At 62.4% G+C, this 113655-nt stretch carries 98 protein-coding genes, 3 tRNA genes, 1 other RNA gene and 1 riboswitch (1 of these 103 only partly in view); of the genes, 63 read left to right on the forward strand and 39 right to left on the reverse strand.

Going from position 1 to position 113655, the window contains the following annotated elements; all coding sequences use genetic code 11:
* The 4 genes from AC0GUR_RS07715 to AC0GUR_RS07730 all read left to right on the forward strand — a co-directional run.
* A partial coding sequence (locus AC0GUR_RS07715) for a hypothetical protein (RefSeq protein ID WP_472876881.1) occupies positions 1 to 226 on the forward strand: 226 nt, incomplete at its 5' end.
* Positions 227 to 365: 139 nt separating this feature from the next.
* Positions 366 to 902 (forward strand): hypothetical protein, encoded by a 537-nt coding sequence (locus AC0GUR_RS07720; RefSeq protein WP_472876882.1) that lies wholly within the window; start codon positions 366 to 368, stop codon positions 900 to 902.
* Positions 903 to 1124: 222 nt separating this feature from the next.
* Positions 1125 to 2630: a DUF1254 domain-containing protein gene (locus AC0GUR_RS07725; protein ID WP_472876883.1), complete on the forward strand. Its 1506-nt coding sequence runs from the start codon at positions 1125 to 1127 to the stop codon at positions 2628 to 2630.
* A gap of 116 nt (positions 2631 to 2746) precedes the next feature.
* On the forward strand, positions 2747 to 3211 hold the full coding sequence (locus tag AC0GUR_RS07730) for a hypothetical protein (protein WP_472876884.1): 465 nt from the start codon (positions 2747 to 2749) through the stop codon (positions 3209 to 3211).
* A 78-nt stretch (positions 3212 to 3289) separates the two neighbouring features.
* Here the strand turns inward: AC0GUR_RS07730 and AC0GUR_RS07735 are convergent, their stop codons facing one another.
* Together AC0GUR_RS07735 and ssrA are read right to left on the reverse strand one after the other, a co-directional pair.
* Positions 3290 to 4747, reverse strand: a complete 1458-nt coding sequence (locus AC0GUR_RS07735; RefSeq protein WP_472876885.1) for a DUF1254 domain-containing protein — start codon at positions 4745 to 4747, stop codon at positions 3290 to 3292.
* A 393-nt stretch (positions 4748 to 5140) separates the two neighbouring features.
* Positions 5141 to 5493, reverse strand: a transfer-messenger RNA (tmRNA) gene (ssrA, locus tag AC0GUR_RS07740).
* A gap of 107 nt (positions 5494 to 5600) precedes the next feature.
* Between ssrA and AC0GUR_RS07745 the strand changes: the two genes are divergently transcribed.
* Positions 5601 to 6113 carry a GNAT family N-acetyltransferase gene (locus tag AC0GUR_RS07745; protein WP_472876886.1) on the forward strand — a complete coding sequence of 171 codons (513 nt, stop codon included), beginning with the start codon at positions 5601 to 5603 and terminating at the stop codon, positions 6111 to 6113.
* On the opposite strand, the gene smpB is transcribed toward AC0GUR_RS07745, so the two are convergent.
* On the reverse strand, positions 6105 to 6596 hold the full coding sequence (smpB, locus tag AC0GUR_RS07750; RefSeq protein WP_472876887.1) for an SsrA-binding protein SmpB: 492 nt from the start codon (positions 6594 to 6596) through the stop codon (positions 6105 to 6107). The two genes, AC0GUR_RS07745 and smpB, sit on opposite strands and share 9 nt — an antisense overlap.
* Before the next feature lie 85 nt (positions 6597 to 6681).
* On the opposite strand from smpB, the gene AC0GUR_RS07755 reads away from it, so the two are divergent.
* Positions 6682 to 7113, forward strand: a complete 432-nt coding sequence (locus AC0GUR_RS07755; protein WP_472877363.1) for a type II toxin-antitoxin system RatA family toxin — start codon at positions 6682 to 6684, stop codon at positions 7111 to 7113.
* Positions 7106 to 7387, forward strand: a complete 282-nt coding sequence (locus AC0GUR_RS07760; protein ID WP_472876888.1) for an RnfH family protein — start codon at positions 7106 to 7108, stop codon at positions 7385 to 7387. Before AC0GUR_RS07755 ends, AC0GUR_RS07760 begins: the two co-directional genes overlap by 8 nt.
* A gap of 16 nt (positions 7388 to 7403) precedes the next feature.
* Here AC0GUR_RS07760 and AC0GUR_RS07765 read toward each other — a convergent pair whose 3' ends face one another.
* Positions 7404 to 7871 carry an outer membrane protein assembly factor BamE gene (locus tag AC0GUR_RS07765; protein WP_472876889.1) on the reverse strand — a complete coding sequence of 156 codons (468 nt, stop codon included), beginning with the start codon at positions 7869 to 7871 and terminating at the stop codon, positions 7404 to 7406.
* Positions 7872 to 7946: 75 nt separating this feature from the next.
* On the opposite strand from AC0GUR_RS07765, the gene fur reads away from it, so the two are divergent.
* Entirely contained in the window at positions 7947 to 8363 is a 417-nt protein-coding gene (gene fur / locus AC0GUR_RS07770; RefSeq protein ID WP_472876890.1) for a ferric iron uptake transcriptional regulator, read from the forward strand.
* Between the two features lie 530 nt (positions 8364 to 8893).
* Here the strand turns inward: fur and AC0GUR_RS07775 are convergent.
* A complete protein-coding gene (locus AC0GUR_RS07775) occupies positions 8894 to 10489 on the reverse strand; it encodes an MASE1 domain-containing sensor histidine kinase (RefSeq protein ID WP_472876891.1) in 1596 nt (531 codons plus the stop codon).
* A 68-nt stretch (positions 10490 to 10557) separates the two neighbouring features.
* Here AC0GUR_RS07775 and AC0GUR_RS07780 point away from each other — a divergent pair, with 68 nt between their 5' ends.
* The gene (locus AC0GUR_RS07780) at positions 10558 to 11193 is read left to right on the forward strand and encodes a response regulator transcription factor (RefSeq protein ID WP_267225929.1); all 636 of its coding nucleotides are present in this window, start codon (positions 10558 to 10560) and stop codon (positions 11191 to 11193) included.
* 223 nt (positions 11194 to 11416) lie between these two features.
* Here AC0GUR_RS07780 and recN read toward each other — a convergent pair whose 3' ends face one another.
* Entirely contained in the window at positions 11417 to 13087 is a 1671-nt protein-coding gene (gene recN / locus AC0GUR_RS07785) for a DNA repair protein RecN (RefSeq protein ID WP_472876892.1), read from the reverse strand.
* A 195-nt stretch (positions 13088 to 13282) separates the two neighbouring features.
* Between recN and hrcA the strand changes: the two genes are divergently transcribed.
* The 6 genes from hrcA (at position 13283) to AC0GUR_RS07815 (ending at position 20649) form a co-directional block, all read left to right on the forward strand.
* Positions 13283 to 14335 carry a heat-inducible transcriptional repressor HrcA gene (gene hrcA / locus AC0GUR_RS07790; RefSeq protein WP_472876893.1) on the forward strand — a complete coding sequence of 351 codons (1053 nt, stop codon included), beginning with the start codon at positions 13283 to 13285 and terminating at the stop codon, positions 14333 to 14335.
* A gap of 84 nt (positions 14336 to 14419) precedes the next feature.
* Positions 14420 to 14941 carry a nucleotide exchange factor GrpE gene (grpE, locus tag AC0GUR_RS07795; protein ID WP_472876894.1) on the forward strand — a complete coding sequence of 174 codons (522 nt, stop codon included), beginning with the start codon at positions 14420 to 14422 and terminating at the stop codon, positions 14939 to 14941.
* Between the two features lie 159 nt (positions 14942 to 15100).
* Positions 15101 to 17020 carry a molecular chaperone DnaK gene (gene dnaK / locus AC0GUR_RS07800; RefSeq protein WP_472876895.1) on the forward strand — a complete coding sequence of 640 codons (1920 nt, stop codon included), beginning with the start codon at positions 15101 to 15103 and terminating at the stop codon, positions 17018 to 17020.
* A 130-nt stretch (positions 17021 to 17150) separates the two neighbouring features.
* Positions 17151 to 18281: a molecular chaperone DnaJ gene (gene dnaJ, locus AC0GUR_RS07805; RefSeq protein ID WP_472876896.1), complete on the forward strand. Its 1131-nt coding sequence runs from the start codon at positions 17151 to 17153 to the stop codon at positions 18279 to 18281.
* Between the two features lie 151 nt (positions 18282 to 18432).
* Positions 18433 to 19236 carry a 4-hydroxy-tetrahydrodipicolinate reductase gene (gene dapB / locus AC0GUR_RS07810; protein ID WP_472876897.1) on the forward strand — a complete coding sequence of 268 codons (804 nt, stop codon included), beginning with the start codon at positions 18433 to 18435 and terminating at the stop codon, positions 19234 to 19236.
* Positions 19237 to 19407: 171 nt separating this feature from the next.
* Positions 19408 to 19548: riboswitch (yybP-ykoY riboswitch) on the forward strand.
* 93 nt (positions 19549 to 19641) lie between these two features.
* On the forward strand, positions 19642 to 20649 hold the full coding sequence (locus tag AC0GUR_RS07815; protein ID WP_472876898.1) for a sodium:calcium antiporter: 1008 nt from the start codon (positions 19642 to 19644) through the stop codon (positions 20647 to 20649).
* Between the two features lie 52 nt (positions 20650 to 20701).
* On the opposite strand, the gene AC0GUR_RS07820 is transcribed toward AC0GUR_RS07815, so the two are convergent.
* Positions 20702 to 21397 carry a 2OG-Fe(II) oxygenase gene (locus AC0GUR_RS07820; protein WP_472876899.1) on the reverse strand — a complete coding sequence of 232 codons (696 nt, stop codon included), beginning with the start codon at positions 21395 to 21397 and terminating at the stop codon, positions 20702 to 20704.
* Positions 21398 to 21609: 212 nt separating this feature from the next.
* Here AC0GUR_RS07820 and carA point away from each other — a divergent pair, with 212 nt between their 5' ends.
* From carA to AC0GUR_RS07845, 5 genes are all read left to right on the forward strand, one after another.
* Positions 21610 to 22746 carry a glutamine-hydrolyzing carbamoyl-phosphate synthase small subunit gene (carA, locus tag AC0GUR_RS07825; protein ID WP_472876900.1) on the forward strand — a complete coding sequence of 379 codons (1137 nt, stop codon included), beginning with the start codon at positions 21610 to 21612 and terminating at the stop codon, positions 22744 to 22746.
* Complete coding sequence (gene carB, locus AC0GUR_RS07830; protein ID WP_472876901.1) at positions 22739 to 25966, forward strand: carbamoyl-phosphate synthase large subunit; 3228 nt, start codon at positions 22739 to 22741, stop codon at positions 25964 to 25966. Before carA ends, carB begins: the two co-directional genes overlap by 8 nt.
* Entirely contained in the window at positions 25963 to 26439 is a 477-nt protein-coding gene (gene greA, locus AC0GUR_RS07835) for a transcription elongation factor GreA (RefSeq protein ID WP_472876902.1), read from the forward strand. The genes carB and greA overlap by 4 nt, the downstream gene beginning before the upstream one ends.
* 119 nt (positions 26440 to 26558) lie before the next feature.
* A complete protein-coding gene (locus AC0GUR_RS07840; RefSeq protein ID WP_472876903.1) occupies positions 26559 to 27017 on the forward strand; it encodes an SRPBCC family protein in 459 nt (152 codons plus the stop codon).
* 37 nt (positions 27018 to 27054) lie between these two features.
* Positions 27055 to 27369 (forward strand): ArsR/SmtB family transcription factor, encoded by a 315-nt coding sequence (locus tag AC0GUR_RS07845; protein ID WP_472876904.1) that lies wholly within the window; start codon positions 27055 to 27057, stop codon positions 27367 to 27369.
* A 72-nt stretch (positions 27370 to 27441) separates the two neighbouring features.
* On the opposite strand, the gene ykgO is transcribed toward AC0GUR_RS07845, so the two are convergent.
* From ykgO to AC0GUR_RS07865, 4 genes are all read right to left on the reverse strand, one after another.
* Positions 27442 to 27567 carry a type B 50S ribosomal protein L36 gene (ykgO, locus tag AC0GUR_RS07850; protein ID WP_010342887.1) on the reverse strand — a complete coding sequence of 42 codons (126 nt, stop codon included), beginning with the start codon at positions 27565 to 27567 and terminating at the stop codon, positions 27442 to 27444.
* Between the two features lie 168 nt (positions 27568 to 27735).
* Positions 27736 to 28632: a LysR substrate-binding domain-containing protein gene (locus AC0GUR_RS07855; protein ID WP_472876905.1), complete on the reverse strand. Its 897-nt coding sequence runs from the start codon at positions 28630 to 28632 to the stop codon at positions 27736 to 27738.
* Positions 28633 to 28993: 361 nt separating this feature from the next.
* A complete protein-coding gene (locus tag AC0GUR_RS07860) occupies positions 28994 to 31012 on the reverse strand; it encodes an FAD-dependent oxidoreductase (RefSeq protein WP_472876906.1) in 2019 nt (672 codons plus the stop codon).
* A 1118-nt stretch (positions 31013 to 32130) separates the two neighbouring features.
* On the reverse strand, positions 32131 to 32388 hold the full coding sequence (locus AC0GUR_RS07865) for an acyl-CoA-binding protein (protein WP_472876907.1): 258 nt from the start codon (positions 32386 to 32388) through the stop codon (positions 32131 to 32133).
* Positions 32389 to 32502: 114 nt separating this feature from the next.
* Between AC0GUR_RS07865 and cmk the strand changes: the two genes are divergently transcribed.
* The 12 genes from cmk (at position 32503) to AC0GUR_RS07925 (ending at position 51320) form a co-directional block, all read left to right on the forward strand.
* The gene (cmk, locus tag AC0GUR_RS07870; RefSeq protein ID WP_472876908.1) at positions 32503 to 33183 is read left to right on the forward strand and encodes a (d)CMP kinase; all 681 of its coding nucleotides are present in this window, start codon (positions 32503 to 32505) and stop codon (positions 33181 to 33183) included.
* A 168-nt stretch (positions 33184 to 33351) separates the two neighbouring features.
* A complete protein-coding gene (rpsA, locus tag AC0GUR_RS07875; protein ID WP_472876909.1) occupies positions 33352 to 35025 on the forward strand; it encodes a 30S ribosomal protein S1 in 1674 nt (557 codons plus the stop codon).
* Positions 35026 to 35096: 71 nt separating this feature from the next.
* Positions 35097 to 35384, forward strand: a complete 288-nt coding sequence (locus AC0GUR_RS07880; RefSeq protein WP_019466989.1) for an integration host factor subunit beta — start codon at positions 35097 to 35099, stop codon at positions 35382 to 35384.
* 181 nt (positions 35385 to 35565) lie between these two features.
* Positions 35566 to 35823 (forward strand): lipopolysaccharide assembly protein LapA domain-containing protein, encoded by a 258-nt coding sequence (locus AC0GUR_RS07885; RefSeq protein WP_472876910.1) that lies wholly within the window; start codon positions 35566 to 35568, stop codon positions 35821 to 35823.
* A complete protein-coding gene (lapB, locus tag AC0GUR_RS07890; RefSeq protein WP_472876911.1) occupies positions 35820 to 36995 on the forward strand; it encodes a lipopolysaccharide assembly protein LapB in 1176 nt (391 codons plus the stop codon). Before AC0GUR_RS07885 ends, lapB begins: the two co-directional genes overlap by 4 nt.
* Before the next feature lie 7 nt (positions 36996 to 37002).
* Positions 37003 to 38034 carry an MraY family glycosyltransferase gene (locus tag AC0GUR_RS07895; RefSeq protein WP_472876912.1) on the forward strand — a complete coding sequence of 344 codons (1032 nt, stop codon included), beginning with the start codon at positions 37003 to 37005 and terminating at the stop codon, positions 38032 to 38034.
* On the forward strand, positions 38021 to 39916 hold the full coding sequence (locus AC0GUR_RS07900; RefSeq protein ID WP_472876913.1) for a polysaccharide biosynthesis protein: 1896 nt from the start codon (positions 38021 to 38023) through the stop codon (positions 39914 to 39916). The genes AC0GUR_RS07895 and AC0GUR_RS07900 overlap by 14 nt, the downstream gene beginning before the upstream one ends.
* Positions 39917 to 40786, forward strand: coding sequence for a UTP--glucose-1-phosphate uridylyltransferase GalU (gene galU, locus AC0GUR_RS07905; protein ID WP_472876914.1), 870 nt, complete (start codon positions 39917 to 39919; stop codon positions 40784 to 40786). It abuts the gene before it with no gap.
* A gap of 317 nt (positions 40787 to 41103) precedes the next feature.
* Positions 41104 to 47139: an alpha-2-macroglobulin family protein gene (locus tag AC0GUR_RS07910; protein ID WP_472876915.1), complete on the forward strand. Its 6036-nt coding sequence runs from the start codon at positions 41104 to 41106 to the stop codon at positions 47137 to 47139.
* 52 nt (positions 47140 to 47191) lie between these two features.
* Entirely contained in the window at positions 47192 to 49585 is a 2394-nt protein-coding gene (gene pbpC, locus AC0GUR_RS07915; RefSeq protein WP_472876916.1) for a penicillin-binding protein 1C, read from the forward strand.
* 92 nt (positions 49586 to 49677) lie between these two features.
* The gene (locus AC0GUR_RS07920) at positions 49678 to 50967 is read left to right on the forward strand and encodes an NAD(P)/FAD-dependent oxidoreductase (RefSeq protein WP_472876917.1); all 1290 of its coding nucleotides are present in this window, start codon (positions 49678 to 49680) and stop codon (positions 50965 to 50967) included.
* Positions 50964 to 51320, forward strand: coding sequence for a tRNA-binding protein (locus tag AC0GUR_RS07925; RefSeq protein WP_472876918.1), 357 nt, complete (start codon positions 50964 to 50966; stop codon positions 51318 to 51320). The genes AC0GUR_RS07920 and AC0GUR_RS07925 overlap by 4 nt, the downstream gene beginning before the upstream one ends.
* Here the strand turns inward: AC0GUR_RS07925 and AC0GUR_RS07930 are convergent, their stop codons facing one another.
* Complete coding sequence (locus AC0GUR_RS07930) at positions 51321 to 52595, reverse strand: MFS transporter (protein WP_472876919.1); 1275 nt, start codon at positions 52593 to 52595, stop codon at positions 51321 to 51323.
* A 69-nt stretch (positions 52596 to 52664) separates the two neighbouring features.
* Here AC0GUR_RS07930 and AC0GUR_RS07935 point away from each other — a divergent pair, with 69 nt between their 5' ends.
* On the forward strand, positions 52665 to 53288 hold the full coding sequence (locus AC0GUR_RS07935; protein ID WP_472876920.1) for a TetR/AcrR family transcriptional regulator: 624 nt from the start codon (positions 52665 to 52667) through the stop codon (positions 53286 to 53288).
* Between the two features lie 12 nt (positions 53289 to 53300).
* On the opposite strand, the gene AC0GUR_RS07940 is transcribed toward AC0GUR_RS07935, so the two are convergent.
* Positions 53301 to 54248, reverse strand: coding sequence for an MBL fold metallo-hydrolase (locus AC0GUR_RS07940; protein WP_472876921.1), 948 nt, complete (start codon positions 54246 to 54248; stop codon positions 53301 to 53303).
* A gap of 74 nt (positions 54249 to 54322) precedes the next feature.
* Complete coding sequence (locus AC0GUR_RS07945) at positions 54323 to 55024, reverse strand: pirin family protein (RefSeq protein ID WP_472876922.1); 702 nt, start codon at positions 55022 to 55024, stop codon at positions 54323 to 54325.
* A 281-nt stretch (positions 55025 to 55305) separates the two neighbouring features.
* Between AC0GUR_RS07945 and AC0GUR_RS07950 the strand changes: the two genes are divergently transcribed.
* The 5 genes from AC0GUR_RS07950 to AC0GUR_RS07970 all read left to right on the forward strand — a co-directional run bounded on the left by AC0GUR_RS07950 (position 55306) and on the right by AC0GUR_RS07970 (position 56817).
* Positions 55306 to 55381: transfer RNA gene (locus AC0GUR_RS07950), tRNA-Gly, on the forward strand.
* An 84-nt stretch (positions 55382 to 55465) separates the two neighbouring features.
* Positions 55466 to 55539, forward strand: a tRNA-Cys gene (locus tag AC0GUR_RS07955).
* A 107-nt stretch (positions 55540 to 55646) separates the two neighbouring features.
* A tRNA-Leu gene (locus AC0GUR_RS07960) sits at positions 55647 to 55733 on the forward strand.
* Between the two features lie 31 nt (positions 55734 to 55764).
* The gene (locus AC0GUR_RS07965; protein ID WP_472876923.1) at positions 55765 to 56010 is read left to right on the forward strand and encodes a hypothetical protein; all 246 of its coding nucleotides are present in this window, start codon (positions 55765 to 55767) and stop codon (positions 56008 to 56010) included.
* 153 nt (positions 56011 to 56163) lie between these two features.
* Positions 56164 to 56817: a response regulator gene (locus AC0GUR_RS07970; RefSeq protein ID WP_472876924.1), complete on the forward strand. Its 654-nt coding sequence runs from the start codon at positions 56164 to 56166 to the stop codon at positions 56815 to 56817.
* A 77-nt stretch (positions 56818 to 56894) separates the two neighbouring features.
* Here the strand turns inward: AC0GUR_RS07970 and AC0GUR_RS07975 are convergent, their stop codons facing one another.
* On the reverse strand, positions 56895 to 60029 hold the full coding sequence (locus tag AC0GUR_RS07975; protein WP_472876925.1) for an Rne/Rng family ribonuclease: 3135 nt from the start codon (positions 60027 to 60029) through the stop codon (positions 56895 to 56897).
* 342 nt (positions 60030 to 60371) lie between these two features.
* Between AC0GUR_RS07975 and AC0GUR_RS07980 the strand changes: the two genes are divergently transcribed.
* Positions 60372 to 61385 carry an RluA family pseudouridine synthase gene (locus AC0GUR_RS07980; protein ID WP_472876926.1) on the forward strand — a complete coding sequence of 338 codons (1014 nt, stop codon included), beginning with the start codon at positions 60372 to 60374 and terminating at the stop codon, positions 61383 to 61385.
* Here AC0GUR_RS07980 and AC0GUR_RS07985 read toward each other — a convergent pair.
* Both AC0GUR_RS07985 and AC0GUR_RS07990 read right to left on the reverse strand, forming a co-directional pair.
* The gene (locus AC0GUR_RS07985; RefSeq protein WP_472876927.1) at positions 61353 to 62861 is read right to left on the reverse strand and encodes a CPBP family glutamic-type intramembrane protease; all 1509 of its coding nucleotides are present in this window, start codon (positions 62859 to 62861) and stop codon (positions 61353 to 61355) included. The genes AC0GUR_RS07980 and AC0GUR_RS07985 overlap by 33 nt on opposite strands.
* Before the next feature lie 14 nt (positions 62862 to 62875).
* A complete protein-coding gene (locus AC0GUR_RS07990; protein WP_472876928.1) occupies positions 62876 to 63217 on the reverse strand; it encodes a 4a-hydroxytetrahydrobiopterin dehydratase in 342 nt (113 codons plus the stop codon).
* 160 nt (positions 63218 to 63377) lie between these two features.
* Here AC0GUR_RS07990 and AC0GUR_RS07995 point away from each other — a divergent pair, with 160 nt between their 5' ends.
* Entirely contained in the window at positions 63378 to 63986 is a 609-nt protein-coding gene (locus tag AC0GUR_RS07995) for an NfuA family Fe-S biogenesis protein (protein WP_472876929.1), read from the forward strand.
* Positions 63987 to 64064: 78 nt separating this feature from the next.
* Here AC0GUR_RS07995 and AC0GUR_RS08000 read toward each other — a convergent pair whose 3' ends face one another.
* Together AC0GUR_RS08000 and AC0GUR_RS08005 are read right to left on the reverse strand one after the other, a co-directional pair.
* Positions 64065 to 64421, reverse strand: a complete 357-nt coding sequence (locus AC0GUR_RS08000) for a c-type cytochrome (RefSeq protein WP_472876930.1) — start codon at positions 64419 to 64421, stop codon at positions 64065 to 64067.
* A 15-nt stretch (positions 64422 to 64436) separates the two neighbouring features.
* Positions 64437 to 64760: a c-type cytochrome gene (locus AC0GUR_RS08005; protein WP_472876931.1), complete on the reverse strand. Its 324-nt coding sequence runs from the start codon at positions 64758 to 64760 to the stop codon at positions 64437 to 64439.
* Positions 64761 to 65024: 264 nt separating this feature from the next.
* Between AC0GUR_RS08005 and AC0GUR_RS08010 the strand changes: the two genes are divergently transcribed.
* The gene (locus AC0GUR_RS08010) at positions 65025 to 66104 is read left to right on the forward strand and encodes a glycoside hydrolase family 18 protein (RefSeq protein ID WP_472876932.1); all 1080 of its coding nucleotides are present in this window, start codon (positions 65025 to 65027) and stop codon (positions 66102 to 66104) included.
* Between the two features lie 193 nt (positions 66105 to 66297).
* On the opposite strand, the gene AC0GUR_RS08015 is transcribed toward AC0GUR_RS08010, so the two are convergent.
* Positions 66298 to 67530, reverse strand: a complete 1233-nt coding sequence (locus AC0GUR_RS08015; RefSeq protein WP_472876933.1) for a TraB/GumN family protein — start codon at positions 67528 to 67530, stop codon at positions 66298 to 66300.
* Between the two features lie 78 nt (positions 67531 to 67608).
* Entirely contained in the window at positions 67609 to 68499 is an 891-nt protein-coding gene (locus AC0GUR_RS08020) for a carbon-nitrogen hydrolase (RefSeq protein WP_472876934.1), read from the reverse strand.
* Positions 68500 to 68737: 238 nt separating this feature from the next.
* On the opposite strand from AC0GUR_RS08020, the gene AC0GUR_RS08025 reads away from it, so the two are divergent.
* Positions 68738 to 69601, forward strand: a complete 864-nt coding sequence (locus tag AC0GUR_RS08025) for a SphA family protein (RefSeq protein ID WP_472876935.1) — start codon at positions 68738 to 68740, stop codon at positions 69599 to 69601.
* Here the strand turns inward: AC0GUR_RS08025 and AC0GUR_RS08030 are convergent.
* The 3 genes from AC0GUR_RS08030 to AC0GUR_RS08040 all read right to left on the reverse strand — a co-directional run bounded on the left by AC0GUR_RS08030 (position 69598) and on the right by AC0GUR_RS08040 (position 71758).
* Entirely contained in the window at positions 69598 to 70155 is a 558-nt protein-coding gene (locus tag AC0GUR_RS08030; protein WP_472876936.1) for a YbhB/YbcL family Raf kinase inhibitor-like protein, read from the reverse strand. The two genes, AC0GUR_RS08025 and AC0GUR_RS08030, sit on opposite strands and share 4 nt — an antisense overlap.
* An 89-nt stretch (positions 70156 to 70244) precedes the next feature.
* Entirely contained in the window at positions 70245 to 71282 is a 1038-nt protein-coding gene (locus AC0GUR_RS08035) for an agmatine deiminase family protein (RefSeq protein ID WP_472876937.1), read from the reverse strand.
* 140 nt (positions 71283 to 71422) lie between these two features.
* On the reverse strand, positions 71423 to 71758 hold the full coding sequence (locus AC0GUR_RS08040; RefSeq protein ID WP_472877364.1) for a hypothetical protein: 336 nt from the start codon (positions 71756 to 71758) through the stop codon (positions 71423 to 71425).
* A 470-nt stretch (positions 71759 to 72228) separates the two neighbouring features.
* Between AC0GUR_RS08040 and AC0GUR_RS08045 the strand changes: the two genes are divergently transcribed.
* The 3 genes from AC0GUR_RS08045 to recJ are packed head-to-tail and all read left to right on the forward strand — an operon-like array spanning position 72229 to position 76777.
* Positions 72229 to 74136 carry an ABC-F family ATP-binding cassette domain-containing protein gene (locus tag AC0GUR_RS08045; RefSeq protein ID WP_472876938.1) on the forward strand — a complete coding sequence of 636 codons (1908 nt, stop codon included), beginning with the start codon at positions 72229 to 72231 and terminating at the stop codon, positions 74134 to 74136.
* A gap of 8 nt (positions 74137 to 74144) precedes the next feature.
* A complete protein-coding gene (locus AC0GUR_RS08050; protein WP_472876939.1) occupies positions 74145 to 75062 on the forward strand; it encodes a phosphoglycerate mutase in 918 nt (305 codons plus the stop codon).
* Entirely contained in the window at positions 75062 to 76777 is a 1716-nt protein-coding gene (recJ, locus tag AC0GUR_RS08055; protein ID WP_472876940.1) for a single-stranded-DNA-specific exonuclease RecJ, read from the forward strand. The genes AC0GUR_RS08050 and recJ overlap by 1 nt, the downstream gene beginning before the upstream one ends.
* Positions 76778 to 76781: 4 nt before the next feature.
* Here the strand turns inward: recJ and AC0GUR_RS08060 are convergent, their stop codons facing one another.
* Both AC0GUR_RS08060 and AC0GUR_RS08065 read right to left on the reverse strand, forming a co-directional pair.
* Positions 76782 to 77948: a hypothetical protein gene (locus AC0GUR_RS08060; protein WP_472876941.1), complete on the reverse strand. Its 1167-nt coding sequence runs from the start codon at positions 77946 to 77948 to the stop codon at positions 76782 to 76784.
* Between the two features lie 35 nt (positions 77949 to 77983).
* Positions 77984 to 78832, reverse strand: a complete 849-nt coding sequence (locus AC0GUR_RS08065; RefSeq protein ID WP_472876942.1) for a hypothetical protein — start codon at positions 78830 to 78832, stop codon at positions 77984 to 77986.
* Between the two features lie 234 nt (positions 78833 to 79066).
* Here AC0GUR_RS08065 and AC0GUR_RS08070 point away from each other — a divergent pair, with 234 nt between their 5' ends.
* From AC0GUR_RS08070 to AC0GUR_RS08080, 3 genes are all read left to right on the forward strand, one after another.
* Positions 79067 to 80515, forward strand: a complete 1449-nt coding sequence (locus tag AC0GUR_RS08070; RefSeq protein WP_472876943.1) for a DUF3300 domain-containing protein — start codon at positions 79067 to 79069, stop codon at positions 80513 to 80515.
* Positions 80516 to 80517: 2 nt separating this feature from the next.
* On the forward strand, positions 80518 to 81417 hold the full coding sequence (locus AC0GUR_RS08075) for a DUF2950 domain-containing protein (RefSeq protein ID WP_472876944.1): 900 nt from the start codon (positions 80518 to 80520) through the stop codon (positions 81415 to 81417).
* A gap of 273 nt (positions 81418 to 81690) precedes the next feature.
* On the forward strand, positions 81691 to 82947 hold the full coding sequence (locus tag AC0GUR_RS08080) for a BamA/TamA family outer membrane protein (RefSeq protein ID WP_472876945.1): 1257 nt from the start codon (positions 81691 to 81693) through the stop codon (positions 82945 to 82947).
* 54 nt (positions 82948 to 83001) lie between these two features.
* Here the strand turns inward: AC0GUR_RS08080 and AC0GUR_RS08085 are convergent, their stop codons facing one another.
* The 3 genes from AC0GUR_RS08085 to AC0GUR_RS08095 form a co-directional block, all read right to left on the reverse strand.
* Complete coding sequence (locus tag AC0GUR_RS08085) at positions 83002 to 83460, reverse strand: glycine zipper domain-containing protein (protein WP_472876946.1); 459 nt, start codon at positions 83458 to 83460, stop codon at positions 83002 to 83004.
* Between the two features lie 71 nt (positions 83461 to 83531).
* Positions 83532 to 84107, reverse strand: coding sequence for a DUF4136 domain-containing protein (locus tag AC0GUR_RS08090; RefSeq protein ID WP_472876947.1), 576 nt, complete (start codon positions 84105 to 84107; stop codon positions 83532 to 83534).
* 65 nt (positions 84108 to 84172) lie between these two features.
* Positions 84173 to 84868, reverse strand: a complete 696-nt coding sequence (locus tag AC0GUR_RS08095; RefSeq protein WP_472876948.1) for a response regulator — start codon at positions 84866 to 84868, stop codon at positions 84173 to 84175.
* 566 nt (positions 84869 to 85434) lie between these two features.
* On the opposite strand from AC0GUR_RS08095, the gene AC0GUR_RS08100 reads away from it, so the two are divergent.
* The 5 genes from AC0GUR_RS08100 to AC0GUR_RS08120 all read left to right on the forward strand — a co-directional run bounded on the left by AC0GUR_RS08100 (position 85435) and on the right by AC0GUR_RS08120 (position 90424).
* On the forward strand, positions 85435 to 87024 hold the full coding sequence (locus tag AC0GUR_RS08100) for a sensor histidine kinase (RefSeq protein ID WP_472876949.1): 1590 nt from the start codon (positions 85435 to 85437) through the stop codon (positions 87022 to 87024).
* Complete coding sequence (locus AC0GUR_RS08105; protein ID WP_472876950.1) at positions 86979 to 87623, forward strand: response regulator; 645 nt, start codon at positions 86979 to 86981, stop codon at positions 87621 to 87623. The genes AC0GUR_RS08100 and AC0GUR_RS08105 overlap by 46 nt, the downstream gene beginning before the upstream one ends.
* Positions 87624 to 87741: 118 nt before the next feature.
* Positions 87742 to 88164 (forward strand): response regulator, encoded by a 423-nt coding sequence (locus AC0GUR_RS08110; protein WP_472876951.1) that lies wholly within the window; start codon positions 87742 to 87744, stop codon positions 88162 to 88164.
* A gap of 256 nt (positions 88165 to 88420) precedes the next feature.
* Entirely contained in the window at positions 88421 to 88657 is a 237-nt protein-coding gene (locus AC0GUR_RS08115; RefSeq protein WP_472876952.1) for a hypothetical protein, read from the forward strand.
* Between the two features lie 90 nt (positions 88658 to 88747).
* The gene (locus AC0GUR_RS08120) at positions 88748 to 90424 is read left to right on the forward strand and encodes an amidohydrolase (protein WP_472876953.1); all 1677 of its coding nucleotides are present in this window, start codon (positions 88748 to 88750) and stop codon (positions 90422 to 90424) included.
* 36 nt (positions 90425 to 90460) lie between these two features.
* Here AC0GUR_RS08120 and AC0GUR_RS08125 read toward each other — a convergent pair whose 3' ends face one another.
* Complete coding sequence (locus tag AC0GUR_RS08125) at positions 90461 to 91048, reverse strand: FMN-dependent NADH-azoreductase (RefSeq protein ID WP_472876954.1); 588 nt, start codon at positions 91046 to 91048, stop codon at positions 90461 to 90463.
* A gap of 115 nt (positions 91049 to 91163) precedes the next feature.
* On the opposite strand from AC0GUR_RS08125, the gene AC0GUR_RS08130 reads away from it, so the two are divergent.
* Genes AC0GUR_RS08130 through AC0GUR_RS08140 form a run of 3 tightly spaced genes read left to right on the forward strand, consistent with a single transcriptional unit; the run spans position 91164 to position 94114 of the window.
* Positions 91164 to 92117: a LysR substrate-binding domain-containing protein gene (locus AC0GUR_RS08130; RefSeq protein ID WP_472876955.1), complete on the forward strand. Its 954-nt coding sequence runs from the start codon at positions 91164 to 91166 to the stop codon at positions 92115 to 92117.
* A gap of 60 nt (positions 92118 to 92177) precedes the next feature.
* Positions 92178 to 93323: a pyridoxal phosphate-dependent aminotransferase gene (locus AC0GUR_RS08135; protein WP_472876956.1), complete on the forward strand. Its 1146-nt coding sequence runs from the start codon at positions 92178 to 92180 to the stop codon at positions 93321 to 93323.
* Positions 93311 to 94114, forward strand: coding sequence for an amidohydrolase (locus tag AC0GUR_RS08140; RefSeq protein ID WP_472876957.1), 804 nt, complete (start codon positions 93311 to 93313; stop codon positions 94112 to 94114). Before AC0GUR_RS08135 ends, AC0GUR_RS08140 begins: the two co-directional genes overlap by 13 nt.
* Before the next feature lie 21 nt (positions 94115 to 94135).
* Here the strand turns inward: AC0GUR_RS08140 and AC0GUR_RS08145 are convergent, their stop codons facing one another.
* A complete protein-coding gene (locus AC0GUR_RS08145; protein WP_472876958.1) occupies positions 94136 to 95479 on the reverse strand; it encodes an aspartyl protease family protein in 1344 nt (447 codons plus the stop codon).
* 71 nt (positions 95480 to 95550) lie between these two features.
* Here AC0GUR_RS08145 and AC0GUR_RS08150 point away from each other — a divergent pair, with 71 nt between their 5' ends.
* Positions 95551 to 96039, forward strand: a complete 489-nt coding sequence (locus tag AC0GUR_RS08150; RefSeq protein WP_472876959.1) for a DUF2975 domain-containing protein — start codon at positions 95551 to 95553, stop codon at positions 96037 to 96039.
* A 7-nt stretch (positions 96040 to 96046) separates the two neighbouring features.
* The gene (locus tag AC0GUR_RS08155) at positions 96047 to 96271 is read left to right on the forward strand and encodes a helix-turn-helix domain-containing protein (RefSeq protein WP_472876960.1); all 225 of its coding nucleotides are present in this window, start codon (positions 96047 to 96049) and stop codon (positions 96269 to 96271) included.
* 43 nt (positions 96272 to 96314) lie between these two features.
* On the opposite strand, the gene arsC is transcribed toward AC0GUR_RS08155, so the two are convergent.
* Genes arsC through AC0GUR_RS08175 form a run of 4 tightly spaced genes read right to left on the reverse strand, consistent with a single transcriptional unit; the run spans position 96315 to position 100028 of the window.
* Complete coding sequence (gene arsC / locus AC0GUR_RS08160) at positions 96315 to 96662, reverse strand: arsenate reductase (glutaredoxin) (protein WP_472876961.1); 348 nt, start codon at positions 96660 to 96662, stop codon at positions 96315 to 96317.
* Positions 96662 to 98194 carry a pseudouridine synthase gene (locus AC0GUR_RS08165; protein WP_472876962.1) on the reverse strand — a complete coding sequence of 511 codons (1533 nt, stop codon included), beginning with the start codon at positions 98192 to 98194 and terminating at the stop codon, positions 96662 to 96664. Before AC0GUR_RS08165 ends, arsC begins: the two co-directional genes overlap by 1 nt.
* Positions 98191 to 99069: an SMC-Scp complex subunit ScpB gene (scpB, locus tag AC0GUR_RS08170; protein ID WP_472876963.1), complete on the reverse strand. Its 879-nt coding sequence runs from the start codon at positions 99067 to 99069 to the stop codon at positions 98191 to 98193. The genes AC0GUR_RS08165 and scpB overlap by 4 nt, the downstream gene beginning before the upstream one ends.
* 50 nt (positions 99070 to 99119) lie before the next feature.
* On the reverse strand, positions 99120 to 100028 hold the full coding sequence (locus tag AC0GUR_RS08175; protein ID WP_472876964.1) for a segregation and condensation protein A: 909 nt from the start codon (positions 100026 to 100028) through the stop codon (positions 99120 to 99122).
* A gap of 470 nt (positions 100029 to 100498) precedes the next feature.
* On the opposite strand from AC0GUR_RS08175, the gene AC0GUR_RS08180 reads away from it, so the two are divergent.
* Together AC0GUR_RS08180 and AC0GUR_RS08185 are read left to right on the forward strand one after the other, a co-directional pair.
* Entirely contained in the window at positions 100499 to 101674 is a 1176-nt protein-coding gene (locus AC0GUR_RS08180; protein ID WP_472876965.1) for a DNA polymerase IV, read from the forward strand.
* A gap of 99 nt (positions 101675 to 101773) precedes the next feature.
* Entirely contained in the window at positions 101774 to 102142 is a 369-nt protein-coding gene (locus AC0GUR_RS08185; RefSeq protein ID WP_472876966.1) for a PilZ domain-containing protein, read from the forward strand.
* A gap of 163 nt (positions 102143 to 102305) precedes the next feature.
* Here AC0GUR_RS08185 and AC0GUR_RS08190 read toward each other — a convergent pair whose 3' ends face one another.
* On the reverse strand, positions 102306 to 103988 hold the full coding sequence (locus tag AC0GUR_RS08190; RefSeq protein WP_472876967.1) for an AMP-binding protein: 1683 nt from the start codon (positions 103986 to 103988) through the stop codon (positions 102306 to 102308).
* Positions 103989 to 104143: 155 nt separating this feature from the next.
* Between AC0GUR_RS08190 and AC0GUR_RS08195 the strand changes: the two genes are divergently transcribed.
* Positions 104144 to 104554 (forward strand): hypothetical protein, encoded by a 411-nt coding sequence (locus AC0GUR_RS08195; protein WP_472876968.1) that lies wholly within the window; start codon positions 104144 to 104146, stop codon positions 104552 to 104554.
* A gap of 153 nt (positions 104555 to 104707) precedes the next feature.
* On the opposite strand, the gene acnA is transcribed toward AC0GUR_RS08195, so the two are convergent.
* A complete protein-coding gene (acnA, locus tag AC0GUR_RS08200) occupies positions 104708 to 107458 on the reverse strand; it encodes an aconitate hydratase AcnA (protein WP_472876969.1) in 2751 nt (916 codons plus the stop codon).
* A gap of 407 nt (positions 107459 to 107865) precedes the next feature.
* On the opposite strand from acnA, the gene AC0GUR_RS08205 reads away from it, so the two are divergent.
* Together AC0GUR_RS08205 and AC0GUR_RS08210 are read left to right on the forward strand one after the other, a co-directional pair.
* Entirely contained in the window at positions 107866 to 110457 is a 2592-nt protein-coding gene (locus tag AC0GUR_RS08205) for a bifunctional aconitate hydratase 2/2-methylisocitrate dehydratase (protein WP_472876970.1), read from the forward strand.
* 665 nt (positions 110458 to 111122) lie between these two features.
* Positions 111123 to 112034 carry a LysR family transcriptional regulator gene (locus AC0GUR_RS08210; RefSeq protein ID WP_472876971.1) on the forward strand — a complete coding sequence of 304 codons (912 nt, stop codon included), beginning with the start codon at positions 111123 to 111125 and terminating at the stop codon, positions 112032 to 112034.
* A gap of 133 nt (positions 112035 to 112167) precedes the next feature.
* On the opposite strand, the gene AC0GUR_RS08215 is transcribed toward AC0GUR_RS08210, so the two are convergent.
* The gene (locus AC0GUR_RS08215) at positions 112168 to 112854 is read right to left on the reverse strand and encodes a DUF2461 domain-containing protein (protein WP_472876972.1); all 687 of its coding nucleotides are present in this window, start codon (positions 112852 to 112854) and stop codon (positions 112168 to 112170) included.
* Between the two features lie 11 nt (positions 112855 to 112865).
* A protein-coding gene (gene sbcB, locus AC0GUR_RS08220) for an exodeoxyribonuclease I (protein ID WP_472876973.1) crosses the window boundary here: on the reverse strand, positions 112866 to 113655 show its 3' portion. It continues 659 nt past the right edge of the window; 790 of the gene's 1449 nt are visible here — the last part of the coding sequence; its start codon lies off the right edge, out of view — the gene reads right to left on this strand; it ends in the stop codon at positions 112866 to 112868.

The following is a 113655-nucleotide window of genomic DNA, read 5'->3' on the forward strand; positions in this document are numbered from 1 at the left end:
AATTGGGTTCTTTGCGACTCGATTCATCAAGGCTGAAAACAGTGCGCGAGCAGAACTACTGGCCAAGAAGTCGGTGCTGTCAGAATGGTGCCCTGGAGGTGCCTATGCAGATGCCAACGAGGGCGAAGTTCCTTTGTTAGCGACGGAAAGCGTGGATTCGGTTGGCTTGCTAGCCGGGTTCGTCAAGCGAAATTTGATGGGCTACTCGTTCTATCTACGTGACTAGACGTAGCCAAAAATGAACATGAGTCACGCGTGTCCGCTTGCGACGCGAAGCGGACCTAATCTTGATCGCCAAAGGACACGGGGTTCGGCAGGTCCCTCGTAGTTCTCGCCACCATGAAAGTTAATGGAGCCTCTCCAATATGACGTATCGATGGCTGAACCTTTTTCCTCTGATGCTATTGCTTGCCGGATGCACCACGAATGGGCCGAGTGGCAAAGAAATCGGACCGAGTCGCCAACAGGATGTTGCTCAAGTACGTCCTCTCGCCCCGAGCAAAACTGATGCTCGGACGATGCTAATTGGCAAGTGGAAGCATGTTGAGCTGACGCGGATAGTCGACGGAGTGGCGTCGAACGCTGGGGTGCAAGGGGAAAACACGGTTGCCGAATTCAAGTCGGACGGAACCTGGTCTCTTGTGTCCCCGGGGCATCAATCCTCTGGCACATTTATTTGGCTGGACGGAAATCGGATTCAACAGACAATCACCGATTCCGACTTGAATGTGCAGCTCGGCCTGGTGGCTTCCAAGAACGTCGAAGTAGACGACCAAACTTTGACTCTTACGCTCACCCAAACCAAAGATGATCTCGACAGATTGATGGGGCCGCCGCGTCCAGGCGTTAAAAGACCCATCAGCGTGACGGTAATAACTCGATTCAGGCGCATATCGAGTTGAGGAAGGGTGCCGGAGGTACTTTTGCGTGACAGAGTATGTCTCTGGCCCAACTCTTTGGCGTGCTTCCAAGTGTCCGCTTCCGACCCATAACGGACCCTGGCGCCAGACGGAGATAGATAACCGCCTCCCCGTACTTCTACGTAAAAAGCCTCCGTGGAATTTCGGTTCTCAGAAGCCGCGGCCTGATTCAATCTGACGCCTCCTTCCGACGGAGAGCGGGACGTGGCAAAGATCAGCTTCGTAGCATTCCCTGCGGCGTACATCGCCTTCGCATGTGCTTTCTCTGCCCATGCGCAATCGCATTACAAGATGACCACGCCCATTCCGCCCGAAATCACCACGCCGTCGAAGGTGCAAACGCGTATCGGCGAGCTCGATTTCTTCGATGGCGTTCCCTCCAAGGAGACAGCGCAGAAGGCGTACGACGAACTCGATTTTGTGCGCGGCGTTGAAACCTTCCTCAATGGCATTCCGGGCGCGTCGATGGTGGCCATTCGCAACGGCTCCCGCGCGACAGGATCGGTCAATGGCACTGTCGGCATCTTCGAATCGCTGATGGATTCCAAGTCGCTGTTCCTCACGCCCAATTCGGAAAGCATCTATTACGCCACCTGGATCGACCTAAAGAACGGGCCGATCGTGGTGGAAAGCCCGCCGGACGTGCTCGGCGTGGTCAACGATTTCTGGTTTCGCTACGTGTGCGACATGGGCAACGCCGGACCGGACAAGGGCAAAGGCGGCAAATTCTTGATACTTCCTCCTGATTACAAGGGCACGCCGCCCAGCGGCTATTTCGTCTACAAGTCGCCGACGTACGGCAACATCGTGCTCGGTCGCGGCTTCATGCGGAACGGCAGCCCGAAGCCGACGGCGGAACTCATCCGGAAAACCATGAGGGTGTACCCGCTTTCGGAAGCCGCGGCGCAACATCCCGCCAAGTTCGTCAATCTGTCCGGGCGTGTGATGAACACGATCCACGCCAACGACTACCACTTCTTCGAGGAACTCAACGAGATCGTGCAGGAGGAGCCCGAGGACTCTTATGGCCCTGACATGATGGGCCTTTTCAACGCCATCGGCATGAAGAAGGGCCAACCTTTCGCACCCGATGCGCGGATGAAAAAAATCCTTACCGAGGCCGTGGCCGTGGGCAACGCCACGGCGCGTTCCATCAATTTTCGCAACCGCGATCCGGAAGCACCGATCTACCCGGATCGCCACTGGAACACGGCCTTCATCGGCGGCAGCTACGAGTGGCTGACCAAAGGTGGCGCGCGCAACTTCGACGCGCGCACCGCGTTCTTCTACATGGCCACTGTCAACACGCCCGCGATGGCTGTCGCGATGGAAGGTGTGGGCTCGCAGTATGCCGGAGCGCTTGTCGATGTGCATGGCGACGCGTTCGACGGCAGCAAGAACTACCGGCTGCATGTGGACGCCAATCCGCCGGCGAAGGATTTCTGGTCCATCGTGCTTTACGACACGCAGACACGTTCGATGCTGCAGACGGATCAGCAGTTCCCCAGCCTCTCCAGCCAGAAGAGCATCCAGAAGAATGCCGACGGCTCCGTCGATCTCTATTTCGGTCCGAAGGCGCCGGCCGGCAAGCAGGGCAACTGGATACAAACCATTCCAGGCAAGAGCTGGTTTGCATTGTTTCGCCTCTACGGGCCGCTGAAGCCGTGGTTCGACAAGTCTTGGAAGCTCAACGACATAGAGAACATCTGATTGCCGAAGACAGACTTCTGACGGCGTCCGGAAAATTCCGGTAAGGTCCGCGTTCGACCCGAAGCGGACCTTCCCGAGATGCACCATAGTGGGCAGCTAATCGAGCATGGAATTGGATGATGGTGACGCATTCTGAGGCCATTGCGGCCGTAGATCTGGCATTTGGTTCATTGCCTAAGCCCGTTCATTTCACGAACTACACCCATTGCGAGGAGTGCGCCGAGCACGACGAGCTGCTAACGAGTCGTACCCGCGAGACACTTGCTATCCAAGACGTTGGGAACCCTGGGTGGGAGCCGCTGTGCTTCTCCAGTCCTGAAGGCACAGCGTTCTATATGCCTTCGCTGGCCCGACTAGCATTTGCGGAACCCACTTACGGCTATGGTTGGTATGGCGACCAGTTGCTATTCCACCTCTATTCCGGCGGGTTGGACAACAAGCTCTACAAGTACTGCAACGCAAAGCAGAGGGAAGCCATTGCAGTGCTCATCCTGGGCCATCACCTGAGCACAAAATACAAGCAACATTGGCAAAATGAGCGCCGAAATACGCAACCGAACGTTCATGGCTTACCCCTATAGATCGAGTCCAGAAGAGAAGCAACGCGCTTGCCTATTAGGCGAACTGGTGGCCAACGTTCCACCGAGCGGGGGAACAAGTCAGTTGATCTTCTCGAAATCGGGAAGTGCCCACGACTTGTCGAAGAAGGCTTCGGTCGGGCCATAGAAGCGGAAATAGGTGAACCAGCTCTTGCCTGGCAACGTTTGAACCCAGTTCGTTTCCTTGCCTGCTGGTGCTTTTGGCCCAAAGTAGACATCGATTGAACCGTCGCTATTCTTGACCAGATCCTCTTTGCGCGAAGAGAGATCCGGGCGACCTTGTGGCGTAGCAATCATCCGACGGGTGCCTTCGTCGTAGTACGTTACCGACCAGAACTGAGTCACTGGCGGGTTCGCCGGTACGTGCAGCTTGTATGTATTGCTTCCGTTGAGCCAATGACCGTCCTTGTCTTGGTAGCTCGCGATGTAACGCTGACCAAAGCCGGGAGTTGTCGTCAACATGCCACGGGAAACCACCACGGCCTCGTAGAACCATGCTGCTCGTTCGTCCAGTTGATCGTAATTGGGGGCTCGCTGATCGGTGGACACCACCAGTGCGTGCTTCCAGTGCGTTCCTTGCCAAAATGGCGGTTCCACGCGCTTGTCCGACGTGTTGGCTTTCGCCATGGCTTCGCCGACGATCACGCCGTCTTCGAGTATCTTCTTTTGCCTTGCATCAGGATTGAATGGCTTGCCTTTCTCGATCCCGAGAAAGCGGAGTTGCGCAAGAACCAGGCGATCGCGCTCGTCGATAGATTCGCGCTGAATCACTTCGTTGAGGCTATCCCAATAGGCGATGCCTCGCGGTGGCTCTTGGTTCCACTCTTTGTCGCCCGCGGGACGAACGGACATCGGGGCGCCAGTTCCTTTTGGCGACCATGAGTAGGTCTTGATGTGGGGAACGATCGCTGCGATCTCTTTCTGCTTGTCCGGGCCAAGCAGACGGACTCCAGCCAGAACATCACGACTGGTCGACTGCACCACAAAGTAGTCTTTGGCATCGACTTTGCCTTTGTAGCCCGGGGGAAGAATCAGGTACTTGCCACCTTTTCCCTTGTCAGGCCCGACAACGCCAAGATCGGATAGCACCCGCTGCCATTCATCGAGAATCATGCCAGCCATCAGCCCGGGTGGCAGTTCCACCACCATTGGCCCACTTTCCTGAAGGTCGATAAAGGTGGCGATGTATGGCGTCGTGTAATTGGGAGTGAGGATGCCGAGCTTTTCCTTGAAATCCAGGTAAGACAGCATTTCACCGTTCTTTCCGCCAAAGACGTTGTAGTGAGCACGACGCCACTGGTTCAGGCCGACCGCAGGAATGCCCCAGATATAGCCCTGGCAGGCACGCTGAAAATCCATGGTGTCGTAAAGCTTCTGGACCGTCTCCTGCGTGGGATAACCGCCGTTCTCAAACGAAAGTTTTCCGACCGGAGTATCGATTGTCTCAGTCTTGTCTGCTGCAGTGACGGTAAGCGGTGCCATGGCCGTGGCCATAATTACAGCGGGCAGTAGCTTCATGGGATCTCCGATTTGCATGCGTGCATACGTGGATGGCCACCCAGAGCCTGAGGCAGTCGCACGTCGCGCGCATCGGAAAAATGCAGGAGTTTCCTTGAGTAGAATTACTTAGTGGGCTCCGCCGATAAGTCATTGGCTGCAATATCTGCTTCCGACCCGAAGCAGACATTACAGAGGCTCCAAATAAGGAGGCGTATGCGTTCGTTGCTCTTAGCTGCGTTGCTCCTGGGAAGCACAGTTGCGACAGCCTCGCCTTGCTGAAAACCCGGGTCAGAGTGCACTTTCAGACAGTTGATATGCGCACGACCAGGCTAATTGCCCATAGCCACCAGTCACGTCGCTCTCGGAGCAAACAAAAAAGCCCGGCGATTTCTCGCCGGGCTTTTTGCTTATTGGTGGAGGTGGCGGGAGTCGAACCCGCGTCCGAAGGCGATTGACGCCCGGTACTACATGCTTAGCTCGCCGTTAGATCTCGTCCCGCGACAGCACAGCGTGCAAAGCGCATCGAAGGACCAGCCTGCTTGATTTAGCCCTTACCGACAGGCGGCAGCTTCGGGCGATCTCGTGATAATGACCCTACATCCACGAGCACGAGCACAAGTGGGTTCGGGGCTAGGCCTTAAGCGGCCAGAGCGTAGTTGTCGTCGTTGGCAACTATGAGTTTTGCCGCTGGATTAACGAGGAAAGCTGCCCCCTCGGCATGCACCAAGCCATCTCACTACCCCCGTCGAAGCCATGACACCCCCGGGGAAACGATTGCTGGCCAGTCAGTATATGGAGGTAGGTGGCCTTTCATCAAGGCGGTATATCGCCGCTATTGTTGTCCGCAGTCCACCACCGGAAGGGCAGGGCCATGATGCGGATACGTCAGGCAGGGCTGCACGATGCAGGTGTTTTGACCGATTTGCGCTGCGCGTTTCTTGAAGAGGAACTTCATCAGCAGCTGCCGGGGGGCTTTGCTGACCAGTTGCGCGGCTGGATTGAGGAGGCTTTGCCGGAGAGCCGCTTGTTGGCCTGGCTGGCCGAGTCGGAGGGGCGCGTGGCCGGCTGCGTGGCAGCGCACCCCTATACGCACATGCCCTCGGCGTTTTTCCGCAGCGGCGTGGGCTGGTACATCCTCAATATGTACGTGAAGCCTAGCCATCGCCGCCAGGGCATCGCTGCCGCGCTGATCGCCGCGGTGGGCGCGGCGGCGCGGGAGCACGGGGTGGATTCGCTCAACCTGCATTCCACGGCTTCGGCCCACCGCATTTACGAGCGCCTCGGCTTTGGCACCTCGGTGGATGCCATGAACATGACGCTGCACAAAGGCGTGGTGGGCCTTTCCGAGGGCGAACCAGGATCCTGGCGAGCGTCGTCAGGCTGAGCGGTTGTGGGCGCGCATGGTGCGCTGTTTTTCGCGTTGCCAGTCGCGCTCTTTTTCGGTCTCGCGCTTGTCGTGGTCTTGCTTGCCCTTGGCCAGGCCTATTTCCACCTTCACCTTGTTGCCTTTCCAGTACATGGCCATGGGGATGAGGGTGTAGCCCTTGCGCTCGACGGCGCCGATGAGCTGGTCGATCTCCGCACGATGCAGCAGCAGCTTGCGCGTGCGGCGATCGTTGGCCACCACGTGGGTGGAGGCGCTGATCAGCGGCGGAATGGAAGTGCCCACCAGCTGGATCTCGTTCTGGATCACCATGGCGTAGCTGTCGCCGAAGTTGATGCGGCCCGCACGCAGTGACTTCACTTCCCAGCCTTGCAGCTCCACGCCGGCCTCGAAGCGCTGGTCAATGTGGTACTCGTGGCGAGCGCGCTTGTTGAGCGCAATGGTGCCGCCCGCGTTTTTGTCTTTGTCCTTAGGCTTGGCCATGTCCGTTAAACTTCGGGCTGTTTGCCCTGATGATGATCCGGCCGCTGGAGCGGCGATCTTGGAAAATGCTCAAGAAGAGGCTGAAGTGATCGAGATCCGCCGCAGCGCCCTGGTGCGATATTCCCCGGTTCAGATGTTCGACCTGGTGAATGACGTCGAAGCATACCCAAAGCGGTTCCCGTGGTGTGTCGGCGCCGAGGTGCTGGAGCGCGGTGACGATGTGCTGGTGGCTCGGCTGGATCTCAAGTACGCCGGTTTCCGCCAGAGCTTTACTACCCGCAACAGCACCGAGAAGCCGAAGAGCCTGCACATGAACCTGGTGGATGGCCCGTTCCGCAGCCTGGATGGGCTGTGGCAGTTCATCGCGCTGGGCGACGCCGGTTGCAAGGTGTCCTTTGCACTGGATTTCGACTACGCGGGCAAGTTGGGCGGCACTGCGCTAAAGCTGGGCTTTCAGGGTCTGGCAGGCCGCATGGTCGACGATTTCTGCCGCGAGGCGGAGCGCGCCTATGCCTGAGCAGATCACCGTGGAAGTGGCCTATGCGGGGCCAGACAGCCAGTGGGTGCGTCAGGTGACCGTGCCCATGGGCAGCTCAGTGATGCAGGCCATCGAGGCTTCGGGCATCGCCCAGGCGGTTCCGGGGCTGGTGATCGATCCGGCGCGGCTGGGCATTTTTTCCCGCAAGGTGACGCCGGATCAGCTGGTGGGCGAGGGCGACCGGGTGGAAATCTACCGGCCGCTCACGCTGGACCCCAAGGAAGCCCGCCGGCGCCGCGCCCACGAGGGCTGACGCCGGCTAGCTGGCATCAGTGGCCGTCGTTGCCGCCGCCGTTGTCGCCACCCTTGTCACCGCCCTTGTCGCCACCGCCGGAACCGGTGTTCTTGTCACCCTTGGTTTCGTCCACCGGATAGCTGGCGTGGTACTTCTTGGTGTCGTTGACCAGCTTTTGGGCGTCTTCGGCAAAGAAATCGCCTTCGGTGCGCACCAGCGTATCGTTGTTGAACGTGAGCGTGAGCGTACGGACCTTGATGTCACCGCCACGATGCTGCTGGGTGGAGACGTAATCCCACTGGTTCTGGTTGAAGGGCGAGTTCACCGAGGGGGAGCCCATCAGAACCAGTACCTGACGCTTGGTCATGCCCGGCTGCAGCTGATCCACGGTCTTCTTGTCGAGCAGGTTGCCCTGCGACACGTCTGGGGTATAGATGAGACGGCAGCTGGCCAGCGAAAGGGCCAGCAAGGCAAAACCCAGCGTGCGAATCAGCTTATGCATGCGTGTTGCGTCCGGATCGTAAAGGTTCGGATGATACACTAACGGCCCTGTGGAGCCGTGTGCGTGGAGTTGGCTATGGAACAAGAAACCAAAGAACTGCGCAAAGCCGGGCTTAAGGTCACCCACCCTCGCATGCGCATTCTGCAGATCTTCGAGGACGAGGAGGTTCACCACCTCACCGCCGAAGACGTCTACAAACGCCTGCTGGCCGACCAGGAAGACATCGGGCTGGCCACCGTTTACCGGGTGCTGACCCAGTTCGAGGCGGCCGGCATCGTGGTCAAGCACAACTTCGAGGGTGGCCAGGCCGTTTACGAGCTGGACCGCGGCAAGCACCATGACCACATGATCGATGTAGACAGTGGAAAGGTGATTGAGTTCTTCAGTGAGGAAATCGAGCGCCTGCAGCATGAAATTGCTGCGCGCCACGGCTACGTCATCGAGGACCACAGTCTGGTGCTGTACGTGCGGCCCAAGCACCGCAACAAGTAAGTCCGGGCGTCCGGAAGGTGTGCAGGCCGGTGGCGGTGACGCCATCGGCCTTTGTTTTGGGCGGTGTCCTGCGAAAGGCTAGAGGGCACTGAGTCGGCGTCTCACCTCTAGGAGCGCACCTTGTGCGCGACCGCAGAGCGATGTTGTGCACGCTCCGTCGGCTTGTCGCCCACAGGGTGGGCTCCCACAAAAAGTGATAACAGGTTCGTGCCGCTGCGAGGCGAGTGTGGCCGAGGAACGCCGTTGCTCAAGCCAAGGCTGAAAAGCGCCCATAAAAAAAGCCGCGGGAGGACTCCTGTCCGCCCTGCGGCTTGATCCGTTATCGGATGGCTCCAGAGGAAGGCGAGTTGCTCGCGTAACCTGGTTTTGCCACCGATAGCGGCGAAACGGCATCCTGCCGTTTTTCATGCCCACCGTCCCCACGGTTGGCATGGCTCACCATCTTGCGATGGTGGCTCCCCCACATCGATGGATCCAGCCTAACGAAGCCTTCACAAGCCGGGTATCGGAAAATTTCCTATGTAACGATCCTAAGTGCGAGCTACGTCACTAGTTTGCGTGTTGCTGCGCAACAAAATGCGCAGATGGACGCCTTGCGACTCGGGGCGTACCCGAAAAAGGCCGCCCAGGGACGTTACCCGGTCACGCATGCCCTGCATGCCACGGCCGCCACGCGGCATGCGCGCAGGCAGGCCAATGCCGTTATCGCGGATGTCGAGCAGGGCCAGCGCCACGCCTTGCCGTTCGCCGATACGCAGGCGCAGTTGGAAGGTGTCGGCATGGGCGTGCTTCACCGCGTTGGTGGCGCTCTCCTGCACCAGGCGGTAGACCACGGTGCGGGTGTCGTCATCGAGCAGGCGCGGGTCACCGTGCAGATCGGTGCGGTAGGCCACGCCGGCGGCATTGAGCAGGTCGCGGATGGGGCCTTCGTCCAGTGCGCGCAGCAGACCAAATTCGTCGAGCACGGCAGGGCGCAGGTCGTCGAGCAAGCGATGCAGCGCACGGCGCATGTGGCCAAGAATGGTGTTGATGGAGACGCCGATGTCGTCCATGCCCGCCTGGGCAAGGCGCGACTGGGCCAGCTTGAGATGCGTGTGGATGGCGGTGAGGTTCTGGCCCAGCTCGTCATGCAGTTCCGCGGCCATGTGCCGACGCTGGTTTTCTTCCGTGCGCAGGTTGCCGCGCGCGGCGTCGCGCAGCTGGCGCGCCAGATGGTCAAGGCGGCGATTCACGGCGGCGAGGTAAACGTTCTGCTCGGCCACGCGCTCGCTGCTACGGCGCAGCGCGTCTGTGGCGGAACCCAGCATCAAGGCACCTGTGCCGGCCACCGCCAGAAACAGCTCACCTGCAGCGCCAGGGGCGCCGTGGCCGGAAATGTGATCCACCAGGGTGATACCCAGGCTGGATATCAGCATGGCAAGGCTGGCGCCACGCCAGCCATGGCGAAACGCAAAAAAGAGCACCGGCGCCAATGACAACACGCGGGCGAACTGCGGCTGTGGTGCTTCGTGCGAAGAGAGCACCAGCAGAATCGCCAGAGACGGCAGCAGCACCAGCAGGCCATCCATCAGCAACCGGCCGAAAGCGCGCTTGCCCATCCGCGCACGAAACAGCATCACCAGCAGTGGCACGACCAGTAGTACGCCGACGTAGTTGCCCAGCAGGTCCTGGCCGAGCGCCTGCATCATCAGGTCGGAGCTTGGACTGGCGTGCACCAGCGCCAGCAATACGGCGTCGGTCGCGGTGGAGGCGGCCACGGTGAACGCGGCGGACAGCAACAGGCGGGCAACATCTTCCGGGTCGCGCAGGCTGGCGTGGAGATTGGCGCGCCGCATCAACCACAGGCAGATCATCACCACGATGGGCTGGGGCAGCTCGCCCAGCAAGAGGCCTGTCCACCCCATCGGTATGCCGTGTGTCGCCGCGATCAGGCCGGTGGCGGCGAGCTCCGCACCCAGCAACCAAGGCCATTTCCGCACCGGTGCCAACAGCAAAGCGCCGAAGCGCAGGCCGTAGGGCAGCATCCAATAGGGCTGTTCGGTCGGCCAAAGCAACAGCCAGAGCAGGAAGTAGCTAATGCCTAGCAGAAAGCTGGAATCAGGCAGCAAAGAGGATTTCGGTCGCATCGGCGGATGGTACATGGCGTGGCCGGGGGTATAGGCGGCCGCCGCACGTGCTGCTATACATGCAGCCCATGTACAGCATTGTCCTGGTCGATGACCATGCCATCGTACGCGAGGGGTTCAAACGGCTGATCGAACTGGAACCGGATCTGGAGGTGGTTGCGGAGTGTCGCAGCGCCGACGATGCGGTAGAGGCGGTTGGCACGCGGCGACCCGATCTCGTGGCGCTCGATCTTTCACTGCCTGATGGCAGTGGCTTGCCGTTGATTGAACATTTGCGCAGCGTGGCGGCGGACACGCGCATCGTGGTGCTGAGCATGCATGACGGCGAACCCTATGTTTCCGAGGCTTTGCGCCGCGGAGCCAGCGGTTACGTGACCAAGGGTGTTGCGCCGGAAGAACTGGTTGCCGGCCTGCGCGCGGTGATGCAGGGCGAGTGTTTTCTCAGCTCGGATTTGCGCAAGCGCCGCGCGGAGCGTCCGAGCGAAGCGCGTGATCCGATTCATCGACTGACGGCACGTGAGCGCGAGGTATTCCTGCTGCTGGCGGCAGGGCGTGCGCCCAAGCAGGTGGCGGGCGAGTTGGGTATTGGCCAGAAGACCGTCTACATCCATCGCGCCAGCCTGATGGGCAAGCTGGGTGCGGGATCGGAATTGGATCTTTATCGCATGGCCGCTGAGCGCGGGTTGTTGCCGCGCAAGAACTGATCGGGCCGTCGGAAGGGCGCGCTTGCTAGGCGCAGAGACGCACGACCTCCCTCATCGTTTCGATTCCCTCACCGTCATTCCGGCGAAAGCCGGAATCCAGTGCCTTTGCCTTTGGGGCTCTTTCGCCTCGGTGAAGAAAGTCACTGGATTCCGGCTTTCGCCGGAATGACGCTGAGGGAGAAATGGCAGTGAGGAATAAACTGAGGGGTAAGTACCAGCAACCTCAAACCTGCGCCCGCTCCAGCATCTGCTTGGCATGCGCACGCGTCTCGCGCGTGATCTCCACGCCACCCAGCATCCGCGCCAGCTCATCACGGCGACCGTTGGCATCGAGTTTCTCAATGCGCGTGCGCGTGGATTCGCCATCGCTGACCTTGCTTACGCGCAGGTGCGAATGACCTTGCGCAGCAACCTGCGGCAGGTGAGTGACGCACAGCACCTGACGCTGCCCGCCAAGCGCACGCAGTTTCTGGCCGACCACCTCGGCCACCGCACCACCAATGCCGGTGTCGACTTCATCAAACACCATGGTGCCGATGGTGTCCTTGCCCAGCGTGGCCACTTCAATGGCGAGGCTGATACGCGCGAGTTCGCCACCCGAAGCCACTTTGCGCAGGGCGCGCGGAGGCTGGCCAGGGTTGGCGCTGACCAGCAGCTCGCAACGTTCACGCCCCTGGGCATCGGGGTCACTCTCGGCGGTGGGTTCGAGTTCCACCACGAGGCGGCCGCCGCTCATGCCCAATTCGCCCATGAGTTCACTGACTTCACCGCCGAGGCGGGTCGCAGCGTCCTGGCGGGAGTCACTGAGTTTCGTGGCTTGTTCGTCGTACTGCTGCTGCAGGCGTGCGCGCTGGCTGGCCAGCTTTTCCAGCGCGTCACCGGCGCCCTCCAGCTCTTCCAGTTCCATGCGTAGCGAGGTCGCCTTGTCGTGCAACTCCGGCACGGTGACGCGGTGGCGGCGGGAAAGTTCGTGCAGGCGAGTGAAGTGGGTGTCTACCTCGGCGTAGCGCTCAGGGTCGAGATCCACGTCCAGCGCGTAGCGGCCAAGGCCATCGGCGGCTTCGCTGAGCTGGATCGAGGCGTTGTCCAGCATTTCCAGCATCGGTGCGAGGCGGTCGTCCAGCGGCGCTAGCTTGCTCAGTTCCAGCTGGGCTCGGCCCAAGGCGCGGCGCAAGGCGAACTCGCTTTCACCATCAAGCAGCTCGACCACGCCCCCAGCACCTTCGGCGAGGCGGCCGGCGTTTGCCAGTCGCTTGTGGCTGGCTTCCAGCTCACTAAGTTCGCCGGCGGGCAGTGCCCACTTCTCCAGCTCACCCAGTTCGTGGGTGAGTAGTTCGATACGCTGTTCGCGGTCGTCGCCGCCACTGAGTTTGCGGATGCGGTTGCCCAGCTCACGCCATTGCTGCGCCAGCTCGCGCACTTGCGCCACCAGCGCTTCGTTGCCCGCATAGGCGTCGAGCAGCTCCATCTGATGGGCACGCGAAAGCAGTGCTTGGTGTTCGTGCTGGCCGTGGATTTCCACCAGCAGTGTGGCCAGCTCGCCAAGCTGGCTGGCATTGGCGGGGCGGCCGTTGATCCATGCGCGCGAGCTGCCTTCGGCGCGAATCACGCGACGCAGCTGGCAGCTGTCCTCCTCGTCCAGCTCTTCGCGGCGAAGCCAGTCGCGCGCCTCGGGCAGGTGGGTCAGGTCGAACTCGGCGGTGAGCTCGGCGCGGTCGCTGCCGGCGCGCACCATGCCGCTGTCGGCGCGGGCGCCAGCGAGCAGCATCAGGGCGTCCACCAGCAGGGACTTGCCCGCGCCGGTTTCGCCGCTGACCACAGTAAGACCCGGGCCGAAGGCGATCTCGGCTTCTTCGACGACGGCAAAATGACGAACGTAGAGCGAGGTGAGCATGGGCGACGGTATGGTGAAGTCGGTGGATTGTAAGGGGGAGGGGATGGGGGACGGGTAGTGGGGGCGAAGGCCCGGACGCCTAAGCCGTGTCGCAGCGCTCGGTTGTCACGCTTCCGCTCCCCATTCCCCAACCCCATTCCTTGCAAACTTTTCCGCCAGACCTTATTTCTTCTCTGTCTCACGGATTGCTACAGCATGCCTGCCGCCCAACTCGATGCCCGCGCACGACGCCTGTTGCGCACATTGATCGCCCAGTACCTCGCCGATGGCGAGCCCGTGGGATCGCGCACGCTGTCGCGTTCGTCCGGCCTGGATGTGAGCCCTGCGACCATCCGTAACATCATGGCCGATCTGGAGGAAGCCGGCCTGGTGGCCTCGCCACACACCTCGGCTGGGCGCGTGCCTACGCCGCGCGGCTTGCGCCTGTTCGTGGACAGCCTGATCGAGCTTCAGCCACTGCCGATGGACGAGATGGCTCGCTTGCGCCGCGAGCTGCCGCCGGGGCCGACCACCACCCGCGACCTGCTGGGCAATGCCTCGACCCTGTTGTCGGCCATGACCCGCTTTGCCGGGGTGGTTACCGTGCCGCGACAGGTGGACTTTCCCCTGCGGCATATCGACTTTGTGGCACTGCCTGACGCCCGCGTGCTGGTGATCCTGGTGTTTTCCGACAACCAGGTGCAGAACCGCATTGTCCAGCTGGCCAAGCCGCTGGACAGCCGCGAGCTGGAGCAGGCGGCCAATTACCTCAACAGTCAGTTTGCCGGCTTGCGTCTGGACGATATCCGGGCGCATCTGCTGCGGGAGCTGCGCGAGGCGAGTGGCGAACTCAACCGGCTCATGTCCAGCGCGGTCGAACTGGCGGCGGCCTCGTTTGCCCCTCAGACCGAGACGGACGACGTGCTGGTCAGCGGCCAGACCAACCTGATGGGTTACTCAGAGCTGGCCAACCTGGAGCGCCTGCGCGAGTTGTTCGAGGCGTTCCAGCAGAAAAACGAGCTGCTGCAGCTGATGGAAGTCTGTGCCAAGGCGCCGGGCGTGCGGCTGTTTATCGGCGAAGAATCGGGTTTTGCTGCGCTGGAAGGGTGCAGCGTGGTCACGGCCAGTTATGGCGCCCAGGGCCGTGTTTTGGGGGCCGTTGGCGTGATCGGTCCTACCCGCATGGCGTACGATCGGGTGATCCCTGTGGTCCAGGCGACGGCCGGTTTGCTTAGTGACGCCTTGAATCGCGTCGCTACGACCCTATAACGCGCTCGGGAGGCGGGGTTTGCCCGCAAGTGTTTGACGGTTGGTGCCTAGCGCACCGGCCACGGATAAGGCTTGGAGTTATTCATGCAGAGCAACGATCCAACGGCGCCCAACGAGGCGCAGGGCAATGAGGCAGTCAACGCGGAGCTGGAAGCGCTGAAGGCGCGTATCGCCGAGCTGGAGGCCAGCAATGTGGAGCTGCGCGACACGGTGCTGCGCGAAAAGGCTGAAATCGAGAACCAGCGTCGTCGCTTGCACCGCGACGTGGAGCAGGCTCGCCGTTTCGCCAACGAGAAGCTGTTGAACGAGCTGCTGCCGGTCTACGACGGCCTCGAGCGCGGCCTGGAAGTGGAAGGTGGCGATGTGGCCAGCGTGCGCGAGGGCATTGCGCTCACGCTCAAGTCGCTGCTGAAGATCGCCGAGAACAATGGCTTGGTGCAGGTCGATCCGGTGGGTCAGCCGCTGGACCCGGAAAAGCATCACGCCGTGAGCATGGTGGAGGCCCCGGGTGCGGCCCCCAACACGGTCGTCAACGTGCTGCAGAAGGGCTACGTGTTGAACGATCGGCTTCTGCGCCCCGCGTTGGTAGCGGTCGCCAAGGAGTAACGCCGCAGCCGATGGTCGAGGACGCCTGAACAGCGTCCCCTATCGGCAACGGTGGCAAGGCTTTGGGGGTCTTGTCGGCATTGAGATGCCGGACGCAGAGCCCCATCTAGAAACCAGTCGCGGCCGAGGGGTCGCTTAAAGAATTCGGGAGTAGACAACATGGGTAAAATCATTGGTATCGACCTGGGCACGACCAACTCGTGCGTTGCCGTGATGGACGGCACCACCGCCAAGGTCATCGAAAACTCGGAAGGCGATCGCACCACGCCGTCCATCGTCGCTTTCACCAAGGACAACGAAGTCCTCGTGGGCGCGCCGGCCAAGCGCCAGAGCGTGACCAACCCCAAGAACACCTTCTACGCGGTGAAGCGCCTCATCGGCCGCAAGTTCACCGACGCGGAAGTGCAGAAAGACCTGCACATCGTGCCCTACGGCATCGTTGCCCATGAAAACGGCGACGCCTGGGTGCAGACGGCCGACGGCAAGAAGATGGCTCCGCAGGAGATCTCGGCCAAGGTCCTCATGAAGATGAAGAAGACCGCCGAAGACTATCTCGGCGAGACCATCACCGAAGCTGTGATCACGGTGCCGGCCTACTTCAACGACAGCCAGCGCCAGGCCACCAAGGACGCCGGCCGCATCGCGGGCCTGGACGTCAAGCGCATCATCAACGAGCCGACCGCCGCTGCCCTGGCCTATGGCCTGGACAAGTCCGGTGGCGACCGCAAGATCGCCGTGTATGACCTCGGCGGCGGCACGTTCGACGTGTCCATCATCGAGATCGCCGAAGTGGACGGCGAAAAGCAGTTCGAAGTGCTGGCCACCAACGGCGACACCTTCCTCGGTGGCGAAGACTTCGACATGCGTGTCATCGACTACCTCGTCGAAGAATTCAAGAAAGACCAGGGCATGGACCTGCGCAAGGATCCGCTGGCGCTGCAGCGTCTGAAGGACGCCGCTGAGCGCGCGAAGATCGAGCTGTCGTCCAGCCACCAGACCGAAGTGAACCTGCCGTACATCACGGCCGACGCTTCCGGTCCCAAGCACCTCAACATCAAGCTGACCCGGGCCAAGCTGGAAGCGCTTGTGGAAGACCTGGTCAAGCGCACCATCGAGCCGTGCCGCACCGCGTTGAATGACGCCGGCCTGCGCGTGTCCGACATCAACGAGGTGATCCTCGTGGGTGGCCAGACCCGCATGCCCAAGGTGCAGGAGTCGGTGAAGGACTTCTTTGGCAAGGATCCGCGCAAGGACGTGAACCCGGATGAGGCCGTCGCCGTTGGCGCCGCCATCCAGGGTGGCGTGCTGGGCGGTACTGTGAAGGACGTGCTGCTGCTCGACGTCACCCCGCTGTCGCTCGGTATCGAGACGATGGGTGGCGTGATGACCAAGCTCATCGAGAAGAACACCACCGTGCCGACCAAGGCCTCGCAGGTGTTCTCCACCGCCGACGACAACCAGACCGCCGTGACCGTGCACGTGCTGCAGGGCGAGCGCGAGCGTGCCAGCGCCAACAAGTCGCTGGGCAAGTTCGATCTGCAGGGTATCGACGCGGCGCCGCGCGGCATGCCGCAGATTGAAGTGACCTTCGACATCGATGCCAACGGCATCCTGCACGTGTCGGCCAAGGACAAGAAGACCGGCAAGGAACAGAAGATCGAGATCAAGGCCGGCTCGGGCCTGTCCGAGGAAGAGATCAACCGCATGGTGGCCGACGCCGAGGCCAACAAGGAAGAAGATCGCAAGTTCCACGAGCTCGTCAGCGTCCGCAACAAGGCCGACCAGCTGGTGCACGCCACCCGCAGCGCTCTGAAGGAGCACGGCGGCAAGGTGCCGGCCGACCAGCTGAGCAGCATCGAAGGCGCTCTGTCCGACCTGGAGAAGGTCAAGGACGGCGACGACAAGGGTGCCATCGAGTCCAAGATCGAGAAGCTCGAGCAGGTGGCCCAGGCGCTGTACGCGGCGGCCCAGGGCGGTGCCCAGGCCGAGCCGGCCAGCGCTCACGCCGGTGCTCACGGCGCAGCCCAGGACGACGTGGTCGATGCCGAGTTCACTGAAGTCAAGGACGACAAGAAGTAATATTGGCCGGTCGGCGCTGCCGATCTGACGCAGCCCGCGTCCGGACTCAAGTCTGGTCGCGGGCTGTTTGTTGAGGAGACATGGATCGCTCGATTCATGTGGAAGTGAGCGGTCCATGTCGGATGCAACGATGAGCAAGCGTGATTACTACGAAATCCTGAGCGTTGAACGTACCGTCAGCGAAGGCGATCTGAAGAAGTCCTTTCGCCGCCTGGCGATGAAGTTCCACCCGGACCGCTGTCCGGATGATCCGCATGCGCAGGAAAAATTCAAAGAGGCCAAAGAGGCCTACGAAGTGCTGTCGGATCCACAGAAGCGTGCGATGTACGACCAGCACGGCCATGCCGCCTTCGAGCACGGCATGGGTGGTCGCGGTGGCGCCGGTGGATTCGGCGACATGGGCGATATTTTCGGCGATATCTTTGGTGACATTTTTGGCATGGGCGGCGGTGGCCGTGGCCGTGCGCGTCGCGGCTCGGATCTCCGTTACATCATGGAGCTCGATCTCGAAGAGGCCGTGTTCGGCGTCGAGAAGAAGATCGAGATTCCCACCCAGGTCAATTGCCACCACTGCAACGGCAGTGGTTCGGATGACGGCAAGACGGTGACCTGCAAAACCTGCGCCGGCCATGGCCGCGTGCGTATGCAGAACGGCATCTTCTCCATCCAGCAGGCGTGCCCGCATTGCGGCGGCTCTGGCCAGACCATCGAGAAGCCGTGCAAGGAATGCGACGGCGAGGGGCGTCTGGAGGAGACCCGCGCGCTGTCCGTGAATATTCCCGCCGGCGTGGACAACGGCGATCGCATTCGCCTGGCCGGGCAGGGTGAAGCCGGTGGCTCGGGTGCGGAAGCCGGCGATCTCTACGTGGAAGTGCGTGTGCGCGAGCACGCCATCTTCCAGCGCGACGGCAACGACCTGCATTGCGAATTGCCCATTCGATTCTCGCAGGCGGCGCTGGGTGCCGAGCTGCAGGTGCCGACGCTGGAAGGCGAAGTGCCGATCAACATCCCGCCGGAAACGCAGACGGGGCAGATGTTCCGCCTGCGCGGACGCGGCGTGAAATCGGTGCGCAGCAGCCGTACGGGTGATCTGGTCTGCCGTGTGGTGGTGGAAACGCCAGTGCGACTCACCAAGCAACAGCGTGAACTGTTTGAGCAGCTCGAGGCGACCTTCGCCGACGGCGAGGCTGACAAGCACACGCCACGGGCCAAGACCTGGGTGGACGGCGTCAAGCAGTTCTGGTCGCGCGTCACCTCCTGATTTGGCCGCACATGTGCTCACACAAAGCCCCGGCCCAGGTCGGGGTTTTGTCATTTTGGGAGGCCGACTTGCGAGTGCCATGCACGTCGGTGCCCACAGGCGGTAGCATCGCGTCTTCCGCGCCAGTCCAGCCCCAGAAAGGAAGTGCCGTATGACCAAGCCCGTTCGCCTCGCCATCAATGGCGCCACCGGTCGCATGGGACAGGCCTTGCTTGCATTGGTGAAGGACGATGCGCGCTTCACCTTGGTGGGGGCGCTGACCTCTCCCCAGTCGCAGAAGCTCGGGCAGCCAGTGTTTGTAGGCGAGAACGGTCTCCACTTCACGCATGACTGGCCTGCGGCAGGCACCCTCGACGTAGTGGTGGATTTCAGCGGACCTGCAGGTTTGGCTGAAGCGCTCACGTATTGCGAGACCCATAGTGTTGCCCTGGTCACTGGTACGACGGGTCTGGATGCGACCTTCGCACAACGATTGAATGCATCGGCTCAGCGGATCGCCTTGTTGCGTGCGGCCAACTTCAGCCTGGGCGTGGCGGTGCTGACGCGCTTGTTGCGCGAAGCGGCGGCGGCACTGCCTGAGTGGGATCTGGATATCGTCGAGGCGCATCACAATCGCAAGGAAGACGCGCCGTCGGGCACCGCGCTCGCACTTGGCGAGGCGGCGGCGGCAGCACGTCATACGTCGCTTCGTGAGAGTGCCGTGTATGCCCGTGAAGGGCGCACCGGACCGCGTCAGCACGGCACCATCGGCTTCGCCGTGGTGCGTGGCGGCGACATTGTGGGTGAGCACGAGGCGCTGTTGATGGGGCAGGGCGAGCGACTGGAGCTGGTGCATCGCGCTACCGACCGTTCCATCTTCGCGCGCGGGGCGCTCGAGGCTGCGCATTGGCTCAGTGGTCGTGGCGCGGGCGACTATGACCTCGATGCCATGCTGGCGGAGCGCGCGTCACGCTGAGTCTGATGCTGTCCTCGCGGATGAAACCTTGAGAGATCGTCATCCCCGCTTGACCAACCTTCGGTTGTTGAAAAGCGCCTCGCGGGGATGACGAGCAAACGTGAGGTTTCCGCATAGGGCGCGCCTGTCGCGCCACGCTTGCCCAAGCGCATAGCCACCATTACCATTTCACCCACTGTCATTGGGGAGTAGCCATCCTCACCCCCTTGCAGCCCGCCTTGGGTTGCAGCATCAGAGGAATCCGCGTCAACAGACTTGAAGCTTCGGCTTCATGGCGTGGATGGCCTCCGATACCACCGGTATCGGCAGCCCGGCGAGACCTTTGGCCACGACGCGCTCACCTTTGCCGGGCGAGCTCGCGTCTGTGAGCCAATGGTTATCCGCTCGCCCGGCCTTGGAAAAAGCATGCTAATTGCACTTTGGTTCCTGCTTTCGGCTGGTGCGATCTATTTCGCCTGCGAGTACTTCGTCAACGGCGTGGAATGGTTTGGCCAGAAGCTCAACCTAGGCGCCACGGCCACCGGCACCATCCTTGCGGCGTTTGGTACGGCCCTGCCGGAAAGCGCCGTCACGTTCGTTGCAGTGATTCTGGGCCGTACGCCAGAGCAGAAGGACATCGGCGTGGGCGCGGCCATGGGTGGCCCCCTGGTGCTGGCGACCGTTGCTTATGCCGTTGTGGGTGTGGCGCTATGGGCCAACCGGAGGCGGCTGCAACGTGCCGACAGCATCGTGCGTGTAGCGCACGGACGCCTGGCGCGCGATCAATCGTGGTTCCTGGCGATCTTCGTGGTGAAGTGCACACTTGGCCTGATCGCCTTTGCGTTCAAGCCCTGGCTCGGTGTGTTGTTTCTTCTCGCCTACGCGCTGTACGTGTGGCGCGAGCTGAAACACGACGACACGGCTCCGGAGGAAGAGGAGCTGGAGCCGCTGAAATGTCGGCCCGAGGCGGCGGATCCTTCGATGGGATGGGTGATCCTGCAAACCACGCTGGCGCTGCTGGTCATCGCTTTCGCCTCGCACGTATTCGTGAAGCAGATCGAGGCCATTGGCGTGGCGCTGCAATTGTCGCCGCATCTTGTGGCGCTGGTGCTAAGCCCCGTGGCTACGGAGTTGCCTGAGACCATGAATGCCCTGATCTGGGTGCGCCAGGGTAAGGAGCGCCTGGCGTTGGCGAATATCTCGGGCGCCATGATGATCCAGGCGACCATTCCCAGCTCCTTGGCCATCTTTGCCACGCCATGGATGTTCGATGCGCCGCTGATGGTGTCCGGCGTGCTCACCGGCGTCGCCGTGGTGTACCTGTGGTGGATGTTCCGCCGTGGCCGCGTCGACGCACGTTGGTTGATGCCGGTGGGGCTGCTGTACGGTGTGTTTGCCGCGTACATCGCGTGGCACTACGGCAGTCACATGTGAAAAGCGGGTGGTGTGCAAGGTGGCGTCTCGCGCAACCTTTGCGTGCACGCTTCTAGTCGCGATGCGACGCGTTGCGGTCGCGGTCTGCGCCCAGTTTGCGATCGAGCGAGCCGAACAGCCTCTTGAAGGCGCGCGAGAACTTGCCGCGCTTGGTCTTGCGCGCTTTCTCCTCTTCGCTGGTGAGCCAGGCCACCTGGATCACGCGGCGCTCGCCCTCGTAGGGCAGATGGCCGTGGAAGGAGTTGTCGCAGCGCCTGAACACTGCGAACTCGCCGTAGAGGGGCTTGAGTTCGGGAGCGACCATGCTGTCGATGTTGTCGATGCTGCCCAGAAACCGCAGGCAGCCGTCACTGGTGTCCGGCCACAGGTTGTTGAGGTAGAGCAGGGCCGTTGCCACCTTGGATCGGCTATCCGTATGGATGGTGCCGTGGCGCTTGTTCAATGAGCGGCACAGCGTGATCAGTGTGGGGTATTGCCCGAGATTCTCGATGCCAAGGCGCTCGCCTATGGCCTTGGCAAAGTCGGACGAACTCAGGCGCTGCACCAGTGCATTGATCGACGGGCCACAGTCGCTGGCGTCGTAAGGGAAGAAACCGGCGCTGGTATAGCGTGGAAAATCGCGCTCCAGGTCGCCTCGCGCCTCGTCCGGCAGCTGCCCGTGGGCGATCAGGAACGGGAACGGCTCCCGCCGTATATCCGTGTCCGGTCGGTCGAGGCGAGAGGGATCGAGCAGCGAGGCTGAATTCATGAACATCCAGTCAGGGGTGAGACTGCGCTAGTGTAGCGCCCGAGGGGTCCGCCAAAGTGCGCCTTTTCCTGTCGGTGTTCAGCTCTTTCGGGTGGACACCAACGGGCCTTGCACCTATCATTGCCACCCGCCCTGTAACGTTCCTCGACCAAGGTCCACAAGCTGCTTTCGCAGCGGCTTGCGGACTTTGCTGCACCTAAAGGCGGCCTCCCATGCCCATTTCCGCATTGCTTGCCCTCGAAGACGGCAGCGTGTTCCACGGCCACGCCGTGGGCGCGACTGGTGAAACCGTCGGCGAGGTGGTTTTCAACACCGCCATGACCGGCTACCAGGAGATCCTCACCGATCCCTCGTACGCCAAACAGATCGTTACCCTCACGTATCCTCATATCGGCAACACCGGCGTCAACGTCGAGGACGCGGAGTCCGATACGGTGCACGCTGCCGGCCTGATCGTACGCGACGTGCCGCGCCGCCCGAGCAACTGGCGCAGCACGGAAAGCCTGCCGGATTACCTCAAGCGCCACGGTATCGTGGCCATTGCCGGCATCGACACCCGCCGTCTCACCCGCATCCTTCGCGACAAGGGTGCGCTCAACGGCTGCATCGTCGCTGGCGAGCAGATCGACGCCGAAGCCGCGCTGGCCAAGGCGCGCGCCTTCCCGGGCCTTAACGGCATGGATCTGGCCAAGGTGGTCAGCGTCGGTGAGTCGTACGCCTGGAACGAAGGTGTCTACGACCTCGACCGCACGGCCTTCAATCAGCCGGCCAAACGCTTCAAGGTGGTGGCTTACGACTTCGGTGTGAAGCACAACATCCTGCGCCTGCTCGCTGAGCAGGGTTGCGACATCACGGTGGTACCGGCGCAGACGCCGGCCGCCGATGTGCTCGCCATGAAGCCCGACGGCGTGTTCCTCTCCAACGGCCCCGGCGATCCGGCGGCATGCGATTACGCCATCGTGGCGACGCGCGCATTGCTCGATTCGAAGATCCCGCTGTTCGGCATCTGCCTTGGTCACCAGATCATGGGCCTCGCCCTCGGCGCCAAGACGCTGAAGATGAAGTTCGGTCATCACGGTGCCAATCATCCGGTGAAGGATATGGATGACGGCCGCGTGCTGATCACTTCGCAGAATCACGGCTTCGCGGTGGACCCGGCCACGCTGCCGGCGAACGTCCGCGTGACGCACACCTCGCTGTTCGATGGCTCGCTGCAGGGCTTCGCGCTCACCGACCGTCCGGCCTTCTGCTTCCAGGGTCACCCGGAAGCGAGCCCCGGCCCGCACGACATTGGTTACTTGTTTGATCGTTTCGCCGCACTGATGCAGGAGGCCCGCACGAATGGCTAAGCGCACTGATATCAAGAGCATCCTCATCATCGGCGCTGGCCCGATCGTCATCGGCCAGGCCTGTGAGTTCGACTACTCCGGCGCGCAGGCGTGCAAGGCGCTGAAGGAAGAGGGTTACCGCGTCATCCTGGTGAACTCCAACCCCGCCACGATCATGACCGACCCGGAGACGGCCGATGCCGTCTACATCGAGCCGATCAACTGGCAGACGGTGGAGCGCATCATCGCCAAGGAGCGTCCGGACGCGGTGCTGCCCACCATGGGCGGCCAGACCGGCCTCAACTGTGCGCTCGACCTGGCCGACAACGGCGTGCTCGAGAAGTACAACGTCGAACTGATCGGCGCTTCTCGCGAGGCCATCCGCATGGCCGAAGACCGCGAGCTGTTCCGCGTCGCCATGAAGGACATCGGGCTGGAATGCCCGAAGGCCGAAGTCGTGCGCACGTTTGAACAGGCGCTGCTGGCACAGACGAAAGTGGGCTTTCCGACCATCATCCGCCCGAGCTTCACGCTCGGTGGTTCGGGTGGCGGCATCGCCTACAACAAGGAAGAGTTCGAAGAGATCGTCAAGCGTGGCCTCGATCTTTCGCCGGTGGGCGAAGTGCTGGTCGAGGAATCGGTGCTGGGCTGGAAGGAATTCGAGATGGAAGTGGTCCGCGACAAGGCGGACAACTGCATCATCGTGTGCTCGATCGAAAACCTCGACCCGATGGGCGTGCACACCGGCGACTCGATCACCGTCGCGCCGGCCCAGACGCTCACCGACAAGGAATACCAGCGCCTGCGTGATGCCTCCATCGCCGTGCTGCGCAAGATCGGCGTCGATACCGGTGGCTCCAACGTGCAGTTCGGCATCAATGCCGAGGACGGCCGTGTGGTGGTCATCGAGATGAACCCGCGCGTGTCGCGTTCGTCGGCGCTCGCCTCCAAGGCCACCGGTTTCCCGATCGCCAAGATCGCCGCGAAGCTGGCCGTGGGTTACACGCTGGACGAGCTCAAGAACGACATCACCGGCGGCCTGACCCCGGCGTCGTTCGAGCCGACCATCGACTACGTCGTCACCAAGATTCCGCGCTTCGCCTTCGAGAAGTTCCCGGCCGCTGATGCGCGTCTCACCACGCAGATGAAGTCGGTGGGTGAGGTGATGGCCATGGGCCGCACCTTCCATGAGTCGCTGCAGAAGGCGCTGCGTGGCCTGGAAATTGGCAAGACGGGTCTGAATCCGACCGGTCTGGACCTCAGCACCGATGACGGTCTGGCCGTGCTCAAGCGCGAACTGCGCGAGCCGCGTCCGGATCGCGTTTTCCATCTTGCTGATGCGTTCCGCGCCGGCCTCACGCTGGACGAGGTGTACAGCCTCAGCCGCGTTGATCCCTGGTTCCTCGCCGCGTTTGAGGACATCGTGCTGACCGAGAAGGACGTGAAGGCGCAGGGCATTACCGCGCTGGATGCGTCGCGCATGCGCGAACTCAAGCGCATGGGCTTCTCCGATGCACGCCTGGCCGAGCTGCTGGACACCAACGAAGCCGCGCTGCGCCACCTGCGCCGCACGCTGGGCGTGCGCCCGGTGTACAAGCGCGTGGACTCCTGCGCGGCCGAATTCGCCACCACCACGGCCTACATGTACTCGACCTACGAGGAAGAGTGCGAAGCCAACCCGACCGACCGCGAGAAGATCATCGTGCTCGGCGGTGGCCCGAACCGCATCGGCCAGGGTATCGAGTTCGACTACTGCTGCGTGCACGCGGCACTCGCACTGCGCGAGGATGGTTTCGAAACCATCATGGTCAACTGCAACCCGGAAACCGTGTCGACTGACTACGACACCTCCGACCGCCTGTATTTCGAGCCGCTGACCCTGGAAGACGTGCTTGAGATCATCGACCTCGAGAAGCCCAAGGGCGTGATCGTGCAGTACGGCGGCCAGACGCCGCTCAAGCTTGCGCGCGCGCTCGAAGCTGCTGGCGCACCGGTGATCGGCACCTCGCCGGACAGCATCGACCTAGCGGAAGACCGCGAACGCTTCCAGCAGATGATCGAAAAGATCGGCCTGAAGCAGCCGCCGAACCGCACCGCGCGCAACGCTGATGAAGCGTTGGCGCTGGCTCGCGAAATCGGCTATCCGCTGGTGGTGCGCCCGAGCTACGTGCTGGGTGGTCGCGCGATGGAAATTGTCCACAGCGACGCCGACCTCACGCGCTACATCCGCGAGGCCGTGCAGGTTTCCAACGACTCGCCGGTGCTGCTGGATCGCTTCCTCGATCACGCAGTCGAGGTGGACGTGGACGTCATCGCCGACGCTGAAGGCAACGTGCTGGTCGGCGGCATCATGGAGCATATCGAAGAGGCCGGCGTGCACTCGGGCGATTCCTCCTGTTCGCTGCCGCCGTACTCGCTCAGCAACGAGACGCAGGATGAGCTGCGCCGTCAGGTGGCTCTGATGGCGAAGGAGCTGAAGGTCATTGGCCTGATGAACACGCAGTTCGCCATTCAGGGCGACACCGTGTTCATCCTCGAAGTGAATCCGCGCGCTTCTCGCACGGTGCCGTTCGTGTCCAAGGCCACCGGTGTCCCGCTGGCCAAGATCGCGGCGCGCGCCATGGCGGGCCGTACGCTCAAGGCACAGGGTGCGACCAAGGAAGTGATTCCGGGCTACTACTCGGTGAAGGAAGCGATCTTCCCGTTCCTGAAGTTCCAGAACGTGGATCCGATCCTCGGCCCCGAAATGCGCTCCACCGGCGAGGTGATGGGTGTGGGTCGCAGCTTCGGCGCGGCGTTCGCACGTGGTCACGAAGCGGCATCGATCAAGACGCCGCCGAGGGGCAAGGTGTTCGTGTCCGTGCGCGATGCGGACAAGGCTCGCCTGCTGCCCGTGGCGCGCGAAGTGCTGGAGCGTGGCTTCAGCCTGGTTGCCACTGACGGCACGGCCAAGTACCTGGCTGAGAACGGCGTGGTCTGCGAGCGCATCAACAAGGTGGCCGAAGGTCGTCCGCACATCGTCGATCTCATCAAGAACGGCGAGATCGTCTATATCGTCAACACGACCGAGGGTAAGGCTGCCATTGCCGACTCGTTCTCGATCCGACGCGAGGCACTGCAGCAGCGTGTCACGTACTCCACGACGGTGGCAGGCGCGCGCGCGCTGGTGCATTCGCTCGACTTCCACGGCGATGGCGATGTGCACAGCCTGCAGGAACTGCACAAGGAACTGAACGCATGAGTCGTGCGCCCATTACCAAGGCAGGCTCGGATCGTCTTCGCAGTGAGCTGGAAAAGCTGAAGTCCGTCGACCGGCCGAACATTATCGCGGCCATCGCCGAGGCACGCGCGCATGGCGATCTCAAGGAGAACGCGGAGTACCACGCCGCACGCGAGCAGCAGAGCTTCATCGAAGGGCGTATTGGTGCCCTTGAAGCCCTGCTGTCTACGGCAGAAGTGATCGACGTGAGTCGTCTCGCTGCGGGAAGCCGTGTTGTATTTGGCGCCACCGTCGATCTGGAAGATGAGGAAAGCGGTGAGGCCGTGACCTATCAGATCGTTGGCGACCTTGAAGCCGACATCAAGATGCGCCTGATTGCGGTGTCCTCGCCCATCGCACGTGCGCTGATCGGCAAGAACGCGGGCGACAGCTTCGAGTTCAAGGCGCCGAACGGCGTTAAGCGTTACGAGATCACCGGCGTCCGCTACGCCTGATCAGATTGAAAGCGTAAAGAAGAGAGGGCCAATGGCCCTCTTTTTTTGTCCGGATAAAGCGCAACTATATGGTTGCAATTAACGAATTGCGGGAGCAATATGCAGCCAGGAGGTTGCCTATGAACGCATCGACCGATCGAATTGAACGCGAGATTCTGCTGAAGGCCCCGCTGGATAAGGTGTGGAAAGCACTTTCCGATGCCGAATCATTTGGCGAGTGGTTTGGTGCATCTCTGAAAGGGCAGCGCTTTGTCGCTGGTGAGCACACGCGTGGAAGCATCACCTATCCGGGCTACGAACACCTGATGTTCGATGTACTCGTGGAGCGGGTGGAGTCTCCGCGGGTATTGGCATTCCGTTGGCATCCCTATGCCCATGATCCCGCCATGGATTACTCGCGCGAACCCATGACGCTGGTGGTATTCGAGCTGGAGTCTGTGAAGGATGGCACGCTGTTGCGAGTGGTCGAGTCCGGTTTCGATCGCATCCCGCTGTCGCGCCGTGACGACGCCTTCCGCATGAATAGCAGCGGATGGACAGAGCAGATGACGAGTATCGAGGCGTATGTCGACCGGTGATCATCGTGGGATCAGGCCAGCAGCGCTGAAAGCACCTGTGCTGCGCAAGTCAGCATCGATCTTTGCTGCGCTGGGCGATGAAACCCGTTTGCGCATGGTGGCCGCGCTGTGTGCCGGTGGTGCCATGTCGATTGCCCAGCTCACGGCGGGCACTGATATCACTCGTCAGGCAGTTACCAAGCACTTGCTCGTGCTTGCCGAGGCAGGCCTGGTGCGTGATGTGAAGCAGGGGCGCGAGCGTCTGTGGGAGTTCGAGCCTTCGCGCCTGGACGAGGCGAGGCGCTCGCTGGATGCGATCGCGCTGCAGTGGGATCAGGCATTGGCACGGCTCAGGTCCTTCGTCGAGCGGTAACAACCACTCGTCCGATGGGCAATAAAAAAGGCCGCTTGCGCGGCCTCTTTTTACAAGTTCGTCGCGCAGAGATTAGCGCTGACGAGCCTTGAAACGCGGGTTGCTCTTGCAGATCACGAACACTTTGCCGCGACGACGCACAACCTTGCAGTCACGGTGCCGCGCCTTGGCGGACTTCAAAGAGGAAAGCACCTTCACGGCCGGCTCCTGAAACTAACGAATGAAAAATACAAGAACGAAATGGTAAACAACTTGTGTACTTTGCACAAGTCCTTGGATGACCTGAGCAATTCGGTTCCGCGTGGGTCAAAAAGGCGCTTTTCGTGGCCATTGGCCGGGAATGCGGGTGTGCGTATGAACGTGCGTTCATTCCTGCTCGGTCATGGCGCTCAGGAAACGTCGCACCACGGGTGAGGGGTCATCTGCCCGGCTGGCCAGGGCCAGCAGCATATAGGCATCGGGGTCTTCCAGCCGCAGGTAGCTCACGCCTGCCAGGCTCACCGAGCGCATGGAGGCTGGCACCAGAGCCAGACCCATGCCTGCGGCTACCAGCACCAGCAGGCCGTTGATCTGCTGGGCGTGCTGGCGGATCAGTGGGTGGAAATTGGCCTTGGCGGCGATCTGGGCCAGTCGGTCGTACAGCGTGGCGGCGAGTTCGCGGGGCTGCACCACAAAGGCCTCCATGGCCACCTCGCGCAGCCAGATGCTTTCCCGGCTGGCGAGCGGATGGTTGGAGGGCAGGGCCAGCAGCAACGGCTCCCGGTCGATCACGTCCAGGCGCAGATGCCGGGCCACGCCCGGGTGTTCCGGCTCGTCGCGTACAAAGCCCACGTCGAGGTCGCCGGCGAGCAGGGCGGCGTACTGCTGCTCGGTATACATCTCGCTGAGGATCAGTCTCACCTGGGGTGCAAAGCTGCGGTAACGCAGCAGCGTCTGGGGCAGGGCGGGGTGGAACGTCACCGACACTGTGTAGGCCAGGCGTAGCTTGCCGCTGAAGCCGGTAGCGGCGTCGGCCATCTGGGCGCGCGCCTCTTCGGCCTTGTCCAGAATCTGGCGGGCCTGTTCAAGGAACAATTTGCCCGGTTCAGTCAGCGAGACATTGCGCTTGTTGCGCTCCAGCAGCCGCACCCCCAAATCATTCTCAAGCGATTGTATTTGCTGGGAAAGAGGGGGCTGCGAGATGTATAGCCGCTGGGCGGCTCGGGTGAAGCTGAGCTCCTCGGCGACCGTTACGAAGTAACGAAGCTGACGGAAGTCGAACATGGGAGGTCTTTAATATGATTTACGAATAAGTGGGTGAGCAAATATATATTTGTTTCTATAACCCGTCGATCATATTATTTCTTCCGTCCCGGCACCGTCCCCTCCCCCCAGGTGCCGGCGACCCTCGCCCCGCTGCGACGCTATCCCCGCGATATCTGGTCTTCCTCCCCCCTGACCCATATCGACGCGTCGCCCAGCGGGGCGCTTTCTTTTCAGCACAACGCCCGGCCAAAAGCCGGGCGTTGTCGTATCCGGATGCAAGGATTGTTGTAGGAGCGCACTTGTGCGCGACACGAAGCGAAGCGAGGGAGCTGCGCGAACCTGTCGCGCACAAGTGCGCTCCTACAGAAGGCCTGTAGCGCTACAGGCTCGCGGCGAGCCGCGTGCCCTGATCGATAGCCCGCTTGGCATCGAGCTCAGCCGCCACATCCGCGCCGCCGATGACGTGCGTCTTGATGCCGGCAGCCGTCAGCGCATCGGCCAGGCCGCGGTTGGGCTCCTGGCCCGCACAGATGATCACGTTGTCCACCGGCAACACCTGTGGCTTCCCATCCACGGTGATGTGCAGGCCCTGGTCGTCAAATCGTTCATAGGTGACGCCGCCCAACATGGAAACCTGCTTGGCTTTCAGCGTGGCCCGATGCACCCAGCCGGTCGTCTTATTGAGGCGCGCGCCGGGGCGGCCCTCCGAGCGTTGCAGCAGCCATATCTGGCGGGCAGGCGCCTCGGGCTTGGCGGGTGCCAGGCCTCCGCGGGTGTCGAGCTGCATATCCACACCCCATTCGCGCGTCCAGCGCGGAATATCCAGAGTGGAAGATGGCTGATGCTCCACCAGAAATTCGGCCACGTCGAAGCCGATGCCGCCAGCGCCGATGATCGCAACGCGCTGGCCCACAGGTTTGTTGTGTGCGAGTACGTCGAGGTAGCTCAGCACGCGCGGGTCATCACTGCCCGGGAAGCCGACGCGGCGCGGTGTAATACCCGTGGCAATGACGACTTCGTCGTGACCTGAATTGGCCAGTGTCGCCGCATCAGCCGCCTGGCCGAGCTTTACGGCAACGCCCGTGTCGTCCAGGCGGTGTCGGAAATAACGCAGCGTTTCGTGGAATTCTTCCTTGCCGGGAATGCGCTTGGCGTAGTTGAACTGACCGCCGATATCGCTGGCTTTGTCGATCAGCGTCACGGCATGTCCGCGCTCGGCAAGCGTGCTTGCGCAAGCAAGGCCGGCAGGGCCCGCACCAATCACGGCGATGTTCTTGCGCGTCGTGACCGGTTCGATACGCAGTTCGGTTTCGTGGCAGGCACGCGGATTCAGCAGGCAGCTCGCGCGACGATTCTGGAACACGTGATCGAGGCAGGCCTGGTTACAGGCAATGCAAGTGTTGATGCGCTCGCTACGCCCGGCCTTTGCCTTGTTGGGCCACTCAGGATCAGCCAATAACGGTCGTGCCATCGACACCATGTCCGCCTCGCCACTGACGAGGATCTGCTCCGCAACCTCAGGCATGTTGATGCGATTGGTGGTGATGAGCGGGATCGATACCTCGCCCTTCAGCTTCTTCGTCACCCAGGCAAAGCCAGCGCGAGGCACGCTGGTCACGATGGTGGGAACGCGCGCTTCATGCCAGCCGATGCCCGTATTGATGATGCTGGCGCCAGCCACTTCGATGGCCTTTGCAAGCGTAACAATCTCGCTCCAATCCTGGCCGCTTTCCACCAGGTCGAGCATCGACAGGCGATAGATGATGATGAAGTCGCGTCCAACGGCTTCTCGCGTACGGCGAACGATTTCCGCGGGAAAACGCATGCGTTTCGTCGCATCGCCGCCCCATGCGTCGGTGCGCTGGTTGGTGCGCGCCGTCAAAAATTGATTGATCAAATAGCCTTCCGAACCCATGACCTCGACGCCGTCGTAACCGGCGTCCTGCGCAAGCTTTGCGCAGCGAACAAAATCGCGAATGGTGCGCTCAACACCGCGCGATGACAGTTCGCGTGGGGTGAAGGGCGTAATGGGTGATTTGAGTTTGGAAGGTGCTACCGAAAGCGGGTGATAGCCATAACGACCCGCATGCAGTATCTGCATGCAGATCTTGCCGCCTTCCGCGTGTGTTGCACGTGTGAGCTTACGATGGCGTGCCACATGCCAGGGCATGGTCAGGCGTCCACCGAACGGCTTCAGCCACCCCTGGACGCTGGGCGCAATGCCGCCAGTCACCATCAACCCGACGCCACCACGTGCCCGCTCGGCGAAGTAGGCGGCCAGCTTGTCGTAGTCGCTGGCCTTGTCTTCCAGGCCCGTGTGCATCGAACCCATCAGGATCCGGTTAGGCAGGGTGGTGTGCCCCAGGTCGAGCGGGGCGAACAGGCGAGGGAAGTTCATGCGGGCCGCCGGGTCAGTTCAAACGATCGTATGAATGTGCCTTCAGAGGGTGTTTGAAAGCAAGGGGCTCGGGTGGTCTCTCGCTTCATTGGCTTGTCAGCGTCGTCTTGCCGCGAAAGTTGGGGCCAGTGACTTTCACTTCGTTGTCGCGTTATCGCGATCTGGCTCGCCTGCGACGCAAATCTAGTCCCCGTGGGACGGCGGGCTTCCGACCTCCTGCCGGAGGCCGGGTCACTTTCTCTTGCTTGCCCAAGTTCCACGAGGATTAGCCTCGCGTCAGAAAGTAACCAAAGAGGAGGGCACCCCCGCTTGGCGCTGGCCGGTGAAGCCGGCCAGTCCGTGAAGGGAGGCCGATCCCCCTGCGGGCCTGATCGTCCACCCCTCACCGCCGCACAGGGGGCCCGGAGATCAAGAGCGAAAGGTGAAAAGCCAGAGCCAACGCCACCTTGTAGGAGCGCACTCGTGCGCGACCACGGAGTGTTGTCGTTACCTCATAGATCGTGTTTCGCCAGCCTAGCCACCGAGCGAGTGTGACGCCGCGGTCGCGCACGAGTGCGCTCCTACAGAAAAGCCAGAAAGCCATGTCGCCAAGCGAGCCGCCGCTTTAAGCCCTCTCGGTGTCGACGCGTTGCGGTGTCGCCCCAGTGTGGCGGCGCTGCGCCGGTCGCAATCCGGGCTCCGGAACCTTCAGTGCTTGTATCCCAGGCCACGCAGAGCACCTCTGCGCCGTGGCGCGATGCGGGGTAGCCGCACCGTGTGTCGGATGGATCGTGCGGTGCCGATTATCGAAGCCCCCAGGGCTTGTATTCCACACGACGCTACCGGAGCTCCAATAGGCCGTTTTCTTTGGGTTACTTTTCTTTGACTCCGGGCATCCTGCCCTACGCCCTACGGGTCGGCTTCGCCGTTCGCACGCGCTCCTGCGCGTGCGTGGGCCAGCAAAAGAAAAGTGACTCGAGCGTCCCACGGGGACTAGCTTTGCGTCGTCGGCAGACGATCGAAACGCCCGCCGCGTAGGCGGCACGCTGGCCGTATCGCGACAACCAGACACCGAGGCTCTGGATCCCGACCTACGCCGGGGGGGCGAGCAGAAATGCCCGGCGTTATCGAGCGCCGACTCAGCTCAACAACTCATGCACCAACTCGATATACCGCTGCATGGCATCCTCTTCGGAAACACCACGCAACGTCGCCCACGCCTCGTACTTCGCAGTACCAACGAAGTCAAAAAAGCCCGGCTGCTCACCGTGGACATCACCCTCCGAACCCTGCTTGTAGAGGGCATAGAGTTTGAGCAGCGTATCGTTATCCGGTCGCTGGCCAAGTCGCTGGATATTCTCGGCGGCTTGTTCGAATTCGCGACGCAGATCATTCATGGTTTGGACGTGCATGGTCGGACGGACTGATTAGGGCTACAGGAAATCCCGCGTTCCGTGCGAGGACCAACGCGATAGCATATGCGTTTTCCTTTGTTGCCGTCAGGAGTCCCCATGACCTCGCCCTCATCCGTCCCCGTACTCACCATCGACGGACCCTCGGGGTCGGGCAAGGGCACCATCAGCCGCCAGGTGGCGGACAAGCTGGGGTGGCGGCTACTGGATTCCGGGGCGCTTTACCGGGCGGTGGGTTATGCGGCGGGTGCGGAAGGGCTGGATCTCTCCGACGTCGAGGCCATGACCCGGTGCGCTCAGACCACCAAGATCCGTTTTCAGGCCGCTCCCGACGGCAGTGACACCAGGGTGCTGGTAAACGGCCATGACGCCACCGACGAACTGCGCACCGAAACCGCTGGCGCAGCGGCCTCTGCGATTGCCTCGATTCCTTCGGTGCGTCAAGCACTTGTGGATATGCAGCTGGCCTTTCGCAAAGGTGCTGGCCTGGTCGCAGACGGTCGTGACATGGGCACGGTGATCTTCCCCGACGCCCCCTTCAAGGTATTCCTGACTGCAAGCGCCGCCGAACGGGCGAAAAGGCGCTATAAGCAGTTGAAGGAAAAGGGTCTCAGCGTTACACTTGCTACCCTTCAGCGCGAGATCGAAGCGCGTGACGCCCGCGATGCATCGCGAGCGGTCGCGCCGCTCAAGCCGGCCGCGGATGCGGTTTTCATCGACACCACCGGCATGGGCATCGACGACGTCGTCGCGAAAGTATTGGCTGTCGTGCAGTCCTGAAAGGGCTGCCGGCGGCTTTTGGTGCCCCTGCTATTAGGCGAGGGGTTTTGGTCAACGGTGCCCACGGATTCATTCCCGAAGACACCCATAGCCGGTGGGCCAACGTCCGCGCGCTCTTACGCAATGAAGCGCAAAGACCGAACGCCTTTTCTCATTTCTGGAATCAACATGACTGAAAGTTTTGCCGAACTGTTTGAACAGAGCCAACAGGCTATCTCCAAGCTGAAGCCGGGCGCGATCGTCACCGGTATCGTTGTGGAAATCCGCAACGACGTCGTCGTGATCAACGCTGGCCTGAAGAGCGAAGGCATCGTCCCGATTGAGCAGTTCAAGGACGAGAGCGGAGAGCTGGAAGTGCAGGTCGGCGACGAGGTGAAGGTTGCCCTCGACGCCCTGGAAGACGGTTTCGGCGAGACCAAGCTCTCCCGCGAGAAGGCCAAGCGTTCCATGGTATGGGACGACCTCGAGCAGGCCTTCGACAAGGAAGAGACCATCACCGGCAAGATCTCCGGCAAGGTCAAGGGCGGTTTCACCGTCGACATCAAGGACGTCCGCGCATTCCTGCCGGGTTCGTTGGTCGACGTGCGTCCGGTCCGCGATCCGGTCTACCTGGAAGGCAAGGACCTCGAGTTCAAGATCATCAAGCTCGACCGCAAGCGCAACAACGTTGTGGTCAGCCGCCGCGCCGTCGTCGAGACCGAGTTCTCCGAGGAGCGCGAGAAGCTGCTTGAGCGCCTGACCGAAGGCGCAGTGGTCAAGGGTACGGTCAAGAACCTCACCGACTACGGCGCGTTCGTGGATCTGGGCGGTATCGACGGCCTGCTGCACATCACCGACATGGCGTGGAAGCGCGTGCGTCATCCGTCCGAGGTCGTCAACGTCGGCGACGAGCTGGACGTCCGCGTGCTGAAGTACGACCGCGAGCGCAACCGCGTGTCGCTGGGCCTCAAGCAGCTGGGCGACGACCCGTGGGTCGCCATCGCTCGCCGCTACCCGGTCGGCAGCCGCCTGTTCGGCAAGGTCTCCAACGTCACCGATTACGGCTGCTTCGTTGAGATCGAGCCGGGCGTGGAAGGCCTGGTCCACGTGTCCGAAATGGACTGGACCAACAAGAACGTCAACCCGGCCAAGGTGGTGCAGGTTGGTGACGAGACCGAAGTGATGGTGCTGGACGTGGATGAAGAGCGTCGCCGCATCTCGCTGGGTATCAAGCAGACCCGCTCGAACCCGTGGGAAGCTTTCGCCGCCATGCACAAGAAGAACGACAAGGTGTCCGGTCAGATCAAGTCGATCACCGACTTCGGCATCTTCATCGGCCTGGACGGCGGCATCGATGGCCTGGTCCACCTGTCCGACATCTCCTGGCAGGCCTCGGGTGAAGACCTCGTTCGCAACTTCAAGAAGGGCGACGAGATCGAAGCCGTGGTGCTGGCCGTGGATCCGGAGCGCGAGCGCATCTCCCTCGGCATCAAGCAGATGGAGCAGGATCCGTTCGGTCAGTTCATGGCCACCAATCCGCGCGGCACCATCGTCAACGGTACCGTGAAGGAAGTGGACGCCAAGGGCGCCGTGATCGATCTGGGCGAGGGCGTCGAGGGTTACCTGCGCGCCAACGACATCGCCAAGGAGCGCATCGACGATGCCACGCAGCACCTGAAGGTGGGCGACAAGGTCGAAGCCAAGTTCACCGGCATGGACCGTAAGGGCCGCCAGCTGCAGCTGTCGATCCGCGCGAAGGACGAAGAAGAACTGCACGACGCCATGGCCGAGTACTCGAACGCCTCCAGCGGTACGACGAAGCTCGGTGCGCTGCTCAAGGAGCAGCTCAACAAGGCTGACTAAGCAGTACGAAGTAGGAATGCGGGGCGGCGTTCAGCCGCCCCGCGATTTCACGTCACGGACATTGGGGACCCATGACCAAATCCGAATTGATTGAGGCGCTGGCACGGCGTCAGACCCACCTCGCATTTGCCGATGTGGAGTTGGCGGTCAAGAGCGTGATCGAACAAATGAGCCATGCCTTGTCTAATGGCGAGCGCATTGAGGTTCGCGGTTTTGGCAGCTTTGCGCTGCATTACCGTCCGCCTCGCATGGGCCGCAATCCCAAGACGGGCGACGCTGTGGCGCTGCCGGGCAAGCATGTCCCGCACTTCAAGCCGGGCAAGGAACTGCGCGAGCGCGTCAACCTGAATCTGGAGTGATACCCGTCCAACGGGTGTCATCTCAAGAACTTGCGAAGGCAGGCGGCTTTGAGCCGATCCTGCCTTCTTTTTTGGACGCTTCAGTACACATGAGTGGGCTTTTCCGACACAGCCCCCGCTTTATGAAGCGCACCTGCATGCACGCCTGTGATGGGCTTTGGCAATCGGGTAAAGTCGCGGCATGCGACTGATCGTGACGTTGATCCTGCTGTTTTCGATAGCTGCTGGCATTGTGCTGGGCGCACTTAATGCCGACCTGGTCGCCTACGACCTCGGCTTCGTGCGCCTGGAGTTGCCCAAGGGTGCAGCCTTGCTGCTTGCGCTGGTGATCGGCTGGCTGCTCGGGGGGCTCACTGCGTGGCTGGGTGGCTCATTGCGCCATCGGCGCCTGCGTCGCCAAGCGTCGGCCAAGGCCAAGACTACGCCGGCCGGTGCATGAGCGCGCTTCAGTATGTTCTTATCTTGCTGGTGCCTGCGGCTTTCGCCAGTGGTTGGTGGACGGCTCGCAGGGCGGGTGTGCGCCGTTCCGGTGCGCAGGTCAGCGAACTTTCCTCTGACTATTTCCGCGGCCTGAATTACCTGCTTAATGAAGAGCAGGACAAAGCGATTGAGGTGTTCCTCAAGCTTGCCGAGTACAACCGCGACACCGTGGAAACCCATCTTGCGTTGGGTAACCTGTTTCGACGTCGCGGCGAAGTGGATCGGGCCATCCGGCTGCATCAGCATTTGGTCTCGCGCCCGGGTCTGTCCGACGCCATGAAGACCGTCGCCTTGCTCGAGCTGGGCGAGGATTACATGCGTGCAGGCTTGCTGGACCGCGCCGAGACCTTGTTCTCCGATCTGGTCGCGATGGATGCACACGCACCATCGGCATTGCGTCACCTGATCGCGATCTATCAACACGAGCGCGACTGGCATAAGGCGATCGAACACGCGCGCCGGCTTGAAGCCATGACCGGCGAGGACGAAGCCGGCATGATCGCGCAGTTCTATTGCGAGCTGGCCGAGCAGGCGCGTCAGCACGGCGCGCGACAGGATGCACGCGAATACCTGCGTCAGGCGTTTGCGTGCCAGGCCGATTGCGTGCGCGCCTTTATGCTCACCGGTCGACTGTATGCCGAGGAAGGCCACCACGCTGAAGCGGCCAAGGTGTATGAGCAGGCGGTGGAGGCGGATATCGCCTTTGTGCCGGAAATCCTGCCGCCGCTGCTCAACAGTTACGCGCGCTCCCAGCAAATGGAGCATGCCGAACATTTCCTGCGCGACATCCTCGAGCGTTATCACGGCATCTCACCGGTGCTCGCGCTCACACGGCTCTATCAGCAGCGTGATGGCGAGCGCACCGCGATCGAATTCCTGACATCGCAGTTGCGACAGCGGCCTTCCGTGCGTGGGCTGATGGCTTTGATCGATGCCACCATGGACAAGATCGAAGGCGAGGCGCGCGAGAATTTCCTGATCCTTCGCGACCTCACCAAGAAGCTGCTGGAAGGTCAGGCCATGTATCGCTGCAGCCGTTGTGGCTTCGGTGCCAAGGCGCATCACTGGCAGTGCCCGAGCTGCAAGAGCTGGAGCACGATTCGCCCGATCCACGGCGTGGCCAACGAATGAGGTTCGGATGACGTCTGCTTCGCTGGCGATAGGGATGGTGCTGGCATCGTTGTTGATCGCGCTGATCGTGGTGCGCGGTGCGATTGCGTATGCGCATCACCGGGGGATGATGGATCTGCCGGGGCAGCGCCGTTCGCACACGATTCCCACGCCGCGCGGTGGTGGCATTGGTATCGTGGTGGCCGCGCTGCTGACGATGCCTGCTTGTCTCTATGTCTTGCCAGTGGCATGGCTTACGCCCGTGGTGGTCGCGCTGTCTGTCGCTACCGTGCTGGTGGCGGCGGTCGGCTGGTGGGACGATCACCGGTCCTTGCCCGTGCTGCCCCGGTTGGGCATCCAGTTGCTGTCGGCCGCGTTGATCGCCGTGGCGCTCGCGATGGGCGGCATGTCGTGGTGGTGGGTGCCGGTACTGGTGCTCGCGGGTGGCTGGAGCATCAACCTGCACAACTTCATGGACGGCATCGATGGCCTGCTGGCGCAGCAGGTGATCTTTGTCGGCCTGGGGCTGGCCGTGCTGGCTTATATGGCTGCCCAGCCCGCGCTGATGACCGCCGCCGCCTGCCTGGCTGCGGCGGCCCTGGGCTTCTGGTACTACAACCGGCCCCGGGCCCGCATTTTCATGGGGGATGTGGGCAGCGGCACCATGGGGCTGTTGATTTTTGCCCTCACCGCGCTGCTCTGGCGAGTGGATTGGCACCTGCTGTGGCCGGCTTTGATCCTCAGTTCATCTTTTGTAGCAGACGCTAGCCTTACCCTTTTGGGCCGTATGGTAGGTGGGCGTCGTTGGTACACTGCGCACCGCGAGCATCTTTACCAGTGGTTGGTTCGCAGTGGATTCACGCATGCCAATGGGGGGGCGTGCTATCTGGCCTGGAACGTGTTGGTGGCGGCTCCGCTGGCCGCGCTGGCATGGGTTTGGCCAGCAGGGTCGGTACTGGTGTTCATCGGTACCTACCTGATGGCGACCGCCGTATGGATACTCATGAAGCGCCAGTGTTTGCGGCGCGTTTCGCACAAGGTCAGTCATGTCGCTTCGTAAATGGGTCGGTGTCATTCATCCGCGTACGGCCGTGGTACTACACGACCTGCTGATGGCTGCGTTGGCATGGTGGATAGCCAAAGCGCTGCGCTACGCCATGATCGACAATGCGGCAATCAGCTTCCACGCGCTGGAATTCCCCCTGGTGCTGCTGGTGCAAGGAGCGGTGCTGAGCTGGACTGGCCTTTACAAGGGTGTCTGGCGCTTTGCCAGCCTGCCGGACCTTTGGAACATCCTGCGCGCTGCCGTCATCGGTGCGCTCGCCATCGCCGCCGTACTCATTCTCTACAATCGACTGGCTGACGTACCTCGTTCAGTGCTGCTGCTTTATCCCGTGGTGCTCGCGGTGTTGCTGGGCGGCCCCCGCCTGGCTTACCGCTTCTGGAAGGACAGTCGTGTCGATGTGTTCCAGGCCAAGCCCGCCCAGCGCGTACTGATCGTAGGCGCCGATCGTGCCGGTGAGGCGCTTTCGCGCGACCTGCATCGCGACAATGGCTATACCGTGGTGGGCTTTGTTGATGACCGCGAAAGCCTCCGCGGGGCCAGTATCAGTGGCCGCCCGGTGCTTGGCCGTATCGAACAGATCCCCGAACTGGCGCGTGAAGTCGCCGCGCAGATGCTGCTGATAGCCATGCCCGCGGCGTCGACGCAGGAAATGCGTCGCGTGGTGGAACTGTGCGACTTGAGTGGGTTGCCGTACCGCACCGTGCCCAAGCTGGAGGATGTGGTTTCCGGTCGCGCTCACTTCAACGAGATCAAGGAAGTCGCCATCGAAGACCTGCTGGGTCGCGATACGGTGGAGCTGGACTGGACAGCCATCCGCGTGACGCTCACCGGGCGTCGCGTCTTGATCACGGGTGGCGGTGGCTCGATCGGCTCGGAGTTGTGCCGTCAGGTGGCGCGCCTGGGCGCCCAATCTCTCTGCGTGGTGGACAACTGCGAGTTCAATCTTTACCGCATTTCGCAGGAATTGCGCGCGGAATATCCGGAGCTGATCTACGAAGGCGTGTTGGCGGACTGTGGCGACACGGCCGCCATGCGCAAGCTCTTCAGCGAGTACAAGCCGCAGGTGGTATTCCACGCGGCGGCGTACAAGCACGTGCCGATGTTGCAGGGGCAGCTGCGTGCAGCGTTCCGCAACAACGTACTGGCCACGCGCAACGTGGCCGACCTGGCCGATCGGCACGAGGTGGAATGCTTCGTGCTGATCTCCACCGACAAGGCGGTGAACCCCACCAGCGTGATGGGTGCCTGCAAGCGTCTCGCAGAAATCTGGTGCCAGAACCTCAACGAGCACTCGAACACGCACTTCATCACGGTGCGATTCGGCAACGTGCTCGACTCGGCCGGCTCGGTGGTTCCGCTGTTCCGCGAGCAGATCCGCAATGGCGGCCCGGTGACGATCACGCATCCGGAAATTTCCCGCTACTTCATGACCATTCCGGAAGCCTGCCAACTGATTCTGCAGGCGGCCAGCATCGGCAAGGGTGGCGAGATTTTTGCGTTGGACATGGGTGAGCCGATCAAGATTCGCGACCTTGCAGAGCAGATGATTCGCCTGGCCGGCCGCAAACCCGGTACGGAGATTCCTATCGTCTACACCGGTCTGCGGTCCGGCGAGAAGCTGTTCGAGGAGCTGTTCCACCCGCTCGAGAATTACATCGAGACCACGCACGTGAAGATTTTTCTCGCGCAGTACCGGCCCGTGAAGTGGGATCTGCTCAATGCACAGATGGCCAAGGCGGCAGATGCCGTCGTGGCTTATGACGAGGACGCACTGCGGATTTGTGTTTCCAATTTGATGCCGTCGTTTCGCTGGGGCGAGTCCACGCAGCCAGACAATGTCGTATCGCTGCGTCGTAATGAATCAGGAGAGAAGTAAGTGAGCAAGCTGCGCAAGGTAGTGTTCCCTGTTGCCGGTCTCGGTACGCGTTTCCTGCCGGCCACCAAGGTGGTGGCGAAAGAGATGTTGCCGGTGCTGGATCGTCCGCTGATTCAGTACGCGGTGGACGAGGCCGTGGATGCGGGCGCGGACACCCTGATTTTCGTCACCAATCGCTACAAGCACGCCATCGCGGACTACTTCGACAAGGCGTACGAGCTTGAGGCGAAGTTGCACGAGAAGGGCAAAGACGAATTGCTCGCACTGGTGCAGGGCACCTTGCCCAAGCACGTGCGCGCCATTTTCGTGACCCAGCCCGAAGCGCTTGGCCTTGGCCATGCCGTGCTTTGCGCGAAGCCGGTGGTTGGTGACGAGCCGTTTGGCGTGGTTCTTCCGGATGACCTTATCTGGAACAAGGGCAAGGGCGCCCTGCGTCAGATGGCCGAGCTTGCCGATGCCCAGCAGGCAGGCGTGATCGCGGTGGAAGAAGTGCCGCACAGCGATACCGACAAGTACGGCATCGTCGACGCCCAGCCTATTGACGATCGCAGCGCGCAGATCCGCCATATGGTGGAGAAACCCAAGCCTGCGGATGCACCGTCCAACCTCGCTGTGGTCGGTCGCTACGTGCTGCCGGGCCGCATCTTCCAGTTGCTGGAACAGACGACGCCCGGTGCGGGTGGTGAGATCCAGCTCACCGACGCCATTGATGCGCTGCTCAAGGAGCAGGGAAAGGTGCTGGCTTATCGCTTCGAGGGCACGCGCTTTGACTGCGGCAACAAGGCCGGGCTGGTGCGCGCCACCATGCACATGGCGTTGCAGGATCCCAAGCTGGCTCCGGTCGTGCGCGAGTTGATCGCCGAGCTCTGATACGCGCGAGCCACCGGCTTTGAGGGCCGGTGGCTTGTGTGGGCCGGCCTTGGCTTATCGGAGGCCGGACGCTGCCTTCGTCGCGCAATGCGATGAAGGCGACTTCGCAAGAGTCAGACTTTCCCCCATGCGTCTTTGACGGGCGCATGCCAGAATCCCACCCGCGTTCTGCCATCTTCGGCGTGCATCATGTAGTGGGGTAACCCGGTAGTGTCAGCTCCGCTTCGCAAGAGGCGGGCGTTTTGACGTACCTGGCCCGGGGCCGCGTCGCTGATGCGCCGCCGTCGTGTTCATTGGATGAAAACCAGGAAAGCATCATGGATCTGTTGCGATTTCTACTCCTGCTGCCGCTGCGCCTGTTGCGTGGCCTTGGCGCCGTGCTGGCCCTGATCCTTCGCCCCTTGATAGGGCAGGTCAGCTGGTCGGCACCCACGTGGTTACCCGCCACAGGAGGATGGATTCGGCGCAGGCCCATCCAGGCTGCGGGTACGCTGGTGGCCGTTCTTGTGCTGGCGACGGGCGGCTGGTTTGGCTGGGAGTGGTACAAGAATCGACCCAAGCCCGTGGAGCCCTCGCGCATCACGTTGTCGGTAGATGTGCCGGCGATCACCGACTACACCCGTCAGCCCATCGTGATCCACCCGCTCACGGTGACGTTCTCGGGCTCGGCGGCACCCATCGAGCTCGTTGGCAAGCCGGTGACCACGGGCATCGTCATGCAGCCCGCGACCAAAGGGCAGTGGACCTGGGTTGATGACCATACCCTGCGATTCGTGCCGGCCGAAGACTGGCCGATAGGGCGCCACTACGAAGTGCGCTTCGACACCGCCAAGGCGTTTGCCAGCCACGTGCTGATGGCCGATGACCATTTCACGTTCGACACGCCGGCTTTCGAGGCGAAGGTGGAAAACGGCGAGTTCTATCAAGACCCTCAGGACGCCACCGCCAAGAAGACCATTCTGCCGGTGAGTTTCAACTACCCGGTCGACACGGCCGAATTCGAGAAGCGTATCGAGGTGGGTCTGGCGCAACAGGGCAGTCGCGATGTGGCGCTCAAGTACAGCGTGACGTACGACCAGTACAAGCTGCACGCCTGGATCCATTCGCAGCCGCTGGCGCTGCCTCGCGATGAGGGTGCGGTGCACTACAGCATCGCCAAGGGCGTGCGCAGCGTACGCGGCGGCGATGGCACGAGCAGTGATATCAAGGCGCAGGTTCGCGTACCAGGGCGCTACAGCCTCACCATCAATAGCGTTGATCCGACCCTGGTCGACAACGAGAAGTACGAGCCCGAACAGGTGCTGGTGGTCAATGTCGGCGGCAGCGTGCGCGACAGCGAGCTTGCTCGCCTGACCAAGGCCTGGGTGTTGCCCAATCGTAAACCCGGCGTGGAGCAGGGTGACGATGAGCCGCCTTACGGCTGGGATGTTTCCGAAGTGGGTGAGGCGGAGCTGCGCAAGGCACAGCCGCTGAAGTTGGAACTGGTGCCTACCGAGAACGACTACGAGGCAGTGCAGAGCTTCAAGTACCGCGCGGAACCTGGGCAGCGCATCTACGTGCATGTCGACAAGGGGCTGGAATCGTTCGGCGGCTATGCCATGGGCAAACCCTTTGCCACCGTGGTCAGCGTACCCAATTACCCCAAACTGCTGCGTTTCATGGCCGACGGTTCGCTGCTGTCGATCTCCGGCAGCAAGCGGATTTCGGTGGTGTCGCGCAATCTCCCCGGCATGCGCGTGGAGATCGGGCGTGTACTGCCCGATCAGCTGCAGCATCTGGTGAGCTTCAATCAGGGCACGTTTGCGCGTCCGGAGCTGAGCTATATGTTCAGCGAAGACCATATCGTGGAGCGCTTCGAGCAGAAGCGCAGCTTCCCGGCGGGCGACCCGGCCAAGGCGCACTACGAGGGCGTGGATCTGGGGCAATACCTGAAAGACGGTAAGCGTGGCGTGTTTCTCTTGCACCTCTCCAGCTATGACGCCGCCGCTGAGAAAAAGAAGGAAGACGCAAAGAAGGCTGCCGAAAGCGAGCCACAGGCTGCACCCCGCAACGAAGCAAACGACGGGGAGGGGGAGGAAGGCGAGGCCGACCAGAGCGACATGTCGGACAACGGCTACAACTCTGGCGCGGGCAGCCCCAACGACACGCGCATGATCGTGGTGACCGATCTGGGCATGCTGGTGAAGCGCGCGCTGGATGGTAGTCAGGACGTATTCGTGCAATCCATCCGCACTGGACAGCCGGTGGCTGGCGCTTCGGTGTCGGTACTTGCCGTCAACGGCCAGACGCTCTTCAGCGAAACCACCTCGGCCGATGGCGTCGTGCATTTCCCGACCTTCAAAGGCCTGGAGCGCGAGAAGCAGCCGACCTTGTATGTAGTGAAGAAGGCTGACGACCTGTCCTTCCTGCCCATCGGCGGCACCAGCAGCTACGAACGCAAGCTCGATTTCTCGCGCTTTGACGTGGGTGGCGAACGCAACGCCCAGAACGAAGGCCAGCTGTCGGCTTACCTGTTCTCCGATCGCGGCATCTATCGGCCCGGTGATACCTTCCATATGGGTCTGATCGTCCGGGCATCGAGCTGGACGCGCAGCGTGGTGGGCATTCCGTTGCAGGCAGAGATTGTCGACCCGCGCGGCATGACGGTGAAGCAATTGCCCATGTCCATGGATGCGTCCGGCTTTGGCGAACTCGAATACGCACCCGCCGAAACCGCACCGACCGGCACCTGGACGGTGAACCTCTACATCGTCAAGGACGGCAAAGCCAGCGCGCAGATCGGCAGCACCACCGTGCAGGTGAAGGAGTTCCTGCCCGATCGCATGAAAGTGGAAGCCAAGCTGGCCGGTCAGGTATCCGAAGGCTGGGTGAAGCCTGACCAGATCAAGGGCATCGTCGACGTCATGAACCTGTTCGGCACGCCGGCAGCGGATCGCCGCGTGGAGGCCTCGCTGACCTTGCGCCCGGCGTGGCCCGCATTCCGTAGTTGGCCCGACTATCACTTCTACGATGTGCGTCGCGCCAAAGAGGGTTACGAAGACAAGCTGCAAGATGGCAAGACCGACGACAAGGGCCATGCGGAGTTCGACTTCGACCTGAAGAAGTACGCTGACGCGACCTATCAGCTGTACTTCCTGGTGAAGGCCTATGAGCCGGAAGGCGGTCGTAGTGTGGCCGCCGCTGCGCAAACCTTGGTATCCAGCAACGACTGGCTGGTGGGTTTCAAGTCGGTCGACAATCTGGATTACATCAACCGTGCCGCGCCACGCAGCGTGCGTCTGGTAGCCATCGATCACACCGCGAAGTCGATCGCGTTGAATGACCTGAAGGCACGCTTGATCGAGCGTCGCTACCTCTCGGTGCTCACCAAGCAGGATTCGGGCGTCTACAAGTACCAGTCCAAGCTCAAGGAAGTGCTGATCAACGAGCAGCCGCTGGCGATTCCAGCCAATGGCATGGACCACACCTTGCCGACGGACAAGCCGGGCAACTACGCACTGGTCATCGTGCGCAGCAGCGACGGCGTGGAAGTGAACCGCGTGGAGTTCTCGGTGGCGGGAGCCGCCAACGTGTCCCGCTCGCTCGATCGCAACGCGGAGCTGCAACTCAATCTGAGCAAGCAGGACTATGCACCTGGCGAGGCGATGGATATCGCCATCCGCGCGCCTTATGCAGGCAGCGGCCTGATCACCATCGAGCGTGACAAGGTGTATGCGCACGCCTGGTTCCATGCCGACACCACCAGCTCGGTGCAGCACATCACCGTGCCCGCCGACTTTGAAGGCAACGGCTATATCAACGTGCAGTACATCCGTGATCCGTCGTCGGACGAGATCTTCATGAGTCCATTGAGCTACGGCGTGGTGCCGTTCTCGGTGAACCTGGATGCGCGCCGCAACAGCATCAAGGTGGAGTCGCCCGCGTTGGTCAAACCGGGCGAAACGGTGACCTTCAAACTCACCGCGCCGCAGCCCACGCGAGCTGTGGTCTTCGCGGTGGACGAGGGCATCCTGCAGGTGGCTCGCTACAAGCTGGGTGATCCACTGAAGTTCTTCTTCCGCAAGCGCATGCTCGAAGTGGGTACTTCGCAGATCCTCGACCTGATACTGCCGGACTTCGAGAAGCTGATGGCGATGGCTGCCCCCGGTGGCGACGCGGACGCGGCCATCGGTCGCCAGCTCAATCCGTTCAAACGCAAGCGCGACAAGCCGGTGGCGTACTGGTCCGGCATTGTCGATATCAACGGTGAGAAGAACTTCACTTACCAGGTACCTGACTACTTCAACGGCAAGATTCGCGTCATGGCGGTGGCGGTGTCGTCGGATCGCATCGGTACGTTTGAGGGCAGCGCGACGGTACGCGGTGATTTTGTGCTTTCGCCGAATGTGCCCACGACGCTGGCACCGGGCGACGAAGTCGATGTCAGCGTTGGCGTTGCCAATAACCTCACTGGCTTGGGCGGCAAGCAGGTGCCCGTGGCCGTGACGCTGAAAACCGGCCCGCAATTGCAGATCGTGGGTGCGCCGACGCAGAGCCTGAATATCGGCGAGATGCGCGAGGGTGTGGTGACTTTCCGCGTCAAGGCTACCGACAAGCTCGGGTCTGGCAACCTCAGTTTCACCGCGGGCTATGGCGACAAGTCAGCACGCCAGAGCGTGGATGTATCGGTGCGCCCGGCGTCGGCTTATCGCACACAGGTGGATGTGGGCCGGGTCGATGCCGGCAGCAAGCAGGACCAGCCGGACCTGCGTCATATGTACAGCGAGTACGCCTTGCGTGATGCCGCCATCTCCAACATCCCGGTGGTGCTGTCGAGCGGCCTCACGACCTACCTGGTGAACTTCCAGCATTTCTGCAGCGAGCAGATCATCAGTATGGCCATGCCGCGCCTGGTGCTGCCGAAGTGGCCGCAGGTCAAGGTATTCGCAGATGCCCTGCAACCCGCCATGGGCGAGGGCAAGAAGCTCAGCAATGCGGAGGCGCTCTCGCAGTTCCTGGACGTGCTGCATGCACGCCAGAACGGGCAGGGTGGCTTCGGCTTGTGGTCGGCCACGCCGGATTCCAATCCATTCGTATCGACCTATGCCATGAACTTCATGCTGGAAGCACGTGAGCGTGGCGTGGAAATTCCGCGCGACATGTTCGATGCAGGCAACAAGTATCTGAAGCAGCTGGCCAGCGACGATACGCTCGATGGCATCGACCTCGTGCGCCAGCGCGCATATGCCGTGTATCTGCTGACCCGACAGGGCAATGTCACCACCAACGATCTGGCTGCCGTGCAGAAACGTCTGCAGGATGCGTATCCCGATCAGTGGAAGAACGACCTGGCTGCGGCATGGCTGGCGGCTTCGTACCAGTTGCTCAAGCAGGACAAGCAGGCCGCGCAGCTCATGGCTGGTCCACAGAAGCTGCTCGAGCGCAGCAAGGGCGACAAGGATTACAGCTACGGCTACTACTACGACTCGCTGATTCGCGACGCCAGCACGCTGTATCTGCTTAGCAAGCATTTCCCAGAGCGGGCCAAGGCGCTGCCGCCACGCGTGATGGAGAACATCAGCGAGCCGTTGGGCCGGGGCTGGTACAACACCTTGTCTTCGTCGATGGTATTGCTGGCGCTGGATACCTATGCGTCGGAGAGCAACGGGCAGCTGGACAAGCTGCGCATCGACCAGGTGCTTGCCGATGGTTCGGTGAAGTCCATCGCCGCCCCGCAAGGCAATCTGCTCCAGGCTGGCAGCTGGAGTGCCGACGCCCGACGCCTGCGCTTCACCAATGACAGCACGCTGCCGGCGTGGCGTGTGGTGAGCCAGGGCGGGTTCGATCGCGACGCGCCCGGCAAGGCCATCAAGGAAGGCGTGGAGATCACCCGCGATTACACCGATACGAATGGCAAGGCCATCGACAAGGTGACCGTCGGTCAGGAGATCGACGTGCATCTGAAGATTCGCGCCACCGATGATCGCGGCAGGGACAACATCGCCATTGTTGATCTGTTGCCGGGTGGTTTCGAGCCGGTCATCCAGCCGCCGCCGGCCGTGACCGACCAGCAGCAAGATGGCAGCGACCAGAACGACGCCGGCGGTGACAGCGAGGTCAAGGCCAGCGCATGGCGTTCGCCCATCGGCGTGGGTAACTCTAGCTGGGCCCTGCAATATGCCGACGTGCGCGAGGATCGCGTGGTGCTCTACGGCACGGCCACGCCCGAAGTGGGCGAGTTCGTCTACCGCATCAAGGCCACCAATGCCGGCAAGTTCATCGTGCCGCCGGCTTACGGTGAAGCTTTGTACGATCGCCGCGTGCAGGCGCGGACGGCGGGCGGCAAGACGCTGGAGGTTGTCCGTCAGCCTTGATGGATAAGGAGCGCCCACGGCCATCCGTGGGCGTTCCGGCGGACTCACGCACATGATCACACCATCGCTCATTACGCGCTCCTGCCAGGCCGTCGTACGCTGGATTGTTCGATGGCAGAACTGGCTTGTGGGCGCAGCATTGCTGGCGGCGCTGCTGGTGGGCTGCCGATGGTGGCCGCATCGTCCGCTGAATGAGTGGCTGCCGTCATCGACGGCGGTTTACGAAGCGCGCGGGCGGTTATTGCGTCTGACGCTGGCGAGCGATGAGCGTTACCGCTTGTGGGTGCCGCTCAGGGATGTGTCTCCCGCGCTGGTCGATGGCGTATTGCTGCACGAGGATCGCTGGTACCGCTGGCATCCAGGCTTTAACCCTTACGGCCTGGTGCGCGGTGCATGGGTCACCTATGTGAGCCACGGCAACCGTCAGGGCGGCTCCACCGTCACCATGCAGCTCGCCCGCCTGCTATGGCGCCTCAATACACGCACGCCCATGGGCAAACTGCGGCAGGTAGCGCGGGCGATACAGCTGGAATTGTTCTATTCCAAAGACCAGATCCTCGAGGCCTATCTCAACTACGCACCGTACGGGCGCAACGTAGAGGGCGTGGGGGCGGCAAGCCTCGCGTACTTCGACAAACCCATCGACAAGCTCAGCCTGCCGGAAGCGCTGACGCTGGCCGTGATACCGCAGGATCCCACCCGCCGCCTGCAAGGTGGCGCCGATGCGCCAGACCTGATCGGCGCAAGGCTCAGCACATCGCGCAATCGCTTGTATGCGCGATGGAAGAGCCTGCACCCTGAGGACGCCGCGCTACAGCCCCTGTTTGCCTTGCCATTACGTCTGAGGCCGCTCTCCCAGCTTCCGTTCGAAGCCCCGCATGCCGTCGACCAGGTGCTGGCGGTGCGGCGAATGGCACCGCAGGAGCAAAGCAGTCGTGTGACCACGACGCTGGATCTGGACCTGCAGCATGTACTGGAATGCCAGGTCGGACGCTACATCGAGCGCAACGACGCGCGAGGCATCCGCAATGCGGCGGCCATCCTCATCGACACGCGCGACATGGGCATCAAGGCGCTCGTTGGCTCCGCCGATTACGCAAATGCCGCCCTCCAGGGCCAGGTCAATGGCACGCTGGCCAAGCGCTCGCCAGGCTCCACCCTCAAGCCGTTCATTTATGGGCTCGGCTTCGATCAGGGGGTGTTGCACCCCCAAACCGTACTGCGCGACGTTCCCACTTCGTTCGGCCCGTACACGCCGGAGAACTTCGATGGCCATTTCCTGGGGCCGGTGACCGCGACCGAGGCGCTGGTGCGCAGTCGCAACATTCCTGCGGTATGGGTGGCTTCGCAGCTGCAACAACCGACGTTCTATCAATTCCTGCGCGATGCCGGCATCAGCCGCATGGCCAGCGAGAAGCACTACGGCCTCGCGCTGGTACTGGGTGGCGGTGAAGTGACCATGCAGGAGCTGGGTGGCCTGTATGCGATGCTCGCCAATCGTGGCGAACTGCGTCCGCTGCGCCTGTTCGCCGACGAACCCAGGCCCACCGGCACTCGCCTGTTGAGTGACGAGGCAAGCTTCATGGTGATGGACATGCTGCGGCAGAACCCTCGCCCCGACGAAACCACTGGTGCACAACCCGATCGCCTTCCGGTGTACTGGAAAACGGGCACGTCCTGGGGATTCCGCGATGCCTGGACAGCTGGCAGCTTCGGACCCTACGTGCTGGTGGTTTGGGTAGGCAATTTCGATGGCAGCAGCAACCCGGCCTTCGTCGGCGCGGAGGCAGCGGCCCCGCTGTTCTTCCAGATGGTCGACGCGTTGCGCGCGGCGCAACCGCAGATGGCCGAGCCGATACGTCACATGCCTGCACACCTCCGCCGGGTGGAAATCTGCCTTGCCAGTGGCGATCTGCCGAACCAGTGGTGCCCGCAGCGAGGCATGACTTGGTTCATTCCCGGCAAATCGCCGATCCGCGTGAGCCAGGTGCATCGCCCGGTGGTGATTGACGACGCCACGGGGCAGCCGGCTTGCCCGCCGTATGCCGGCAAGCGCACGCACGTTGAGGTGTACGAGTTCTGGCCCTCCGAATTGCAGCGCGTATTCGTGCAGGCGGGCATTCCCCGGCGCACGCCGCCGCGCAACGATATCTGCGCGAACGCCGGTGTCGATGGCGAACCACCGGCGATCTCGTCGCCGTTGAAGGGCAGCATCTACGCCATGCGCCTTAAGTCTGCCGGCGAGGATCGCATTGCCTTCAATGCCAACGCCGACGCCTCGGTGCGGGAAATGTACTGGTTCGTCAACGACGCTTACGTAGGACGGTCGGCACCTGGCGAATCGCTATTCTGGCAGCCATCGCACGCGGGTAACTACGAGGTGCGCGTGGTGGATGACCGAGGCCGTAGCGATGAGCGCCCCTTGGGCGTCACCCTCGTCGAGTAGCCAGCCGGCTGTGCCATGCGTCATGTCGCAGTTGGGTGCTGTGGCTGCGCTATGCTTGCCCGTCATCACCGAGACAAGCGCACGCCCATCGCATGACTTCGTCACCGGCAGTGTCTTACTACCGCGCCACGGCTACGCCGTACCAACCGTTCACCGCTTTGCAGGGGAAGGTCGATGCGCGCATCGCCATCATCGGCGGCGGCTATGCGGGCTTGCACACGGCACTTGGCCTTGCCGAACGCGGCGTCCGCGATGTGGTGCTGCTGGAGCGCGAGCAGGTGGGCTTCGGTGCGTCCGGCAGGAACGGTGGCTTTGTATTCGGTGGCTATTCGTTGGGCGAGCAGTCGCTGCTTGATCAAAAGGGTGAGGCGTCGGCCCGCGCATTGTTCCAATTGACCACGGACGCGGTGGCTCGTATTCGCCGGCGTGTTGCGACGCACGCCATTCCCTGCGATCTCGTGGACGAGGGCGTGATCTGGGCCAACTGGTTCCGTGACCCGGCGGTATTGCAGCAGCGGCAGGAGCTATTGGCGAAACACTACGGCGTATCGTGGGAGTGGTTGCCGCAGAATGAGCTGCGCGACCGCATCCACACCCAGCGTTACTTCGACGGCCTGTATGAGCGCGATGCGCTGCATCTTCACCCGCTCAATTTTGCCATTGGCCTGGCCGGAGCCGCGGCAGCGCAAGGCGTGCGCATTCACGAGAACACCGACGTCAGCCAGCTGCGGCGCGACGGCTTGCGCTGGCGCATCGAAACGGGCCAGGGCACGGTGCATGCGGACCAGGTCGTGCTTGCCTGCGGTGGCTATCTGGCAGGGCTGCGCCGGCAGGTCGATCGGGCCATTTTGCCCATTGCCACCTACGTCATGGTGACGGAGCCGCTGGGCGATCGCCTCGGTGAATGTCTGCGCACGCGCTCGGCCGTCTACGATTCGCGCTTTGCGTTCGACTACTACAGGCCCTTGCCTGACACGCGCCTGCTGTGGGGCGGGCGCATCTCCGTTCGGGATCGTTCGCCGCGGAGTGTGCAACGACTGCTCACGCAGGATCTCCTGCGCGTTTTCCCCCAGCTGAAGGGTGTACGCGTCGACTACGCCTGGTCGGGCTTGATGAGTTATGCACGGCACCAGATGCCTCAAATCGGCAGCAGTGATGATGGGCTCTGGTGGGCACAGGCCTTCGGTGGGCACGGGCTGGCGCCCACGTGTGCCGCCGGTGATCTATTGGCGTCGGCGATTGCCGAAGGCGACGACCGCTGGAAACAGTTTGGCGGTTACGGGCTGGCGCGCACTTACCGGCCCTTTGGCTACCTTGGCGCACAGGCCAGCTATTGGTGGCAGCAAAGCAAGGACTGGTTCAAGACGAGGTTGGAAGGATGAGCGAGACAAACGACACGGCGCCAGCGGAAATCAGTTGGGCTGATTTCGAGAAAGTCTGCATCGTGGCGGGCACCGTCACACGCGTCGAGCCGTTTCCCGAAGCGCGCAAGCCGGCCTGGAAAGTGTGGGTGGATTTCGGACGGTACGGCGAAAAGAAAACCAGCGCGCAGATTGCGCATCTCTATCGGGCCGAAGATCTGCTCGGTCGGCAGATCGTGGGCGTGATCAATTTTCCCGAGAAACAGATTGGGCCGTTCCGTTCGCAGTTCCTGCTCACGGGGTTTCCGACGGACGAGGGCGTTGTCATCACGGCCATCGAACGCCCCGTGCCCAACGGTACGCGGCTGGCGTAATCAGGCCGTCTGCAGCGCGGGCTGCGGCTGGGGCCGTCGCCTTATCATCAAGGCGAGACCAGCTGCGATCAGGCCCGTGATGCCGGCCACCACGAACGGTTGCAGATAATTACCGCTCTGCGTGCGTAACGCACCTGCGAGAAAAGCCGCGCTTGCTGCGCCGATCTGATGACCCGTCACCACCCAGCCGAACACGACGGGCGCATCACGATCACCAAACGCATCGGCGGCCAGACGCAGCGTGGGCGGCACTGTCGCTATCCAGTCGAGGCCATAGAACATGCCAAACAGCGACAGGCTGGTCAGCGAGAAATCGGAATAGGGCAGCCAGATCAGCGACAGCCCGCGCAGGCCGTAATACACAAATAGCAGTTTGCGCGGGTCGTAACGGTCGGTGAGCCAGCCCGACAAGGTGGTGCCCACCAGATCGAATGCACCCATCATGGCAAGCAGGCCAGCTGCGCGAACCTCGGGAATGCCGTGATCCCCGCACATGGCGATGAAGTGCGTGCCGATCAGTCCATTGGTGGTGAAGCCGCAGATGAAGAACGTGGCAAACAGAAACCAGAAGGTGCGTTGCTTCGCTGCCGTCGCCAGGGTGCCAAGCGCAATGGCAAGCAGATTGCGGCGAGGTGCCGTGTCGACTTCATCTTCCGTCGCACCATAAGGGCGCAGGCCGATATCCGCCGGGCGCTCAGGCAGCAGCCACCATGCCAGCGGTATCAACACCAGGCAGCCGGTCGCCACCGTCCACACCACCGGCCGCCAGCCGCCGTGATCGGCAATGGCCGCCAGGGCGGGCAAGAACACCAGCGTGCCGGTCGCCGTACTCGCCGTGAGCAGGCCCATCATCAAGCCGCGATGGGTGGCGAACCAGCGATTAACCACGGTGGCACCAAGCACAATCGCCACGCAGCCCGAGCCGAGGCCGGAAAACACGCCCCAAGTCAGCATCAAATGCCACGGCTGCGTCATCCAGGCGCTGGCCGAAATGGATACCGCCATGAGGGTCAGCGCGCCAATCAACGTGCGGCGAATGCCCACCGCCTGCATCAGCGCGGCGGCAAACGGCCCGACCAGGCCATAGAGAAAGATGCCCAGTGCCGCCGACAGCGAAATCGTGTCGCGGCTCCAGCCAAAAGCCTTGCCCAGGGGAAGAATCAGCACGCCCGGCGCAGCGCGAACGCCCGCAGCGGCGAGCAGGGCGAGAAAGATCACGGCGGCAACGACAAAGGCGTACTTCTGGCCGAAGGGGCGGGAGCGCGGTATAGTCATGTTACCGATCGGTACGTTGGGTTGGCGAATCATACGTACCGATCGGTAACATAGTCAACAGTGCTCGCCATGACGACCAAACGTTCCCGATCATCAACACCCGAAACTCCATCCGAAACTCCATCCGAAACCAAGCCCAAGGCCGCGGAGCGCATCCGCCGCACGGCACGCGAGCTTTTCTATCGCGAAGGCATCCGCGCCATTGGGGTGGAGGAAATCGTAAGTCGCGCTGGGGTCACCAAGCCCAGCCTGTATCGCAGCTATGCCTCCAAGGATGAATTGGCGGCTGAGTACCTGCGCGATTACGAAATGGCTTTCTGGGAAGTGTTCGACGCGGGTTCGAAGACCCATCCCGACGACGTTCGGGCGCAGTTGATGTCCTATCTCGAAGGGCTGGCGCAGCGTGCGACGCAAGGAAACTACCGTGGCTGCGGTTTGACCAACGCCGTCGTGGAATATCCCGGCGATGATCATCCAGCTCGCAAGGTCGCCCAAACGCACAAGCGCAAGCTGCGCGAGCGCTTAGTCGAGATGTCGGCAGCAATGGGCGCGAAAGAGCCCGCGGTGCTGGCCGATGGCCTGCTGTTGTTGCTTGAAGGTACCTACGCTTCGGGGCAGTTATTCGAACGACAGGGGCCTGCGCGTTCGCTGGTCGCCGTCGCCAACCAATTGATCGATGCCTCGCTGCGTTGAGGCAACGAGTCGTCAGCTAACGCGACGCTGTTGACTGTCCAGCCAAACGCCCAGACCCTGGGCGTTGAGCTCGACATCCATGCCCAGAAGCTCAAGCAGCTTTGCGCGATTGCCCTGCCAGCCATGGGCCAAGGCTCGCGAGAGATAGAGGTCAGCCAGCTGTTCCTTCATCGCCTCATGCCGCTGCGAAGCATCACGCGTGTTTTGTTGCGCGGCGTGTGCGATGGCGACCATCGCATCGATCTGCAGGTGCAACTGGTCGGCGACTCGCTCCACCTGTTCGACGCGATCGAAGTGCGTCACATACATTGCGTCAGGCTTCAGCGCGATCAGTCGGCGGATCGATGCGTGCAGCGCATCGGGATCGAACTGCACCGGGGTGGTCGTGGGCAGTGCGAACGGACCGTTCGCGGTATCGAATTCGCGATAGGACAATCCAAACGTGTCCCCCGTGAAGCAGACGTTGGCACGTTCGTCGTAGATGCTCATGTGGTGGCGGGCGTGCCCTGGCGTATCCAGGCAGAGCAGCGGCCGACCGGAGAGCAACACCACGTGGCCATCCGGTGCTTCGGTGACGCGCTCGGCTGGAATAGGACGCAGCCTGCCATAGGTGGCCTCCATGACTTCATCGCCATAGACCGCCGACGCGCCAGCCCATAGCTGGCTTGGATCAATCATGTGGCGCGCGCCGCGTGGATGCACGGCGAGCCGAGCATTGGGCAGATGCGCGATCAGCTCACCCGCACCACCCGCATGATCGAGATGCACATGCGTAAGGATCAGCCAATCGACATCGGCGGGCGTGAGGCCGTTTTGGCTCAGCGCACCAAGCATGCGCGGCACCGAGAAATGGGTGCCGCAATCGATAAAGGCAGCGCGACCGTCTTCCACGACCAGATAAGCCGCATCGAAATGCGGACGCACAAAACCGGTATCGATGGTGTGGATGCCGTGGCTCATGGCCAACCTCGCGCTGAAGGGATCAGGCGAGGTTAGCAAGCGCGGTGGGAGGACACACCCCCACCATCGTCGACTCAGGGTGCTGCATCGACCAGAACCAGCTCGGCATCTTCCAATGCCTTCACGCTGATCTTTGCCTCATTGCGAATGGCTGCACCGTCGCGCTCGTCCAGCTTTATACCGTTGATCTCTACCTTGCCCTTGGACGGCACCAGATACGCAAAGCGATGAGGCCCGAACTCGTACTCGGCTGTCTCGCCAGCTTTCAAGGTCGCGCCGAGCACGCGCGCATCGGTACGCAGCGGCAGTGCATCCGTGTCTTCCTTGAAACCGCTGGCCAGCGCAACGAAACGCCCCGAGCGATCACCCACCGGGAAAGGCTTGGTGCCCCACGACGGCGGGTTGCCCTGTTCGTTGGGAATGATCCAGATCTGGAAGATGCGCGTCGTACCCGGTTCCAAGTTGTATTCCGCGTGCGTGATGCCTGTGCCGGCGCTCATCACCTGCACATCGCCCGCTACGGTACGACCCTTGTTGCCAAGGTTGTCCTGATGCGTGATGGCACCTTCGCGCACGTAAGTGATGATTTCCATATCGCCGTGCGGGTGCGGCGGAAAGCCCGTCTGCGATGCAATGGTGTCGTCGTTCCACACGCGCAGCGCGCCCCAGCCCATGCGCGAGGCGTCGTAGTAGTTGGCAAACGAAAAGTGATGCTTCGCATCGAGCCAGCCGTGGTTGGCTCCACCAAGGGCATTGAAGGGACGATGTTCAATCATGCTGCACTCCTTAGGGTTACTGCGCCGTATCGGCATGCCAACAAGATAGGGCAGTACTCCACGGATACCAGTCGCTACCTAGAGAACGGACTGTTGCCAAAAACGCGTATTCACTCAGGTTAAGCATGAGCCGCGACGGGCCTGTGAAGGGGGAGGGCCGTGTGCGAAACAAGCTTCGCTTTTCATCGGCACGCAGCAACGGCTGGGTCTGCTGATCTGGAAATATTTCATCTCAGACTCTTCACAAATGCCGTCATTCTGTTATTATTTCGAACTCCGATGCGGGAATAGCTCAGTTGGTAGAGCACGACCTTGCCAAGGTCGGGGTCGCGAGTTCGAGTCTCGTTTCCCGCTCCAGTTTTCAGCAAAACCTCGGAATACCGGGGTTTTGTTTTTTCAGGGGATGGTAGCCGTCATTTCGGGTTACGATCTCCGCGCAATGGCCTGGTGGCAGAGTGGTCATGCAGCGGCCTGCAAAGCCGTGTACGCCGGTTCGATTCCGACCCAGGCCTCCATTGCGCATCGAACATAAGCCCGCCTCACGGCGGGTTTTTTTTATTGCCATGCCCAGTGAAAAGACGTGCACGGCGCGCATGCTAGGATGCGCAGCCTTCCGCTACAGGCCCGGATGGCGAAACTGGTAGACGCAAGGGACTTAAAATCCCTCAGCCGAAAGGCTATGCGGGTTCGATCCCCGCTCCGGGCACCAATCCACATGTGACCCTGCTACCGGGGGAGTCATGAATAGCGTGCGATTTCTCGGCCCCTACGACGATCGTGTAGCCGCTGAATTGCCAGAAGGTTTTGTGGTGGGGTCGTGCAAGAGTGATTGCGTGATCGCGCACGGCAGCGTTATCACCGGTGTGTTCCGGCGCACAGGTGAGCAGCGCTGGTCCGATGACGCCGGCAATACCATCACTGTGCTAGTTGAGGATCTTGATCTCGATCGCGCCGCGCTGCGGAATTGGTCGACCGGGGTGGAGTAGCTCGGGTCGACGGCCCGTCACGTGTGTTGTAGGGGAATATCGCCGGATCTCGTAGGGCGGTTTGGGTGATAGCTTTCTTTTGCCCTTCAAGCGCTTGCATTGATGCATATGCCGGCCTATGTTCACCAGACTGACCCAAGGAGGGTGTGATAAGTGATCAAGGTAGTTCTCATTGACGATCACGAGCTGGTGCGCACTGGATTCAGGATGATCCTGCAGCAGCAGCCGGATATGCAGGTTTGCGGTGAGGCAGCGAATGCCGAGGATGGTCTGCGGCTTATTCGCTCAAAGGCCCCCGACATTGCGCTGGTCGACGTGCACATGCCGGGCATGAGCGGCATCGAGCTGACCGAGCGCGTATCCCGTTCCAAGATAGCAACGCACATCATCATCGTCACGGTGGTGGATGACGCGCGATTCCCCAAGCGCCTGTTGGACGCGGGGGCGCTGGGCTATCTCACCAAGGGCTGCGCCGCCGAGGAGCTGCTTGATGCCGTGCGGCAGGTGGCCATGGGGCGTCGTTACCTTGCGCCTGCCGTGGCACAGCAGCTGGCGTTGGCCACCTTGGATGGCGAGGGATCACCCTTTGATGCGCTGTCCAGCCGTGAGTTGGAGGTGGCCATGATGCTGGTGCGCGGCAAGCCGCTCACCATGATCGGGGAGCAGCTCAATCTCAGCCCCAAGACGGTTTCCACTTACAAGCAACGCCTGATGGAGAAGCTGCAAGTCGACCACGTGATCAGCCTGGCGCACCTGATGACCATCCACGGCCTGCTCGATACGCACAACAATCAAGTCGGTGGCTGAGACCAGCGGTCGAACTTCCAGTCAAAAAAAGCCGGACCATAGGTCCGGCTTTTTTTATGGAGGATTCGCGCTCGGCGTTAGCCGTGCGAGGCATCCTTTTTCACGTCATCAGCTTCGGTATTGGCCACCGGCTTTTCAGGGGTGACGACGTGCGAGGGCTGATGGGACGGCTCGGCATGAGCCAGCAGATCACCTTGTGCCGGTGCAGCCGGTGCCGCGGGCTCGGCTTCCACAGTCTCTTCGTGCGTCGGCTGAACGGCTGCAACCTCGGGGGCGGTGATTACTGGCATTGCAGGCTCGCTCACGACCGGTTCTGGCTGCGGTGCTGCTTCCAGATGCGCACGGAAGTCGATGGTGGTGCTGGCAACCTCGACCGGCGTTGCTTCAACCGCCGAGACCGGCTCCGGTGCATGCGACGCGCTGGCGGTGACGTCAGGTGTCAGCGTGGCGGCTGGCGCAGAAACGGGTTCGGCGACTGGGGCCTCGAAAGCCGGCTGCTCATGGATGGTCACCGTTGCTACCGGGCCGGCCGGTGAAACGTGTGCCGCGTCAGCTTCCATCGCTTCAGGGCTGCTCTCCACCGCAACCTTCTCCGGAATGGGCGGAAGGGTGGGCAGGTTGAAAGAAGCGGGCGCTACCGCGCTCAGCACGTGCTCCGGTACGGGCGCCGGGACCACATGGGTCACTGCTCCAGAAGGATCGGCTTCGGTGGTGGCTGCAGACGATGAGTGCTGTTCAGCCGCTACGTGAGCAACCACTGCCACTGCAGTCGCTGCGGCGGCGCCTGCCGCAAACTGCGGGGCGACCATTGCAGGCGTGGCGACGGTCTCGTTGCGATCTTCATCGTCAAGGTCCAGGTGGTCGTCACCTGCGATCGACTGCTCGGTTGCACCGGCCTGTGCGGCGTCATCGTGACGGCGGCGGCGGCGGCCACCGCGGCGACCGCGGCGACGGCGTGACTGGCCGCCTTCAGCCTCGGCGGCTTCATTGGCGGGCGCTTCGTTGTTTGCGACGACCTCGATCACGGGCACCGCGGCGATAGCGGCGTCCTTGATCGTCTCCTTCGCAGCTTCTGCGACCGGAGCGGGCGTCGGGTGCTCAGCCTGTGGTGCGGGTGCAGGGGCGGTCTGCTGCTGGGCCTGACGCGGCTGGCGCTGCTGCTCCTGACGCTCCTGGCGCTGCTGCTTGCGTTCGTTCTGCGGCTGTTGCGCTTCCGTCTTGGCGGACTGCTGCTGCGGCTGACGCTGCTCCTGCTTTTCCTGCTTGGCGCCCTGAGGCTGGCGCTGCTGCTGTTGCTGCCCCTGGCGGTTGCCCTTGGCTTGCTGCTGCTGATTCTTCTGGCCCTGCTGCTGCGACTGCTCGCGGCGCTGCTGCTGACGACCTTGCTGCTGTCCGCCCTGCGAAGGACGGCCGCGTTCGTCGCGACGCTGGCCGCGGTTCTGCTGCTGAGCCGGCTCTGCCTTCACTTGCGGTGCCGGTGCTGCCGGGGCCGCGGTGCCACGGAACCAGCCCAGCAGGCGCGAGATCACGCCGCCACTCGGGGCGGGCGTCGCCGCCGGCTGGCGTGCCGGCTGAACCTGCGGAGCGGCGGCCACTTCCTCACGAACCGGGGCTGGCGAGGCAGGCACGATGCCGCTGACCGCCGGCTGCTCGCTGCTGCCCAAGGCCTGACCCATCTTCGGCAAGGGCGAGGCCTCGACCGCGGTGAGGCGCTCGTAGCTGGGCTTGCTGTGCTCGCCCATGTCCGCTTCGCGGATGCGCTGAATTTCGATGTGCGGCGTCTCGAGCTTGTCGTCGGCCACGATCACCACGTGCACCTTGTTGCGCAGCTCGATCTCGACCACGCTGGCGCGCTTTTCGTTGAGCATGAAGTTGGCCACGCTCGGCGGGGCCTGCACCAGCACCTGGCCGGTGTTGTCCTTCATGGCGTGCTCTTCGATCAGGCGCAGCGTCGACAGGGCCAGCGACTCCACGCCGCGAACATGGCCGTGGCCTTCGCAACGCGGGCACACGATCTGGGTGGCCTCGCCCAGCGAGGGGCGCAGGCGCTGACGGGACATTTCCAGCAGGCCGAAGCGCGAGATGCGGCCAATCTGCACGCGGGCGCGATCCAGCTTCAGCGCTTCCTTGAGACGCTCTTCCACCTCGCGCTGGTGCTTGGGGCTGTCCATGTCGATGAAGTCGATCACGATCAGGCCGCCGGCATCGCGGATGCGCAGCTGGCGGGCGATTTCCGCCGCCGCTTCGAGGTTGGTGTTGAACGCCGTTTCTTCGATGTCGCTGCCCTTGGTGGCCTTCGACGAGTTGATGTCGATGGCGGTCAGGGCTTCGGTCTGGTCGATCACGATCGAACCGCCGGAGGGCAGGCGCACGCTGCGGTCGAACGCGCTCTCGATCTGGGTTTCGATCTGGTAGCGCGAGAACAGCGGGGTGTCGTCGCGGTACAGCTTGAGCTTGCGCAGGGCGTTTGGCATCACCTGCTGCATGAACTCGCGCGCGTCGTTGTACAGCGACTCCTCGTCGATGAGGATCTCGCCGATGTCGTTGCGCAAGTAGTCACGCAGAGCGCGGATGAACAGCTTCGATTCCTGATAGATCAGGAATGGCGCTTTCTGGGAGCCGGCGGCGGTGGAAATCGATCGCCAAAGCTGCAGGAGGTAATCGAGATCCCACTGCAGCTCTTCGGCGTCACGGCCAAGGCCGGCGGTGCGCACGATCAGGCCGACATCGTCGGGGACGGTGAGGTGCTCCAGCGCTTCCTTCAGAGCCTGCCGGTCTTCACCCTCGATGCGACGCGACACGCCGCCCGCCTTCGGGTTGTTCGGCATCAGCACCATGTAGCGGCCGGCGAGGCTGATGAAGGTCGTCAGCGCGGCGCCCTTGTTGCCACGCTCTTCCTTCTCTACCTGTACGACCACTTCCTGACCTTCCTTGAGGAGGTCACGAATGTTCGACTTGTTGGGATCGAGCCCCTGCGTGAAGTACTCGCGGGCGATTTCCTTCAGGGGAAGGAAACCATGGCGCTCGGCGCCGTAGTCGACGAAGCAAGCTTCCAGGGATTGCTCGACGCGAGTGATGCGGCCCTTGTAAATATTGGCCTTTTTCTGCTCGCGGGAAGGGATTTCGATGTCGAGATCGTAAAGGGTTTGGCCATCGACAATGGCCACACGCAACTCTTCACGCTGAGTTGCGTTGATCAACATACGTTTCATTGTAATTTTTCCTCAGCTTGCCGCGCGTCGCGTGCCGCGGTGGCGCCGTAACGTCGGCGGCCTGCCGGGGATCGCGCCGCTGCGGTTAAGCGGCAACATGACGGCATCGTTTCCGGTGCCGGGATGATTTCGTGGCAATGCACTCGCCGCCCCGGAACCTCTTGGAACCGGACAACGACCACCCGAACCGTTACGATGTTAGGGAGCAGCGACCGGCTGCCGTAGAAGGCGACCGGCGCTATCCTCGCCGACGTCACGGGGCGGGCGTCCCGACTCCATCCGAACATCGGCAGGGCGGGACGTAGCGCCGGCCGAGTATCCTATTTCGTCAGGTTTTTTTCAATGCAGACGGTAACTTCCCCAGACGCACCTCACGGTGTGCGTCAAGTCGAGATTGGCCCCGAGCGGGACGGTCAGCGTATCGACAACGCACTTATGACCCTGCTCAAGGGGGTGCCCAAGAGCATGATCTACCGCATCCTGCGGACAGGACAGGTGCGGGTCAACGGCAAGCGGGCCAAGCCCGACACGCGTCTCGCCGCCGGTGACATGCTGCGCATTCCGCCCGTTCGGGTGGCGGAGAAGGTGGTCGGGAAGGCCCCCTCGGCCGGCATGGTCTCAGCCATCACTGAGTCGATCATCTTCGAAGACAAGCACTTCCTGGCCATCGACAAGCCCAGCGGCATTGCCAGCCATGGCGGTAGCGGGGTGAGTCACGGCGCCATCGAGCTACTTCGAGCGGCTCGGCCCAATGAGCACCTGGAGCTGGTTCATCGCCTCGATCGCGATACCAGCGGCGTGCTCGTGTTCGCCAAGACCCGGGCCGGACTGACCGGTTTGCAGGCCGCGATCCGCGACGGCGCAGTGACCAAGCAGTACCTCTGCCTGATGGATGGGCACCCGGGCAAGGCGAAGTTCAACGTCAATGCGCCGCTCCTGAAGTCGGTGTTGCAGGGTGGCGAGCGTATGGTGCGGGTGGCCGATAACGGCAAGCCGTCCCTCACGTTCTTCCAGGAAATGGAGCACTACCCGGGCGCCCGCCTGATGCAGGCGACCCTGGGCACGGGTCGTACCCACCAGATTCGTGTCCATGCTGCCCACATTGGCCATCCGCTGGCCGGCGACCCCAAGTACGGCAACAAGGACATGAACAAGGCCTTCAAGGATTTGGGCCTGAATCGCATGTTCCTGCATGCCTCGCACATGAGTTTCGACCTGGATGGGCGCGCTTATAGTTTTTCGGCGGAGTTGCCCGGTGATCTGAAGGAGTTCCTGGACGTATTGGCCGTCAAGGGCAATAAGATCAAGCGCCTGTGGGACCGGCTACAGGAAGAATCGCGCACTGACCTCGAGTGAGCGCAGGAGGTGGCCGGTGAGGCCACTTTCCACCAGCAGGGCGCTCGCGGCATGCGCCAGCGCGATCGGGGCCAATCGTCGTGAACGGATGAAACACCACGCCCACCAGATTTCGGCCAGCAGGCACAGCTGCATCAAGGTGCCGTTGGGTGTGTGCAGTAGCCCGAACAGGGTGGCGGTGATCAACAAGGTGACCGGCAGGGGCAACCGGGTGTGCCTCAGCCGGCCCATGACCAGGGCCAGCATGGCCCATTGCTGCAGCAGCGCCCAGCCGAGATAGGCAAGAACATGGCTCGTGTTCAGATGAACCAGGCCGTGGCCGTCAGCCAGGGTGAGGGCGCCGGCGACGGGCAGGGGTACCAACGGCCATAGCCAGTCCCTCCAGCGGCTGGTCCACCATGACCAAGGCACGGGACGCCGACGCCATTCGCTTTGCCCCCCATAGACCAGGGCCGCTACAAAGGCGATGACCCCGGGAATCGAGACTTGAGGTCCCCAGCGCAGGCCTGCGATCAGCCACAAGGGGCCAGCAGCGATGGCCGCCACTTCAAGCCAGGGACGGATGACACCGGGTTTCTGGCTCAGGACGAGCCACAGAAGGGCCGCGAGATAGACGCCGAGGGTGCCCCAGTCCAGCCACCCTGGCACATGATCGGAGTGGTTGGCTGTGATCGCCTGACCATAGGGAAGGATGACAGCGCCAGGCCACAGCGCCATGACGCGATCGCGCAGGGAGAGCATGGTTTCGGCCGATGCATGGGCGGGCAGCCGCACCAGCGGCGCCGACTGTTCCCGAGCATTCGCGGCGAGCACATTGGGCACGGGGGTGCCGGGCAGGCGCAGGTCAGCACTGCCAGCGTCGATGGTGGCTGGCAACGACGACGTTTGTGGCGATGTCAGTGCTACATCACGAATCGTTAGCGTGCCCTGGGCTGGCGCCTGAAGCTGCAGGCGTAACATATAAGAGACGACGCCCGGTGGCTGGCATGGCCCGCCGGCTTCGCTTCGCCAGGACACGGCCCGCAAGTCGATGGTCAACGAGGTGTCGGTGGCGGCGATCGGCGCCGCATGCTCTGCCCGGCAGGCGGTGCTGAACTCACTGGCTTGGTAAACCAATCCAAGGACGTCAGCAGTGTCGCTTCGCATGTCCAGACGAAGCAGCGGCCAATGGGCCAGGTCGATCGGCTCCGCGACTGGCAAGCCCAGTTCAAACGGGGTGCCATCCCGGCTGGTGATCCGCAACCCATCGTGTTCGACACTGAGGTCAGCGGCGCCGAACACTCGCTTGGCCACCAGATCGGAGCGCTTATGTAGCGTCCACTGCCATCGGGGCTCACCGTTTCGAAGTGTCGCCAGCGCCTCGCTGGCGACGTGGGTCAGTTGATCGCGGGTGACCCAGGCTGAGATCGCCGCCATGCACGCCAGCAACAGAACCAATGCCACCGCGAAGCCCGCGGTGGCGGCAAGCCGGCGCATGGCGCGCGAGGCGCTCAACGTTCCAGCAGCACTTCGACGCGGGCCGCACAAATGAAGTCGTTGAGCGAGAGCCCGCCGACGTCATGGGTGGACCACAGCAGATGGCAGTGCCCGTAGCCGGCTTCCAGGTCAGGGTGGTGGTCTTCCTGGTTGGCCATGAAGCCCACCGCATTGATGAAGCCCAGCGTGTGGTGGAAGTCGTGGAACTTGAAGTCCTTGACGATGGCCTTGCCGTCGGCGGTGGCCTGCCACCCCGGCAACGATGCCAGCAGTTCCTTAACCTTGGCCGCGTCCAGCGCGTGCTCTTTACCCTTGCGCGGCGTGCAGTGCTGGCTGGCGAGTGTGTGGAGGCTCATGGCAATTCGTCCCGTGCAGAGGAAAGGTGCGAAGGGTCGAAGCTTGGCGCGGAAAAGTCAAAACCGGACGTCTTGTATCCGCATCAACGCACCCGGGGCCAAAATAGGACTAAAATGGTGCTGTATTTCCGGCCAGGCCGGTGTTTCAGCTGGAGTAGACATGATCGAGATTTCAGAACGCGCACAGCGCCACTTCCTGCGATTGCTCTCCCAGCAGGGTGTCGACGGGTTGAGCATCCGCCTGCGCGTGACGTCCCCGGGTACGCCCGCCGCCAACTGCGAGCTGGAGTTTGCCGAGCCGGACGAGTTGACCGGAAACGAATGGACCATCGTCTGCGATGGTTTCGACTTCAATGTCGAAGGTGACAGCGCGCAGTGGCTGGAAGGCGCGAGCATCGATTTCGAACCCAATGCCACCGGTGGTCAGCTCAACATCCGCGCGCCGCGCATCAAGGGCAAGATTCCGGGGGAAGAGGCTGGGCTCATCGAGCGCGTGCGCTACGTGCTGGAAGCCGAGGTGAACCCGAAGATCGCCTCGCACGGCGGTCGCGTCAGCCTGCTTGAAGTCGACGCCAACGGCGTGGTGGTGCTGCAGTTCGGTGGCGGCTGCCACGGGTGCGCCTCGGTGGATGTCACTCTCAAGCATGGCGTGGAGAAGACCCTGCGCGAGCGCGTGCCGGAGATCACCGCGGTGCGCGATGCCACGGATCACAGTGGTGGCAGCAACCCCTACTACAGCAAGAAGGAAGGGAAGTCAGCGATGGGCTGAGCTTTGCCTGCACTGGTGTACAAAACAAAAAGGCCCGCTGCGTGCGGGCCTTTTTGCGGATGCTTCCAGGGATGAGGCTTACTCGTGGTCGCCCTGGATGTGGCCATGCAGGGTGTCGAGCTTGGTCGGCAGGCTCGAGAAGTAAGCCGCGACGTCCTCGATGTCCTGCTCGGACAGCGTGGCGACGAAGCCCTTCATGATGGCGTTGCCGCGCTGGCCCGTCTTGTACTCGTGCAGAGCCTGCTGGATGTACACGTTGTATTGGCCAGCCAGGCGCGGGTACTGCGGATCCACGCCATTGCCATCGGTGCCGTGGCAAGCAAAGCAGGTGGCTGCCTTTTGCTTGCCGTTCTCGATGTTGCCGGTGGCCAGCAGCTGGGTGGAAGCAAGCGCCAGGACGGCGCCGAATGAAAGCAGGGAAAGTGCGCGCTTCATGCGGAGGTCCTTGGCTTACTTGGCGAGGCTGGAAAGGTAGGCGGCGATGTCTTCAATGTCCTTGTCGGACAGACTCTGCGCCTGCGCCATCATGGTCGGATGCTTGCGGTCACCGGCCTTGTATTCGTGCAGTGCGTTGACGATGTACTGCTGGTTTTGGCCAGCGATTTGCGGCACGGGATAGTTCGGATAGGCATTGGCGTAACCCGCTACGCCATGACAGCCATTGCACGTGTAGATCAACTTGCGTCCGGCAGCTTTGTCACCCTCGGCATGCACGCTGGCAGTGGCGAAGAAAGCTGCGGCCACAGTCAGGCCAAGCAGTTGCACTCGAGTCATCAGGAACGTCCCCACGATTCCGGCTGGAACAAGGTGAAATGTCGTCGAAGTATAGTCGTTGCATTCACGAACGGACAACATGTCGCAAGCCACTGATTCGTATCAGTGCACGGTGCCAGGATGGGTGATGGCGGTGGATTCGCTCGTCGATGGCGTGAGCGGGAGCAGCGGAGGAGGGCGCAGGTGAAGGGGACACGTTTGATCGCGAAAAGGCATCTGGGCTGCGGTTTCCGCAGGGTGTTGATGCTTGTGCTGGGGCTGACCATGAGCGTTGCGTCGGCCTTGGCCTCACCCCCTGCGGCAGATTACCGCATCGTCGGTTATGTGATGGACGCCGCGCCGCTGCCGCATGTGAGCGCGGACAAGCTTGACGCCATCAACTATGCGTTTGCCCGACTCGACCCGAAGGGCGATGTGGTCTTCCCCAGTCCCACCGCGGGCCGCTCGTTGGCCAGCTTGGTAGGCCTGCGCAAGATCAACCCGAACCTGAAGATCATCGTTTCGATTGGCGGTTGGGGAGCCGATTACTTCTCCGACGTGGCCATGGCCGACGCCACGCGCGAGCACATGGCCGAGAGCGTGGCCGCGCTGATCGAAAAGTACGATGTGGATGGCGTGGATCTCGATTGGGAATACCCCACCTTGCCAGGCGCAGGCATCAGTCATCGTCCCGAGGACAAGCGCAACTTCAGTCTGTTGCTGGAAACCCTGCGCGCTCGCCTCGACAAGCTGGGCGAGACGCACGGTGGTCGCCACTATCTGTTGACCATCGCCGCAGCGGATAGTGAGTTCGTGGCCGGCATCGAGTTAGAGCGCGTTGCGCGTTCGCTCGACTGGATCAACCTGATGACGTACGACTTCCACAACAGCCTCACGCCCACCACCGGCCATCACGCCGGATTGCATCTTTCGGAGCTTGCTCCGGCGGATGACCGCGCAGGTGACAAGGCCGTGGAACAGTTCCTGGCGGCTGGTGTGCCTGCGAAGAAGCTCAACCTTGGCGCGGCGCTCTACGGTCGCGCATTTACCGGGGTCGATCCCGCGCACGATGGGCTACAGCAGAAGTACGCCAAGTACATGGGCGACCCGTCATGGCGCGAACTGGTGGCCAGCTACGTCGACAAAAACGGCTATGTGCGGCACTGGGATGCGAAAGCGCAGGCCCCTTACTTGTGGAACCCCAAGACACGCACCTTCGTTAGCTACGAAGATCCGGAGTCATTGCGCGCGAAGGCGGCTTTCGTAAAGGCGAAAGGCCTCGGTGGCGTGATGTATTGGGAGCACGGTTTGGATCGCAACGAGGAGTTGCTGGATGTGCTGGTGCGGTCGTTGAAGACGCGCTGATCTCTTTGCTCGTCATTCCGGCGCAGGCCGGAATCCAGTTTCCGTAACACATGGTTATGGCGTCACGATCAAGGCGCTCAATTCCTTCGCGACAACTGGCTCATGACGCCACTGGATTCCGGCCTGCGCCGGAATGACGAGCGTGGAGGTGACGCGAATTCCGTAGCAAGTTCGAGCGCGGAAGCGACCCGCCTCAGAACAAGCTCTTGAAGATATGAATACCGGCGGTGTACTCGCCGATGATCGTGCCAATGCAGACCAGGAAGAAGTTAAGCAGCGTGCGTGCCACGCGATTCTTCCACCAGCCGCTCCAGTGCGTGATGTCGTCGCGTAGCGTTTCGAAATCGGCCACGCGCGGGCGTCGGATCCACGCCTCTACCATGGCACTGATGCCGCCCGACGGAATGCCGGGGCGGAAAGGTTTGATCGGACCAGCGACAAACGCGGCCAGGATGCTGAGCGGGTGACCGCCTGCCACGATGGCGCCGAGTGCCGAGAAGCCACCGGTATACAGCACCCAGTCGCGCAGTGCGGCGGCGCCCAGCGAGGTGTCACGGTGAAAAGCGAAAGCGATGGCGGCGAACACGGCCAGCACAAGCGCAAGCGCCACCCACTTTGGCCAACGTGATTTGCGCGGGGCGGCCGCCAGGGTGGCTGCTTCGAGAGTCGGATTGCCCTGCTGCGTGCGAATCTGTTCGCACAGGCCCTTCAGGTGGCCGGCGCCGATGACTACCAGCACGCGACGACCCTCGCCAAAACCGGACTGCGCCGCCTGCTCGCGCAGACGGGCGGCCATGTAAGCATCACGTTCGGCGATCAGGCTGTTATAGAGGGGCGCTGAATTTGCGGCAAATTCACTGAACGCACTCTCCAGCATGTCACCTTGCTTGAGCTTCTCGATTTCGGTTTCTTCGATGTCCTGCCGTTCAAATACACTGGCAACGAGTCCGCCTACGAGACCGAGGCGCTGCCAGAAACCCACGCTGTGGTAAGCGCGTCGCAGCGTGGTGCCCACTTCGCGGTCTACCAGCCATAGCGGCAGGCCGCGTTGTTCCGCGCCATCCATGCCTGCTTTCATTTCGGCGCCAGGTTGTATGCCGTATTGCTCAGCCAGGCGCTTCTGGAACGATGACAGCACCAGGCTCGCCGCGACCATGCCAGCCTTGCCCTGGCGAAACACCTGGAACAGATCCATCTGCTTGAACGCATCCGGATCGCGCATGCCCTGGGCGCGGCTTTCGCACAGCTCGATCGCCACGGCATCGAAGGTTTCGTACGCCAGCAGCGCCTCCACGGCCTCAACGCTGGTGCGGGAAACATGCGCTGTACCCAGCACCACATACTCCACACCGTCGCGCGTGACTCGCTCGATGGGCTGATCTCGCAAGATAGGGGGCAGGGAGTCGGCGATGTCAGTCAGGCTCATGCGGGGCGTCGATGGGTGAGGTTATCCCCTTGCATGGGGATGTCCCCGGCACGGCTCAAGCCGGCCAGGGATGACAGTTCAGTCGCGGAAGCGCTTGAGCAGGTCGCTGTAGGCGTCAATGCGGCGGTCACGCAGAAACGGCCAGATGCGCCGCACGTGCTCGCTGCGCGCCATGTCCACGTCTACGATCAACAGCTCGCGCTTGTCCGTACCGGCCTGGGCGAGAAATTCACCCTGCGGCCCGGCCACGAAGCTGGTGCCCCAGAACTGGATGCCATTGCCCACGCCAGCCTTGTCCGCTTCGTAGCCGGTGCGGTTGCACGACAGCAGAGGCAGGCCATTGGCCACGGCGTGGCCGCGTTGCACGGTAACCCATGCCTCGCGCTGACGATCCTTCTCGGCCTGTTCGTCCTTCGGGTCCCAGCCGATGGCGGTGGGGTAGAGCAGCAAGTCCGCACCCGCCAGCGCCATCAGGCGCGCCGCTTCCGGATACCACTGGTCCCAGCACACCAGCACGCCGAGACGACCCACCGAGGTCTCAATGGGATCGAAACCCAGGTCGCCCGGCGTGAAGTAGAACTTCTCGTAGAACGCCGGATCGTCCGGAATGTGCATCTTGCGGTACTTGCCGGCGATAACGGCGGAGCGATCGAACACCACAGCGGTGTTGTGATACAGGCCGGTGGCGCGCTTTTCGAACAACGAGGCCACCACCACCAGCTTGAGCTCCTCGGCCAGCTTGCCGATGCGTGCGGTGCTGTGGCCAGGAATGGTTTCGGCCAGGTCGAATTCGTCCACCGACTCGTGCTGACAGAAATACGGGCCGTTGTGCAGCTCCTGCAGCAGCACGAGTTCCACGCCCTTGGCGGCCGCTTCGCGCAGGCCCGCCTCAATGGCGTCGAGATTGGCGTCGCGGCTACCGCGGTCGGTTTCCTGCAGTAGCGCAACTTTGAGGGTCTTGCGGGTCATCGGCACGTTTCCTGAGGGACTGCCTGTGGGGACAGGTCGGCAAGTTTAGCGGATACCAACCGGCGACATGGCGCCGAGGCGTGTCGTGTCGATGGATGTGAGGGCAGTACTACAAGCGGGCAAGTCCATGCATTAGGCTGACTCGACACTGCGCGTCGGGAGTCCCATGGAGCGTTGCCGCGGATCAGGAGTGGTTTGGGGAGCGGCCGTGGTGATCACGGCGTTGGCATGTACTCCCTTGCATGCGACCGAAGGCGCCGGCGGTCTCTATCTGCTGGGTGGGCAGTCGCTGAATGCGGGTCTTACGCCGCCACCCGGCTGGTATTTCACCCTCGCAGCGTTGCAGTACCGGGGCTCTGTCGGTGGTGCGCTGCAAGGCGGCGTCAAGGTGGTTGGGCTGGACAAGCGCATCGACAGCATGGCGGCGAACCTGTTGTATGCGCCGAAGAAGAAGGTCTGGGGCGGGCAGCTGGCCGTTTCCGTCGGCGTGCCTTACGCCTATGTGCGACTCAGTGGCGAGGTCACCGGCGCGCGCACTATCCAGCGGTCTGTCAGCGGTACCGGCCTGGCCGACATGACCCTGGGAGCACGGCTGGGCTGGGTGGTGAACCCGAGCTTCACCCATGCCGTGGCGCTGACCCTGTGGGCGCCTACAGGGAACTATCAGAAAGGTTTCAACTCATCCACGGGACACAACCGCTGGGCCGGCGACGCCCTGTGGTCGTTCACCTATGCGCCGCAGAGCCTGCATACCGAGTTTTCGGCGGCGCTGGGCTATGGCGTCAACGGGCCCAATGCGGTGACGCACTATCGCAGTGGTAACGAGGCGCACCTGGAGCTTGGCGTGGGTCAGCGACTTTCGCGGCAATGGGAAGTGGGCCTGGCGGGTTACGTCTACCAGCAGGTAAGCGCCGACTCCGGTTCGGGCGCCTCGCTTGGCTCCCTCAAGGGGCGCGTCGCGGGCATCGGTCCGGCGCTCAACTACAGCACGCGGGTGGTTGGGCTTCCGATGGTGTTCACCGCGCGCTACTACCACGAGTTCGACGCCAAGCGGCACTTTGAAGGCAACCTGGCTTTGGCGTCGGCCACCGTGCACTTCTAACGTCCGTAGGTGAGCGTGGCCTGAGCGTTGCCCAGTGTGTGACTGCGCATGGCGGAACCCACTGAAGCGGCAGTCGCGCTGCTGGACACATCAAGCTTGGGTGTGTCGAGTGCGTAGATGGTAAACACGTAGTGATGCGGCGCGTCCCCGGCCGGCGGGCAGGGGCCGCCCCAACCCGTTTCGCCAAAGTCGTTGCGAAGCGTGACCGCGCCAGCGGGCAAGATGCCGCCCACGGGCAGGCTGTTGGTGGCTGCAGGCAGATCGAGCACCACCCAATGCCACCAACCGTTACCACCCGGCGCATCGGGGTCATGCACCGTCAAGGCAAAGCTGCGGGTGCCGGCCGGAGCATTCTGCCAATGCACGCTGGGTGCGCGGTTGGCCCCAGCGCAACCGTCACCGTGATAACTGCTGCTGGTGGGCAGGCGGCCTTGGTCACCATCCACCTGCAGCTGGAAATCAGCGGCATGGGCGGCAGCGGCGCAGAGGGCGACGGACAGCAAGGTAGCGATGCGGCGCATGGTGACCCTCACGCTGAGCAGGGGTCTATGCATGATGCACCTCGCTGCCCCGGCTGAGTGGACAGATATCACCCCGACCATGCCCAGGCCGGCCGGACAGGCCGACACGCCTGGGGCGTGATTTAGCCGATCAATCCGCCGGGCAGCTGCATGGTGATGCAGTGCAGGCTGCCGTTCTGCCATATCAGCGGACGGCAGGGCACCTGCACGATCTCGCGGCCCGGGTGGGCTTGGCCGATGATGCGGGCCGCCTCGTCATCCACGGCATCGCCATAGGCTGGCACCAGCACGGCGCCGTTGACGATCAGGTAGTTGGCGTAGGAGGCCGCGAGGCGGCGACCTTCATCGATGATCGGTCGCGCCCACGGCAGCGGATACAACTGGTAGGGGCGACCGTCTGGCGTACGCAGTGCGGCGAGTTCCTCGCCCATGCGCTTGAGCTCGTCGAAGTGCGGGTCGCTGGCGTCATCGCAGGCCTGATAAACGATGCGATCGCCCGGTGCGAAGCGCGCCAGGGTATCGATATGGGCGTCGGTGTCGTCGCCTTCGAGGTAGCCGTAATCGAGCCACAACACGCGGCTGGCGTGCAGGTTGTCGCTGAGGATCGCACTCATTTCTTCGCGCGACTGCTCGGGGTGGCGCTGGACCAGGCAGCGCCAGGTGGTGAGCACGGTGCCCACGCCGTCGCTTTCGATGCCGCCACCTTCCAGCGCCCAGTCGACGCGCTTGTGCGCGGCCTTGCCGAACACCCCGGCTTCGACCAGGCCGGCGATCAGCGCATCGTCCTGCTCGGCGCCGAACTTGCCGCCCCAGCCGGTGAAACGGAAATCGGTGAGCTGAAAGCGGCCGTCATTGGCCTTCAGCGTGACGGGACCCGAATCGCGCAGCCACGTATCGTCATAAGGCAGCTCGACAAAACGGACCTTCGACAGGTCGACACCTGCGCCGGTGAGCAGCGCCTGCACGCGCAAGTGCAAGGCATGGCTGGCCACCACGATGATCAACGGCTGGAAACGCGTGACTGCAGCCGCCAGCGCCACATAGGTCGTCTCCACATCGGCCAGGCGGTCGGCCCAGTCGGTGTCGGCGTGCGGCCAGGCGATCAAAACGGCCGATTGCGGCTCCCATTCGGCCGGCAGGCGCAGGCTAAGGTCAGTCATCGTGAGCGAATCTCTTGCATCAGGGGTCCGGCGCACGCTGAGGGCGGGGCCGCGAGGGATGCGAAGTGTAATCGAAGCGGCACGGCAACGCGGCCCGTGTTGCCACGGGCCGCGCGAAGACAGGCTCTGCCGTCAGGCGATCAGTTGACCGAGGCCGGGTTGGTGTTGTTGCCGGCCGGGGTATTGAGCACGGAATGAATCACGTGGCTCTGTTCAAAGTAGACGATGAAGTTGGAATAGTCCCAACGGTTGATCACCGGCTGCTTGGCATTGCCACCACCGCGCGGGGTCAGCTTGCGCTGCGGGGCGCCGTATTTCTTTTCCACCTGGTCCATGCTCATGCCGCGCGTAGGCATGTCCATGCCTTGTTCCTGCTGCACACGGTTGACGAGCATCTGTTCCGCGTGGGCAGGGGCAGACATGCCGGCCGCTGCCAACAAAGCGATCATGGTCAGGCTGATACTGAGCTTGCTGATTCCGAACTTGTCCACGGTTCCCCTCTCCGCACAAGGCGTTGCCGCGCCGTTGTAGCAGAACTGCCGGGGCTATTCCATGTGGATCTGCAGCTAGTGCGATGGGGTGGGCATTCAGGGGGCGGGCATGAGCCTCTTTACGGTCTCCGCGTAGCCCGCGTTGAGCCAGGGTGGCCACCAGCAAGCGGAGCGTGGCGCAGCGCCTGACTGGTGGTCAGGTCAAGCCGCGCACCGCTTGCTGGTGGCCACCCCGGCTCAACCCTTCGGGCCGGGTCTGTTTGCCCACCAGCCTGCGTCCTCTCTCGGTCGTGTATCGACATACACTTCCTCGCTCCTCCTTTGTCTGGCGAGCAAACAGCTCCCGGCGCGGGCTACGCGGAGACCGCAAAGAGGCTCGGGCCGTTTAGTGACCAAAGCCCGTTATCATGAGCGGCTGCGGGCGGCACCACGCCCGGCCTGGATAAGTACACCCCATGATTTCCTTCCGTCGTTTCGCCTTACGCCGCGGCAGCCGGTTGCTGCTCTCCGACATCGACCTGGTGATCCAGAGCGGCTGGCGGCTAGGCGTGGTGGGGCGCAACGGTTGCGGCAAGTCCAGCCTGTTTGCCGCGCTGCAGGGCCTGGTCGAGGCCGATTCGGGCGACCTGGATGTGCCGGCCAAACTGCGCATGGCCTCAGTGGCGCAGGAAACCCCCGCGCTGCCAGACCCCGCGATCGAGTACGTGATGGGGGGCGATGAAGAACTGGCCATCGCCCTGCGCGATGAAATGGATGCCCAGGCGCGCGGCGACACCGAGGCCATGGCCAAGGCGCACCATCGCATCGAGGAGCTGCACGGCTACGATGCGCGCGCCCGCGCCGGCCGCCTGCTGCATGGCCTCGGTTTCGCGCCCGAAACTCACGAGACCCCGGTGAAGGAATTCTCCGGCGGCTGGCGCGTGCGCCTGAATCTGGCCCGCGCCCTGATGGCGCCGTCCGAACTGCTGCTGCTCGACGAGCCCACCAACCATCTCGATCTCGATGCCGTGCTGTGGCTGGAAGAATGGTTGCGCCGCTATCAGGGTACCTTGCTGGTGATCTCGCATGACCGAGAATTCCTCGATGGCGTGATCACCCACACGCTGCATCTCAACGAAGGCAAGGCGAAGCTTTACACCGGCAACTACAGCGCCTTCGAGCGCCTGCGTGCCGAACAATTGCGCCAGCAACAGATTGCCCACGAGCGCGAACAGGCAGAGCGTGCGCACCTGCAGTCGTTCGTGGATCGCTTCAAGGCGAAGGCGAGCAAAGCCAAGCAGGCGCAGTCGCGCGTCAAGCGATTGGAAAAACTGGCGGGCACCGAAGCCGTGCGTCTCGAGCGACCCTTCCACTTCACCTTCGCGGTGCCGGATCGCTTGCCGGATTCCATGCTGCAGCTCGAAGACGTTGAAGCGGGTTACGCAGGCGGCAATGGCGAGGCCCCAACCACTATTCTGCAAAACGTTCGCTTCCGTCTGGAAGCGGGCGAGCGTATTGGTCTGCTCGGACCCAACGGTGCGGGTAAGTCGACGCTGGTGAAAACGCTGGTCGGTGAACTCGCCTCTCTGGGTGGCGAACGCAAGGCGCACAAGGACCTGAAGATCGGCTACTTCGCCCAGCACACCGTTGAAAGCCTGCACGAGGGTTCCTCGCCGTTCGATCATCTGCAGGAGAAAGCGCCGGGCGTCGGTGCGCAGGCTATTCGCGATTTTCTCGGCACCTGGAATTTCGCTGGCGATCGCGCATTTGAATCGGTGGACGGATTCTCCGGCGGAGAGCGTGCACGACTCGCCCTGGCGCTGATCGCGTGGGACAAACCCAACCTGCTGCTGCTCGACGAACCGACCAATCACCTTGACCTCGACATGCGCGAAGCGCTCGCCGATGCGTTGGCAGAGTTCGACGGCGCGCTGGTGCTGGTATCGCATGACCGCCATCTACTTGGCATGGTCAGCGACAGCTTCTGGCGCGTCGCGGATGGCGTGGTTGAAGCCTTTGATGGTGACCTGGACGACTATGCGCGCTGGCTGCGTAGCCGCGGCGGCAATGCCAAGAAAGGCAAGAAAGTGGCCGAGCCAAAGCCGGCCACGCGCAGCGAGTCGCCGGAAGATCGTCGTCGGCGCGAGGCGACGCAGCGCGAAAACGAGAAGGGGGCGCGTCAGCGCGTCAAGAAGATCGAGACACGCGTCGCCACCATTGAAGGCGAGTTGGCGACACTCGAGGCCACGCTGTCCGATCCTGCGACCTACAATGGTCCCACCGCCGAAATGATGCGACTGGGGCAGCGTCAGACAGAGCTGCGTCGCGAGAAGGAAACGCTGGAAGGTGAGTGGCTCGAGCTGTACGAGCACCTGGAGGCGTGAGTCCAACCATGCAGAACGTCGCTCCTGCGGTGGTGGATGTGTGGCTACCGGATCTGGCCCGCTTTGCGCCGGATCATCCGCTGCGTGCATGGCTGCGCAGGGCTGATCGACAGTCGCCTGGGGCCAAAGGTTATCTCGCCGGCCTGGCGGAACGTTTCGTGGTGGCCGGTGGTTTGCCCGCTGGTGCATTAACGCGCGAACTGATGAAGGCTGATGCGGACGACGCGAGCTGGCTATGCGCCGATCCTGCCTGGGTGCAGCCCGACCTCAATGGCGCGCGCTTGCTCGCCTGTGGCCAGATGCAGTTGAGCATGGAAGAGGCGCAGGCGCTGGCCAAGCCCTTGAAGCCGGTGTTTGGCGATGCAGGCATGATCCTCGAAGTATCTTCACCGGATCATTGGCACGTGCGCCTGCCTAAGGGCGCACCGGTGCCTGCTTTCGCCTCGCCCGAACAAGCCATGGGCGAAGACCTCTACGAGCATTTGCCGCAAGGTGCTGATGGCAGGCGCTGGCGCGTACTGCTCAACGAGGTGCAGGTGTTGCTGCATCAGCACCCGCTCAACGCCGAACGAAAAACACGCGGCATACCGGCCATCAACAGCCTATGGCTGTGGGGTGGCGGTACCCTGCCAAGCCATGTGCGCACGCCTCTGAAGGGTGCAATCGCCGACGACGTGTTGCTTGGCGCGTTGGCCAAGCGGGCAGGGATCGCTACGGTGAAGCGCACGCCTCAGGCTATCGAATCTTCTGCGATGAATTGGCTGGTGGACCTGCAGGACCTTCCAGCGGAAGAGATCGCGGCGAGCTGGTGGCCCAGCGTGCAAGCACTGGCATTGAAGCAACCTCTCCAGTTGAGTTTTGCCAGCGGTGAACGCTGGCTGCATCGTCCGTGGCATCGCTGGCGTTTCTGGCGAGGAAATCGGTGATGAAGTCGCTGCGCCTTCGTCGTCGTGTGCCACAGGGCACGCCGGGCGGTTGGAGCGATGCGGTCCATCCGGTGGTTCAGCAGGTCTATGCCGCGCGTGGCGTGCTGTCTCCAGAACAGGCGGAGTATCGGCTCGCCAGGCTGCTGTCGCCGGAGCAACTGGGTGGCATGCAGGAAGCCGTGTCTCTGTTGATCGAGGCCATTCGCGGCGATTGGCATATCGTCATTGCTGGCGACTATGACTGCGATGGCGCCACCGGCACTGCCGTCGCCGTGCGCGGTCTGCGCATGCTGGGCGCGAAACACGTGGACTATGTCGTACCCAATCGCTTCGTGCATGGTTACGGCTTGAGTCCCGCCTTGGTCAATTCGCTGGACCCCAAGCCACAACTGATCGTCACCGTGGATAACGGCGTAGCGAGTCTCGCTGGCGTGGCAGCGGCGCAGGCCATGGGTATTCGCGTGATCGTCACCGACCATCATCTACCCGGCAAGCAGTTGCCTGCGGCCGATGCCATGGTCAATCCCAACCTGACAGGCGATGCATTCCCCAGTAAGGCGCTGGCGGGTGTCGGCGTGATGTTCTACCTGCTGCTGGCCTTGCGCGCGGCGCTGCGTTCGCAAGGAGCCTTCGCCGAAGGGCGTGAACCGGATCTTTCCACGCTGATCGATCTGGTCGCCGTGGGAACCGTTGCGGACCTGGTGCCGCTCGATTTCAATAATCGTGTGTTGGTTGAGGCGGGCTTACGGCGCCTGCGTAGCGGACACGGTTGCGCCGGCGTCACTGCCTTGGTGGAGGCAAGCTCGCGCAGTCTCGCCACGCTGTGCGCTAGCGACCTGGGTTACGCCATTGGTCCGCGCCTCAACGCGGCGGGTCGGCTCGAAGACATGCGTATCGGCGTCGAATGCTTGCTCACCGACGAGATTGCGCAGGCGCGGCGTTACGCCGAGCTGCTGAATTCGATCAACCAGGAACGTCGCGAGCTGCAGGCGAACATGGTGGCCGAAGCCGAGCTGATGGTGTCGCATACGGCGGAGACCGATGCGGTGGGTGTAGCGCTGTATGAGCCGAGCTGGCACGCAGGTGTCGTGGGCCTGGTGGCATCCAAGCTGAAGGAGAGGCTGCACCGTCCCGTGATTGCCTTCGCCCCGGCCAGCGAGGACATGCCTGAGGAGCTGCGGGGCTCGGCACGTTCCATCGCAGGCTTCCATATTCGCGACGCGCTGGCCATGATCGATGCGCGTCATCCTGATCTGATTGCGCGCTTCGGCGGACATGCCATGGCTGCGGGCCTCAGTTTGCGAACGGAAGATTACGCGCGTTTCGCCGAGGCTTTTGATGCCATTGCACGCGAGTGGCTTGACGATGATCACCTGCAGGCCGTGCAGCTCACTGACGGCGAGCTTCCTCCCGGCGCGGCAACGCTGGAGCTCGCGCGCCAGCTGCGCGCGGCGGGGCCATGGGGGCAGGCGTTTCCCGAACCGCTTTTCGACAACGTATTCGAATGCGCAAGCTGGCGTGTGATGGGCGAAAAGCACCTTCGCCTCAATCTGCGCGATCCACGCGATGGCTCAGTGCACGATGCGGTGATGTTTAATGCCTACGAGGGCACGCCGCCACCGCAGGCGTTGCGCGCCGTCTACGAACTCGTGATCAACGACTGGCAGGGAAGGGAAAGCGCTCGTCTGCTGTTGCGCTACATCGAAGCGCTGTAGCCCGTCAGACGAGTAGGCCGATCAGGTGGGTCAGCAGCACCTTGGTGGGGATCACCGAGAGCCAGATCGGCGCAAAAGGAGCCAGCGTGGCAATCGCCACCGAGGCCGCAACGCGCGGATCAAACAGCGTGGGCTGCATGGCATAGACGTTTGCGGCCACGCTGTACAGGTCGGTGGTGGCTGAGAAATCCGGCTCGGCCAGCGCCGACGTATCGACAGTCTTGTCGTTGGCCAGCCATTTCGCTTCGAACTCCGCGCCCACCTGCCTGGCCAAGGCGCCGTACTCAAACACACCGCGGCGCCGTGTGAGCATCAGCATGCGTGCAAAGAGCAGGGGCGGACTGACCAGCAATGCGACCACCACGATAGCTGTCGCCACGGGTACGGCGATGTGATTCATCGGATCGAGGTGGAGATGGATCACTTCGTTGCCCAGCGTGCCCGCCGTGAGGACGCCAATAGCAAAGCCCAGGGGCGCGAAGATGCGTGGCGAGAGCGCGATGAATTCCAGTCCCGCCGCTTTGTCCGGATGAGAGGGCACGAGGCGGAGATCCAGCCGCGAGAGCAGGTGCAGGAAGCGCATCCACACGCCTATTCGCCATACCCAGCTGAGGATGAGGCCAAGCACCAGCGGTGAGCTCACCAGCAGATGCCACCAGCCCGCTACGGACAGGTTGAGCGGGCCCTCCGCGCGTTGCCAGTCGAGCAGCGCTTCAGGCGATACGGTGACTGCGATGGTGATCACCAACGAATACACGACGACGGCCATGCCGACCGAAGGCCACACGCCCAGGCTCAAGCGTCTCGCCGAAGCGATGGCTTGGTCGAAGCGTGGTTGGTCAGCGGGAGGCACCAGCCCGGAGTGCACAAAGTACTGCGCAATGGCCTCCAGTCGCGGAAGGATGATGTAGTCGGACAGGATCAGGATGGGAACGGCCAGAAGGAAGCGCGCATAGGCCGCCACATCACTGAAGAACGCCACCGATCTACTGCTGTGCAGGAACAGCCATTCCGCCAGGCAAATGAGGGCCAGCGGCAGCCAGCCGATGGCCACAGCGAACAGGATGCGCCGACCCGCCGCGGCGCGGTGTTCCGGCTTGATCAGGCGCATGCGCCTGAGCACGGTAACGTGGCGCGCCTCGTCGAAGATGCTCTTCCCGGCATCACTCATTGCATGGAACTCCTTGGGGTCGCTGTTGAATGCGATCAGAAGTTCCAGTTGACGCTGAAGGTGGGGCCGGAAAGATTGAGATCCTTGATGAACTTGTTACTGCTGTTCTGGCTGTAGTGGATATCGCGGTAACCCAGTGAGATATCGCCCCAGCTATAGCCGTAGGCGACGCCCGCACTGAGCTTATAGCTGGTGTTGCCGCTGCCGCCGCCAAAATCCAGGTAATAGGGGAAAAACCAGCGTTTGTTATCGAACGGTGACCAGTTGCCACGAATGCCGATGATGGCGTCGGTGGCGTGCATCTGGTTGTTCAGGCGGCCGCTGCGGTCAATATTGACGTTGCCGCCGTTGCCGTTGAGTCCGAAGTTCCAGCTGAGGTTGCCCTTGACCCACAGGTAACGCACGCCGAACAGCAGGTCAATGAATCCCTGCCCTGAGTGGGTCAGGGTATACAGGCCAGCAAGGTTCACCATGCCGCCCTTCAAACCCCAGCGCGTATCCAGGTTCGCACCAGCGCCAAAGCGCTCTCCACCGATGGCACTGAAACGCCCTTGCTCACCCGTGAAGTTCACCCAGTCAATGTCGCCATACATACCCCAATCGCCCTTGCGCACCGTGCCGTCGAGCATGAAGGCACCGCTCAAGTAGGAGAAAATGTTCTTGTTCGTCTTCGACTGCACTTGGCCACCGTTGTTGGGCAGTTGGTAGCGCGTTTCCGCGCTGACGCCGGGCAACCAGATATAGGGCTGGATGTTGCCGTGCCAGTTGCCGTCCCAGAAATCCGGGGTTTCGGCACGTGCGGCGGGAGTGGCCAACCCAGTGGCGATCGCCACGCCAAGAGCTATCAGGGAGAGTTTGGGATGTAGAATAGCGGCGCGGCGCATGGCGAATGATCCCTTCGAAATGGTGCGCTTATGGTGGAACGTTTCGCGGACAGCACACAGCGAACTATTACGTAACCGCTCCTGCGTAATTTTACGAACTCCAGGCGGCGGTAGGCATCGCTCTGAAGCGCTAGGTACTTTTACGTAGTCTTGCTACCGCATAAATGCAGTGGTCAATGGCATCCCCGAACAGTCAAGCTGTTGCAACCGCAAGCGCGGTACGGGAGCGGCACCATGAAGACGAAGATGCGTTACGGATTCCTGCGGACGTGCCTATGGTGTTTAGCCGTGCTGCCATGGGTGCTCTCGGGCACGGCGCACGCGCAAGCCAGCCAGGCGCAGGCCCAACCTCAGGCTCAGAGTCAAAAGATCTACAGTAACCAGCAGCTCGACCAGATGCTGGCGCCGGTCGCGCTCTATCCCGATGCGCTGCTCTCGCAGATATTCATGGCCACGACGTATCCCAGTGACGTCGCCGAGGCGGCCGCCTGGTCAGCGGCGAATCCCAAGGCCCAGGGAGACGATGCGATCAAGCAGATCAACACCAAGCCATGGGACCCCAGCGTGCAGTCCTTGGTGGCCTTCCCGCAGGTGTTGGCGCAGATGAAGCAGCATCCGGATTGGGTGCAGAACGTGGGTGATGCTTTCCTCGCCCAGCCGGATGACGTGATGGCGTCGGTGCAGCGTCTGCGTACGCAAGCCAAGGCAGCGGGCAATCTCACGTCGACTTCACAACAGAAGGTGGTCGAACAGGCGGCACCAGCAGGATCGAGCGGAAGCCCTACCATCATTCAGATCGAACCGGCCGACCCGCAAGTGGTGTACGTGCCGCAGTACAACCCGAGCGTGGTCTATGGCACCTGGCCCTATCCGGCCTACCCGCCGACGTATTGGCCACCGCCGTATGGTTACTACCCGGGGCAGGCCCTGGCTGCGGGCTTGGCGTTTGGCGCGGGTATCGCCATCACTGGTGCGCTGTGGGGCGGCTTCAACTGGGGTCATGGCGATGTGAACGTCAACGTCAATCGCTATAACAGCGTCAATAACGTCAACAATCGTATTTCCGGCAATGGCAACCAGCGCTGGAACCATAATGCTGACAACCGGCGCGGAACGCCGTACCGCGACCAGGGCAGTCGTCAGCGCTATGACCAGGGGCGCGGTGGTTCGCAGCAGCGCGAGGCATACCGTGGTCGCAACTCCCAGACGGACGCTAGCCGCCAACAGGCGCTGCAGAGCTTCGACCGAAGCACCAACAACGGTTCCTCCACGGCAGCTCGTCGCGGTGCCGGCGAGAGCGGTGCGCAACTCAATCGCCCCTCCGGAGACAATCGTATGGGCCAAGGTGGTGCTGGCGAACGCGGCAATATCGGTGGTGCCGAGCGCGGCAATGCCGGCGGCGGCAATCGTCAGGCCGGGGGCGGTGACTTCGGTGGTGGCAATCGCCAAGGGGCGGGCGGTGATTTCGGTGGACGGCAGCAGGGCGCCAGCGCTCGCAATAACGCCTTCAGTGGCTCGCAGTCACCGGGCTCGTCGCATTCGCAAATGAATCGCGGACAGAGCAGCCAGCGTTCCATGTCGCAGTCCCGTGGTGCCGGTGGTGGCGCCGGTCGGCAGATGTCGCGCCCAGCGCCCAGTCGGGGCGGTGGTGGTGGTGGCGGCCGTCGTCGGATAGGAGTCTGACCATGAATCGCAATCCGTGGACACTTCGCCTCGCGCTGGCCCTGACGTTGGGATCGGGCTGTGCGGTTGCCTCCCTGGCCTTTGCCCAAGAGGCCAGTTATCCGTCCGCCGACGCGGCTTCCACCGCATTTGTTCAGGCGGTGCGCGGCGGTGACAAGGTGGTACTCGCCAAGGTGCTGGGCGCGAACTGGAAGGATTACATTCCCACCGAAGGCATCGATCGCGATGACGTGGATTTGTTCCTCAAGCGATACGACGAAAGCCACCAGATCGAGACGGCCGACGGCGTGTCGCATCTCAGCGTCGGTTCGGACCATTGGGTTCTGCCGTTGCCGCTGGTACAGGGCAAGGCCGGCTGGCACTTTGATGTGAAGAAGGGTGCAGAAGAGATCCGCGACCGCCGCATCGGTGCCAACGAATTGGCGACCGAGCAGGTGATGCTCGCCTATTACGATGCGCAGCGCGATTACGCCAGCGAGGATCGCGATGGCGACCATGTGTTGCAATACGCCCAGAAGCTAAGGAGCAGTCCCGGCAAGAAGGATGGATTGTACTGGCCGGTGACGGGCACCGAGCCACCTAGCCCGCTAGGTGAGCGATTTGCAGTCAAAGATACCGGCAAGTCGGATTTCCATGGCTACCGCTATCGCATCCTCACCTCGCAAGGCGCTTCGGCACCGGGTGGCGCTTACAACTACGTGGTAGGCAACCGCATGACCAGTGGCTTCGCACTCATTGCCTGGCCTGCGGAGTACGGTGAGACAGGCGTGATGAGTTTCATGGTGAGCCACGACGGTGAGGTCTTCGAAAAGGACCTTGGCAAGAACAGCGCGACGATAGCGGCGTCGATGAAGTCGTTCGATCCCGACAGCAGTTGGGCAGAAGTCAAATCCGAGCAGTGACACGCTGGCAGCGTGCGCACCCCGGACCGCGCTAAGGCTTGATGGCGCCATTCGCCATGTACGCGAATAGCGCCATCAGGCCCTAGGTAGTTTCACCCAAGCGACTACCGAATATTTGCGCTGTGCCCCGTGTCCGCCATGGGGCAAAGTGGCTTTGCGCGTTGCTGACAAACCCTGATCAGCCCGGAACGGTTTCCGCATCTTGCGGACGTCTACGTAATAGCGCGTCCATGATCGATGGACCTGAGATCGAACACATCTGCGAGGGCCTGGATGGCACGCAAACACGCTGTTGTTTCTTCGCTGTTTGCCTTTCTGGCCTGCACCGCTCTTCGGGCTCAGGTGGCACCTGCGGATGCAGACCGAACGATGCCGGCGCGTGGTGCCCCGTCATTAACGCAAGCAAGCGGTGAAGCCGCCGGTGCACAGGCGTCCGCAACCACGCCGGAAAAGGCGAGTACTCACTGGTGGGAGGAGTTCAAGGACTCCAAGGACGGCAACCTCGACATGTCGCGTTGGCTGCTGCAGCACAAGGGTGCGCTGCTGGTACCGATCATCATCACCGAGCCAGCGGTGGGAACCGGTGGTGGAGTGGCCGCAGTATTCTTCCGGCGTCCCGCGCAGTCGGAAGAGTCCAGGGAGCGTGGCGATCGCATTCCTCCCGACATCTTCGGTGTCGCTGCATTCAAAACGGAAAACGGAACGTACGGTTACGGTCTCGGCGGTACGTTCCACTTCAAGGACGATACCTGGCGTTATGCCGGCATCGTGGGCAAGGCATCAGTCAATCTGGACTTCTATACGCAGGGTTTTCTGCAGGAGAGCAAAAAGATCGGCTACAACCTCGATGGCCTATTTACCTATCAACAAGTGTCGCGACGCCTCGGTCACAGCGACTGGTTTGTGTCGGGACGCTGGATCTACATGGATCTCGACAGCCGGCTCAACCTGCAAAGCGATCGTCAATATTTCCAGCCGAAAGATTTCGCAAGCCGTGCATCAGGCCTCGGCCTTGGACTTAGCTACGACTCGCGTGACAACACGCTGACCCCTTCGAAGGGGTGGCTGTGGCGCCTCGAGGGCACGGCGTATGCGCCGGCCTTCGGCAGTGACAACACGTTCCAAACCTACCGCGCGCACGTATACGGTTATTTCAAGCTGGGGGACGACTGGGTGCTGGGAACCCGCGCCGACTACCGCGCAGCTCGGGGCGCCGTTCCGTTCTATCAACTACCCTCCATTGATCTGCGCGGTATCGCTTATGGCCGCTATCAGGACCAGAACGTTGGGATGCTTGAAGCCGAGCTGCGCTGGAACTTTACGCCGCGTTGGGCGTTGCTTGGCTTTGGCGGTGCAGGGCGTGCGTGGGGCCGGACGCTCAACTTCAACGAGGCGAGCACACATCCTGCCGGCGGTGTGGGCTTTCGTTACCTCATCGCTCGTGCCCTGGGCCTGTATACCGGTATCGACTGGGCATGGAGCCAGGGGCAGAACGCGTTTTACATCCAGGTGGGTAGCGCCTGGCGCTGAGTGAGCAGGTGACTGCTCACTCATGATGACTAGATAACAGGCATCGTTGCGTCTCTAGCCGACGGTGTAACCCTTGCCCTTCATGCAAGCGCTATACGCCTGGCTCAAATTGGAAACATTCTGGTTTTGCACCGCGGCGGAAGCTGCGTTCTGCTCGCGCCGCTGTTCACGGGCCCGCACACCTCCCGCCACAACACCCGCTGCCGCACCCACTGCAGCACCGTGACCTGCATTATCGTTGGCCACGCCACCAATCACAGCTCCAGCAGCCGCACCACGCATGGCACCGCCGGCACGTTGTCCACCACCGACGGCCGGCCCGGTCTGCGGCGGCGGTGCGGCCTGTGTGGGCGCATTGCTTTGTGCCCATGACATGCACGCGCTCTTGTCCGCTTCCTGCTGGCTCTGGCTCTGCCCGTTGGCAGGGTAGGCGGTCGGCAACTGCTGGGCCGTCGCGTTGATGGCCACCATGGCGCAAGCCAGCGCGGTGATTTGTATGAGGGATCGATTCATGACGATGCTCCGTAACAGAAGTTAGGGAAAGCGGTGACGGCGGAAAGAGCTACACCGTCACCGTGTTGCCGTCAGCGGATGACGCCGTCCGTCTTGAGCTTGGGAATGATGGTCTTGGCAAGGTCCTGCACCGCCTGCGGGATATTGCTGCTGCCCACGCCCTTGGTTGTCACCGACCAGATGACTTTCTGCGACCTGGCGTCCCACACGGTGGTTTCGAGTGTGACTTCATCGTACTGCGTGACATCGGGGGTGGAAGCCCAGGCGCCACCCCACCAGCCGCCGAAAGGTCCAACGGGACCGCTGGGGGTGACGTTGAGTTTCTGCTCGACGCGCTGCACACGCGTGGCAAGAATCACTTCGGCTCCGGTGGCCTTGACGACGTCGCCCACTTTGGCGGAGCTCTCGCCGGAAGGAATCTGGTTGTAGCTCTGCTCGGCCTTGACGCCAGCGGCTTGCAACTGCGAAACGAAAGTGTCCTCGAACACACGTCGGTAGGTGTCGCTCTTGGTGATGCCAAGTACCAGTACGTTCGAGGCCGGCGGGCCCGGCCAGCTGGGATCTTTCCATTGATTGCTGACGCTGAACGTGGAGCACGCAGCAAGGGTGAGTGACAGGGCCAACAGGACATATCGCAGAGGTTTCATGACGTGGTTACTCCTTGTGTCGTCGTCAAGTGGAACATGGCGTGGCAGACGGGATATGTAGGATGTCAGGGTGGATTTCCGTCCTCCGTCGCCAACGCTGCGTCATACGGTGTCAAGGGAATCAGACCCAATCGTTCGGCTTCACGAATAAGCGCCACGCCGCTGTGCACGCCAAGCAGATCCAGCAATGCCTGTCGGTGGCTTTCCACCGTGCGCACGGAGATACCCAGTTCCGCGGCAATCTCACTGGTGCGCTTGCCTTTGGCCATGCATTCAATGACCTCGCGCTGTCGCCGCGTCAGTCGATGCACGGCTTCAGGCGCCTGCAGCAGCGAAGCCATGAGCTGAGGACTGATGAACTGATTGCCCGCAGCCACTTCGGCGATGGCGGTGAACAGTTCGCTGCTGGGCGACTGCTTGAGCACATAGCCGTTGGCGCCCGCCTGCATGGCTTCCCGCACGATCAGCGGCTCGCTATGCGTGGAAAGCACTAGGATGGGTATGGCGCTGCCCTGGCGGCGCAGTCGGCGCAGTGCCTGCAAGGCACTGAAAGGCGGCATGGCGATGTCGGTGATGACCAGGTCGACCTCATCGGCGAGTACGGCCTCGATCAGGGCTTCTCCGTCATGCACGATGCGAACAGAGTTGGTGCGTCGCGCCAGCAGGCCGGCAAGCCCCTCGGCCACGCAGCGATGCTCATCGGCCAGCAATACCCGCAGCTTGCGTGTGCTGTTTCCCGGCACGTTTGTGCGTGTCTTCATGCGTCAACGCCGAAGGTGGCAACGAGCGGGTAGCCAACGAACGTCGACGTCGTGCATCCGTTGAACGATGCAGATGTGTGTTGAGCCCTAGCAAGGGTGCCGGCTCGTAGCGGCCGTGTTGTCAGTGGATCGGGCAGCGCACCACAACCTGTGCCAGCGGGTGCGGTAGTCGTGGTTATCCGGGATCGCGCGAATTTGAGTCTCATGGCCTGTCGGTCCCCGCCTCGGCTGCTCTTCTGCCGAACGTGAGCTTGGCCCGTCAGGACTTGCGGCGTAAGCGAACTTTCACTCAAACACGGTCAGTAAATTTACCAAGGAACCGCCGAGGCGCCGTCCTGAGCGTGCAATTTGCCGTCGGGATGACGTGAAAACCGCGCGAAGGCTGTGCGAGTAACACAACCTGCTTCTGGGGCGGTTTGATGCCTCTCCGTAGAACTACGCAAATCGTCACGAAGATATGACAGTCCGCGTGAGCAAATGCGGCTTGGCTCCTTAGGGGAGGGGCCAGATAGCTCTGTCGGACACTGTTCTGTGTATAGGGGACGTTGGATGCATGGAGCAACGGAATGACCACCAGGAACGCACCCGGGGCCGATTTGCCCTCCCTGGGCAGGGGCATCGGCATGTTTGGTGTTGCGGTGGCCGCGCAGTGGCTGTCGCTGGTGCTTTGGGATCGCGAAGGCGATGCACAGATGGTGTGGCTGGCCGGCCCTCTGTTGCTGGGCGCGCTGGTCAGCGACGCGCAACGCTATTGGCTCTGGTACAGCCTCGGCTGGCTGGTGGGAATGATTTCGTCCGGCGCCCTGTTGAAGCTGCCTCTCGCGGGCATGGCAGTCCTTGGCGTTACGGATCTCGTGCTTATCAACCTCGCCGCATTCGCGCTGGTACGTATCGGGAAAGACCGGGCCATCGATGATTTCCGCAGGTTGATCGTTTTTCTGCTGGTTGCTGTCGTGCTGCTACCGCTGGTGGCCGCCGGCGTGGTGGCTCAGCTGGCCAGCTTGCTGTCGATGCCCACATGGCTCTCGCAGAACTGGTGGCATGTCGCGCTGGCCGACGCGTTGGGTTACGCGTTGCTGCCACCGGTGATCATCAGCCTTGCCAATCCAGGCTCGGCATTACGACGAGACGCCTTGCCCGCGTGGAACGTAGTGCTAGGTATCGGTGCCGTGCTGGTGCTGATCTGGCTGGCATGGCGTGAGCTGGGTGCGTTGCCAACAGCGCGCCCGCTGTTATTGCTTGCCCCGGTGCCACTGGCGATTTTCGTCGCGATGCGTGCGCAGATGCCGGGTACCTGTCTGCTCAGCCTCATTCTCGGGACGATGGCCATCCAGCTCAGTCTCGACGGAAGGGGGCCTTTTACACAGCCGGATCCGCAATACACCACGGTGGGTGTGCAGTTGTGGATGCTTGGCATGGCGATGGCGTCCCTGTTTCTCGCCGCACTGGTGGAGCAGCGTCGAACCGTCATGCGCACGCTGTCGGCCACCAGTACCGAAGTGCGAGAGCTCGCTGGGCGCCTTATCGTGGCCCAGGAGCAGGAGCGGGCCCGCATCGCGCGTGATCTGCACGACGACATCAATCAACGCCTGGCCGTGGCCTCGATTCGCCTGAGTGCCTTGCGTCGCAAACTGGACGAGAACAATCGCCAGGACGTCAGCCTGCTGCAGAGCGACCTTATCGGCTTGTCCGAGGATGTTCGCCGCATATCGCACGATCTTCATCCGAGCATGCTCAGCCAGACCGGCCTCACCGCAGCGCTGGCCGGGCTTTGCCAGTCGCAGCGTCATCGACATGGCCCGGAGATCGAACTGAAGGTATCGCCGCAGGCCAAGGATCTGTCCGAGGACATTTCGCTCTGCCTGTATCGCGTAACGCAGGAAGCATTGAGCAATGCGTTACGGCACGCGTCGGCACAGCACATCGAAGTTGCCCTGGATATTGGCCGCGATCGTGTGGATCTCAGCATTGCCGATGACGGCAAGGGCTTCGAATCAGAAGGGCGGGGGCGCCGAGGGCTTGGGCTCATGAGTATTGATGAGCGGACCAAGCTGCTTGGTGGGAGTTACCAATTGCATTCCACACCGGGAAAAGGGACTGAATTATGCATATGCATTCCGCTAGGAACCTCCATGCAGCTGCAAGGCCAAGCCTGATCATTGCCGACGACCACCGGATGGTTGCCGAGGGGGTGCAGCACATTCTTGATGATGATTTCGAGTTGCTCGATATCGTTGCCGATGGCGATGCCTTGGTTGACGCAGTGCGTCGCCTGAAGCCGGACATGGTGGTGGCCGACATCAACATGCCTCGCTGCAACGGCATGGATGCACTCAAGCGGTTGCGGCAGGAAGGCGTGGATACACGTTTCGTGTTTCTCACCATGCATATGGAGCCGGCGCTGGCGGTCGCTGCGCTGCGTGCCGGTGCCAGCGGCTACATTCTCAAGAGCTCGGCCGGTGAGGATCTGCGCAATGCCACGCAACAGGTGATGACCGGTGGTACCTATGTCACGCCGGCGCTGGGTGCGCGATATATCAGCGGTCAGCTGACCGACATGCGCAATCTCACCTCCAAACAGCTGCAAGTGCTCAGACTGGTGGGCGAGGGCCTGCGTTCGAAGCAGATCGCCTTGCAGCTCGGCTTGTCGGTGCGGACGGTCGAGGCCCACAAGTACACGATGATGCAGGTGCTGGGCGTGCATTCCACCCTCGAACTCGTGCGCCGGGCCGAAGATTTGGGCCTGCTGTTCTAGCAGAAAGCAGGTAAGCCGTAGTTTTACGTAGTGATGAGTCGGTTCTCTTTCGGTGGCGCGAGTACTCGCATTGGACGATGCTCACTCTCGTGGTGTCATCCATGGACAGAGGACGAGCGTGAAGCGCGCCACCATCGTATTGGCCGAAGATCATCCGCCTGTCGCCGAGCAGATTCGTGCGTTGCTCGGTGAGGAGTTTGGCGTGCTCGCGGTGGTGTCGCACGGCGAGGCCTTGATCAAGGCCGTCCGGCGATTGCGGCCGGATGTGGTCGTGACAGATATCAGCATGCCAGGCATGGATGGCATGCAGGCTGCGCGGGAACTGCTGGCAGAACAGCCGGGTTTGCCGATCGTCTTTATCACGGTGCACGACGATCCCAGCCTGGCCCAGGCCGCATTGGCTATCGGCAAGGGCTACGTACTCAAAGCGGCGGCAGGAGACGAGCTGCCCGACGCGATAAGAAGCGTGCTGGATAACCGGTATTTCGTATCGCCGGCACTCGGCAGGGTCGACATGCTGGTCGATGGACCACACTTTTGATCGTGGTTCCACCAGGGGCGTACAAGGGGCGCGAGCCGCAGTGCTTCAGGGATGAAACACTTGTCGGCAAACAAACGCATCGCCGTGTTGGAAAGTGATCGATGTAGTCATTTTCCTACGTAAAAGTGCGCAACTGACCGATAGGATCGTCGGGATAACAAGTGCAAGCTTGATGGGTCCGGAACGGACAGGTCAGCGGGTTTTCACCCGCTTGATCAGGTGGTCGAAGGGCTCTCTTTTTTTACAGGGTTTGATCATGGTCACCTATTCGCTCAAGCAATCCCCCGAAGGGTTGTGGTCTGTATGCCGCCTGGGCTTTTCGCTGTTCAGCGACCTTCGGCTTGGCGCAGCCATCAAGCTGGCTCGTGAAGTGGCGCGTGACGAGCATCTGCGGTCTGGGCGCCCGGTCTGTGTGGAAATGCCCGGCATGGGTTCATCGATCCGCTTGGCCCAATACGCCCGTTTTGCCGCCCCCCTGGAGAAGGCGGCGTAATCCGATGCTCTGCCCATTCTGTTGCAGGGCCGCTTGTTTGAAAGGATAAGGCTAGGCAAAGTCGCGGGACCTTCCGGTCGGGACCCGTCCATGCGTCTTTCGCTCCGCCGCTCTTCAATAGCCCTGCTTGTGCTCGCGGCCCTGCCGCTGCACGCGACCACGCTGTTGGTCAACGCGCGTATCCACACCATGGATCCCGCTCATCCGGAAGCCACGGCGCTGGCCTGGAAGGATGACGGCCGCCTGCTCGCTGTGGGCGATAGCGACGATCTGGTGAAGCGCTATGCAGGCGCGAGCAAGACGGACGCCAAGGGGGCCACCGTCATCCCCGGCCTCATCGATGCGCACGGCCACATGCTGGGTCTGGGTATGACCCACATCGAAGTGGATCTGGTGGGGGCGAATTCTCGCGCCGAGATCATCGAACGGCTCAAGGCTGGTGCCGCCAAGCTGCCCAAGGATGCCTGGCTGGTGGGGCGCGGCTGGGACCAGAACCGTTGGGCCGATAAACACTTTCCTACCGCCGCGGATCTGGATGCCGCGTTCCCCGATCGACCGGTGTACCTGGAACGCATTGACGGCCACGCGGCATGGGTCAATACCGCGGCCATGAAGCAGGCCGTCAAACCGCTGGATGGCAACTGGCAGCCCGAAGGCGGTCGCATCGTGCGCGTCGGCGCCCGGGCCAGCGGTGTACTGGTGGATGGCGCCGTAGGTCTGGTGGCAAAGGCAATCCCGCCGCTGACGCATGAGCAGACACGAGAAGCGTACAAGGCGGCATTCGCTGACGCAGTGGCATCCGGACTCACCGGAGTGCATGACCCCGGCACGAGTCTCGAAGACTTCAAGGTGCTGCAGGAAATGGCTGCCGCGAAGGAGATCCCGCTGCGCCTTTATGAAATGGCTGACGGCAACCACGCCGCCTTGGATTGGCTCTGCGATCAGGGCGGACGCTGGACCGACGCAGGTGGTCGCCTGCAAATGCGCACCGTGAAGTTGTATATGGACGGTGCACTAGGTAGTCGTGGTGCAGCCTTGCTCGCGGACTACAGCGACGATCACGGCAATCGCGGCATCCTGGTGACCCAACCCGATGCTTATCGCACCGCGGTGGAGAAGGCGTACCGCTGCCATGTGCAGGTCGCTACGCACGCCATCGGCGATCGCGGCAATCGCATGGTGCTCGATACTTATCAAGCGGTGCTTGGCGATCACGCCGACAGCGATCACCGCTGGCGCGTCGAGCATGCGCAGATCGTCGCGCCGGATGACATCCCGCGCTTCGCCACCTTGCGAATCATCGCCTCGATGCAGCCTACGCATGCCACCTCTGACATGCCCTGGGCCGAGCAGCGCCTGGGCGCCGAACGCCTGAAGGGCGCCTATGCCTGGCAGCGCTTCATCCAGGAAAACGTGCCGTTGGCCTTCGGCTCCGACTTCCCCGTTGAGCACGTCAATCCCATGCTTGGACTTTATGCGGCTGTCACCCGGCAGGATCTCAACGGTCAGCCGCCGGGTGGCTGGTTGCCGGATCAGCGCGTGAGTCGCTTGCAAGCGCTTGCCGGTTTTACACGTGCTGCGGCCTACGCGGCCTTCATGGAAAACGAAGTGGGCATGCTCAAGCCGGGCCTGCGCGCGGACTTCGTGATACTCAGCGATGATCTGATGACGGTGCCGCCACGCAAGATCGCCGACCTGAAACCGATCAGTACCTGGGTGGATGGCAAAGCGGTTTACACAGCCGCAAAGACAAACGCCACGCAGTGATGCGTGGCGCTTGCCGGGGACGGTGGGGCTGGGTACTTATGCGGCCTTGCGGGTGCGGGCCACGGTACCGATGGAGGCGTGGGCCGACTTGATGGATTCGACCTTGTTGTCTTCGCTGAGGTTTACGCCCTCGGCGCGGACGAACTCGATGTCGGTGACGCCGAGGAAACCGAACAGTGCACGCAGGTAGGTCTCCTGGAAGTCCATCGGCTGGGCCGGGCCCTGGCTGTAAACGCCACCACGCGAGGAGACGATGATCACGCGCTTGCCGCCAGCCAGGCCTTCGGGGCCATTGGCGGTGTAGCGGAACGACTTGCCCGCGACAGTGATGCGGTCGATCCAGGCCTTCAGCTGGCTCGGAATCGAGAAGTTGTACATCGGGGCGCCCATCACCACCACGTCGGCGGTAAGGAACTCCTCGATCATCTGGCTGCCCAGCACGGCAGAGGGGTCGTTCGCGTCAGCTACCGGGGTCCAGTGGGGAAGCGGATTGGCCGCCAGATCGTGGTAGATAACTTCTGAACCGGGGTTGTTGAGGGTCAGTTCGGCTACGATGGCCGAGGTCAGCCCGCGCGAGACAGAGTGGCTACCCAGGGCGCTAGCGTCGAGATGCAGCAGTTTCATGGCAATTCCTCAGTAACGGGCCGGGGTATTCCGGCGACAGAGATAGGTTATCCATGGAACAATCTCTCGATAAGACGGGTAAAATCGAACGTATTGTTCCCACAAGGAAACAACGATGACGGTGTTGGACGGCGCCCTGCAGGATCTCAATGACCTGTATTTCTTTGCGGCGGTGGTGGAGCACGGCGGCTTTTCGTCGGCAGGTCGCGCATTGGGTATACCCAAGTCCCGCCTGAGCAAGCGCATCGCCCAATTGGAAGAACGGCTGGGCGTGCGCTTGCTGCAGCGGACAACGCGCCGGTTTGTGGTCACCGAAGTCGGTGAGCGCTTCTATGGCCACTGCCGCGCCGTGCTGGAAGAGGCACGGGCGGCACAGGAGGCAGTGGAGGAGGTGCGCTCGGAGCCGCGCGGCGTGGTGCGCGTGAGTTGCCCGATTTCGATCGTGCAATCGGTAGTGAGTCACGTCCTTCCAGAATTTCTGGCTCTGCATCCCAAAATGCAGGTACGCCTCCAGGCCACCAATCGCCGTGTCGATGTGATCGGCGAGGGCTTCGATGTCGCTATTCGCGTCCGCAGCAAGCTCGACACCGATGCGACCATGGTGGTGCGCACATTCGGACAGTCCCGTGTGCTGCCGGTGGCGAGCCCTGAATTGCTCAAGCGCTATGGCCATCCCAAGGAGCCTGCCGATCTGTCGAACCTGCCTGCGCTCACCATGGATGAGCATGAGGGTGCGCACAGCTGGGAGCTTTACGACGCACAAGGCGAGCGGGTGGTGGTCGATCTGCAGCCACGCCTGATCTGCGGTGATTTCGCCGCGCTGCTGGAAAGTTGCAAGTGGGGCATCGGCGTAACGCTGTTGCCGGAGTTCGTGTGCGGGCCGGCCGTATCGCGTGGCGAGCTTGAGGTGGTGTTGCCGGACTGGAGCGTGCCGCAGGGCACCATGCACTTCGTTTATCCCAGTCGGCGAGGCCTGTTGCCCGGCGTGCGCGCTTTCGTGGATTTTTTGGCGGAAAAACTGCCCGAGGCCGTGCGCGAAAATCATGCACAGTGTGACAAGTACGTTTGACCACGGTGTGCCACAGAGCTCGTGTTAGCATCCCCGTTTAGCCATCCAGACATCCGGACCATGCAGATCCAGACCAAGCTTCCGAAAGTGGGTACCACCATCTTCAGCGTCATGAGCCAGCTGGCGATGGAACACAAGGCCGTGAACCTGGGGCAGGGCTTTCCGGATTTCGAACCACCACAACCGTTGCGCGATGCCATCACTCGCGCCATGGCCGAAGGCCGCAACCAGTACGCACCGGGCATCGGCCTGCCGAATCTGCGCGAACAGATCGCATTGAAGACCGAGCGCATGTATGGCCATCGGCTGAGTGCGGACACCGAAGTCACCGTGACCTCCGGTGCCACCGAGGCGTTGTTTGCCGCCATCGCCGCCGTGGTGCGCACGGGCGATGAAGTGATCGTGTTCGACCCGGCTTACGACAGTTATGAGCCGGCGATCGAACTGCAGGGCGCGCGTGCCGTGCATATCCCGCTGCAGGCCCCCACGTTTAGCGTTGACTGGCAGCGCGTGCGCGACGCCGTTACGCCGAAGACGCGCATGATCCTCATCAACAGCCCGCACAATCCTACCGGTGCCGTGCTCTCGGCAGCCGATCTGGACGAGCTGGCGGCCATCGTGCGCGACACCGAGATCGTGGTGCTGTCCGACGAGGTGTACGAGCACATCGTGTATGACGGCGCACAGCACGAGAGCGTGTTGCGCCATCCCGAGCTGGCGGCGCGCAGCTTCGTGGTGTCCTCGTTCGGCAAGACCTATCACTGCACCGGTTGGAAGCTGGGTTACGCCGTGGCACCGAAGGCGTTGTCGGCCGAATTCCGCAAGGTGCATCAGTACCTCACCTTCTGCACGTTCCATCCGGCTCAGGTGGCCTTTGCTGAATTCATGGCGAGCACACCCGAGCACTATCTGGAACTGCCGGCGTTCTATCAGGCCAAGCGCGATCGCTTCCGCGAGCTGATCAAGCCGTCGCGTTTCAAGCTGCTTGACGTGCCGGGTGGTTACTTTCAGCTGGTGGATTACTCGGCCATCAGCAATAAGGACGATGTGTCGTTCTGCGAGTGGATGGTGAAGGAAGGTGGCGTGGCCGCCATTCCGCTCACGCCGTTCTACGAAAAAGCCCCGGGCACGCATTTCCTGCGCCTGTGCTTTGCCAAGAGCGATGCCACCATGGAAGCGGCCGCGGAGCGTCTATGCAAGCTTTGAAAGTAAGCCTGGTGCAGGGCGCGACGCGCTGGCACGATGCGCCGGCCAACCGTGAGTACTACGGTGAGCTGGTGCGTCGCGTGGCAGGGCAGACCGATCTCGTTGTGCTGCCGGAAACGTTTCTTTCCGGCTTCAGCAATGACACGCGCGCCAGCGCAGAAGCGATGGATGGCGAAGGCGTCGCCTGGATGCGCGAGCTCGCGCAGGAAATCGGTGCCGTCGTTTGCGGCAGTTTGGCAATTAGCGAAGACGGCACGGTCTACAACCGTTTGATCTGGGCGCGCCCGGATGGCAGCTACGCGCAATACGACAAGCGCCACCTGTTCCGCATGGCGGGTGAGCACACGCGTTACGGTGGTGGTAACGAGCGGCTGATCGTGGAACTCAAGGGTTGGCGCATTCTGCCGCAGGTCTGTTACGACCTGCGTTTCCCAGTGTGGCTGCGTAACGGTCGCCGTGAAGAAGCCGCAGGCGGGATGGAATACGACCTTGCTTTGTTCGTGGCCAACTGGCCGGCGCCGCGCCGCCAGCCGTGGCGCACGTTGTTGCGCGCACGCGCCATTGAAAACCTGAGCTATGTGGTGGGTCTCAACCGCGTCGGTGTGGACGGCAACGATCTGCCCTATGCCGGCGACAGCGCGGTACTCGATCCGGTAGGCGAGCCGCTGGTGGAGCTGGGGCCGCAGGAACAAGTGGTAACGGTGACGATCGATCCCGCGCCGTTGCTCGCACATCGCGAGCGCTTCCCCGCATGGATGGACGCCGACCGGTTTACGCTCGACGCGGATTGATCTGCTACCCGCCGCGCGCGGTTATTCCGCGCGCGGACTGGCGGTTGCCTCCGCCATCGGCTTACCCACTTCGAACTGCATGCGCGCGAAATCGATCGTCCAGTGATCGAACGACCGCAGGATGTCGCCGCCAAGCAGGTCAGGGTCCAGAGCGTTGCCGGGACTGCTTACTGCGATGCTGAGGGAAGGCAGAACCATGCGCTGATCGCCGATACGCACGCGGACATGGGGCCACGCGACCGACTCGCTGGCGCGCGAGCCACCGGCACCGGCAAGGCGTTCCTTCTTCGACGTCAATCCCTTGACCAGATAGGGGTGTGCGGACGCGAAGCGTGACGAAAGGCCTGATCGCACTGCGCCGCTGTCCAGTTGCATGGCAACCGGCATGTCATTGAGCACGACATTCACGAAGATGGCATTACCGACCATGCGCATATTGCCGTCGGTCATGGCGGGAGCATGGCTGCGCGACGGCAGCAATTTGCCGTCGGCGGTGAATTCGATGCGTTGCAGCTCACGCAGCACCGGAAAGCCCAGGATGGCATTGATCTGGTAACCGCCGGGTACCGGCATGCTCAGCTGGTCGTCGTCGAGGACCAGGAACGCCACGTGGCTTAAAGACAGGCCGGCAAACTCCAGGTGATCGGCGATGCCGAGCCTTGTGGTAACTGCCTGCCGACTGATGCTGCCGGCGCTGGCTGTACCGTCGAGCATGCGAAGACCGAGTTTGCGCGCAGTGGATTGCGAAATCGTCGACAGATTGGCCCCGGTGTCTAGCACGACCCCCTGTGACTTGCCATTGATCACCACGTTGGCACGAGGCAAGCCGACCTTGTCACGGGTCATGGTCTCCGGTTTCGGTACGTAGGCGTCCAACTGTTGTTTCGGAGCGGTGGCAAGTTGATCGGCCATCACGGCCATCTGAAGCACGTTGGCGCGTTCACCGGCATCCGCGCCTTGTTCCGTCACCGCTTTCTCCCAGGCGTGCGCTGCATTGGCGGCTTGTGCGTAGTCGCCAACCGCAAAACTGGCATCGGCCACGATATTCCATGCCAGTGCGCGCTCCGCTGGCGAGCGCGTGCCGTCGGCGAGATAGCGAGTGACCTGTTCACGTGCTTGAGCGGCATCGAGTTGGGTTGCAGCCAGCCGCGCACGCGCCAGCGTGGCCAGGCCCGGATCATCGATGCGGGGGAGCACGTTGTTCAGTGTAAAGACGTCGCCGTCGGTGGCACTACGCAAAGCTTGTTCTGCTTGTTGGCGGGAGAGGCTGGGCGACGCGACCGATCCGCCCGCGGCGAAGGTCGAACCTGCGGGGGCAGCCAGCAAGGTGAAAGGAAGGACCAGGGCCAGCAAACGATGTTTCATGGTATGGTGCCTGTATGACGGATAAAAATTATCGTAATACAGAAAAAACGCATCGTTCAACAGAATTATTTTTGGCGAGGGCAGCCCGTCGGCTGGCTGTGGTGTGCTGGCTGGCAGCATTGGCCTGCCTGTGCGTCACTGCCGCGGGTATCTGGGGCGGCGGCGTGCAGGGCAGGGTCACCGCCATCTTGTCGACCGGTGATCTGCCACATGATTGGGCTGCCGTCATGGCGGCCTTGCTGGCCTTGGTCACCTGCGCAGCGCTGGTGGAGTTGGCGCGCATGCTCGGTCGTGTGCGACCTGATGCGTTGTTTTCCAGCGCGGCGACGAAGCATTTCCGACGATTCGCCTGCCTGATGATGATCGCCGCCGTGCTTCGCGTGTTGCTGCCAGCGGCCGCTACGCTATGGCAAGCACACCTGTCGGGTGTCCATCAGGCTCGCCTGGAATTCAGTGGTGACGATCTGCTGTCGCTGCTGCCGGTGGCTGTGTTCTTCTTCGTTGCGCGTCTGTTCGACGAGGCGGCGCGACTTGAAGACGATCAACGCTCGATCGTGTGAGGCGCATATGGCGATCGTGGTCCGACTCGATGTAATGCTGGCGATGCGCAAGGTACGATCACGCGAACTCGCCGAGTTCGTCGGTATTACCGAATCCAATCTGTCGTTGCTCAAATCAGGGCACGTGCGTGGCGTGCGCTTCGAAACGCTGAGCAAGATTTGCGAATTTCTCGAATGCCAACCGGGCGATCTGCTGGCCTACGTGCCCGACGACGAAGCGACGGGCAGTTGAGGCGAGTAGCGAACCCTTGCCTGCGAGGCAAGGGTTCGTTGGTTTACAGGATGGAAAGCACCGCTTCCGGCGGGCGACCGATCGCCGCCTTGCCGTTCGACACCACGATGGGTCGCTCGATCAGGCGGGGATGACTCGCCATCGCCGCGATGAGCGTGGTGTCATCCAGCGAGGGGTCATCGAGACCCAGTGCCGCGTACTCCTCTTCACCTTTGCGAATCAGCTCGCGCGGGGTCATGCCGAGCATGTCCAGCAGTTGCGTGAGCTCTGCTGCACTCGGTGGCGTCTCGAGGTAGTTGATGACATCACACGCCACACCGCGCTCTTCAAGCAAGGCGAGCGTGGCGCGTGATTTCGAACAGCGGTTGTTGTGATAGATCCGAACCGTCATCAGCGATTGCCGTGACGGTTACCGCCGCGGCCGCCGCCATGCGGACGCCCGCCACCACCGCCACCACCACCGTGGCCTTGCCCACCATGGCCGCCGCCATGGCCCTGGGGACGATTGCCGCCACGACCCTGCGGACGTCCACCGCTACCCTGACCAGGACGACCCTGCTTGTTGCCGCCACGATTGCCGCCCGCGTTGCCGCCGCCGAAACCGCCATAGGGGCTGCTGCCGCCACGACCTTCAGCGCTGCGACCGCCGCCGCCGCCACCGCCACCGCCGCCGCCGCCGCCGAATGAGCGACCGCCGCTTTCACCGCCGCGTGCGCCAAACGGCTTGCCGCCGCCGCGTCGGTTGCCCGCACCTGCTGCGCCGCCACGACTACCCTCGCCGCCACGGCCGCCTTCGCGACTTTCACCGGCAAACCATGTGCGCACCGACGGCAGTTCCTGACCCGGTGCGACACCGCGTTTGTTCTTGCGCTGCATGCCACCCGCGGAACGCTCAGGGCGTGCCACGTTGCCATTCACTTCCTTGCCCGGACGGCGACGTTGCTGCTTGCCACGCGCGGGTTCCTCGCGGATACGGTCGTAAGCGCGCAGCTCGCGCGCTTCGTCCTGATAGCCCGCGCTGTACGAGCCGCTGGCGCCGCGCTCGGGGCGATACTCGGTGACATTGCGCGCTGCGCGGCGCTGATGCAGCACAGGGCTCAGCGTGAGCACTGGCTGCGGTGCGCCCAGACCGGTGGTCTTGCGCAGATCCTTGACGGCGTCTTCGCCCAGGTTTTCGCAGTCACCGCGACGCAGGTTGCGCGGCAGTTCCACGCTGCCGTAGCGGATGCGCTTGAGGCGGCTCACCAGGAAGCCCTGCGAATCCCACAGGCGGCGCACTTCGCGATTACGGCCCTCGCGAATCACCACGCGGAACCAGCTGTGGCTGCCGCCGCGGCTGATCACGGCGATTTCGTCGAAGCGTGCCGGGCCGTCTTCCAGCTCCACGCCGGCCTTGAGCTTCTCGATGATCTCGTCGGGCACTTCACCGTGCACGCGGCACAGGTATTCGCGCTCAAGGCCGCTCTTCGGATGCATAAGCGCATTGGCTAGCTCGCCGTCGGTGGTGAGCAGCAGCAGGCCGGTGGTGTTGATGTCCAGGCGGCCCACGGCGACCCAGCGCGCACCCTTCAGGCGCGGCAGCTGTTCGAACACGGTGGGGCGGCCTTCGGGATCTTCGCGCGTGGTCACCACGCCTTCGGGCTTGTGGTAGACCAGCACTTCGGTCTCGTCACGATTGTCGGTGGCGACAATGAACTGCTTGCCATCGAGCACGACGCGATCGCCGGCGTGCACGCTGGCGCCGATGGTGGCGGGCGTGCCGTTGAGTTCAACTTCACCGGCCTGGATGCGCTGCTCCAGCATACGGCGAGAGCCGAGGCCCGCGTTGGCCAGCACCTTGTGCAGGCGCTCTTCCAGGGCAGGGGTGCTCTCGTCGCGCGGTGCGCGCTTAAGGGTCAAAACGGATTTCTGCGGCGCAGTCATGCGCGGTACTCCTTAGTGTCTTGCGTGGCGTCGCCTTCGTCGGCGTCCGCGTGGGTCGCTGCCTCGTCGGCAGTGTCATTCGGGGTGTCGGCGTGTGAAACATCGCCGGATTCGGAAGTGGCGACTTCCATCGCCACGGGTTGTTCGTCAATGGGTGCTTCGGTGACGGCGGAAGAGGCTTCCTCGCCCTCACCCGATGCGGGTGCTTCGTCAGTGGTGGGCTCGTGCACGAGGCCTTCGTCGTCGCCAGCCACCACCAGCGTTTCGTTTTCTTCGTCCGGATCGATCGGCAGGTCGCGCACGATGCGAGCCGGCAGCGGCTCCGGTGCGATGCTCATCTGCGGATCTTCCATGTCGCGGATTTCCGACAGCGGCGGCAACTCATCCAGCGACTTGAGATTGAAGTAGTCGAGGAAGGCACGGGTCGTACCGAAAAGGGCAGGTTTGCCCGGTACGTCGCGGTAACCGACCACGCGAATCCACTCGCGCTCTTCCATCGTCTTAATGATGTTGGAAGACACTACCACGCCGCGAATCTGCTCGATTTCCGGGCGGGTGATCGGCTGGCGGTAGGCGATCAGCGCCAGCGTCTCCAACAGGGCGCGGGAATAGCGGCTGGGCCTTTCCGTCCACATCCGCGAGATCCACGGGTGCACATCCTGCTTCACCTGATAGCGGAAGCCGGAGGCCACTTCTCGCAGTTCCACGCCACGGTGGGCGCAGTCTTCCGCCAGCGCCTCGAGTGCCTTGGACACTTCCTCACGACCGATGTCGTCCTCTTCGCCGAACAGTTCCAGCAGCTGAGGAATGGTCATGGGCTGGGTGGATGCCAGCAGCGCCGCCTCGATGATGGGTTTGAGTTGCTCGATCTGCATGGCCTCAGTTCGGATGCGGATTCATGATGTTTAGCGGCATAGCGCAGCCGTCATTCGGCGGCAGCGGCCGGTTCGTCGGCGATCGACTCTTCGAGAGCCTCCTCGCCACGTCCCGCTTTGGCCCTTACGTAAATCGGCCCCAGCGCTTCTTCCTGCACAATTTCAACCAGCATTTCCTTGGCAAGTTCCAGCATGGCCAGGAAGGTGACCACCACGCCCAGGCGGCCCTCGGTCACATCGAACAGCGTCTCGAAGCGCTGGAAACTGCGGTCATTCAACCGGCCCAGCAGCTCGCCCATGCGCTGACGCACACTGAGTGCCTCGCGCTTGATGGCGTGATGCCCGAACAGCTCGGCGCGGTGCAGTACATCCTTCAGCGCCAACAGCAGTTCTTTCAGGTCCAGCGGCGGCGGCAGCTTGATCACGTTGCGCTCGCCCACTTCCGCGTGGGCGGGCGCCATGTCGCGCTCCATGCGGGGCAGGGCGTCGATATCCTCCGCAGCCCTCTTGAAGCGCTCGTACTCCTGCAGGCGGCGGACCAGCTCGGCGCGGGGGTCTTCCTCCAGGCCTTCCTCGGTCGGCGGCCGGGGCAGCAGCAGCCGCGACTTGATCTCGCCAAGAATCGCGGCCATCAGCAGGTACTCGGCCGCCAGTTCCAGGCGCATCACGTCGCGCATCATCTCGATGTAATTCATGTACTGCCGGGTGATCTCGGCGACAGGGATATCGAGAATGTCCAGGTTCTGACGACGGATCAGGTACAACAGCAAGTCGAGCGGGCCTTCGAATGCTTCGAGAATCACCTCGAGTGCATCCGGTGGGATGTACAGGTCCTGCGGCATCTGCAACATCGGTTCGCCGCGCACGATGGCCAGCGGCATTTCCTGCTGTTGCGGTACCGACGCAAATGCGTCCTGCGGTGCTGTGACCGCCTGAGGCTCGACTGGCTCAGTGCTCATCAATACATGTCGTTTGGCCGTCCACGACGGCGTGCGTTGCGTTCAACACGTTAGGAAACGTTCTGTCCCACCGGCATTCGCTCGACGAATGTCCCCGCCCGGATCGCGCCTACTGGTTGGCGACCCGTTGAAGCTAACTTGCGCGATGCCTAGCCGGTGCGCCTTGCGTCACCGTCCCGGGCATGCATGATGAAATCGCGCGCTTGGCGTTTCGATCAGGCTGGCCGTGAGCGACCCTTGTGCGTCTTTTGCGGGCTTTGAACCACAGCAAAGGCGCAAGCCACAACGTGACGATACCTGCGTCACAGGCTTTTCCATTGGTCGGCTTAGTGCATCGGGATGGGTGTCGTAGCGGTCGATCCTGGCCGATCGTGCGCGCACCCTAGGACCCATGCAGGACCAAGAGTAGCCGCTGAAAGCCGGCAAGTCCAGTACGCGCGCAGCCTGCCATCGCGGCAAAATAGCGGGGCATGCCACCCGATGAACGCTCGATTATTCATGTCGACATGGACGCCTTCTACGCGTCCGTGGAGCTGCTCGACCGGCCCCAGTTGCGCGGCCTGCCCGTTATCGTGGGCGGGTTAGGCCCTCGTGGGGTGGTTTCCACCTGCAGTTATGAGGCGCGCAAGTTCGGCGTGCATTCCGCCATGCCTATCGTCCAGGCGCGCCGCCTGTGCCCCGATGGCGTCTATCTGTGGCCACGCATGGCGCGCTACGAGGAGCTCTCGGATCAGGTATTCGAGGTGTTCCACGAGGTAACGCCGTTGGTAGAAGGGCTGTCGCTGGATGAGGCCTTTCTGGACGTCACCGCCAGCCTGCGCCTGCTCGGGTCCATCGAGGTCATCGGGCGCCGCATCAAGGAAGCCATCCGCGAGCGCACCCAGCTGGTGGCCTCCGTGGGCATGGGGCCCAACAAGTTGCTGGCCAAGCTCGCCAGTGAGATGTCCAAGCCAAATGGATTCCATCGCATTCGGGGAGATGGCGCTGCGGCCGAACTGGCTCCGCTACCGGTGGGCAGGCTCTGGACGGTAGGCAAAGTGACCGAGCAGGCGCTGCATCGGTTCGGTATTCACACTATTGGGGAATTGGCAGCATGTGACACGGCGCGTCTCGCCCGTGCGCTGGGGCGTCAGGTGGAAGGACTGCAAGCGCTCGCGCGGGGCGAAGATGACCGTTGCGTTGAACCGGCACAAGCTGAACAATCCATCGGCGCGGAACATACGTTCGACGTCGACATAGCCGAGCTGGCGCTAGCCGAGTCCTGGCTGCTGCGGCATTGCGAACGTATCGCCGCGCGGGCCCGCCAGCGAGGGCTGGAAGGCCGGACGGTTACCGTGAAACTGCGTGAGCCACCGTTTGTTACCCATACACGCCAGGCCCCATTGCGCACATCCAGCGCTTCTGCCAGCGAGATTTATGGTGTGGCACGAGGTTTGCTTCAGTCCTGGTGGCAGGCGCAGCGAAAGCCGCGCCTGCGTTTGCTGGGCGTGAGCCTGTCGGGCTTCGCTGCCGAGCGGCAGCAGGATTTGTTCGATGCCACGTCCGAAGGGCGGATTACGGATCAGGTGCAGGACAAGATCAATTTGCGGTTTGGCTCGGGAAGCCTGGTGCGTGCCGGGGTTTTGCGAACCAAGCCGCAGGATTGAAGTTGGTCGGAGGCCCTCCACATCGATGGCGTGGGGCGGTGTTTTTCAGGACGAAACAGTCGGCGCCTGGGTGCGTCGGACGTGGGGAGATACGGCAGGATGAGCAAAGCGGAAGACAACGCCAGGAACAGCTCCGATCCGGAGCAGTTGCGACCGGCGCGCATGCGTATCGAAACCACGGTACTGATGAGCCGCGGCGACGAATCGCAGCCCACTGAACTGGTGGACATCTCGGCGACCGGAGTGCTGTTGCGCCGGCCACTGGGCTGGCAGGGCGAAATCGGTCAGAGCTGGATCCTGGATATGATCTTCGGCCACGATCTGCACATTCACCTGGAGGCTCAGGTCGCGCGAATCTCCGATCGGCATCTGGGCTTTGCCTACACACGTATTCCCGAAGACAAGCAGGTGCCGCTGTGGAACCTGCTGGGTGGCTATGCCGACATTCTCGAGATGTGGCACGACTGAGGGTCAGAAGTGAGTGCAGAGGAGTGAGAAGTGAGAGAAAACCACTTGCTCCTCATGCGCCACCAGCAATAAAAAAAAGCCCGGCTTGATGCCGGGCTTTTTTGTTTGGAGAGGAAGCGAGCTCTTCTCTCACTGCTCACTCCACTTAACTCACTTCCCGCTCTCAGCCCGTGGCTGCCTTCTTCTCGTCACGCAGTTCGCGGCGGAGGATCTTGCCCACGTTGCTCTTGGGCAGCGTGTCGCGGAACTCGATGATCTTCGGACGCTTGTAACCAGTGAGATTGTCGTGGCAGAACTTCTTCAGTTCTTCGACAGTGAGGTTCGGGTCCTTGCGCACGATGAACAGCTTGACCACTTCACCCGAGTGTTCGTCCGGCACGCCCACCGCGGCAACTTCGGCGACGCCCGGATGCTGCATCACCACGTCTTCGACTTCATTGGGATACACGTTGAAGCCGGACACCAGAATCATGTCTTTCTTGCGGTCGACGATATAGACGTAGCCGTCCTCGTCCATGCGAGCGACGTCGCCGGTGTGCAGCCATCCGTCAGGGCCAAGCACCTTGAGGGTTTCGTCCGGACGCTGCCAGTAACCCTTCATCACCTGCGGGCCGTGCACCATCAGCTCACCCACGCTGCCGATAGGTAGCGGTTGGTTGTCCTCGGACCAGATGGCGACATCGGTCGAAGGAATCGGCATGCCGATCGATGAGTTGTAATCCTTCAGGTCCAGCGGGTTGATGCAAACGGCGGGCGAGGTTTCAGTGAGGCCATACGCCTCGGCCAACGTGCAGCCCGTGACCTTCTTCCAGCGCTCGGCGACCGGGCGCTGCACGGCCATGCCGCCGCCCAGGCTGAGGTGCAGGCGGGAGAAATCCAGCTCGGCGAAGCCCGGCGTGTTGAGCAGGCCGTTGAATAGCGTGTTGACGCCGGTGAGTGCGGTGAAGTTGGACTTCTTCAGTTCTTTTACAAAGCCGGGCATGTCGCGCGGATTGGTAATCAACCAGTTCAGGCCACCCAGGCGCATGAACACCAGGCCGTTCGCGGTAAGCGAAAAGATGTGATACAGCGGCAGTGCCGTGATGATGACTTCTTCGCCCGGCTTGGCGTTCTTGCCGATCCAGGCGCTGGCCTGCAGCATGTTGGCAACCATGTTGCCATGCGAGAGCATCGCGCCCTTGGCCACGCCGGTGGTGCCGCCGGTGTACTGCAGGAAAGCGAGGTCATCGTGGCCCAGCTGTACCTTGGGCAGCGGATGGGGTGCGCCTTGCGCAAGCGCATCGCTGAAGCGCACCGCCTGTGGCAGCTGAAAGGGCGGCACCATCTTCTTGACGTGCTTGAGCACGAAGTTGATCACCGCACCCTTGGCGCCCAGCAAGTCGCCAATGCCCGTGGTGATGATGTGCTTGACGCCGGTTTCGGCCACCACCTGCTGCAGCGTCGAAGCGAAGTTGTCGAGCACCACGATGACCTTGGCGCCGGCGTCTTCAAGCTGATGCTTGAGCTCGCGCGCGGTGTACATCGGGTTGGTGTTGACCACCACCAGGCCAGCGCGCAGCGCGCCGAACAGGGCAATGGGGTACTGCAGGACATTGGGCATCATGATCGCAATGCGATCACCCTTGCCGAGCTTGAGTACGCCAGTGAGGTAGCCGGCGAACTGGCGACTCAACACATCGATCTGGCTATACGTGAGCTGCTTGCCGAAGCTGGAGAACGCCGGGCGCTGACCGAAGCGCTCAAATGCTTCTTCGACGACCGCGGCTACCGAGGCGTACTGGTTGATGTCGATCTCTGCCGGAACGCCTTCCGGATAATGGGCCAGCCACGGACGCTCATTGCTCATGTTGGATCCAAAGCTCCTCTGTATAACCGCCCATGGTTCAAGCATGGCATGGGTACGGCAAAATGACGATTCGGCATTGGAGCATACGCTCGCGTATAGCGGCAAGCCGCGCCGCAGCGATATCTGGGGGAAGGTCTATCATGCGAAATAGGTGGATGATTTTGTTGCTTTGCGGCCTGCTGGCGGGCTGTCGGCATGCGCCAGACGAGACGCTGGTGAGACAGGGCATCGAGGCCGCAGTGAACGCCGCGGGCCACGCCAATGCCTCGGCATTGGGCGATGTGCTCAGTGAGGATTTCGATGGCAATGCGGGGGCGACCGACCGACGCCAACTACTCGGACTGCTTCATGCAGCGGCGTTTCGTGGGGACACCATCCACGCTTTGGTCGGCCCGGTGAGCGTGGAGCCTCGTGGTGAACGTTACGTGGCCAGCTTCACGGTGACACTGACCAGTGGCGGCAAGCTATTGCCGGCCCAGATCGGCGTGTACCAAGTGGAGACGGCGTGGCGGAAGGACGGTCACGAGTGGCGTTGCTACTCGGCAACCTGGTCGCAGGGTACATAGAGCGTGTAGGAGCCCACTTGTGGGCGACCGCAGCGTTGCGTTGTTCCCATGGGTGGCGGTTGTCGCGCACAAGTGCGCTCCTACAAAAAGAGCTCGTGGCACCTGATATGAAAACGCCACCCGAAGGTGGCGTCTTCTTTTCAGGCATTACTCTCAGGCGGCTTTCTTCGCCGCCAGCTGACGCAGCACGTACTGCAGAATGCCACCATGACGGAAGAACTCGCGTTCCTTCGGCGTCAGCAGCAACACCTTCACGGTGAACTCTTTCTTCTTGCCGTCTTCGCCGGTCGCAACCACCTTGGCCGTCTTCGACTCGCCACCGTCCAGGCCGGTGATGTCAAACGTCTCCTTGCCGGTCAGGCCGAGCGACTGCGCGTTCTGGCCATCCTGGAACTGGCAGGGCAGCACGCCCATGCCGACCAGGTTGGAACGGTGAATACGCTCGAAGCTCTCGGCAATCACCGCCTTTACACCGAGCAGCAAGGTGCCCTTGGCGGCCCAGTCGCGTGACGAACCGGTGCCGTACTCTTTGCCAGCAAGCACGACCAGTGGCGTCTTGTCGGCCTTGTACTTCATGGCTGCATCGTAGATGGCCATCTGTTCGCCGCTCGGCACATAAAGCGTGTAGCCGCCCTCGACGCCGTTGAGCATCAGGTTCTTGATGCGGATGTTGGCGAAGGTGCCACGCACCATCACATCGTCATTGCCGCGACGCGAGCCATAGGAGTTGAAGTCCTTCACCTCCACGCCCTTGCTGATCAGGAAGCGGCCCGCCGGGCTGTCTTTCTTGATCGAGCCCGCCGGTGAGATGTGGTCGGTGGTGATGGAGTCGCCGAACAATCCGAGCACGCGGGCGCCGTGGACGTCCTCGATGGTGCCCGGTTCCTTGCTCATGCCGTCGAAGTACGGCGGGTTCTTGATGTAGGTGGAGTCGTCCCACTTGTAGACGGCGCCATCCGGCGAGGCGATGTGGTTCCAGCGGTCGTCGCCCTTGAACACGTCGGCGTAGTTCTTCTCGAACATCTGCGGATTGATCGCGCCGGCGATGGTGTCGGAGATTTCCTTGTTGCTCGGCCAGATATCCTTCAGATACACCGGCTTGCCGTCACTGCCCGTGCCCAGTGCATCCTTGGTCAGGTCAATGTCCAGCGTACCGGCTAGCGCGTAGGCCACCACCAGCGGCGGTGAGGCCAGGTAGTTCATCTTCACTTCCGGATGTACGCGGCCTTCGAAGTTGCGGTTGCCCGACAGCACCGACGCCACGGCGAGGTCACCCTCAGCAATGCCCTTGCTGATTTCCGCGGGCAGCGGACCCGAGTTGCCAATGCATGTCGTGCAGCCGTAACCGACGATAAAGAAGCCGACCTTTTCCAGCTCCTTCAGCAGGCCGGTCTTCTCCAGGTAGTCGCTCACCACCTTCGAGCCGGGACCAATCGAAGTCTTCACCCACGGCTGTGCCTTGAGGCCCTTGGCGGCCGCCTTCTTGGCCACCAGGCCCGCGCCGAGCATGACGGCGGGGTTGGAGGTGTTGGTGCAGGAGGTGATGGCCGCGATCACCACGGCGCCATCGCCGAGCTTGAAGGCGTGGCCGTCTTTCTCCACACGCACACCGCTATCGGTAATGTCGTTGGCGGGGTTGCCGATGGCGGTGGCCCCCCCTTCATTGGCGAAGTTGGCGGTATCACCGTTCCTCGGCTTGCGATTGGCAGTGAGCGGACCCACGGCATCCTGGAAGCTCTTTTGCACGCCTTCCAGCAGCACGCGATCCTGCGGGCGCTTGGGGCCGGCCAGCGAGGGCTTCACGTCGGCCAGATTGAGTTCCAACGTGGTGGAAAAGCGTGGCTCCACCGCGTTCTCGTCATGCCAAAGGCCTTGTGCCTTGGCATAGCTCTCCACCAGTGTGATCTGCGCTTCGTCGCGGCCGGACAGGTGCAGGTAGTTCAGCGCCTCCTGATCGATCGGGAAGATGCCGCACGTTGCGCCGTATTCCGGTGCCATGTTGGCGATGGTGGCGCGATCGGCCAGCGGCAGATGCTTGAGGCCATCACCAAAGAACTCCACGAACTTGCCCACCACGCCGAGCTTGCGCAGCATCTGGGTGACGGTGAGTACCAGATCGGTCGCGGTAACGCCTTCAGAGAGCTTGCCCGTGAGCTTGAAACCCACCACCTGCGGAATCAGCATGGACGAAGGCTGCCCCAGCATGGCTGCTTCGGCCTCGATGCCACCCACGCCCCAGCCCAGCACGCCGATGCCATTGATCATGGTGGTGTGCGAGTCGGTGCCGAACACGGTGTCCGGGTAGGCCCACTGCTTGCCATCCTTCTGCGCGGTGAACACCACACGAGCCAGATGCTCCAGGTTCACTTGATGCACGATGCCCGTGCGCGGCGGTACTACCTTGAAGTTGTCGAACGCCTTCTGGCCCCAGCGCAGGAACGAGTAACGCTCCTGGTTGCGCTGGAACTCGATCTCCACGTTCTTCTCCAGCGCCGACTCAGAGCCGTACACGTCAACCTGCACCGAGTGGTCGATCACCAACTCGGCCGGCGCCAGCGGGTTGATCTGCTTGGCATCGCCGCCCAGCTTCACCACCGCATCGCGCATGGCGGCCAGATCGACCACACAGGGCACGCCAGTGAAATCCTGCAGCACCACGCGGGCGGGCATGAAGGCAATTTCGGTATCGGGCTCGGCCTTGGCGTTCCAGTTGGCCACCGCTTCGATCTCTTTGGCGGTGACGTTGACGCCGTCCTCGTGGCGCAACAGGTTTTCGAGCAGGATCTTCAGCGAAAAGGGCAGGGTCTTGAGGTCAAAGCGCTGACCGAGCTTGGTCAGGCTGGCGATCTGGTAGGGGCTGCCGTTGACGGTAAGGGTGTCGCGGGTGGCGAATGAATCCAGCATGGGGCTAACTCCTGTTGCTTGAGGCTGGCGACGCACGATGACGTAGCCTGGGGATCCTACGGCACGAAACGTGAGAGGAATTGCAAAAGCCGCTGCTTCCCGGTGGGGATGCCTGCCAGTTTGGGGCAAACGCTGGGGTGCGCAAGAGACCCGAATGGGGATTGCGCCACATTCGCCTTGCAAGATTTCGAACGCTGACGGAAGCATTGTCTTGCGTTGCGGCAGTTGGGTCCCGGCTGGCAAAATAGCGGGCTGAGATGCCGCCAAAAACGGCATCGTGACAAGGTTTTACGCCTTGTCGAGCGCCGGTAGCGACCACGCGGAACCATCCCCCCGGGCGATCTCCGCTGCGATTGCGCAAGCAACCGCTCGCTGCCTCTTTGTTCAAGTTCACCGGACGAGACCACATGCTTAACGCCTACCGCCAACATGTCGCCGAGCGCGCCGCGCTGGGTATCCCGCCGCTGCCGCTGTCGGCCCAGCAGACCGCCGAGCTGATCGAACTCCTGAAGAACCCGCCTGCAGGCGAGGAAACCTTCCTGGTCGATCTGATCACCAACCGCGTGCCGGCTGGCGTGGACGATGCGGCCAAGGTCAAGGCCTCGTACCTGGCGGCTGTGGCGTTCGGCACCGAGAAGTGCGCGCTGATTTCGCGCGAGAAGGCCACCGAGCTGTTGGGCACCATGCTGGGCGGCTACAACATCCACCCGCTGATCGAGCTGCTCGACGACGCGCAGATCGGCACGGTTGCCGCCAACGCGCTCAAGCACACGCTGCTGATGTTCGACGCCTTCCACGACGTCAAGGAAAAGGCCGACAAGGGCAACGCCAACGCCAAGGCCGTGCTGCAGAGCTGGGCTGATGCTGAGTGGTTCACCAGCAAGCCGGAAGTGCCGGAAAGCCTCACCATCACCGTGTTCAAGGTGCCGGGCGAAACCAACACCGACGACCTGTCGCCGGCTCCGGACGCCACCACGCGCCCGGATATCCCGCTGCATGCACTCGCCATGCTGAAGAACAAGCGCGATGGCGCACCGTTCCAGCCGGAAGAAGACGGCAAGCGCGGCCCCATCGCCTTCGTCGAATCGTTGAAGGAAAAGGGTCACCTGGTCGCCTACGTGGGTGACGTGGTCGGCACCGGCTCCAGCCGCAAGTCCGCCACCAACTCGGTGCTGTGGTTCACCGGTGAAGACATCCCCTTCATCCCGAACAAGCGCTTCGGCGGTGTGTGCCTGGGTAGCAAGATCGCCCCGATCTTCTACAACACCATGGAAGACGCCGGCGCGCTGCCGATCGAACTCGACGTCTCCAGCATGGAGATGGGCGACGTGGTCGAGCTGCGCCCGTATGAAGGCAAGGCGCTGAAGAACGGCGAAGTGATCGCCGAGTTCCAGGTGAAGTCCGACGTGCTGTTCGACGAAGTGCGCGCCGGTGGCCGCATTCCGCTGATCATCGGCCGTGGCCTCACCGCCAAGGCGCGCGAAGCGCTGGGCCTGCCGGTTTCCACGTTGTTCCGCCTGCCGCAGCAGCCGGCCGATACCGGCAAGGGCTACACGCTGGCGCAGAAGATGGTTGGCCGCGCTATCGGTCTGCAGGAAGGCCAGGGCGTGCGCCCGGGTACCTACTGTGAGCCGAAGATGACCTCGGTGGGTTCGCAGGACACCACTGGCCCGATGACCCGCGACGAGCTGAAGGACCTGGCTTGCCTGGGCTTCTCGGCCGACCTCGTGATGCAGTCGTTCTGCCACACCGCCGCTTACCCGAAGCCGGTGGACGTGAAGACCCACCACACGCTGCCGGAATTCATCAGCACGCGTGGCGGTATCTCGCTGCGTCCGGGCGACGGCGTGATCCACAGCTGGCTCAACCGCATGCTGCTGCCCGACACCGTCGGCACCGGCGGCGACAGCCACACGCGCTTCCCCATCGGTATTTCGTTCCCGGCCGGCTCGGGCCTGGTGGCTTTCGCCGCCGCCACCGGCGTGATGCCGCTGGACATGCCGGAATCCGTGCTGGTGCGCTTCAAGGGCGAACTGCAGCCGGGCGTCACCCTGCGTGACCTGGTCAACGCCATCCCGCTGTACGCCATCAAGCAGGGCCTGCTGACCGTTGCCAAGCAGGGCAAGAAGAACATCTTCTCCGGCCGCATCCTCGAAATCGAAGGTCTGCCGAACCTCAAGGTGGAGCAGGCGTTCGAGCTGTCCGACGCGTCGGCTGAGCGTTCCGCTGCCGGTTGCACGGTGCACCTCGACAAGGCGCCGATCATCGAATACATGACCAGCAACATCACGCTGCTGAAGTACATGATCGCGCAGGGCTACAAGGATCCGCGCAGCCTGCAGCGCCGCATCAAAGCGATGGAAGCGTGGCTGGCCAACCCGCAGCTGCTCAAGGGTGATGCCGACGCCGAGTACGCCGCCGTCATCGAGATCGACCTGGCCGACGTGCATGAGCCCATCGTGGCCTGCCCGAACGACCCGGATGACGTGAAGACGCTCAGCGACGTGGCCGGTGCCAAGATCGACGAAGTGTTCATCGGTTCGTGCATGACCAACATCGGTCACTTCCGTGCAGCATCCAAGCTGCTGGAAGGCAAGCGCGACATCCCGACCAAGCTGTGGGTGGCCCCGCCGACCAAGATGGACCAGCAACAGCTGACCGAGGAAGGCCACTACGGCGTGCTTGGCACCGCCGGCGCACGCATGGAAATGCCGGGCTGCTCGCTGTGCATGGGCAACCAGGCGCAGGTGCGTGAGGGCGCCACGGTGTTCTCCACCTCCACCCGCAACTTCCCCAACCGTCTGGGCAAGAACTCCAACGTGTACCTGGGTTCGGCCGAGCTGGCCGCGATCTGCTCGCGTCTGGGCAAGATCCCGAGCAAGGCGGAGTACATGGCGGACATCGGCGTGATCAACGCCAATGGCGAGAAGATCTACAAGTACATGAACTTTGACCAGATCGCCGACTACCAGGACGTGGCCAACACCGTCACTGCCTGAAAGCGGTAAGTCACCGCAAGGTGGCAAGGGAAGGGCGGCGCAAGCCGCCCTTCTTTTTTTGCCCGATGTCGCGTCTAAACAACTGACATCGCCCCTGTAGGAGCGCACTCGTGCGCGACCGCAGCCTATTGGCTCCACCGCTCCGTTGGTTAGTCGCGCACAGGGTGCGCTCCCACAGGACGCGGCAAGGCACCGGGAGTTCGGTGGTAGCCCACCCTGTGGGCGACTGTGACGCCGCGTAGAACCGCTCCGCCCGGTTGTCGCGCACAAGTGCGCTCCTACATAAGAGCGGTGCCGGACCGGATCGATGATGGTTCGTCCAAAGGCAGCGCCTCACTGGCTGCTGTCGAGCCGACTGAGGTCCCCTTGTAGGAGCGCACTCGTGCGCGACCGCAGACTATCGGCTCCACCGCTCCGTTGGTTTGTCGCGCACAGGGTGCGCTCCCACAGGACGCGGCAAGGCACCGGGAGTTCGGTGGGAGCCCACCCTGTGGGCGACTGCGACGCCGCGTCCAACCGTTCCGCCCGGTTGTCGCGCACAAGTGCGCTCCTACAAGAAAGGCCAAGCGAGATCTGATCGAGGGCGGATAGCCCAAAAGACAACGCCTTACCGCCTGCTGTCGTTTATGCTTGCGCCCGTCACAAGCCAGGCCAGCACCCCGCGGATGATTTCCCCCCACCTCTCGGTAGTCTCTCTTCGCGACCTGATGCTGGTGCAGGCGGTGCGTCGCCACGGCAGCTTCAACAGCGCCGCGCGTGCGATGCACATCAGTCCGTCGGGCCTCTCGCATCAGGTGCAGAAGGTGGAGCAGGCGCTCGGTGCGCCGTTGTTCGAGCGAGGTGGTCGTCGCATTGTTCCAACGGCGGGCGGGCAACGCTTGCTGGAGCAGATCGATGCGGTGCTATCTGCTGCGGATCACCTTCAGCAAGTAGCGCGTGCTGGCGAGGTCGCTTTCGGAGGCGAGTTGCGACTGGGCGTCCCCGCTTCGCTTGGTCCGTATTTGCTGCCGCATCTGATTGCGCCGTTTCCACAACACTTTCCGGGCACGCGTCTGAGTTTGTCCGAAGGCAAGCCGCGCGGCTTGCTGCGGCGCTTGAACGAGGGCGAGCTGGATGCCGTGCTTGCGCCTCGCGTAGCACCGGTCAGTGGTGTTGCCATGCGCCCGCTGTTTTTCGAGCCGTGGGAAGTGATGTTCCGCGCCGATCACGCGCTTGCTGGCAAGCGCACCGTGGGGTTGGAGCAGTTGGAAGCCTGCGACGCCACGCTTATGACTGAAAGCCATGCTGACGATGTGCTCGGTGGCGCGCACGTGCAGGACGTAAGCCTGGAAAGTCTCGCAGCACTCGTGGAGTTGCGTGGCGGCTACGCGCTGGTACCAGCGCTGGCACACGACCGTCTTGCTTCCATGCCCAACGTGGTGCTCGCCAAGCTTAAAGGGCAGGCGCCTGGGCGCGAGATTGCGCTGTACTGGCGTGAAGCCTCGCCATGGCATGCCGATTTGCAGAATTTCGCGGTGCTGCTGCGCAAGTTGGCGAAGCAGCGGCCGGGGCTGCGGTTGATTGATGAAGCGAGTTGAGGCGCTGAAGCCGTAATTGGGCTAACGACACCGCGAGAATGCCGCCGTCCCCAGCAACGTCATCCCGGTCTACGCCGGAATGACGAGCGAGACGGTGCGAACGTCTTCTGCACCGTCAGAAATGTCTTCGCCCTCAGAAATCCAGTTCCTGCGCTGCACACAAATAATCAATCATCGGCGCCACGCGCTTGTACGTCTCTACCAGCCACGGCAGCAGCTCGGCAGAACAGGCCAGCTTCTCGTCAAAGCCCTCGCCGCAGGCAAAATCCTTGCGCTTGATATCGTCGATTAACTCGTGATCCGAATCAAACCCGCGCGGCGGCCGGCTTAGCGATTCACCCCAGAACTGGAAGTGGTCGCGAAAGGCCTTGCTACGCGTCGCTTTCTTCCATGCCTCCGGATTGTCCGCAAGAAACGCGCGGATGCGCTTGAGCGCATCGGATTCCGGGTGCCACATGCCACCACCGGCAAAGCAGTCGCCCGGTTGAATATGGATGTAGAACGAAGGTGCCGGAATCTCATGCCGACGTTCGTGGAAAAACCGCGCACCTTGCCACGGCTTGTAGGGCTGCTTGTCGTTGGAGAAGCGCGTGTCGCGATAAATGCGAAACAGCGAGCCGCCGCTCTTGCGCGGGTCGGCCCGGTAGTGCGGGCTGATTTTTGTCAGCGGCGCCTGCAGATCCGTGATCAACGCAAGGAAAGGATCACGCACGTCGCGCTCGTATTCCGCCTTGTGGGCCTGAAACCATTCGCGACTGTTGTTGCGATCGAGTGAGCGCAGGAAACGGAATGTAGCAGCTGAGAAGTAAGTGTTGGCCATGAGATGGGTGGTCAGGCGGTAAGTGGGGCGACGTCAGTGGCCAGCAGCTCGCCCCAGGCTTGCAGCTGGTCGAGGATGCCGAGCTTGTGTTGATCCGTGATGTCCGCACGCAACGAAACAATGCGGGCGAAGTAGTCGTCCAGCGTCAAGTGAGTCAACGGCGTCGGGCGAGTCAGGCGGTCGCGGCAGAACGTCTGCCAGCGCGCCTGCTCGTCGAGGTTCAGCGTTTCCGGCCAGTTGCGTGCGCGGTAACGAAACAGCAGCTCCGGATAACGCGCGTCACGGAACGGAAAGTCCCGCTGCCCCAATTGCTCTGGCGGCGTGGCACGAATATCGGCGAGCAGGCGCTTGTCGGCATCGGGCAGGAACCCACCGTACAGGGCAAGCTCCGGATCTGCCGGTGGCGGCAGGTCGGCGGCGCGCTGAAACACGCGGCGCAACTTGGCGGCCAGCCCTTCTGCCGAAGCGAGCATGTCGCGGTGCACCTGCACTTGATCGAGATCGAGCTGCAGTCGTTCCAGGTCCACGCCTTTCAAAACAGACAACGGGGCAAGCGCGGGCGCTCGGTTGACGCGCACGGTGCGCAGCGGAATCCGCTCGACCCCTTCAGGCAGATCGGCGCGCGAAGTAAACACACGGTCGGCGATCTCTTCGTCATTCAATGCCAGCAGGTCGGAAGGGTCGCTCGACAGGTCGTAGACAATGACCTCCGCAGGCCGGGTCGGATGCGCGGCCAGCGGCGCGACCACGGCCAGGCAATGACGGCTAGCCGGATAACGTGACGAGACATGCACCACCGGT

This window comes from Dyella sp. PARNA 12/25, assembly GCF_055702865.1.

What these genes read in the sequence shown, in the direction of transcription:
- AC0GUR_RS07720 (WP_472876882.1), top strand. Translation starts at nt 366, where the DNA reads ATGACGTATCGATGGCTGAACCTTTTTCCTCTGATGCTATTGCTTGCC.
- AC0GUR_RS07730 (WP_472876884.1), top strand. Translation starts at nt 2,747, where the DNA reads ATGATGGTGACGCATTCTGAGGCCATTGCGGCCGTAGATCTGGCATTT.
- AC0GUR_RS07735 (WP_472876885.1), bottom strand. Translation starts at nt 4,747, where the DNA reads ATGAAGCTACTGCCCGCTGTAATTATGGCCACGGCCATGGCACCGCTT.
- AC0GUR_RS07745 (WP_472876886.1), top strand. Translation starts at nt 5,601, where the DNA reads ATGATGCGGATACGTCAGGCAGGGCTGCACGATGCAGGTGTTTTGACC.
- smpB (WP_472876887.1), bottom strand. Translation starts at nt 6,596, where the DNA reads ATGGCCAAGCCTAAGGACAAAGACAAAAACGCGGGCGGCACCATTGCG.
- AC0GUR_RS07760 (WP_472876888.1), top strand. Translation starts at nt 7,106, where the DNA reads ATGCCTGAGCAGATCACCGTGGAAGTGGCCTATGCGGGGCCAGACAGC.
- AC0GUR_RS07765 (WP_472876889.1), bottom strand. Translation starts at nt 7,871, where the DNA reads ATGCATAAGCTGATTCGCACGCTGGGTTTTGCCTTGCTGGCCCTTTCG.
- fur (WP_472876890.1), top strand. Translation starts at nt 7,947, where the DNA reads ATGGAACAAGAAACCAAAGAACTGCGCAAAGCCGGGCTTAAGGTCACC.
- AC0GUR_RS07775 (WP_472876891.1), bottom strand. Translation starts at nt 10,489, where the DNA reads ATGCGACCGAAATCCTCTTTGCTGCCTGATTCCAGCTTTCTGCTAGGC.
- AC0GUR_RS07780 (WP_267225929.1), top strand. Translation starts at nt 10,558, where the DNA reads ATGTACAGCATTGTCCTGGTCGATGACCATGCCATCGTACGCGAGGGG.
- recN (WP_472876892.1), bottom strand. Translation starts at nt 13,087, where the DNA reads ATGCTCACCTCGCTCTACGTTCGTCATTTTGCCGTCGTCGAAGAAGCC.
- hrcA (WP_472876893.1), top strand. Translation starts at nt 13,283, where the DNA reads ATGCCTGCCGCCCAACTCGATGCCCGCGCACGACGCCTGTTGCGCACA.
- grpE (WP_472876894.1), top strand. Translation starts at nt 14,420, where the DNA reads ATGCAGAGCAACGATCCAACGGCGCCCAACGAGGCGCAGGGCAATGAG.
- dnaK (WP_472876895.1), top strand. Translation starts at nt 15,101, where the DNA reads ATGGGTAAAATCATTGGTATCGACCTGGGCACGACCAACTCGTGCGTT.
- dnaJ (WP_472876896.1), top strand. Translation starts at nt 17,151, where the DNA reads ATGAGCAAGCGTGATTACTACGAAATCCTGAGCGTTGAACGTACCGTC.
- dapB (WP_472876897.1), top strand. Translation starts at nt 18,433, where the DNA reads ATGACCAAGCCCGTTCGCCTCGCCATCAATGGCGCCACCGGTCGCATG.
- AC0GUR_RS07815 (WP_472876898.1), top strand. Translation starts at nt 19,642, where the DNA reads ATGCTAATTGCACTTTGGTTCCTGCTTTCGGCTGGTGCGATCTATTTC.
- AC0GUR_RS07820 (WP_472876899.1), bottom strand. Translation starts at nt 21,397, where the DNA reads ATGAATTCAGCCTCGCTGCTCGATCCCTCTCGCCTCGACCGACCGGAC.
- carA (WP_472876900.1), top strand. Translation starts at nt 21,610, where the DNA reads ATGCCCATTTCCGCATTGCTTGCCCTCGAAGACGGCAGCGTGTTCCAC.
- carB (WP_472876901.1), top strand. Translation starts at nt 22,739, where the DNA reads ATGGCTAAGCGCACTGATATCAAGAGCATCCTCATCATCGGCGCTGGC.
- greA (WP_472876902.1), top strand. Translation starts at nt 25,963, where the DNA reads ATGAGTCGTGCGCCCATTACCAAGGCAGGCTCGGATCGTCTTCGCAGT.
- AC0GUR_RS07840 (WP_472876903.1), top strand. Translation starts at nt 26,559, where the DNA reads ATGAACGCATCGACCGATCGAATTGAACGCGAGATTCTGCTGAAGGCC.
- AC0GUR_RS07855 (WP_472876905.1), bottom strand. Translation starts at nt 28,632, where the DNA reads ATGTTCGACTTCCGTCAGCTTCGTTACTTCGTAACGGTCGCCGAGGAG.
- AC0GUR_RS07860 (WP_472876906.1), bottom strand. Translation starts at nt 31,012, where the DNA reads ATGAACTTCCCTCGCCTGTTCGCCCCGCTCGACCTGGGGCACACCACC.
- AC0GUR_RS07865 (WP_472876907.1), bottom strand. Translation starts at nt 32,388, where the DNA reads ATGAATGATCTGCGTCGCGAATTCGAACAAGCCGCCGAGAATATCCAG.
- cmk (WP_472876908.1), top strand. Translation starts at nt 32,503, where the DNA reads ATGACCTCGCCCTCATCCGTCCCCGTACTCACCATCGACGGACCCTCG.
- rpsA (WP_472876909.1), top strand. Translation starts at nt 33,352, where the DNA reads ATGACTGAAAGTTTTGCCGAACTGTTTGAACAGAGCCAACAGGCTATC.
- AC0GUR_RS07880 (WP_019466989.1), top strand. Translation starts at nt 35,097, where the DNA reads ATGACCAAATCCGAATTGATTGAGGCGCTGGCACGGCGTCAGACCCAC.
- AC0GUR_RS07885 (WP_472876910.1), top strand. Translation starts at nt 35,566, where the DNA reads ATGCGACTGATCGTGACGTTGATCCTGCTGTTTTCGATAGCTGCTGGC.
- lapB (WP_472876911.1), top strand. Translation starts at nt 35,820, where the DNA reads ATGAGCGCGCTTCAGTATGTTCTTATCTTGCTGGTGCCTGCGGCTTTC.
- AC0GUR_RS07895 (WP_472876912.1), top strand. Translation starts at nt 37,003, where the DNA reads ATGACGTCTGCTTCGCTGGCGATAGGGATGGTGCTGGCATCGTTGTTG.
- AC0GUR_RS07900 (WP_472876913.1), top strand. Translation starts at nt 38,021, where the DNA reads ATGTCGCTTCGTAAATGGGTCGGTGTCATTCATCCGCGTACGGCCGTG.
- AC0GUR_RS07910 (WP_472876915.1), top strand. Translation starts at nt 41,104, where the DNA reads ATGGATCTGTTGCGATTTCTACTCCTGCTGCCGCTGCGCCTGTTGCGT.
- pbpC (WP_472876916.1), top strand. Translation starts at nt 47,192, where the DNA reads ATGATCACACCATCGCTCATTACGCGCTCCTGCCAGGCCGTCGTACGC.
- AC0GUR_RS07920 (WP_472876917.1), top strand. Translation starts at nt 49,678, where the DNA reads ATGACTTCGTCACCGGCAGTGTCTTACTACCGCGCCACGGCTACGCCG.
- AC0GUR_RS07925 (WP_472876918.1), top strand. Translation starts at nt 50,964, where the DNA reads ATGAGCGAGACAAACGACACGGCGCCAGCGGAAATCAGTTGGGCTGAT.
- AC0GUR_RS07930 (WP_472876919.1), bottom strand. Translation starts at nt 52,595, where the DNA reads ATGACTATACCGCGCTCCCGCCCCTTCGGCCAGAAGTACGCCTTTGTC.
- AC0GUR_RS07935 (WP_472876920.1), top strand. Translation starts at nt 52,665, where the DNA reads ATGACGACCAAACGTTCCCGATCATCAACACCCGAAACTCCATCCGAA.
- AC0GUR_RS07940 (WP_472876921.1), bottom strand. Translation starts at nt 54,248, where the DNA reads ATGAGCCACGGCATCCACACCATCGATACCGGTTTTGTGCGTCCGCAT.
- AC0GUR_RS07945 (WP_472876922.1), bottom strand. Translation starts at nt 55,024, where the DNA reads ATGATTGAACATCGTCCCTTCAATGCCCTTGGTGGAGCCAACCACGGC.
- AC0GUR_RS07965 (WP_472876923.1), top strand. Translation starts at nt 55,765, where the DNA reads ATGAATAGCGTGCGATTTCTCGGCCCCTACGACGATCGTGTAGCCGCT.
- AC0GUR_RS07975 (WP_472876925.1), bottom strand. Translation starts at nt 60,029, where the DNA reads ATGAAACGTATGTTGATCAACGCAACTCAGCGTGAAGAGTTGCGTGTG.
- AC0GUR_RS07980 (WP_472876926.1), top strand. Translation starts at nt 60,372, where the DNA reads ATGCAGACGGTAACTTCCCCAGACGCACCTCACGGTGTGCGTCAAGTC.
- AC0GUR_RS07985 (WP_472876927.1), bottom strand. Translation starts at nt 62,861, where the DNA reads ATGCGCCGGCTTGCCGCCACCGCGGGCTTCGCGGTGGCATTGGTTCTG.
- AC0GUR_RS07990 (WP_472876928.1), bottom strand. Translation starts at nt 63,217, where the DNA reads ATGAGCCTCCACACACTCGCCAGCCAGCACTGCACGCCGCGCAAGGGT.
- AC0GUR_RS07995 (WP_472876929.1), top strand. Translation starts at nt 63,378, where the DNA reads ATGATCGAGATTTCAGAACGCGCACAGCGCCACTTCCTGCGATTGCTC.
- AC0GUR_RS08000 (WP_472876930.1), bottom strand. Translation starts at nt 64,421, where the DNA reads ATGAAGCGCGCACTTTCCCTGCTTTCATTCGGCGCCGTCCTGGCGCTT.
- AC0GUR_RS08005 (WP_472876931.1), bottom strand. Translation starts at nt 64,760, where the DNA reads ATGACTCGAGTGCAACTGCTTGGCCTGACTGTGGCCGCAGCTTTCTTC.
- AC0GUR_RS08010 (WP_472876932.1), top strand. Translation starts at nt 65,025, where the DNA reads ATGAGCGTTGCGTCGGCCTTGGCCTCACCCCCTGCGGCAGATTACCGC.
- AC0GUR_RS08015 (WP_472876933.1), bottom strand. Translation starts at nt 67,530, where the DNA reads ATGAGCCTGACTGACATCGCCGACTCCCTGCCCCCTATCTTGCGAGAT.
- AC0GUR_RS08020 (WP_472876934.1), bottom strand. Translation starts at nt 68,499, where the DNA reads ATGACCCGCAAGACCCTCAAAGTTGCGCTACTGCAGGAAACCGACCGC.
- AC0GUR_RS08030 (WP_472876936.1), bottom strand. Translation starts at nt 70,155, where the DNA reads ATGCATAGACCCCTGCTCAGCGTGAGGGTCACCATGCGCCGCATCGCT.
- AC0GUR_RS08035 (WP_472876937.1), bottom strand. Translation starts at nt 71,282, where the DNA reads ATGACTGACCTTAGCCTGCGCCTGCCGGCCGAATGGGAGCCGCAATCG.
- AC0GUR_RS08045 (WP_472876938.1), top strand. Translation starts at nt 72,229, where the DNA reads ATGATTTCCTTCCGTCGTTTCGCCTTACGCCGCGGCAGCCGGTTGCTG.
- AC0GUR_RS08050 (WP_472876939.1), top strand. Translation starts at nt 74,145, where the DNA reads ATGCAGAACGTCGCTCCTGCGGTGGTGGATGTGTGGCTACCGGATCTG.
- recJ (WP_472876940.1), top strand. Translation starts at nt 75,062, where the DNA reads ATGAAGTCGCTGCGCCTTCGTCGTCGTGTGCCACAGGGCACGCCGGGC.
- AC0GUR_RS08060 (WP_472876941.1), bottom strand. Translation starts at nt 77,948, where the DNA reads ATGAGTGATGCCGGGAAGAGCATCTTCGACGAGGCGCGCCACGTTACC.
- AC0GUR_RS08065 (WP_472876942.1), bottom strand. Translation starts at nt 78,832, where the DNA reads ATGCGCCGCGCCGCTATTCTACATCCCAAACTCTCCCTGATAGCTCTT.
- AC0GUR_RS08070 (WP_472876943.1), top strand. Translation starts at nt 79,067, where the DNA reads ATGAAGACGAAGATGCGTTACGGATTCCTGCGGACGTGCCTATGGTGT.
- AC0GUR_RS08075 (WP_472876944.1), top strand. Translation starts at nt 80,518, where the DNA reads ATGAATCGCAATCCGTGGACACTTCGCCTCGCGCTGGCCCTGACGTTG.
- AC0GUR_RS08080 (WP_472876945.1), top strand. Translation starts at nt 81,691, where the DNA reads ATGGCACGCAAACACGCTGTTGTTTCTTCGCTGTTTGCCTTTCTGGCC.
- AC0GUR_RS08085 (WP_472876946.1), bottom strand. Translation starts at nt 83,460, where the DNA reads ATGAATCGATCCCTCATACAAATCACCGCGCTGGCTTGCGCCATGGTG.
- AC0GUR_RS08090 (WP_472876947.1), bottom strand. Translation starts at nt 84,107, where the DNA reads ATGAAACCTCTGCGATATGTCCTGTTGGCCCTGTCACTCACCCTTGCT.
- AC0GUR_RS08095 (WP_472876948.1), bottom strand. Translation starts at nt 84,868, where the DNA reads ATGAAGACACGCACAAACGTGCCGGGAAACAGCACACGCAAGCTGCGG.
- AC0GUR_RS08100 (WP_472876949.1), top strand. Translation starts at nt 85,435, where the DNA reads ATGACCACCAGGAACGCACCCGGGGCCGATTTGCCCTCCCTGGGCAGG.
- AC0GUR_RS08105 (WP_472876950.1), top strand. Translation starts at nt 86,979, where the DNA reads ATGCATTCCGCTAGGAACCTCCATGCAGCTGCAAGGCCAAGCCTGATC.
- AC0GUR_RS08115 (WP_472876952.1), top strand. Translation starts at nt 88,421, where the DNA reads ATGGTCACCTATTCGCTCAAGCAATCCCCCGAAGGGTTGTGGTCTGTA.
- AC0GUR_RS08120 (WP_472876953.1), top strand. Translation starts at nt 88,748, where the DNA reads ATGCGTCTTTCGCTCCGCCGCTCTTCAATAGCCCTGCTTGTGCTCGCG.
- AC0GUR_RS08125 (WP_472876954.1), bottom strand. Translation starts at nt 91,048, where the DNA reads ATGAAACTGCTGCATCTCGACGCTAGCGCCCTGGGTAGCCACTCTGTC.
- AC0GUR_RS08130 (WP_472876955.1), top strand. Translation starts at nt 91,164, where the DNA reads ATGACGGTGTTGGACGGCGCCCTGCAGGATCTCAATGACCTGTATTTC.
- AC0GUR_RS08135 (WP_472876956.1), top strand. Translation starts at nt 92,178, where the DNA reads ATGCAGATCCAGACCAAGCTTCCGAAAGTGGGTACCACCATCTTCAGC.
- AC0GUR_RS08140 (WP_472876957.1), top strand. Translation starts at nt 93,311, where the DNA reads ATGCAAGCTTTGAAAGTAAGCCTGGTGCAGGGCGCGACGCGCTGGCAC.
- AC0GUR_RS08145 (WP_472876958.1), bottom strand. Translation starts at nt 95,479, where the DNA reads ATGAAACATCGTTTGCTGGCCCTGGTCCTTCCTTTCACCTTGCTGGCT.
- AC0GUR_RS08155 (WP_472876960.1), top strand. Translation starts at nt 96,047, where the DNA reads ATGGCGATCGTGGTCCGACTCGATGTAATGCTGGCGATGCGCAAGGTA.
- arsC (WP_472876961.1), bottom strand. Translation starts at nt 96,662, where the DNA reads ATGACGGTTCGGATCTATCACAACAACCGCTGTTCGAAATCACGCGCC.
- AC0GUR_RS08165 (WP_472876962.1), bottom strand. Translation starts at nt 98,194, where the DNA reads ATGACTGCGCCGCAGAAATCCGTTTTGACCCTTAAGCGCGCACCGCGC.
- scpB (WP_472876963.1), bottom strand. Translation starts at nt 99,069, where the DNA reads ATGCAGATCGAGCAACTCAAACCCATCATCGAGGCGGCGCTGCTGGCA.
- AC0GUR_RS08175 (WP_472876964.1), bottom strand. Translation starts at nt 100,028, where the DNA reads ATGAGCACTGAGCCAGTCGAGCCTCAGGCGGTCACAGCACCGCAGGAC.
- AC0GUR_RS08180 (WP_472876965.1), top strand. Translation starts at nt 100,499, where the DNA reads ATGCCACCCGATGAACGCTCGATTATTCATGTCGACATGGACGCCTTC.
- AC0GUR_RS08185 (WP_472876966.1), top strand. Translation starts at nt 101,774, where the DNA reads ATGAGCAAAGCGGAAGACAACGCCAGGAACAGCTCCGATCCGGAGCAG.
- AC0GUR_RS08190 (WP_472876967.1), bottom strand. Translation starts at nt 103,988, where the DNA reads ATGAGCAATGAGCGTCCGTGGCTGGCCCATTATCCGGAAGGCGTTCCG.
- AC0GUR_RS08195 (WP_472876968.1), top strand. Translation starts at nt 104,144, where the DNA reads ATGATTTTGTTGCTTTGCGGCCTGCTGGCGGGCTGTCGGCATGCGCCA.
- acnA (WP_472876969.1), bottom strand. Translation starts at nt 107,458, where the DNA reads ATGCTGGATTCATTCGCCACCCGCGACACCCTTACCGTCAACGGCAGC.
- AC0GUR_RS08205 (WP_472876970.1), top strand. Translation starts at nt 107,866, where the DNA reads ATGCTTAACGCCTACCGCCAACATGTCGCCGAGCGCGCCGCGCTGGGT.
- AC0GUR_RS08210 (WP_472876971.1), top strand. Translation starts at nt 111,123, where the DNA reads ATGATTTCCCCCCACCTCTCGGTAGTCTCTCTTCGCGACCTGATGCTG.
- AC0GUR_RS08215 (WP_472876972.1), bottom strand. Translation starts at nt 112,854, where the DNA reads ATGGCCAACACTTACTTCTCAGCTGCTACATTCCGTTTCCTGCGCTCA.